At 32.8% G+C, this 115,343-nt stretch carries 79 protein-coding genes, 5 pseudogenes and 1 riboswitch (2 of these 85 only partly in view); of the genes and pseudogenes, 46 read left to right on the forward strand and 38 right to left on the reverse strand.

All coding sequences use genetic code 11. The features are described from left to right. The 7 genes from TERY_RS16850 to TERY_RS16875 all read left to right on the forward strand — a co-directional run. Window positions 1-978, forward strand: the 3' portion of a protein-coding gene (locus TERY_RS16850; protein ID WP_011612941.1) for a hypothetical protein. Its footprint begins 879 nt before the window's first position; 978 of the gene's 1,857 nt are visible here — the last part of the coding sequence; its start codon lies off the left edge, out of view; it ends in the stop codon at window positions 976-978. 317 nt (window positions 979-1,295) lie between these two features. After that, a complete protein-coding gene (locus TERY_RS16855) occupies window positions 1,296-2,387 on the forward strand; it encodes a protein kinase domain-containing protein (protein WP_011612942.1) in 1,092 nt (363 codons plus the stop codon). A 72-nt stretch (window positions 2,388-2,459) separates the two neighbouring features. Further along, the gene (locus tag TERY_RS16860; RefSeq protein ID WP_011612943.1) at window positions 2,460-3,185 is read left to right on the forward strand and encodes a zinc ribbon domain-containing protein; all 726 of its coding nucleotides are present in this window, start codon (window positions 2,460-2,462) and stop codon (window positions 3,183-3,185) included. A gap of 765 nt (window positions 3,186-3,950) precedes the next feature. Then, entirely contained in the window at window positions 3,951-4,088 is a 138-nt protein-coding gene (locus TERY_RS35255; protein WP_196797094.1) for a hypothetical protein, read from the forward strand. A gap of 1,717 nt (window positions 4,089-5,805) precedes the next feature. After that, complete coding sequence (locus tag TERY_RS16865) at window positions 5,806-7,428, forward strand: radical SAM protein (protein ID WP_011612944.1); 1,623 nt, start codon at window positions 5,806-5,808, stop codon at window positions 7,426-7,428. A gap of 645 nt (window positions 7,429-8,073) precedes the next feature. Beyond that, window positions 8,074-8,523, forward strand: coding sequence for an SRPBCC family protein (locus tag TERY_RS16870; protein WP_011612945.1), 450 nt, complete (start codon window positions 8,074-8,076; stop codon window positions 8,521-8,523). Window positions 8,524-10,719: 2,196 nt separating this feature from the next. Further along, complete coding sequence (locus TERY_RS16875; protein ID WP_011612946.1) at window positions 10,720-11,637, forward strand: DUF5655 domain-containing protein; 918 nt, start codon at window positions 10,720-10,722, stop codon at window positions 11,635-11,637. A gap of 185 nt (window positions 11,638-11,822) precedes the next feature. On the opposite strand, the gene TERY_RS35260 is transcribed toward TERY_RS16875, so the two are convergent. Together TERY_RS35260 and TERY_RS16885 are read right to left on the reverse strand one after the other, a co-directional pair. Then, window positions 11,823-12,239 carry a hypothetical protein gene (locus TERY_RS35260; RefSeq protein ID WP_011612947.1) on the reverse strand — a complete coding sequence of 139 codons (417 nt, stop codon included), beginning with the start codon at window positions 12,237-12,239 and terminating at the stop codon, window positions 11,823-11,825. Between the two features lie 227 nt (window positions 12,240-12,466). Next, the gene (locus TERY_RS16885) at window positions 12,467-12,835 is read right to left on the reverse strand and encodes a metal-sensing transcriptional repressor (RefSeq protein ID WP_011612948.1); all 369 of its coding nucleotides are present in this window, start codon (window positions 12,833-12,835) and stop codon (window positions 12,467-12,469) included. 76 nt (window positions 12,836-12,911) lie between these two features. On the opposite strand from TERY_RS16885, the gene TERY_RS16890 reads away from it, so the two are divergent. Together TERY_RS16890 and TERY_RS35265 are read left to right on the forward strand one after the other, a co-directional pair. Then, window positions 12,912-14,126, forward strand: coding sequence for an HhoA/HhoB/HtrA family serine endopeptidase (locus TERY_RS16890; protein WP_011612949.1), 1,215 nt, complete (start codon window positions 12,912-12,914; stop codon window positions 14,124-14,126). Between the two features lie 246 nt (window positions 14,127-14,372). Next, entirely contained in the window at window positions 14,373-14,624 is a 252-nt protein-coding gene (locus tag TERY_RS35265) for a hypothetical protein (RefSeq protein WP_011612950.1), read from the forward strand. Window positions 14,625-14,931: 307 nt separating this feature from the next. Here the strand turns inward: TERY_RS35265 and TERY_RS16900 are convergent, their stop codons facing one another. Then, window positions 14,932-15,789 carry a DUF6816 family protein gene (locus TERY_RS16900; protein WP_011612951.1) on the reverse strand — a complete coding sequence of 286 codons (858 nt, stop codon included), beginning with the start codon at window positions 15,787-15,789 and terminating at the stop codon, window positions 14,932-14,934. Window positions 15,790-16,442: 653 nt separating this feature from the next. Further along, window positions 16,443-16,628: a hypothetical protein gene (locus TERY_RS33365; protein ID WP_155994466.1), complete on the reverse strand. Its 186-nt coding sequence runs from the start codon at window positions 16,626-16,628 to the stop codon at window positions 16,443-16,445. A 154-nt stretch (window positions 16,629-16,782) separates the two neighbouring features. Here TERY_RS33365 and TERY_RS33370 point away from each other — a divergent pair, with 154 nt between their 5' ends. Then, complete coding sequence (locus TERY_RS33370; RefSeq protein ID WP_155994467.1) at window positions 16,783-16,935, forward strand: hypothetical protein; 153 nt, start codon at window positions 16,783-16,785, stop codon at window positions 16,933-16,935. Between the two features lie 189 nt (window positions 16,936-17,124). Here the strand turns inward: TERY_RS33370 and TERY_RS33375 are convergent, their stop codons facing one another. Continuing rightward, entirely contained in the window at window positions 17,125-17,475 is a 351-nt protein-coding gene (locus tag TERY_RS33375) for a hypothetical protein (protein WP_155994468.1), read from the reverse strand. 106 nt (window positions 17,476-17,581) lie between these two features. Next, window positions 17,582-17,769: riboswitch (cyclic di-AMP (ydaO/yuaA leader) on the reverse strand. A 1,318-nt stretch (window positions 17,770-19,087) separates the two neighbouring features. Here TERY_RS33375 and TERY_RS16910 point away from each other — a divergent pair. Next, window positions 19,088-19,321, forward strand: coding sequence for a hypothetical protein (locus tag TERY_RS16910; protein ID WP_011612952.1), 234 nt, complete (start codon window positions 19,088-19,090; stop codon window positions 19,319-19,321). Between the two features lie 172 nt (window positions 19,322-19,493). Here TERY_RS16910 and TERY_RS16915 read toward each other — a convergent pair whose 3' ends face one another. After that, on the reverse strand, window positions 19,494-20,000 hold the full coding sequence (locus tag TERY_RS16915; protein WP_011612953.1) for a pentapeptide repeat-containing protein: 507 nt from the start codon (window positions 19,998-20,000) through the stop codon (window positions 19,494-19,496). A gap of 216 nt (window positions 20,001-20,216) precedes the next feature. Between TERY_RS16915 and serS the strand changes: the two genes are divergently transcribed. After that, entirely contained in the window at window positions 20,217-21,494 is a 1,278-nt protein-coding gene (serS, locus tag TERY_RS16920; protein WP_011612954.1) for a serine--tRNA ligase, read from the forward strand. An 831-nt stretch (window positions 21,495-22,325) separates the two neighbouring features. Next, window positions 22,326-24,734 carry an SUMF1/EgtB/PvdO family nonheme iron enzyme gene (locus TERY_RS25620; RefSeq protein WP_011612955.1) on the forward strand — a complete coding sequence of 803 codons (2,409 nt, stop codon included), beginning with the start codon at window positions 22,326-22,328 and terminating at the stop codon, window positions 24,732-24,734. Between the two features lie 650 nt (window positions 24,735-25,384). Here the strand turns inward: TERY_RS25620 and TERY_RS16930 are convergent. The 4 genes from TERY_RS16930 to TERY_RS16950 all read right to left on the reverse strand — a co-directional run bounded on the left by TERY_RS16930 (window position 25,385) and on the right by TERY_RS16950 (window position 30,175). After that, window positions 25,385-26,596, reverse strand: coding sequence for an aminotransferase class I/II-fold pyridoxal phosphate-dependent enzyme (locus tag TERY_RS16930; RefSeq protein WP_011612956.1), 1,212 nt, complete (start codon window positions 26,594-26,596; stop codon window positions 25,385-25,387). 325 nt (window positions 26,597-26,921) lie between these two features. After that, window positions 26,922-27,773 carry an alpha/beta fold hydrolase gene (locus TERY_RS16935; protein ID WP_011612957.1) on the reverse strand — a complete coding sequence of 284 codons (852 nt, stop codon included), beginning with the start codon at window positions 27,771-27,773 and terminating at the stop codon, window positions 26,922-26,924. A 1,389-nt stretch (window positions 27,774-29,162) separates the two neighbouring features. Beyond that, the gene (locus TERY_RS16945; RefSeq protein WP_196797099.1) at window positions 29,163-29,531 is read right to left on the reverse strand and encodes a hypothetical protein; all 369 of its coding nucleotides are present in this window, start codon (window positions 29,529-29,531) and stop codon (window positions 29,163-29,165) included. Then, window positions 29,528-30,175, reverse strand: coding sequence for a hypothetical protein (locus TERY_RS16950; protein ID WP_044136887.1), 648 nt, complete (start codon window positions 30,173-30,175; stop codon window positions 29,528-29,530). The genes TERY_RS16945 and TERY_RS16950 overlap by 4 nt, the downstream gene beginning before the upstream one ends. Before the next feature lie 358 nt (window positions 30,176-30,533). On the opposite strand from TERY_RS16950, the gene TERY_RS37265 reads away from it, so the two are divergent. The 3 genes from TERY_RS37265 to TERY_RS16960 all read left to right on the forward strand — a co-directional run bounded on the left by TERY_RS37265 (window position 30,534) and on the right by TERY_RS16960 (window position 36,264). Then, window positions 30,534-33,323 (forward strand): SUMF1/EgtB/PvdO family nonheme iron enzyme, encoded by a 2,790-nt coding sequence (locus TERY_RS37265; RefSeq protein WP_011612959.1) that lies wholly within the window; start codon window positions 30,534-30,536, stop codon window positions 33,321-33,323. A 1,082-nt stretch (window positions 33,324-34,405) separates the two neighbouring features. Next, the gene (locus TERY_RS33390) at window positions 34,406-34,555 is read left to right on the forward strand and encodes a hypothetical protein (protein ID WP_196797101.1); all 150 of its coding nucleotides are present in this window, start codon (window positions 34,406-34,408) and stop codon (window positions 34,553-34,555) included. Window positions 34,556-34,797: 242 nt separating this feature from the next. After that, on the forward strand, window positions 34,798-36,264 hold the full coding sequence (locus TERY_RS16960) for a RecQ family ATP-dependent DNA helicase (protein ID WP_011612960.1): 1,467 nt from the start codon (window positions 34,798-34,800) through the stop codon (window positions 36,262-36,264). Window positions 36,265-36,349: 85 nt separating this feature from the next. On the opposite strand, the gene lspA is transcribed toward TERY_RS16960, so the two are convergent. From lspA to bioB, 3 genes are all read right to left on the reverse strand, one after another. Then, on the reverse strand, window positions 36,350-36,847 hold the full coding sequence (lspA, locus tag TERY_RS16965; protein WP_011612961.1) for a signal peptidase II: 498 nt from the start codon (window positions 36,845-36,847) through the stop codon (window positions 36,350-36,352). 452 nt (window positions 36,848-37,299) lie between these two features. After that, entirely contained in the window at window positions 37,300-37,884 is a 585-nt protein-coding gene (locus tag TERY_RS16970) for a biotin transporter BioY (protein ID WP_011612962.1), read from the reverse strand. 567 nt (window positions 37,885-38,451) lie between these two features. Continuing rightward, window positions 38,452-39,564 carry a biotin synthase BioB gene (gene bioB, locus TERY_RS16975; protein WP_011612963.1) on the reverse strand — a complete coding sequence of 371 codons (1,113 nt, stop codon included), beginning with the start codon at window positions 39,562-39,564 and terminating at the stop codon, window positions 38,452-38,454. Between the two features lie 922 nt (window positions 39,565-40,486). On the opposite strand from bioB, the gene pstS (TERY_RS16980) reads away from it, so the two are divergent. After that, window positions 40,487-41,572 carry a phosphate ABC transporter substrate-binding protein PstS gene (gene pstS / locus TERY_RS16980; protein WP_011612964.1) on the forward strand — a complete coding sequence of 362 codons (1,086 nt, stop codon included), beginning with the start codon at window positions 40,487-40,489 and terminating at the stop codon, window positions 41,570-41,572. 116 nt (window positions 41,573-41,688) lie between these two features. On the opposite strand, the pseudogene TERY_RS16985 reads toward pstS (TERY_RS16980), so the two are convergent. Beyond that, a pseudogene (locus TERY_RS16985) lies at window positions 41,689-42,958 on the reverse strand (IS701 family transposase). A gap of 558 nt (window positions 42,959-43,516) precedes the next feature. On the opposite strand from TERY_RS16985, the gene pstS (TERY_RS16990) reads away from it, so the two are divergent. From pstS (TERY_RS16990) to pstB, 4 genes are all read left to right on the forward strand, one after another. Further along, window positions 43,517-44,593, forward strand: a complete 1,077-nt coding sequence (gene pstS, locus TERY_RS16990; protein WP_011612965.1) for a phosphate ABC transporter substrate-binding protein PstS — start codon at window positions 43,517-43,519, stop codon at window positions 44,591-44,593. Between the two features lie 210 nt (window positions 44,594-44,803). Beyond that, on the forward strand, window positions 44,804-45,790 hold the full coding sequence (gene pstC, locus TERY_RS16995; protein WP_011612966.1) for a phosphate ABC transporter permease subunit PstC: 987 nt from the start codon (window positions 44,804-44,806) through the stop codon (window positions 45,788-45,790). A 70-nt stretch (window positions 45,791-45,860) separates the two neighbouring features. Beyond that, window positions 45,861-46,748, forward strand: coding sequence for a phosphate ABC transporter permease PstA (gene pstA / locus TERY_RS17000; protein ID WP_011612967.1), 888 nt, complete (start codon window positions 45,861-45,863; stop codon window positions 46,746-46,748). A 367-nt stretch (window positions 46,749-47,115) separates the two neighbouring features. Then, window positions 47,116-47,937 carry a phosphate ABC transporter ATP-binding protein PstB gene (gene pstB / locus TERY_RS17005; protein ID WP_011612968.1) on the forward strand — a complete coding sequence of 274 codons (822 nt, stop codon included), beginning with the start codon at window positions 47,116-47,118 and terminating at the stop codon, window positions 47,935-47,937. A gap of 1,227 nt (window positions 47,938-49,164) precedes the next feature. On the opposite strand, the gene TERY_RS35275 is transcribed toward pstB, so the two are convergent. Beyond that, window positions 49,165-49,335, reverse strand: coding sequence for a hypothetical protein (locus tag TERY_RS35275; RefSeq protein ID WP_011612969.1), 171 nt, complete (start codon window positions 49,333-49,335; stop codon window positions 49,165-49,167). A 1,385-nt stretch (window positions 49,336-50,720) separates the two neighbouring features. On the opposite strand from TERY_RS35275, the gene TERY_RS17010 reads away from it, so the two are divergent. Beyond that, window positions 50,721-51,281, forward strand: coding sequence for a DUF2854 domain-containing protein (locus TERY_RS17010; RefSeq protein WP_011612970.1), 561 nt, complete (start codon window positions 50,721-50,723; stop codon window positions 51,279-51,281). Window positions 51,282-51,496: 215 nt separating this feature from the next. On the opposite strand, the gene TERY_RS17015 is transcribed toward TERY_RS17010, so the two are convergent. Continuing rightward, complete coding sequence (locus TERY_RS17015; RefSeq protein WP_011612971.1) at window positions 51,497-51,754, reverse strand: chlororespiratory reduction protein 7; 258 nt, start codon at window positions 51,752-51,754, stop codon at window positions 51,497-51,499. 678 nt (window positions 51,755-52,432) lie between these two features. On the opposite strand from TERY_RS17015, the pseudogene sir reads away from it, so the two are divergent. From sir to TERY_RS33395, 5 genes and pseudogenes are all read left to right on the forward strand, one after another. After that, window positions 52,433-54,307: pseudogene (gene sir, locus TERY_RS17020) on the forward strand (sulfite reductase, ferredoxin dependent); the annotation flags it as partial. Between the two features lie 1,421 nt (window positions 54,308-55,728). Beyond that, window positions 55,729-56,505: a 16S rRNA (uracil(1498)-N(3))-methyltransferase gene (locus tag TERY_RS17025; RefSeq protein WP_011612973.1), complete on the forward strand. Its 777-nt coding sequence runs from the start codon at window positions 55,729-55,731 to the stop codon at window positions 56,503-56,505. 798 nt (window positions 56,506-57,303) lie between these two features. Further along, window positions 57,304-57,525: a hypothetical protein gene (locus tag TERY_RS35280; RefSeq protein WP_044136888.1), complete on the forward strand. Its 222-nt coding sequence runs from the start codon at window positions 57,304-57,306 to the stop codon at window positions 57,523-57,525. Window positions 57,526-57,661: 136 nt separating this feature from the next. Then, complete coding sequence (locus tag TERY_RS17035; RefSeq protein ID WP_044136889.1) at window positions 57,662-58,768, forward strand: tetratricopeptide repeat protein; 1,107 nt, start codon at window positions 57,662-57,664, stop codon at window positions 58,766-58,768. A 907-nt stretch (window positions 58,769-59,675) separates the two neighbouring features. Further along, window positions 59,676-60,718: pseudogene (locus TERY_RS33395) on the forward strand (IS630 family transposase). A gap of 236 nt (window positions 60,719-60,954) precedes the next feature. Here the strand turns inward: TERY_RS33395 and TERY_RS17045 are convergent. Further along, window positions 60,955-61,449 (reverse strand): hypothetical protein, encoded by a 495-nt coding sequence (locus tag TERY_RS17045; RefSeq protein ID WP_011612975.1) that lies wholly within the window; start codon window positions 61,447-61,449, stop codon window positions 60,955-60,957. Window positions 61,450-61,709: 260 nt separating this feature from the next. Here TERY_RS17045 and TERY_RS17050 point away from each other — a divergent pair, with 260 nt between their 5' ends. Continuing rightward, the gene (locus TERY_RS17050) at window positions 61,710-62,345 is read left to right on the forward strand and encodes an alpha/beta fold hydrolase (RefSeq protein WP_011612976.1); all 636 of its coding nucleotides are present in this window, start codon (window positions 61,710-61,712) and stop codon (window positions 62,343-62,345) included. A gap of 2,093 nt (window positions 62,346-64,438) precedes the next feature. On the opposite strand, the gene TERY_RS17055 is transcribed toward TERY_RS17050, so the two are convergent. From TERY_RS17055 to TERY_RS17085, 7 genes are all read right to left on the reverse strand, one after another. After that, complete coding sequence (locus tag TERY_RS17055) at window positions 64,439-64,876, reverse strand: VOC family protein (protein ID WP_011612977.1); 438 nt, start codon at window positions 64,874-64,876, stop codon at window positions 64,439-64,441. A gap of 100 nt (window positions 64,877-64,976) precedes the next feature. Further along, complete coding sequence (locus TERY_RS17060) at window positions 64,977-65,309, reverse strand: VOC family protein (protein WP_011612978.1); 333 nt, start codon at window positions 65,307-65,309, stop codon at window positions 64,977-64,979. Between the two features lie 100 nt (window positions 65,310-65,409). Further along, the gene (locus TERY_RS17065; protein WP_011612979.1) at window positions 65,410-65,742 is read right to left on the reverse strand and encodes a VOC family protein; all 333 of its coding nucleotides are present in this window, start codon (window positions 65,740-65,742) and stop codon (window positions 65,410-65,412) included. 100 nt (window positions 65,743-65,842) lie between these two features. Beyond that, window positions 65,843-66,175, reverse strand: a complete 333-nt coding sequence (locus TERY_RS17070) for a VOC family protein (RefSeq protein ID WP_011612979.1) — start codon at window positions 66,173-66,175, stop codon at window positions 65,843-65,845. Between the two features lie 100 nt (window positions 66,176-66,275). Then, window positions 66,276-66,608: a VOC family protein gene (locus TERY_RS17075; RefSeq protein WP_011612979.1), complete on the reverse strand. Its 333-nt coding sequence runs from the start codon at window positions 66,606-66,608 to the stop codon at window positions 66,276-66,278. Window positions 66,609-66,708: 100 nt separating this feature from the next. Beyond that, window positions 66,709-67,041: a VOC family protein gene (locus tag TERY_RS17080; RefSeq protein WP_011612979.1), complete on the reverse strand. Its 333-nt coding sequence runs from the start codon at window positions 67,039-67,041 to the stop codon at window positions 66,709-66,711. A gap of 100 nt (window positions 67,042-67,141) precedes the next feature. Beyond that, window positions 67,142-67,474, reverse strand: coding sequence for a VOC family protein (locus TERY_RS17085; protein ID WP_011612979.1), 333 nt, complete (start codon window positions 67,472-67,474; stop codon window positions 67,142-67,144). An 87-nt stretch (window positions 67,475-67,561) separates the two neighbouring features. Here TERY_RS17085 and TERY_RS17090 point away from each other — a divergent pair, with 87 nt between their 5' ends. From TERY_RS17090 to TERY_RS37275, 4 genes are all read left to right on the forward strand, one after another. Further along, complete coding sequence (locus tag TERY_RS17090; RefSeq protein WP_011612980.1) at window positions 67,562-68,347, forward strand: TIGR00297 family protein; 786 nt, start codon at window positions 67,562-67,564, stop codon at window positions 68,345-68,347. Window positions 68,348-69,032: 685 nt separating this feature from the next. Then, window positions 69,033-69,797 carry a peptidylprolyl isomerase gene (locus TERY_RS17095; RefSeq protein ID WP_011612981.1) on the forward strand — a complete coding sequence of 255 codons (765 nt, stop codon included), beginning with the start codon at window positions 69,033-69,035 and terminating at the stop codon, window positions 69,795-69,797. Window positions 69,798-70,150: 353 nt separating this feature from the next. Continuing rightward, window positions 70,151-70,390 (forward strand): class I SAM-dependent methyltransferase, encoded by a 240-nt coding sequence (locus TERY_RS37270; protein WP_370497255.1) that lies wholly within the window; start codon window positions 70,151-70,153, stop codon window positions 70,388-70,390. A gap of 208 nt (window positions 70,391-70,598) precedes the next feature. Then, window positions 70,599-70,742 carry a hypothetical protein gene (locus TERY_RS37275; RefSeq protein WP_011612982.1) on the forward strand — a complete coding sequence of 48 codons (144 nt, stop codon included), beginning with the start codon at window positions 70,599-70,601 and terminating at the stop codon, window positions 70,740-70,742. Window positions 70,743-71,314: 572 nt separating this feature from the next. Here the strand turns inward: TERY_RS37275 and TERY_RS17105 are convergent. From TERY_RS17105 to TERY_RS17120, 4 genes are all read right to left on the reverse strand, one after another. After that, window positions 71,315-71,917, reverse strand: coding sequence for a nitroreductase family protein (locus TERY_RS17105; protein WP_011612983.1), 603 nt, complete (start codon window positions 71,915-71,917; stop codon window positions 71,315-71,317). A gap of 94 nt (window positions 71,918-72,011) precedes the next feature. After that, window positions 72,012-72,887, reverse strand: a complete 876-nt coding sequence (locus TERY_RS17110; RefSeq protein ID WP_011612984.1) for an NAD(P)H-binding protein — start codon at window positions 72,885-72,887, stop codon at window positions 72,012-72,014. Window positions 72,888-73,344: 457 nt separating this feature from the next. Continuing rightward, window positions 73,345-74,130 carry an exodeoxyribonuclease III gene (gene xth, locus TERY_RS17115; protein ID WP_011612985.1) on the reverse strand — a complete coding sequence of 262 codons (786 nt, stop codon included), beginning with the start codon at window positions 74,128-74,130 and terminating at the stop codon, window positions 73,345-73,347. A 524-nt stretch (window positions 74,131-74,654) separates the two neighbouring features. Then, window positions 74,655-75,203, reverse strand: a complete 549-nt coding sequence (locus TERY_RS17120; RefSeq protein ID WP_011612986.1) for a GIY-YIG nuclease family protein — start codon at window positions 75,201-75,203, stop codon at window positions 74,655-74,657. A gap of 434 nt (window positions 75,204-75,637) precedes the next feature. Between TERY_RS17120 and TERY_RS17125 the strand changes: the two genes are divergently transcribed. From TERY_RS17125 to TERY_RS37280, 6 genes are all read left to right on the forward strand, one after another. Next, window positions 75,638-76,255 (forward strand): hypothetical protein, encoded by a 618-nt coding sequence (locus TERY_RS17125; RefSeq protein WP_011612987.1) that lies wholly within the window; start codon window positions 75,638-75,640, stop codon window positions 76,253-76,255. A 67-nt stretch (window positions 76,256-76,322) separates the two neighbouring features. Further along, complete coding sequence (locus TERY_RS17130) at window positions 76,323-77,195, forward strand: alpha/beta fold hydrolase (RefSeq protein ID WP_011612988.1); 873 nt, start codon at window positions 76,323-76,325, stop codon at window positions 77,193-77,195. Continuing rightward, window positions 77,192-79,642: a GH116 family glycosyl hydrolase gene (locus TERY_RS17135; protein WP_011612989.1), complete on the forward strand. Its 2,451-nt coding sequence runs from the start codon at window positions 77,192-77,194 to the stop codon at window positions 79,640-79,642. Before TERY_RS17130 ends, TERY_RS17135 begins: the two co-directional genes overlap by 4 nt. 589 nt (window positions 79,643-80,231) lie before the next feature. Further along, a complete protein-coding gene (locus TERY_RS17140) occupies window positions 80,232-81,176 on the forward strand; it encodes a tetratricopeptide repeat protein (protein WP_011612990.1) in 945 nt (314 codons plus the stop codon). A gap of 399 nt (window positions 81,177-81,575) precedes the next feature. Next, window positions 81,576-83,927, forward strand: a complete 2,352-nt coding sequence (locus TERY_RS17145; RefSeq protein WP_011612991.1) for an NACHT domain-containing protein — start codon at window positions 81,576-81,578, stop codon at window positions 83,925-83,927. 69 nt (window positions 83,928-83,996) lie between these two features. Continuing rightward, the gene (locus TERY_RS37280; RefSeq protein ID WP_011612992.1) at window positions 83,997-90,581 is read left to right on the forward strand and encodes a HEAT repeat domain-containing protein; all 6,585 of its coding nucleotides are present in this window, start codon (window positions 83,997-83,999) and stop codon (window positions 90,579-90,581) included. Window positions 90,582-91,168: 587 nt separating this feature from the next. On the opposite strand, the gene TERY_RS17160 is transcribed toward TERY_RS37280, so the two are convergent. From TERY_RS17160 to TERY_RS17170, 3 genes are all read right to left on the reverse strand, one after another. Beyond that, window positions 91,169-91,411, reverse strand: coding sequence for a hypothetical protein (locus TERY_RS17160; protein WP_011612993.1), 243 nt, complete (start codon window positions 91,409-91,411; stop codon window positions 91,169-91,171). Window positions 91,412-91,582: 171 nt separating this feature from the next. Next, window positions 91,583-92,140: a pentapeptide repeat-containing protein gene (locus tag TERY_RS17165; protein ID WP_011612994.1), complete on the reverse strand. Its 558-nt coding sequence runs from the start codon at window positions 92,138-92,140 to the stop codon at window positions 91,583-91,585. Between the two features lie 633 nt (window positions 92,141-92,773). Next, window positions 92,774-93,823 (reverse strand): Rieske 2Fe-2S domain-containing protein, encoded by a 1,050-nt coding sequence (locus TERY_RS17170; protein WP_011612995.1) that lies wholly within the window; start codon window positions 93,821-93,823, stop codon window positions 92,774-92,776. A 766-nt stretch (window positions 93,824-94,589) separates the two neighbouring features. Between TERY_RS17170 and TERY_RS25630 the strand changes: the two genes are divergently transcribed. Together TERY_RS25630 and TERY_RS17180 are read left to right on the forward strand one after the other, a co-directional pair. Further along, the gene (locus TERY_RS25630; RefSeq protein WP_011612996.1) at window positions 94,590-96,074 is read left to right on the forward strand and encodes an ATP-binding protein; all 1,485 of its coding nucleotides are present in this window, start codon (window positions 94,590-94,592) and stop codon (window positions 96,072-96,074) included. Between the two features lie 78 nt (window positions 96,075-96,152). After that, window positions 96,153-96,515: a sensor histidine kinase gene (locus tag TERY_RS17180; RefSeq protein WP_370497257.1), complete on the forward strand. Its 363-nt coding sequence runs from the start codon at window positions 96,153-96,155 to the stop codon at window positions 96,513-96,515. A 350-nt stretch (window positions 96,516-96,865) separates the two neighbouring features. On the opposite strand, the gene TERY_RS17185 is transcribed toward TERY_RS17180, so the two are convergent. Further along, a complete protein-coding gene (locus tag TERY_RS17185; RefSeq protein ID WP_011612998.1) occupies window positions 96,866-98,812 on the reverse strand; it encodes an FAD-dependent oxidoreductase in 1,947 nt (648 codons plus the stop codon). A 1,534-nt stretch (window positions 98,813-100,346) separates the two neighbouring features. Here TERY_RS17185 and TERY_RS25640 point away from each other — a divergent pair. Continuing rightward, a complete protein-coding gene (locus tag TERY_RS25640; protein ID WP_052845830.1) occupies window positions 100,347-100,595 on the forward strand; it encodes a hypothetical protein in 249 nt (82 codons plus the stop codon). A gap of 141 nt (window positions 100,596-100,736) precedes the next feature. Here TERY_RS25640 and TERY_RS28465 read toward each other — a convergent pair. The 5 genes and pseudogenes from TERY_RS28465 to TERY_RS17225 all read right to left on the reverse strand — a co-directional run bounded on the left by TERY_RS28465 (window position 100,737) and on the right by TERY_RS17225 (window position 107,856). Then, window positions 100,737-102,006: pseudogene (locus tag TERY_RS28465) on the reverse strand (IS701 family transposase). Between the two features lie 242 nt (window positions 102,007-102,248). Continuing rightward, window positions 102,249-103,466, reverse strand: a complete 1,218-nt coding sequence (locus TERY_RS17210; RefSeq protein ID WP_011613000.1) for a 5-methylcytosine restriction system specificity protein McrC — start codon at window positions 103,464-103,466, stop codon at window positions 102,249-102,251. A 63-nt stretch (window positions 103,467-103,529) separates the two neighbouring features. After that, complete coding sequence (locus TERY_RS17215) at window positions 103,530-105,149, reverse strand: McrB family protein (protein ID WP_011613001.1); 1,620 nt, start codon at window positions 105,147-105,149, stop codon at window positions 103,530-103,532. Between the two features lie 144 nt (window positions 105,150-105,293). Beyond that, entirely contained in the window at window positions 105,294-105,734 is a 441-nt protein-coding gene (locus TERY_RS17220) for an ASCH domain-containing protein (protein WP_011613002.1), read from the reverse strand. Between the two features lie 16 nt (window positions 105,735-105,750). Beyond that, entirely contained in the window at window positions 105,751-107,856 is a 2,106-nt protein-coding gene (locus tag TERY_RS17225; protein ID WP_011613003.1) for a GNAT family N-acetyltransferase, read from the reverse strand. A 530-nt stretch (window positions 107,857-108,386) separates the two neighbouring features. Here TERY_RS17225 and ileS point away from each other — a divergent pair. From ileS to TERY_RS17245, 5 genes are all read left to right on the forward strand, one after another. Continuing rightward, entirely contained in the window at window positions 108,387-111,845 is a 3,459-nt protein-coding gene (ileS, locus tag TERY_RS17230) for an isoleucine--tRNA ligase (RefSeq protein ID WP_011613004.1), read from the forward strand. 122 nt (window positions 111,846-111,967) lie between these two features. Next, window positions 111,968-112,168: a hypothetical protein gene (locus TERY_RS37285; protein ID WP_370495728.1), complete on the forward strand. Its 201-nt coding sequence runs from the start codon at window positions 111,968-111,970 to the stop codon at window positions 112,166-112,168. Window positions 112,169-112,222: 54 nt separating this feature from the next. After that, entirely contained in the window at window positions 112,223-112,351 is a 129-nt protein-coding gene (locus TERY_RS37290) for a transposase family protein (protein ID WP_370497259.1), read from the forward strand. Between the two features lie 11 nt (window positions 112,352-112,362). Continuing rightward, window positions 112,363-112,863 carry a transposase family protein gene (locus TERY_RS30960; RefSeq protein ID WP_011613005.1) on the forward strand — a complete coding sequence of 167 codons (501 nt, stop codon included), beginning with the start codon at window positions 112,363-112,365 and terminating at the stop codon, window positions 112,861-112,863. A gap of 460 nt (window positions 112,864-113,323) precedes the next feature. Then, a complete protein-coding gene (locus TERY_RS17245) occupies window positions 113,324-113,659 on the forward strand; it encodes a transposase family protein (RefSeq protein WP_011613006.1) in 336 nt (111 codons plus the stop codon). Between the two features lie 506 nt (window positions 113,660-114,165). Here TERY_RS17245 and TERY_RS17250 read toward each other — a convergent pair. Next, window positions 114,166-115,343 (reverse strand): annotated as a pseudogene (locus TERY_RS17250) (IS701 family transposase); it runs 92 nt beyond the window's last position.

Here is a 115,343-nt window from a genome sequence, read left to right on the forward strand (position 1 = left end):
GATGAGTTAAAAAAAATGTGGGAGCAATATCAAAATGATTATGAAAATAGGTTAGAAAAAGTAAAGGTTAAAGACTCTTTAGATGCTGAAAAGGTAAAAACTAATGATTTATATTTATCTAATCTAGATAAAGAAACTGAGGCTGATGAAACTACGGAGGAAATATCTGCTGGTGCTTTAACAGAGGAAAAAACTGAGGCTGATGAAACTACGGAGGAAATATCTGCTGGTGCTTTAACAGAGGAAAAAACTGAGGCTGATGAAACTACGGAGGAAATATCTGCTGGTGCTTTAACAGAGGAAAACACTGAGGCTGATGAAACTACGGAGGAAATATCTGCTGGTGCTTTAACAGAGGAAAACACTGAGGCTGATGAAACTACGGAGGAAATATCTGCTGGTGCTTTAACAGAGGAAAACACTGAGGCTGATGAAACTACGGAGGAAATATCTGCCGGTGCTTTAACAGAGGAAAACACTGAGGCTGATGAAACTACGGAGGAAATATCTGCCGGTGCTTTAACAGAGGAAAAAACTGAGGCTGATGAAACTACGGAGGAAATATCTGCCGGTGCTTTAACAGAGGAAAAAACTGAGGCTGATGAAACTACGGAGGAAATATCTGCCGGTGCTTTAACAGAGGAAAAAACTGAGGCTGATGAAACTACGGAGGAAATATCTGCCGGTGCTTTAACAGAGGAAAAAACTGAGGCTGATGAAACTACGGAGGAAATATCTGCCGGTGCTTTAACAGAGGAAAAAACTGAGGCTGATGAAACTACGGAGGAAATATCTGCCGGTGCTTTAACAGAGGAAAAAACTGAGGCTGATGAAACTACGGAGGAAATATCTGCCGGTGCTTTAACAGAGGAAAAAACTGAGGCTGATGAAACTACGGAGGAAATATCTGCCGGTGCTTTAACAGAGGAAAAAACTGAGGCTGATGAAACTACGGAGGAAATATCTGCTGTTTTTTGAACAGATGAAGACAATAAACATGAGCAAATTTTTCAGTAAGTATCTAGTAGTTTGGAATAAAAAATACTTTCAAACAACAGAAGGTTGGAAATAAATTTTTAGTCAAAATGAAATCAAAAAATATGATATTCAATTAGGTTTATTAGAGTATATTTTTGTCGAGATGAGGAGATGAGATATAGGGAAGATTGAGAAAGGCTTAAACTCAGATCAGCAATAGGTTTAATCTGACTAGTTTTAATTGTGGGAAAAATGCATACAATTCACTTATCAGAATCCAATAATAGTTAAAAAAATTCATTACTAGGGGGCAAAAAATGGCTTATAAGAAAGGTGAAAAAATTGGTAAATATATTATTACTCGTGATTTTGATAGCACTAATGGTGGTCAAGGTCAATGGGGTTTTGCTGAATACAATGGAGAAGAATATTTTATCAAAAAATTTCTCAATCCTGTATATCCCGAAGTAAAAGCACCAGGAAGTGAGAAAGGAAAACAAAAGAAGAAAGACAGATGTAAAGAATTTGAAAGAAAACATTTAGGGATGATGAAAGCCCTAAATTCTTGTGGTGATGGTGGTTTAGTTGTAAAAACTACGGATTTTTTTAAGCATGGTAATGAATTTGGCAGTCATTATTTTAAGGTATCCCAAAAAGTTGATACTAGCAATTTGTCTAATGAAGTTTATAATCTTGATTGGAAAAATAGATTATTTATAATGCTAACCTCAGCTGGTGCCTTAAAAATGTTACATAGAAATGGCATTATTCATTTAGATTTAAAACCGGATAATATTTTAATTCAAGAGTGGCAAGGAAAATTAATTGCCAAGATAATTGACTTCGATAGTAGTCTTATTGAAGGTGATGTAACACCTTCTGAAGAATTAGTAGGAGATCCACTTTATTTATCTCCAGAGTTTGCGAAACATATTGGCACATATGGTGAAGAATTACCACCTACTAATCAATCTGATGTGTTTTCTTTAGGATTAGTATTTTGTCATTATTGTACGGGAAAATTACCTACTTTTTCTCGTAAGTACAATTATCCCTATGAGGCCTTAATTAATGAGGGAAAACTGGAACTACCAATCAGTTCTTTGATGAAAACAAAAGAGGAAAAACTAGTAGGAAAGGCTGTTTTTGAGTTAATAAAAAAAATGCTAATTCTAGATCAAAATAAGCGAATATCAATAGATGAAGTTCATGAGGCTTTAAAAGCTATTTGTAAAGAAAAATTACCTAAAAATTCTCCAAGAACTTCTCCATTAGAAAAGAAAAAAAAATTATCTGAAGGTAGTGGAATCAAAATAGGTTCAGATACAACAAACTCAAAAAAATCAAAAGAAAAAGAAGATTACCCAAAATCTGGTAGGATTAAATTTAATTTTCCCAAAAAGAGTTAAGGATGTGTAATTAAATCTAGTTACTTAATAGAAATACCTAATATAAAATTCAAGCTAGTCATATTGTACTAAATGCCTATTTACAAGTGTAACGAATGTAGTCACGAATACAGTCAATTATCAAAACCTAGTGATTGCGAGGTTTGTGGTGCAAATAATTTTAAAATTGTAGAAGAAAAGAAGGACTTAGAATCTGAAAAAGTTAAAATATTAATTCCTTCCTTTATTGAGAAAACTATACTTAATGAAAATATAGTTAAGCAATCAGTATATTGGTCTCCAATTAGTAGATTTGCCAGGTTTAAAGATGGCTGTTTATTTCAGGAGGTTTCAAAACCTAACTGGGGTGAATGGAGTGTTTTGAATGCCAATTATTTACCTGATAATATTCAAAAAACTGATTACTCTATAGATGTAAAAAAGGTAGATGGCCCTAAGGATTGTCTTTACGGAATACTTACTACAATTAAAGAAAGTAAATTCTATTATTTATTGATTACAAGTAATGGCTATTTTTCTATGGGAAAACACTCAAAATCAAAGTGGAATCATTACATAGACAGAGAGAAGCATAGTTCTATCAATCAAGGTAATAGTATTAATAAATTAAGGGTAGTTACTGAAGGAAATTTAATTACAGGATTTATTAATGGTAAGAAGGTGGAGAGTTTTAGAGATGATTTATCACCCTACAAATCTACCAATATAGGGGTATACTCAGCAAGCAGTATACAAGGAAATGGAGTGGCTGTGTACTTTAATAAAGTTAAAGTTACAACTACTGTTTTGAAATACTAAAAACAGTTCTGATAAAACAGAAAATATATATTAGAATTTACCATTAACTTAGTAACAATTCTAGGATTACTAGCAGCCACTCTCATAACTATTTCATTTTTACCTGAAGTTATTAATACTTCGTATACTTAGTTCTATAAAAGATATCTCCTTATAAACTTTTGGTCTTTTTTACTCAAGTTTATTGCTTTGGATAATTTACCCTATCCTTATTCAATATTTACCAGTAATGTTTTGATTTTGATTTCATTCTTACTAATTTGGTTGTTTAAGTTTAAGTGCAAATAGCTAATATTGTTAACTAATGAACTAGAAAAAAATTAATCATTAAAATATAGTTTTGTTCCTTCAGAAATAGGTTAAAAAGAAGCTAAAGGAATGATGATATACGCTGATCTATTCTTAGCAATATCAACTGCTCACTGCCGTTATTGAGATTATTTTACTACACTCCCTTGTAGCGAAAAAATGAACTGGAATGTAATGTTTTATCCAACTTAAGTTTCAGAATAACAAGTAAACTAATTTATGGAAATTTATCAATTTAATGCCCGTTCAGTACAACTAATTAATAATAAGAAGATTGAAGTTCATTAATAGGTATTTCGGGGTTCTCAAAAAATTGGGTTTAAAGCCTTGAGTACCGATATTGTGACTTATTTTATTGATTAATATATAACTGGGTAGTTTCAGACAGAAACAAGGGCGCACTAGGCAAGCTTAACTTACTCTTCTTGCTCCTTTTCCGGGAGGGAATGGGTCACTATGTCAAAAAATTTAGATTATCTGGAGGGAAATTATCCTGTTCTTGGCCCAATACTTATACTGGGCTTGCATGGAGATACAGGTACTTTGGTGAGTTTGGCTTCTCAAAAAAACAAATTATTAACAATGGCCATGTGAAAAATCTCAAAACCTCACAGGTTAGTAGAGGACATCATTAGTAAAAACTAAACCCATCATGAGGAGAGAACTAACGGAGTTTTTAGGCAGCTTCTAGGTAGGTGGCATTGCTGACATGGGAAAAGTTGGTAAGGCCTGGCCACGGAGATAGATAAAGGTGAGGTTGGCTCACCCTTGCTTAAGTTGAATTTTGATTCATACTCGTAAAGATAATACAGGAGCAGGAGCACAAAGGGTAGAATAAGCGATCGCACCCTGGAGTTCGAAGGACTTACTAACTCATCCCAAACTTTGCCCTCTGCATTAAACATAAATATATAAGTTCTCTCTTTGGCGCAGAGTGTTTTCATTATTCACAATTAAAAAAAATCAAAAAAAATAAAAGTGCTCTTTTTATTGGTTCAGATCAAAAAGAAAACTTGATTTTTATTATAAAGGTATTATAATTAATAGTTTTATTCATAACCTGAAAATAATCAAAGATTTTAGCAAAAATAGGAGTAAAAAAAATTAAATTTGGGTAGTATTAAGTATAATATTATTAAGTGTTTTAAGATAAAATAGTAGTTATTAATCAATCATTTATTTAGTTAAATTAATTAACTATAAACTGATAAATATGTTAAATATACTCTTAAAAAAGTTGCCTTGATACAGCAAAATTAGGAGAGTAATAATAATACTATAATAGCAATATATACAATTAATTTATTTCAAGAACTAGATTGGCACTTACTCCTAATACTATCTTTTTAGGAGGGGATAGAGGTAAGTTGAAGATGGGATAGGAATTAATGGTAAAAGTTTCAAAACACTTGAAAAAATTTATGAATAAAATAGACAAAATATATTAATAAATAGTGTGCGGGTTGAGTCAGCAAAAAAAGCTAATTATTAAATCGAAAGTATCTAAGAATAAAAAAAATCAGAAATAAAGCAAGTGCAAGAGCTGATAAGAGATTGGGTTTAACAGATAAATGCACTGTATGGTAGTAAAAGCCAATCGAAATATATATACCTTTAAATACTTAGCATTAGCAAAAGTACAAAAACTAATTAACAGATATAAGGAAATAGATTAAAGTTATAGATGCCAAATTAGGAGAATAATTACTGTTCTGTATGAGATAAGTAATGTCACTTAAGTTGATGAAATTGGTATACTGATCATATCAGTGATTAATAAAGAGTAGAAGCAAAAATAGATAGTGAGTTAAGAAAAATAAATTTAATTTTTACTTTGATAAAATTTATATTATTATTGAAAGTAATTTTTTAGAAATAGTCAGGTAAGCATTCAGCATTCAGCTAGACTCTTAGAAAGAAACTGCGTTTTAAATTATCAGCTATTACTTTTAGTTTAGATAAAAAATAAAAGCTGTATTAATTGAGCCATAACTAAATATTATTCAACGGCATTATATCTCTAGCTAATTGAGAAAATTGGTATTACTATAAAACCAGAGTCTTATTGATGAGAGATGAATGCTTACACAGCCATAATTAATTAGTTAAGGTTTTAAATACCCTAACTATACCTCTGATAAATTATACCAAAGTTGAAAATATTTTATATTACAGGGTAGGTTATAGGGAATATTCCAGCTCTTTATTTGATTTTTATGCCTGGCAAAATTTAGGTATGATATAACTATAAAAAAGGTTGGTTTAGTATGTTTTAAATTTGTATAAACTCATAAATAATAACTATTTAAATATGTCTAATAATCTATTTAATACTGAAAGTTTACTCTTTACTCCGGCTATCCCTGAATATAATGCTATACCAATTATTTTTGCTTTTCCAAATGAATATAGTGTAGGAATAACTAGCCTTGGTTATCAGGTTGTTTGGGCAACTTTAGCTATGCGTTCCGATATACAAGTTAGTCGTTTATTTACTGATATTAATGAACCTCTCCCAAAACAAGCAGAATTATTCGGTTTTTCTCTTTCCTGGGAACTTGATTATGTTAATATTTTCAATATTCTGGAGTATTTTGAAATTCCTATTAGAGCTAAAAATCGTTGGGCAAGAAATTATCCAATAATATTTGGTGGGGGACCAGTTTTAACAGCTAATCCTGAACCTTTTGCTGATTTTTTTGATGTAATTTTACTGGGGGATGGGGAAAATTTATTGGGATATTTTATTGAAGCTTATAAGGAAGTTAGAGGTGCTGAAAAACAAGTACAATTAAAACATTTATCTCAAGTACCTGGGGTTTATATTCCTAGTCTTTATGAAGTAACTTATCAAAGTATGGATGGTAGTATTAAATCTATTGAACCTATAGATAAAGATATTCCTACTGTGGTACAAAAACAAACTTACAGAGGTAATACTTTATCTGCTTCTACTGTTGTTACTGAAAAGGCAGCTTGGGAAAATATTTTTATGGTAGAAGTGGTAAGAAGTTGCCCCGAAATGTGCCGTTTTTGTTTGGCAAGTTATCTGACTTTGCCATTTAGAAGTGCTAGTTTAGAGGAGTCTTTAATCCCGGCGATCGCTAGGGGATTAAATGTGACAAAACGTTTAGGTTTATTGGGTGCTTCAGTAACTCAACATCCTGAATTTGAAAGTTTATTAGATTATTTATCCCAATCAAAATATGATGATATTCGGTTGAGTATTGCATCGGTAAGAACAAATACAGTGACAGAAAAGTTGGCAAAAATTTTAGCTAATAGAGATACAAAGTCGATTACAATTGCTATAGAAAGTGGTAGCGATCGCCTCCGAAAAATTATCAATAAAAAGTTAGAAAATGAAGAAATTATTCAAGCTGCTATTAATGCTAAGGCTGGTGGTCTAAAAGGTATTAAGTTTTATGGAATGGTGGGTTTACCGGGAGAAGAAGAAGAAGATTTAGATGCTACTGTGGAGATGATATTAACTTTGAAAAAAGCTGTTCCTGGGTTAAGGTTAAGTTTAGGTTGTAGCACTTTTGTGCCGAAATCTCATACTCCTTTTCAATGGTTTGGGGTAAATTATCAGTCAGAAAAACGGTTAAGATTTCTGGAGAAAAAATTACGCTCAAAGGGAATAGATTTTCGACCAGAAAGTTATAAATGGTCGGTGATTCAAGGGTTGATTTCTAGAGGGGATAGAAGGTTATCTTTTTTGTTAGAATTGGTGAGAAATTATGGAGATTCTTTGGGTAGTTATAAGAGAGCTTTTAAGGAGTTGCGTGGTAAGTTACCAGATTTAGATTTTTATGTTTTTAATGATTGGGAATTAGAAGAAATTTTGCCTTGGAATCATATTCAAGGTCCTTTATCTGAGTCAACTTTGAAAAAGCATTTGGCTGAGGCGACTGTTTTGACAAGGAATAAGTAAGAAGCTAGAAGGTAGAAGGTAGAAAACTTTATTATTATAATTGCTCAATTTTTATCTGCTTAGGTTATATCAAGAAAACTTCTATGACCAAGATGGTTGATATTCATCGCCAATAAATCACTTTGGGTAACTGATATTCTTTGTGATCTTGAAGCACCCAATACTAGTATAAATATCATCAAAAGTAATTTTAGTGAGCTTAGTTGTGCTACTCTAAAAATTAGCTTCATTGAAAAACTCAAGTGTTGCAGAATATGTTGCCTTTGCAAATTGACAATTACTTAATAACACAGTTAAAACTATTGCAACTAATTGTAATTTATTGTTAATATGTTTTTTTTATGGCTATAATTAAGTTGGTTTCTACAAGATAGGATAAGCAAAAAATATTTTTATTTTAAATATATAATAAAGTATAATAATCCTATTTTAATAAAATGAAGATAATTACTTACAGTATTGCTTATCAGTCAATATTTAGAGTTAAGGAAAGATTTGAATAACATGAACTTTTAAGTTAGTTTTCATAAAAAAATATTTGTTAAGAGGAAGTAATTTTATGATTACTGTACAACCAAATTTTATATTAATGGGCAAATAAAAATACAGCCTAAAAAAAAGATGAATTGAGTCAGAGGTTTAAAAATGTTACACTTTCGCTATTCAACTTTAATTAATGCTCCAGTTGAGGTGGTTTGGAAATTCCACGAACGTTCCGATATTCTGCAAAGACTTACCCCACCTTGGCAACCAGTCCAAATTATTCGTCATCAAGGTGGACTGGAAATAGGGGCTATATCAGAGTTTATTATTTGGCTTGGTCCAATTCCTGTTAAGTGGGTGGCCACACATACAGAATATGAAGAATATCGTCTATTTACTGATGAGCAAAAAGAAGGTCCAATGGCAAGTTGGACTCATCGTCACCAGTTTAGTGAGGAAAATGGGCAGACTAAGTTAACTGATGCGATCGCATTTTCTTTACCTGGAGAATGGTTGGCAGAGTCTTTTTTGGGTTGGTGGGTAAACTCTCGACTAGAGAATATGTTTCAGTACAGACATGATGTCACAAAACGGGAATGTGAAGCAAATTAAATACCACTAAGTAGTCGAACACAAATAAACAGCTTTATTTGAAAATGGAATAATTTTTATATCAAAAATCACTCAAAAACTTTGACGATCAAAGGTACCTCAATAATCAATATTTTTCTAACATTTATTGAAATTAAGATTCACTTTATTGAGGATATCAATTTTTTCTTGGAGCATTTATATTTTTAAATTATTATCTTTTTGCTTTGACAATCAAATATTTAAAGCTTCAATATAAACTTTCTCACTTGTTTATCTATTCTATAAATTCAAAAAATATGTACTCTACTCTTTTCTACCTATAAATTAACTTGATTAAGTCATTACTTTTTTTAGATAAAGACATATACTTATGACTATTATTTTGAATATCTACTATTATTTTAAATAATAAATACTGTCTTTTCTCAAGAGTTTGATGCATATTATGGAAGTCAAAAAATATGCTTGATAATAGCTTTTTTTACTTTCATATATTGATGCAATAAATATACTACTTTTAAAAATTTATCTTCAATACTTTTGCATATAATTTGTTCGGGTTATTAAGTTCTAAATGATTATTATTTTATACTTTAGATGATATTAGTAATCTTTCACTATGCTTATACTTTTGTTCTTATAAATATTATGAATTTGTCTAAATTATCGAATATGAAAAACTAACTATTTTTGCTATAAAGTATTGACTATTGTAAATTAACTCCCAAGAATATTAAATATCCCTATACCTTTAAATTATATCATAATCATACTGAATTAGGATATATCAATCTTTCAATAAACCAACTTTTTTAAATTTTTTATCTGACGCGCCTTTAATTTTCCCTGGAAACAAAACTAGATAAAGTTAGATCCAATATTTTCTCCTATCTTTAGATGAAAATAGAGCTAATATTTATGAAAAATATTCTGTGCTACTATCTAATTCAAATTATCTTTATCACTACGCTTATACTTAGAATTAAAAGTATTGAGAAAATTAAATACAGTAAATAAATTAGTACCCTCATTACCGTCTTAAAAGGGTAATATAGATTCTTAACACTTATATTTATCAGCACAAATTAAAAACTTTATCCAATCAATTCCAGATAATGTTAACTTAAATTTTTCCATAATTAAACCATTTATATACTGTCATCATTACCTTAAAAAACTATTTTAGGAGTTGTTATTTAGATTTTTTTCTGTACATATAGTTCTAAAAACTCCCACACTTCTTGCCTCAAACCAATAAATGTTAATTTTAATTTTTCCATAATTAAATCATTTAGATACTGTCATCATTACCTTAAAAAACTATTTTAGGAGTTGTTATTTAGATTTTTTTCTGTACATATAGTTCTAAAAACTCCCACACTTCTTGCCTCAAACCAATAGCTGAAGTCAGAGTTAATTTTCTTTTATGTACTTCTTCACGGTGTCACTTTCCTATAAATTTTTCACCATTTTTAGCTCTCCCAACTTAAGAGCAGCGATATTCAAAACCTCCACTTTAAGTTCAGTTTGACCTTGGCTTTTAAATTCACCGATTTTTTTCTTTATAAAAAGTAACTTAGCGCTCTAATTCTGTCATTTTCACTAAAAAAGTTGATTAGTTTTTATTCGTACTTTCTAACTATTTTTTAATTTTGCTAATAAGCTAACTTAAATCAGTTTTTTCTTATAAATTAGACAAAATAAATATCCTTAATAAAATCAATTTTTTGTTTCTTATTACTTAAAAATTGTTAATTTATGACTCAATTCATATCTTAATATATAAAAGCTATCATTTTAATAAATTGAAAGGCAAACAACAGCCAATTATAGGTTTATAAAGTTGTTGAAAAACGAGAAGGTGAATAAAATAAATACCGATAGGAACTAAAATAAATTCGTAAGGATTTATTCTAGTTTCTTCTCCATTCGTAATTTCTGACTCTTTTATTAATTTGCAGTAGCTTTCTGTTAATCTGATACTGTAGAGATATCTGTTAATAATAAAGGTGAACGAAAAGACAAATAAATTAACTGGCCTAAAAGAGGAACTAATGCTACCCAATACCAAAGATTTTTTTTAATTCCTCTTTTCTTTCTACCACTTTTATCGCTCCGGCAAATTCGCTAACTTCATCGGAATTTACAAAGGCTAGAGGCTCGTGCTATATCTAGTCATTAGCCAACATTAGAAAAACGATACGAAAGATATAAATGGCACTATTTAAAATAGAAAATAACGAGCGACTTGCAAACATAAAGGAACAACCTTTTAAACTTGAAAAAGATATTCAATCCCTTACAGAAAAAAACCTGAAATCAATTTTCGGACTTGACTTTGTGAAGTCTGAATTCAGCTTGAATAATTTTCGGATCGACACTTTAGCATTCGACAAAGACGCAGGAACTTTTGTGATTATCGAATATAAACGAGACAAGAACTTTAGCCTAATTGACCAAGGATACGCCTATTTGTCTTTAATGCTGAACAACAAAGCGGACTTCATTCTTGAATACAATGAAAATTCAAAAGAGACTTTAAAACGAAATGACGTTGATTGGTCGCAGTCGAGAGTGATTTTTATTTCTCCTTCATTTACGACTTATCAAAAAGAAGCAATCAATTTTAAAGACTTGCCGATTGAACTTTGGGAAATAAAGCGTTACGAAAATCAAACGGTTAACTACAAACAAATAAAAACTTCAGGTGCTCAGGAAAGTGTAAAGACAATTAGCCGACAAGATGAAACGATTGAAAAAGTAGCCAAGGAAATCAAAGTTTACACAGAAGACGAGCATTTAGATAAAGGAACAGAAGAGACAAAGGAACTTTATGAGAAATTTAAAAGTGCCATTTTAAACCTTGACGAATTAGAAGTAAAACCAAAGAAAAAATACATTGCTTTTGTATCAGGTTATAATGTAGTGGACATTCACATTCAAAAGAACGCTTTGAAAATGTGGTTGAATTTACAACAAGGCGACCTTAACGACCCAAAAGAAATTGCAAGAGACGTTTCTTCGGTCGGACATTGGGGAAATGGCGACTATGAAATTGTAATGCGGACAGACGAAGAAATGGAATACATTTTAAGCCTGATAAACCAATCGTTGAAAAAGAATAAAAAATAACGTGGGCTAACAATAGTAGCTGTGGTACAACTCAATCAGAAAAATAGTTCAGATGAGGTTTTATGCTTTCGTTGTCTACTCATATCATCCTCTAAAATAGTTAGAAATAATAAGCACAACATACAAAAATCTAAACTCATTACATGAATAAATCTACTACTTTGCCACTGTCGAATAAAATCTGCTCATAAAATAGTTAGAAATAATAAGCACAACATACAAAAATCTAAACTCATTACATGAATAAATCTACTACTTTGCCACTGTCGAATAAAATCTGCCCATTCACCACTTTTAAAACTGTATATTAGTAAAAAAATCGTACCTAACCCTAAAGCAATTCCTAAAATTAGAGAGTCTAAGATATTCAAAAATAAATTCTTTTTACCAGAAAAAATTGAATTAGGTTGACGCAATCCTAAATAGGGTAAAATAGCAAATTCTCCGACTCCAAATGATAATGTAGAAAATAACCATGCTGGTACTTTTTGTCCTCTACCATCAGATAATAACAAACAACTATAAATTAGAGACCATATTCCTATAATATTGAATAGAGATACAATCAAAGGATTAATATTTTCCCATTCACCTGTTGCCAATTTTTAGATTAATTCTAAAGTATCCGGTTGAATAGGGAGTGCAAGAAGAAAAGCATAAAGACTAAAACCTATCCAAAGTAACCAAAATGCTATTTTATTTAAGGTGATAATGCTTTTAATAAATTGTATTTTTTTATATATTTATCTAACTATAATTATTGATAAATTTAGTGATTAGTATTTATAAGTTATTCTAGAACTATGGATAGAATTTAAGTGAAAATAATTTAGGGTAAAAATCTATCTAAAGCCGACTTTAAAGCAGCAATTTCAACATCAATATCTCCATCTTGATTTGCCCGAACAATACAATCAGATAAATGATTATCTAAAACTATACGAGCTACTCGGTCTAAAGCACCACGAACTGCAGCTATTTGTATTAAAACATCAGGACAAGCCCGATGATCTTTGATCATAGTTTTAATCCCTCTAACGTGCCCTTCAATTCTCGATAATCTATTTATCAGACGTTTCAGAGATTCTTCACTGTGAACATGAGGATGAGCAGAAGAATGATGGTGATCTTCAGAAATTATATCTTTCTCAAGTGTATGACTACCAATCTGTTTTTTTTGTTTGTTAGATATCACCATAAACTTATTTATATTATAATAATATATTGTTAACTATATTATAACACCAAACTTAACACATTCAAATGTGAATACTATGAAATTGTTAAATTTTTGTCGAATAAGTACCAAAATTAAGGCTCAAATATTGTCCATTTTTATAGCTTTGAGTTTTATATTTGCTTGTTTCTCAGCAGTACCAGCAATGGCAGATTCTAAAGTATTTAACGGGTTATCAAATACTCAATTAGTAGCATTACAAACTATACCAGAAAATATCAAGACTAGAAATAGTAATAGCTTTGTCACAGAAGCAGTAAATAAAGTTGATTTAGCTGTAGTTAGAATTGACACAGAAAGACTAGTTACCCGTCCCAATAATAATTTTTTTGAAGACCCATTTTTTGATCGTTTCTTTGATGAAAACTTAAGGATTCAACCACCTTCAAAAGAATTGTTAAGAGGTCAAGGTTCCGGTTTTATTGTTGACTCGAAAGGCATAATTTTAACCAATGCTCATGTAGTCAATAAAGCTGACAAAGTTACTGTAACTTTAAATGATGGTAGACAATTTATTGGGGAAGTAAAAGGAACAGATGAAATTACAGATTTAGCAGTAGTTAAAGTTGATACAAAAGATGAGATTTTACCAGTAGCAATTTTAGGTGATTCTAATTTAATACAAGTAGGAGATTGGGCAATAGCAGTAGGAAATCCTCTAGGATTTAATAACACTGTTACTTTAGGAATTATTAGTACTTTAAAACGTCCTAGTTCAGCAATAGGAATTCCTGATAAGAGACTAGATTTTATTCAAACTGACGCAGCAATTAACCCAGGAAATTCCGGGGGTCCGTTGTTGAATGATAGGGGTGAAGTAATTGGAATTAATACTGCAATTAGAGCTGATGCTATGGGTATTGGTTTTGCTATTCCTATAAATAAAGCTAAAGAAATTAAAGATATATTAGTTCGTGGAGAACAAGTACCTCATCCTTTTATTGGCATTCAGATGATTACTCTAAATCCAGAAATTGCTAAAGAAAATAATAGTGACCCCAATTCTGTTTTAATTTTGCCAGAAGTAAAAGGAGTTTTAGTAACGAGAATATTGCCTGGTACTCCAGCGGAAAAATCAGGGATGCGCATAGGAGATGTAATTATAGAAATTGACAATCAATCAGTATTTAGTGCTGAACAGTTACAGAGAAAAGTTGAAAATAGTGGTGTAGGTGAAAAATTGCTATTCAAAGTTATGCGAAATAACAGAGAAAAAGAACTATTTGTTGTTAGCGGACAAATGAATTATTAGACATTTTTAGAAAAGAGGGTGTAGGAACTGTAGGGATAAAATATGACCATATAGGTAGAATTCACTGTTTATACTCCCTCACCGAACCACACCTCCCAAACTAACTCCCACGATAGGTTTTACTAGAATAAAATAGTATTTATTAGTAGTGGAAAATAATTGATTATTTCTGTACGATAATTAATTTTATTTTTTATTCTTGGAGATATTTATTAACAGAATAAATGCTAATAAATAATTTAATCAATGGTAAGCATAGGGCATTTAGCTATTGCTTTTGGTTCGCCATCAATGCTTGATTATAAAGCTTTTCAGAATGACCTCATATATTATCAACAAAACATTGTAGAAACACTCCATCAAACTTACCTACTTCAGAAAGAAATAGGGATAAAAACTATGAATAAAAATCCCACTATTGAAACCATCTACAAAGTCTGCTTATGTATTACTGAACCCTTCCTTGTCAACAATTCAATATTGGCAACAATTTGGTGATTGTATTGGACAAATAGGTGAATTAACTTCTCCTATGGCTAACAATTTATATAGAGTAAATTCTAACTTAAGCTCTATTCGACTCTATCACCAATATGTCGAGAGCGCGGATCTTTTACCAATATTTAGATAAAATATTATTTGAACATAGTTAATAATTCAGCAGCAACAAAAATTACAGACATTGTTGATAGTGAAAACTCATAAAGTCTGGAACCATTAGATGAACTTTTCAGATTAGAGAATGGCAAAAAAATCCTTAACTGAACTGAACTGTATTACCCTAAATTAGGAATTTTTATAAGTTTTATTGAACAGCAGATAATCTTAATTGATAACGATACAATGCTACAGGGTGATTTGCTACTAAAAAATAATTAGGATCTTGAGGAGATAAATAAATTGCTGTTATCTGATTTGCCTCAATTATTTCTCCTTGATATTCATCAATAATATGATGATAATCTGTAGTTGTTTCTACCTCATTTAAATAAATCATTTTCTCCCCCTGAAATAACTGTTGAGTTATTTCACAGGTAATAAAATTATCTGGGTTTAATTGTTCGCTAGCGCGACTAGTAATAATTGAAACTAACTCTAAATTATCTGCTAAAATAGTTGTCTGACGATTAGGATTATATTGGTTGATTTTAACAGATAAAATGGCATCATCACCTAAAAATGCTTTGCCAATATTCAACCCATTAAATTCTCGGTCAGCGATAACTGCTTCTGGAGGTAAATCTAATTTTTCAATTTTGTTATTATTAATCACAGAAGACCAAGATGTAGGAAAATTTATTAATTTTTGTTCCGATATTTCTTTGGTATTTAAGCTTGATTTAAGCTTAATAAATTTAACTTGAAAATTTACTGGTTGATACAAATATTGACGATTTTTTTCAAAACCTGGTGTAATAATTTTTGGAGCTAATGGAGCGACCATATCTATTAAAGTACTTTCTACATTCCAATTTCCTGCCATCCAGTCTGGATAAATTAAATCTGTTTTAGGAGCACTAATTAATGGTTTATTTTCCCAGTTAGGAAAATTACCGATTCTCTCAGCAAGGTTTTCTGCTGCTGCATCATTAATCCAAAGTAAAACAATTGTAATTAAGCTCAAATTCAAGATTACTTGCCAAAAATTTTGGTTATTTTTCATAATAGGGATTAGGGAGTAGGTAGTAGAGAGTAGTTAGGGAAGTTACATACAACGTCCCGATTAGTAATTATGTTCAAGTTTTAGGTTTTAGGTTTTAGGTTTTAGGTTGAAAAATTAATTGATAAAATTTTACTGTAAAATTAATTTATTTTGCTCACACTTTTGAATCTCAATAACTTTTGAGTTCAATCATTTTTTTTTATCTTATAATTTCTGCTGTTAACCTGAAAGCTTAAAGCACCAAACCTACTAAAATTTAATATATAAATGAGTGCTAATAGTCAGTTAATAACTCATAGCTGATAGCTAAATTTTTACTCAAAATTAATTTTACTTATACTCCGGTACTTAATGGTTGCCAATTAATCTTTAAACATTTACTTTTCATAAAATATTTATTTTAACTATTAGTCAAGGAACTACTGCTGAGAGTAACAATGTTTTGGTAAAAATACAACAAAAAAATATCGAAGGTTGGAGAGAAGCTTCACCATTTTCAGTAGGAGAAAAACTATCACCTACTACAACTATATAGCAAGCTATACAATAAGTTATCTATGCTCTAGAAAAGTTTAATTCTCTTGAGCAGAAACAAATTGAGCAAGTCTTAACAGAATTACAAATACTATCAGCATCCTTAGCAGTTATTGATATTACCTTGCATGACTGGGTAGGAAAAAAATAGGGTGGCCTTTATGGCGACTTTGGAGATTAGAAAGCGATCGCATTGTTCCCAGCCCAGTTACTATTGGTATCAGTATCCCCGAAATTGCTAAATAGGGAGTGCGAAACTGACTAAAATTTATTGATGTGCGGATGTTAAAAGTTAAATTAGGCACTCCTGAAAGTATTGAAGCATATCAAGCAATGTTAATAGCACTTCAAGAGAAAGCAACCCTCATATACAGTATTATACGTAGATGTAAATGGAGGCTGGAGTTTGGAAGATGCTGTAAAAATTTGTGACTGGTTGGCGACAGTTGAGGTTGTTTTGTGGAACAACCATTACCTGCTGTCTGCGCAATGAAAGATTTACTTTATCTGTCTCAGCGATCGCTATTAGCCATTTTTCTCAATGAAAGTTGTTTGACTACCAGAGATATTCGTCATTTTGGAAAAAAATATTACGTGACAAGGTTTTTTTAATTATAAAGCTACAATTCTATTTGATACTTAATTTAAGATTTAACCCTATCCCTATCTTCCCTGCACCTCCTGCACCTTATCTCCCGAAAATGATATTTATTTCAAACAAATGCAGTAAAATAAACAGTCTAAGCACTGATGATATCACTTCTTACTTGAGAGCACCTATTACAATTTAGATAGTCAATACTAAACAGATACATAGGTTTTCTCAAATTTCGGAACAACTTCAGGAACAGACAAGTTACTTATACAGTGATTTATTGTGCAGCAATTCCAGAAAGCTTGCGCCACTTCTAAGTATTCTCTTAAAACCTTAGAAACACTTATAACTGTGTTGATAACTGTTGGTAAACAAGGACTAGGTATAGATGTTGTGAAAAAGGTATTAACGATAGACCACAATATGATTGTCCAAAGAAATCCTAATACCGACAATAAAATTAAGTCCAGCGCAGCAAAGCAACATACAACTTCTTTAGGTATTGAAATAACTATAGCAAGCCTTGCAAAAAGGGAATTATTCAGTTTTTCTGCCATTTTTCTATATCGTCAGAGTCAATTTATTAAACGCAACCAATCAGACCTATACAAACTAAGGATTTTGAATCGACAATCTGTCTAATTGTTATAGAAAGTTGACTCTTCATTCTCCTCTCAATGCCTACGAAGTTAGCTGACGGGCTAGGGCTGAGAGATGCCCTTCTCTACATCTTTAAATTTATTAATCTTAGATAAAGACTTTTATTCAGAGATAAGCCCCTAATTTTTGGTTCCTCCGCTCTAGCAGCACCTTTGCTGTGCTTTTATGGCCAGATTAGGCTGACTGTTTTTATCTTAATATTATTTTAACTTCTTGAGCACAACTTTGTCAACTTTTAACTTCCGAGAAAGGGTATAATAGATATTTTAAGTTGACTTCCATTACTAATTAAATTAGAATTATATACTAAGTCAAAAGTTAAATTATTGTCCTGACTAAGGAATAAGAATTTCAGAATCTCCTGAGAATTATGTATACTAGTAGTAGGACACAGCTTAATTTTGAGGGTTAGATTTTAGGGCTGGTTTATTTCCAGTAAGTAGACTTCTCCAAAAATGCAGATTTGGAGACGGCGAGGTAAGGGCTTAAAAACCTTTCGGAGGAGATATCTAATAGAGTCATTGAGTGTGGGAAATTTTCAAATCCTCAAAAGCTTACTATATAAGAATTTCAGGATTTTATGATTTTAAATGTCGGTAAATCTTAATTGATAAGGTTTTTAGTCATTTTCTTCCTTAATTCCCAACAACAATTTAAACTAGAATTTGCTTCTGGTAAAAATGGTAAAACCTTGACATAAGTAATAATTATAGATATAAAAGAATTGCTCTGCATAGTTTGAGCTTTGTTAGTCAACTACTAAACCTGACAACCCTAAAAATGTAGGCTTTTATAGAAGGAAGTGAAGCCTAACACACCTCTCCCCCTAACTTGATTGTGCTGGGGTTACTCTAAGGGTATTTTGCTACATTTTAAGGCATATTATATATTAATCACACAATCTTATATGTTTCAGTCTACTACTATACTATTTCCAAATAATATGCCACATCTATTTATGTAATATTTAGTCTATTAATTTATCTATTAATTTTAAGTTACAAGTTTGGGCGACCTGGTTATTTTATGCTTTTGAGTGTAAATTGAGGTAATGCCGTAACCGATGAATTTTCTATAGCCTTGGATAAAATCTCATGATTATATGATTTATCGTGGTCTTTATTTTTTGACTAGGGCTTACCAAAAAAGCAAGACCAAAGACCTTATTAAATATTTTGCTGACCCTCAAAATCAATAGTTAGGAATTATTAAATAGCAGAGCAGCGAAAACAAAATGTTAAATTAATTAACGCACCTTTTCTTGAGCTTCAACTAGGAGCTGACCAATTTTTTTTCAAGAATGTTCTCCAGCCCTATTTACAAAAGACTTACAAGCTTAACTTGTCACTAATACTATCTAAGTCACTCTTTCTATTTAAAATCAAACAGTCATTGTGATTATGATCATTAAATATTGTAATTATGATCCCTTATTGTTTTAAGTTTATATCACCATGTAATAATAAATTATCAATGATAATATAAATGTAGAATATAAAGATAATTGTTATGTATATAGAACCTCCTATTCATCTATTACCATTTGCATTAGGAGACCTTTTTGCTAATGCTAATTCCACAGGATATATTACTTTGGCTGACCGTTATGGATTAATGGCAGCTATATTTGATGATTCTTTGGCAGAAGACGAAAAGCTTTCAGTTAACCGGCTACTTCGATCTATTTGTAAAGGACGTATTAAAGTAATTGATGAAATTTCTGTGATTTCTTCTTTTACTTAGAATTAAGCTGTTGAGTATTTCAATTATATATATTCAATTTTTGTCAAAGGGAATAAGCAATAGCCAAAAAACAACAGAAAATATAAAATAAACATGACTTTTAGCTTATACCTAAAAAATTAGTAAATTTTTACACTTTTACACTAATTAAGTTATTGAACATTGATTTTGATTAACAATTTTTGATTTTACCATTAGGTAAAGTAGCGTCACAAAAATCAGTCTGGTCTAATTTAGCTTCATTAAGATTTGCATTATATAAATTAGCTCCATTTAACTTGGCCTGCTTAAGATATGCTTGGTATAAGTCAGCCCAAGATAAGTCAGCATCTCTGAGATTAGCCAGTCGCATAGTTGTACTGTGCATAATTGCACCTGATAAATTAGCTCCTGCTAAATTTGCCTCAATTAAATTTGCACTGCTTAAAATTGCTCCTCGCAAGTTAGTATTTTTTAAGTTAGCTTTTTGTAAATTAGCTCCTAGTAAGTTTGCTTCACTTAAATCAGCTTCGCTTAAGTCAGCTTCCCTCAAATCACAACTAGGACATTCATAAGTAGATAATAAACGCTGAATAGTTTTGATCCGTTCCATAGAATTAGACTTAGACTGAGCAAATACTGGAATTGTTAACCAAAATACTGTTAATAATGTAGTTGTCAATGGATATACAAATCTCATATTTTACTGTTGGGAAAATTAATAAAATTATAATTAGACCTTAAGATTCATTATCATATCATAAAATTTAGATCGAAAAAAAAATTTTTGGTGAAGAAAAATAATTTGATTCAATTTTTGGAAATTTACAACGGCAGAATATCACTTATACTTTAAAATCGTATTTCTCAGAGTCATTCTGTTAAATGGGACAAGTTAAGGGTATAGGGAAAAACGATGTTAGACATTAGACAAATTAGAGAAAATCCACAAATAGTACAAGAATTACTCAAGCGTCGTGGAGAGTATGACTTACAGCCAATTATAGAGTTGGATGAAAAACAGCGACAACTAGAAACAGAGCGATCGCAACTCCAAGCTCGTAGTAACCAAGTCGGCAAACAAGTAGGGGAAAAAATTAAATCAGGTAGTGACCCTAAAGGTACAGAAATTAAAGCCTTAAAAGAAGAGGGGAACAAAGTCAAAGCTAAACTCAGTGAACTAGAACCTGAAGAAAAAGAACTAAAGGCTAAAATAGAAGCTTTACTCTTACCTCTCCCTAATTTACCTAGTGAGTCTACACCTATAGGAAAAAGTGAAGCAGAAAATATAGAAGTTAAACGGTGGGGTGATGAATACATTCCTCAAAATCCTAAAATTATACCTCATTATGAAATAGGAGAAAAACTAGGCATTATGGACTTTGAGCGAGGAGTAAAAATTGCTCAAAGTCGTTTTGTTGCTTTGATGGGAGCAGGTGCAGCATTAGAACGAGCCATTATTCAATTTATGCTTAAGCGTCATATTCAAGTTGGTTATGTTGAGGTTATGGCGCCACTATTAGTCAATAGTCAGTCTTTGACTGCTACAGGTCAACTACCAAAATTTGCGGAGGAAAGTTTTAAGTGTGCTGCAGATGACCTTTGGTTAATACCTACCTCGGAAGTTTCAACTATGAATCTTTATCGGGATGAAATTCTGAGTGCCGAACAACTACCTATTTATCATTGTGCTTTTACTCCCTGTTTTCGCCGAGAAGCTGGGGCTTATGGCAAAGATACTAGAGGACTCATCCGACTACATCAATTTAATAAGGTGGAGATGGTAAAAATTGTACATCCTGAGACCTCTGAAGAGGAACATCAAAAATTGGTGGCAGATGCAGAAGCTATTTTGCAAGCACTGAAGTTACCTTATAGAATTTTAGAGTTGTGTAGTGGAGATTTAGGTTTTTCTGCAGCTAAGTGTTATGATTTAGAAGTTTGGTTACCATCATCAGGAACTTATCGGGAAATTTCTAGTTGTTCTAATGTGAAAGATTTTCAGGCACGTCGGGCGAATATTAGATTTAAGGAAAGAAATAAAAAGGGTACTCAATATGTTCACGCTCTGAATGGTTCGGGTTTAGCGGTCGGGAGAACTATGGCAGCTATTTTGGAAAATTATCAGCAGGTTGATGGTAGTGTGAAAGTTCCGGAGGTTTTGCAACCTTATATGGGGCGTGAGTTTTTGTAGTTGTGGTTGAGTAGGGTGCGCTGCTGAAGTTAAAAGTTATAGCGAACTTCATCTCACTCAAGTACATTGTTAGGTATCTTCAGAAAAGGTTTTCTTGCCTCTTGCCTGGCTATTCTAAAATCGGTATTTTTGTAAAGGTCTCTTTGTGGGTAAGATACCTATACTGTAGATATGTTGATAGCAGGCAAGATGCCCGCAAAGAACGAGGTTTAAACTTTAACAGCTAATTAAAGCTGATTAAAAATATAGTACTATGTATTTAGAGGACGGGCATTGGTAAATCCTGTTGGCGGAGTATTTCCGTAGTCAAAATTCAGTTAGAGAAATACTTTTGACTTTTCTCCTTGGGGGTTAGTGGGGGTCTGGGGTAGTTGACTTTTCACTTTTGATTTGCATTTAGTGCTATACTAAGTTAAATATTGAGATGCTAGCAACTATTTACCTCCTATCCTATCTACCACTTTTACAAAGTTTTGGTTAAGCTAGCTGACTACAACAAAAGATTAAGTATCAACCAAAAAAAAGTAATGGTTGTGCTGCTTACAGGAATTGATAAATCCCAATAATTATTGTTCATATTGTTGATATAGAAAGCAAAGAAAGAAGAAATCATAGCACTGATTATTCCTATTTTTATACTTTTTTTTCTAAACATATATTCCAAGTAAAAGCGACAAGAAAAAGCTCGTAAAAGTTACATTTAAAGTTACTTTACTTCATATTCTGGTTGGGTTAAGGATTATTAGCGGAGCTTATCTGTAGGAGCAACCCAATATTTCTTAAACTGTTTGAGCTTCAAAAAAATTCATAATTATCAGAAGGAAAAAAATTATGGCTGTACCTTTACTTCCATTTGTTACTACTACCGGAGCTGCCGTATGGAATAGCTGTGTTAATGCCTTTAATTTGGCATTCGGTAGAACTATGCCAAAAAATTTAGAAGGACAACAACTAGCTCATCAAAAAGAATTACAAGAAAAACAAATAGTTGCTCAATTTGAGATTAAATATATGCGTACTATATCTCAGATTAAGTTACAACACAATCATCCAGAATTTCAACAAAGACTCGAAGTTGCTCGTAAAGAATTTCAAGCTAAAATTGCTGAGTACCAATACCAAAAAAATCGGCAACTTCAAGATTTTATTAAAATAGTAAATATGCAAATAGCTAATAGTAACAAAGAATTTAAAACCTGGCTATTTAAACAACAAAAAAAAGTCCAAATTGAACTATCTCAATATAATCGAGAAACCCAATATTTGAACGCAGCATATCAACGGGAAATTGCCCTAGAAATCAAAGAATTAGAAAACTGGCCGCTCAAAAATTATCCCTGGCAAATACTCCAATATCATCAAGACAGAAATCCTATTCCTATACAAATAATACTTGCACCTCCAGAGGTAAATTATGATCGTTTTCAGAGTATCAATTCAACTTCTAAACCAGAATTTCCTCAAGTAGAAAAACGTCTTTCTCAATACTTAAAAAACTTCCTACAAAAATATTATCCTGTAGAAAACCAACAAAGACCAACGGAGCTAATAGACCATGCTTGGGAGAGTAATCGTTTTGCTGGAGGTAGCGCGGTAAAAACTATATTTAGTCGGTTAAAGTCGGAACCAATAGTATTAATAGAATCAGAAGTAGATGGAGGATTTATTAATATTCAACTTGCCTATTGGAGTGGTGGGCAAGAAGTTTCTCCTTTCTACAAAACTATAATTTCTCATTTGCATTATCCGAAAATTATCTATGCATTTGCTATTCAACGTGCCTTACATTGGGAAGCAAATGTTAAACAGAAACTCCTGGCACAAGGGGTAAATGAACAAGAAATAGATCAAGAATATGGAGGAGATAATCTGTTAAATTTGCAGATTTACAGAAAATATGAACAAGACAAACTAGCTGGAATAGAGTTTGAACGTCAATACAAAACTAATCAGGAGGATTTTGACAAGTTATCAGCTTTGTTGGGAGCATATCATAATATTATTGTTGCTCTATTTACTGATATCCATTACTTAATTCATACTAATTTATCACCTAAATTGCCAGAGTTATTGGCAGAGCTAGAAACAGAGTTTTCGGTGGATAAACGTCTGGGAGAAGACTTATTTAAAATGGTGGTTGAAAGTTATATTGGCAGTCTCAGAGCGATGGAACAAGACCGCTCTGAGTTAGTACCAGAATTTGCTGTTGATATTGCTCTTGGTTTGGCTCGTTTATCTAATCCTATTTGGGCAGAACAAATGTTAGATTTTGCTTTAGAGTCTTGGCTAAATTCCCGCTATCTTTTCCCTAAGAACGGCAAAGAAAAATTTGATCTAGTTACTGAAAATTTACTACCTCTGGATCAGGAATTTATGACTAAAGTTAATCGCTGCATGGTTGATTTGGCTGAAGATAAAAAGGAGAGCCTATCTGATAATGTTACTAACAGCATTACTGAAGTTCCTATTCTGGAAATTCCCCCGAAAGCCCTGGAACTTCCTAGCCAAAAAATTGAAGACTTGGGCAATGGTATTGAGTTGGAAATGATTTATGTTCCTGGGGGAAGTTTTCTAATGGGATCGCCGAAAGATGAAGAGGCAAGAAATTCTAATGAAAGTCCACAACATGAAGTAATTCTTCAAGCCTTTTATATGAGTAAATATCCTATTACTCAAAATCAGTATCAAGCTATTATGGGAAATAATCCTTCTAGTTTTGAAGGAGAAAGTCGTCCAGTAGAATATGTGAACTGGTATGATGCTACGGAGTTTTGTCAAAAACTATCATCAAAAACTGGGGACGTTTATGTGCTGCCGAGTGAGAGTCAGTGGGAATATGCCTGTCGTGCTGGTACAGTTACTCCTTTCTATTTTCAAGATACTATAACGTCTGAGTTAGTTAACTATAATGCTAACCATCCTTATGGCGATGCTCCTAAAGGAGAATATCGGCAAGAAACAACTGATGTAGGAATTTTTCCACCTAATGCATTTGGTTTATACGATATGCACGGCAATATCTCGGAATGGTGTCAGGATGTTTGGCATAATAGTTACAAGGGAGCGCCTATCGACGGAAGTGCTTGGGAAAGTGGGCGAAGCAATAGTTATCGACTGCTCCGTGGTGGTAACTGGTCTGACGGTTCTAGGTATTGCCGGAGTGCTGGGCGTGTTTATGCCCATGCCGATATCCGTAGTAATGGTAAGGGTTTTCGAATTATCTTGTCGCTCAAAAGTTAAAAGTTAAGTAGGTTTAACTTTTCAGGGGTGTAAAGTTTCTGTTAAGAGATGATGTGGGCATTGGAGCTAACTCATGAGAAAGAGATAGTAAGGCTATTTAATTCTAAAGTTTTGCGATCGCTATTACTACGGAAGTTGAAGGCAGTTTGCTGTCTTTTTTTTCTGAGTTTGAGTGTCTCATCTTAAATAAAAATTGAGCTATGGCTTATTATGAAAAGCTTTTAGATATTTAACCAGATTAGGGATGGGGTTAAGTGCCCTAGTTAAGGGAATGAAAGAAGTAGATTTCAGTTATAGGTTTTAGGCAAGTATATTATGTATAGTACTAAGTAATATAGGTGATCGCATATCTAAGAGTGGGCGATCGCTTCAAATTTATAGCATAATTAAATTTGCCTAAAAACAGTTGATTTATTAGCACAAATTACTTTTAAGATTCAGGGTAATTTTAATTTTTTGTGTTTTTTTTCACTCCTGCAATTTCTTGATTCACAAGTTGATTAATAGTTTTTTCAAGATATTTTTTTATTTATATTATAGCACTTTTCATAAGTATAAACCACATAGTAATATTATTTATCAATTTTTTTTTACATTTTCTTTAGCTAGGAACTATGATTCTTTAAAATAATGTAATTTTAATTGTTAATTTAGGTCATAATTGCTTGTTCTCTAGCTAATTTAAATTTTGGCAATGCTTGAGTAAGCATATCTTTATTTGCTGTCAAAGATATCCGAAAATAACCAGGAATTTCTTGGGGAGTTCCTGGCAAAACAAATACTCCATAGTTAGTTAATAATTCGGCAAAAGCACAGTCATCTTTATAAGGAGATTTTACTAATAAGAAGAAGGTTCCCTGTGGTACGTTTACTTCATATCCAATTTTCTGTAATTCTTGAATTATCCAATCCCTTTTATCTTGTAAATGTTTAATATTTAGTTTTAAATTTTCCAAATCTTCTAAGGCATATTGCATTAGGGCACTAGGAAAACACCAACCAAAATATAAGGTTTGTAATCGACCAATTAAATTTCTGATCTGTTCACGTTCTGGCATAGTTTCAGGAAGAGCAATATAACCTATTCTTTGACCAGGAGCTATCCAAGTCTTGCTATAACTATATACTAAAAAAGAAAGGGGATAAAATTGTGTCGGACTCGGGCAATTTTGATGATTAAAAACAACACGACTAAATGTTTCATCAGAAATTAAATAAATTGGTTTGCCATAATTTTTAGAAGCTTCAGTTAATAAATTACCTAAATTCTCTAATGTTTTTTCAGATAATATTTTACCTGTTGGATTATGAGGGGAATTAATTAGAATAGCGCGAGTTCTTTCTGTAATAGAATTTGCGATTTTTTCTAGGTCTAAATCAAAGGTTTTAGCCATGACTGGAATGCCCACAGATTTAGCACCTACTGCATTAATCATTCCGCGATAGCCTAACCAGGGAGGAAGATTAATAATCACTTCATCCCCTTCTTGAACTAATAGTTTTAAACATATTGCTAAACCGATAACTGTACCATTTGTCATAAAAATATCATCAGGTAAAATAGATATTCCTCTATGTTTTTTTAGTGCCTGAGAGACAATTTTTCTAGTTTCAGGTAAATTCATTTTATAGCCATAATACCCTATTTTACTCGCTATTGCATTCTTTTGTAAAGCTTCAACAAATCCAGGTAAAGGCATTTCATGAGAATCTCCCAAAATTAAATTAATATTACCTGCTTCGTTTATTCGACTCATATAAGTTGCTGTTCTATAGAATTTGCTCATTGGTGTTTCATGTTCTATTGTTTTGAGTAATTTAGGTGCAATAAAATGGGATTTTGATTGTTTTTGTTTGTTCATTTTGAAGTAGATAAAAATTAATTACAATAGAATTAAATGGTTGAAAGTAGATATGATTACTATACCTATTTATTCCTAGATCTTGATGATTTAAATATTAAAGCGTTTACAGATAAAGTTAAATGCATTGTTGGAGTGAAAAAAAGTACAATCCTTTGAATGATAATGACTAAAAAATCAGGATTTTTTGCAGAATAATTGTTAAAAAGTTAAGGGCAAATATATCTGAATATTTCTTTTATAATTCCCTGTTCCTTTTAACTTCTAATTTTTTTTTAATCTCTACCTCCTAAAAATATTTTTTTAGTTATCCCTAAATATTATATCAAATGCTTTCTAAAAATTCTGCTACTTTCTGATTAAATTTTTCTGGTTCTACCAAAAATACCCAATGATTTCCAGGAATTTTTTCTATTTTTAATTTCCTTAAATATTTAGCATAAGGTTTCATTTGTCGATTGTTTTTATTGACGCCTTTTTCTGGTTGAATAAATAAGGTTGGTACATCAATATATTCTGTTAAACCAGGAACTTTCATCACTTCCTCAAAAATTTCATTCCTAGCAGAAATAACAAATTTACTTCCCCACTTTCCATTAGTTTTTTTCTCAAGACTTTCCCGAAAAACTATCTGTTGAATTTTACTCCAACCCCTATACTTTCCTAACTCTTTTGCCTGAGTTTCTGCCTCAGTAAAACTATTAAATGGACCCATGCCTTTAAGAGTTTCTAAGGTTCTATAAAGAATAGGAAAAGTAACTTTAAGTAATCCAGGCATTTTCCCAATAAAAACTGGGTCTACTAAAATCATACTTTTAAATATTTCTGGATTTTTTTTTGCCCAAATACAAGCTAATTTTCCTGTCCAAGAATGACCTAAAATATTAGCTGAGGACCAGTTTAAATTCTCCATTAATGCTTCTAAATCGGTAATTGTTTTCTCAAAACTATAACCACTTTCTGGTTTTCCACTTTCTCCATGACCGCGCATATCTGGGGCAACAATATGATATTTATCTGCTAAATATTCTCCTAAGTTTAGCCAGACTAAAGCTGAATCTGCTAAACCATGTAATAATAAAAGTGGTTGTTTTTTATCCTGATTTTCTTTTGGCTGCCATTCTAGATAAGAGAGTTGAATCTCGGATAAATTTAATTTTTTACGAGTATAAACCATAATCAAATATGAGGATTAAATATTTAGCAAGATAATATTATAGCAAATTTATTACTTCTTTAGCTCTGGTATTTGGCTTGCTTTTATCTGATTGAGATTAAATTTGCTATATAATATAAATATTATTTTAGGGTTTAATTAAAAAAACAGTTGATTCGATTATTTGTTTTGTTTTATGGTGGTATTAGTAACAATTATAGTCTCTTTTATGAGGATTTTTTTCTCTACTTCGGATGGTTAAATAAATATTTAAACCATGATTTTAGTGATAGTTTATATCGGCAATAGCAATTCTCATATCAAAATTTAAGTATTGTTTTAAGGGAAGGTTTAAACTTTTATAAAATCATTTTTTATTGCATATTTTTGCAAATTAATATGGCAGTTTTAGTAAAAATTATGGATTCTAAAAAATAGTAGTTTTTGCTCATAAAAAATGAGATAATCAATACTTTATTACAGGTTTTTATAAAGTAAATTCTGATTTTTTCTTACCATAAATTTATAATTTTTAGCATATATAAAATAATTTTTTCTTAAGTTATTATACTTTTGAGAGTTAAAATATAGGTCTATTTAGTCATTTTTAGCCTAGCTTACTTTCTCAAGCTGTCAAATTTTTTGAGGCTTTTTTTTTACCGATAAAAAATTTCTCATCAGCTCTGAAATTATTAGAAAAATAGAGGTTGAGTCTGACAGCTTTAGCCAAGCTCACTTTCTGAAGCACTCTAAATTTATGAGACTTTTTTGAACCGACAAAAAATTGCTCATCAGTCAAATTTGGAAACTCCAATAATTTCTCAAATTATTAGAAAAATAGAGGTTGAGTCTGACAGCTTTAGCCAAGCTCACTTTCTGAAGCACTCTAAATTTATGAGACTTTTCTGAACCGACAAAAAATTTCTCGTCAGCTCTGAAATTATTAGAAAAATATAGGTTGAGTCTGACAACTGGAGCCGAGCTCACTTTCTGAAGCACTCTAAATTTCTAAGACTTTTTTGAAGCGACAAAAAATTTCCATCAGCTATGAAATTATTAGAAAAATAGAGGTTGAGTCTGACAGCTTTAGCCAAGCTCACTTTCTGAAGCACTCTAAATTTATGAGACTTTCTTGAACTGACAAAAAATTGCTCATCAGTCAAATTTGGAAACTCCAATAATTTCTCAAATTATTAGAAAAATATAGGTTGAGTCTGACAACTGGAGCCGAGCTCACTTTCTGAAGCACTCTAAATTTCTAAGACTTTTTTGAAGCGACAAAAAATTTTCCATCAGCTATGAAATTATTAGAAAAATAGAGGTTGAGTCTGACAACTTTAGCCAAGCTCACTTTCTGAAGCACTCTAAATTTATGAGACTTTTTTTAACCGACAAAAAATTGCTCATCAGTCAAATTTGGAAACTCCAATAATTTCTCAAATTATTAGAAAAATATAGGTTGAGTCTGACAACTTTAGCCAAGCTCACTTTCTGAAGCACTCTAAATTTATGAGACTTTTCTAAACCGACAAAAAATTTCTCGTCAGCTCTGAAATTATTAGAAAAATAGAGGTTGAGTCTGACAGCTTTAGCCAAGCTCACTTTCTGAAGCACTCTAAATTTATGAGACTTTTCTAAACCGACAAAAAATTTCTCGTCAGCTCTGAAATTATTAGAAAAATAGAGGTTGAGTATGACAGCTTTAGCCAAGCTCACTTTCTGAAGCACTCTAAATTTATGAGACTTTTTTGAACCGACAAAAAATTGCTCATCAGTCAAATTTGGAAACTCCAATAATTTCTCAAATTATTAGAAAAATAGAGGTTGAGTCTGACAGCTTTAGCCAAGCTCACTTTCTGAAGCACTCTAAATTTATGAGACTTTTCTAAACCGACAAAAAATTTCTCGTCAGCTCTGAAATTATTAGAAAAATAGAGGTTGAGTCTGACAACTTTAGCCAAGCTCACTTTCTGAAGCACTCTAAATTTATAAGACTTTCTTGAACCGACAAAAAATTTCTCGTCAGCTCTGAAATTATTAGAAAAATAGAGGTTGAGTCTGACAGCTTTAGCCAAGCTCACTTTCTGAAGCACTCCAAATTTATGAGACTTTTCTGAACCGACAAAAAATTTCTCGTCAGCTCTGAAATTATTAGAAAAATAGAGGTTGAGTCTGACAGCTTTAGCCAAGCTCACTTTCTGAAGCACTCCAAATTTATGAGACTTTTCTAAACCGACAAAAAATTTCTCGTCAGCTCTGAAATTATTAGAAAAATAGAGGTTGAGTCTGACAGCTTTAGCCAAGCTCACTTTCTGAAGCACTCCAAATTTATGAGACTTTTCTGAACCGACAAAAAATTTCTCGTCAGCTCTGAAATTATTAGAAAAATAGAGGTTGAGTCTGACAACTTTAGCCGAGCTCACTTTCTGAAGCACTCTAAATTTCTAAGACTTTTTTTAACTGACAAAAAATTTCTCGTCAGCTCTGAAATTATTAGATAATTTAGGTTGAGTCTCATAACTTAAGTAGAGCTTATCCCCCATAGAAAAATACAATTCCTTGAAGAAAAATATCAATAATAATCAAACTCATAATAAAATATAACTTAGGTTTAGTTTCAGAACCTTAGAGAAGCTTATCCCCTAGGTCAACTTAACATTTAGATCAGATTTACATCTAATCTAATCATAGATAATTTAAGTTAGGTTTATAAAGGAAAACCCTGGCTTATTAAACTTTTTGAGCATACAAAAAATTTATAATTATCACAAGGAAAAAATTATGCCTATACCTTTACTTCCATTGCTTGCTCCCGCCGCAGCTTCAGCATGGAATGGAGTAGTTAATGCCTTTAATGGTGCCTCCGGTAGAACAATGCAACAAAATTTAGAAGGGCAACGACTAGCTCATCAAAAAGAATTACAAGAAAAACAAATAGTCGCTCAATTTGAGATTGAATATATGCGTACAATGTCTCAGATAAAGTTGCAGCAGAATAATCAACAATTTCAACAAAAACTAGAAATTGCCCGTCAAGAATTTCAAGGAAAAATAGTTGAATACCAATGCCAAGAAAATCGGAAACTTCAAGAATTTATTAAAGCCGTAGATATGCAAATAGCTAAAAGTAACCAAGAATTTCAAACCTGGTTATTTCAACAACAAAAACAACTTCAAATTGAATCAGCTCAATATAACCGAGAAACCCAATATCTCAACGCGGTATATCAACGAGAAACTACCCTAGAAATTAAAGAATTAGATAACTGGCCTCTGAAAAATTATTCTTGGCAAATACTCCAATATCATCAAGGTCGCGACCCCATTCCTGTACAAATAATACTAGCACCTCCAGAAATAGACTTTGACCGTTTTGAACATCTAAATAAAACTTCAACTTCCACATTTCCTAAAGTGGAAAAACGCCTTTCTCAACACTTACGAAACTTCTTAGAAAAACACTATCCCCTAGAAAACCAACAACGACCCACAGAACTAATAGACCATACTTGGGATAGTAACCGTTTTGCCGGAGGTAGCGCAGTTAAAACTATATTTAGTCGCTTAAAATCTGAACCAATACTATTAATAGAATCAGAAGTAGATGGAGATTTAATTAATATCAAAGTTGCCTATTGGAGTGGGGGACAAGAAATATCTCCCTTCTACAAAACCATAATTTCTCAGCTACATTATCCGAAAGTTCTCTATGAATTTGCTATTCAACGTGCCTTACATTGGGAAACTAATGTTAAACAAAAACTCTTAGCAAGAGGTAAAACTGAACAAGAGATAAATCAAAAATTTGCTGGAGATAATGCTTTAAATTTAAGTATTTATAGAGAAGATAAAGAGCTACAAGCGGAAGGAATAGAATTTGAAATAGCCTACAAAACCAATAGCAAAGACTTTGGTAAATTATCAGCTTTGTTAGGAGCATATCATAATGTTATTGCTGCCCTATTTACTGATATTCATTATTTAATTAATACTAATTTATCGCCGAAGTTGCCAGAATTATTGGCAGAGTTGGAAACAGAATTTTCTATAGAAAAATGTCTGGCAGATGACCTATTTCAAATGGTAGTTGAAAGTTATATTGGTAGTCTCAAAGCAATGGAACAAGACCGCTCCGAATTAGTACCAGGATTTGCTGCGGATATTGCTTTTGGTTTGACTGGTTTATCTAATTCTAATTTGGCAGAAAAAATGTTAGATTTTTGCTTCGAGTCTTGGCTAAGTTCTCGTTATCTTTCTGTGGAGAATGGTAAGGAAAAATTTGATATGGTGGCTAAAAATTTACTGCCTCTGGATCAGGAATTTATAGGTAAAGTTAATCGCTGTTTGGTTGGTCTGGGTCAGCAGAAAAAATTGAGTTTGATAAATTCTTGTTACCTCCGGGGAATTGATAAATTTAATCTCGAAAAATATGAGGAAGCAATTATTGATTTTGGCTATGTTATAAGTTTAAATCCTAAATTTGCTGATGGTTATTATCGGCGAGGTTTGGCTTATATTCAGTTGGAAAATTATGGAGATGCGGTTGATGATTTGACTCAGGTTATTAGGTTAGATCCTAGTCACGCTGTGGCATTTAATTATCGGGGTTATGCTTACTATAAATTAGGTGAATATCAATGGGCAGTTGATGATTATAACCGGGCGATAAATTTGGGTTTGACTGAGGCGGTGAAAAATCGAGATATTGTTCTGGGTGTTTGGGAAGAAATTAAAAGGCAGCAGGAGTCGAAAGGGGATCTCTTTACTTTCGAGGTAATTACTGTTAACAATACTGGCAAAGTTATTAGTTCTAACCAGGGAAGTGCTAGGCAAAAATTTGAAGACTTGGGTAGTGGAATTAAATTAGAAATGGTTTATATTCCTGGGGGAAGTTTTCTCATGGGGTCGGCGGGAAATGAGGGGAGCAGAAGATCTAATGAAGGTCCCCAACATGAAGTAACTCTCCAACCTTTTTATATGAGCAAATATCCTATTACTCAAGACCAGTACCAAGCCATTATGGGAAATAACCCTTCGTATTTTAAGGGAGGAAGCCGTCCAGTAGAACAAGTAAACTGGCACAATGCTACAGAGTTTTGCCAAAAGCTATCATCAAAAATTGGGAAAATTTACAGGCTACCCAGCGAGAGTCAGTGGGAATACGCCTGCCGTGCCGGGACTACTACTCCTTTTTATTTTGGAGAAACTATAACCTCTGAGTTAGTTAACTACCGTGGTGACCATTCTTATGGCAATGCTCCTAAAGGAATATATCGGGGAGAAACAACAGATGTGGGAAGTTTTCCTCCTAATGCCTTTGGTATATATGATATGCACGGGAATGTTTGGGAATGGTGTGCTGATGATGGGCATGAAAACTATAATGGTGCGCCTACAGACGGCAGTGTTTGGCTAGATGGAGAAAAAAATGGATCACCGCTGCGGGGCGGTTCTTGGTACTTCATTCCTAATTATTGCCGTTCTGCGGTTCGCGACTACTATTTTAGGCGCGACGACCCCTACTACTTTATTGGTTTTCGTCTTGTCTGCGATGGCGGGAGAACTCTTTAACCCTCTTATCTTTTACCCTTTTGCCCTTTGCCCTGTTTTTCTTTTCCCTTGAGGTTCCCGCTTTAGCGGGTCGAAATTTTTTTGAGATTTAGGGTTTTTATGGTTTTGGCCATAGGTGAGTTGAAGAATGAAAACCCACATTAGCTATCTATATATATAGATATAAACTTCTGACTTCCTCGCACTAAGTCAAAAAAAATCAAGCGATCGCCTAAACAGATAACCATCAAAAAATAACATTCTCTGAAGACCAAAAAAAAGAGAAATGTGGTTAGTATTGCATTGATAAATTAACTATGGTAGAGTTATGTCATAAGGGTAAGCTCGCCCTTATACTAGACTTTTTATTCAACATAGAAAAGATGCAGAAAATAATTCAAGAAAATGTTGGCGATCGCTTCAATTTCAGGAAAGTATCAAATAACATTTTCTAAAGCTCTAAAAAAAAGAGAAGCCGTAGATTAAGTCGAAAAATCAAACCTAAAATTAGCCGTTCATATAAAAGAAGCAAAATTCATCGTTAATGTCTAGAAAAAAGTTGGAGCGATCGCCCCTCAACATTTTCTGAAGCACCAAAAAAAAGAGGTGTGGTTAGTATTGCATTGATAAATCAACTATGGTAGAATTATGTCATAAGGGTAAGCTCGCCCTTACACTAGACTTTTTATTCAACATAGAAAAGATGTAGAAAATAATTCAAGAAAACGTTGGCGATCGCTTGAACAGACAAGCATCAAATAACATTTTCTGAAGCTCTAAAAAAAAGAGAAGCCGCAGATTAAGTGGAAAAATAAAACCTAAAATTAGCCGTTCATATAAAAGAAGCAAAACTCATCGTTAATGTCTAGAAAAAAATTTGGAGCGATCGCCCCTCAACATTTTCTGAAGCTCTTGAAAAAAGAGAAGTAGTAAATGAAGTTGGAAGATAAAACCTAACACTAGCCGTTGATATAAAGAGGGAAAATTTAATTCTTCATGGCTGCAAAAAAAAATTGAAGCGATCGCCCCTCAACATTTTCTGAAGCTCTTAAAAAAAAACAGTCAGATTAGTGTTGCATTGATAAATTAACTATGGTAGAGTTATGTTATTGATGCTAACTCGCCCTCATACTAGACTTTTTATTCAACACAAAACAGGCCAAAAAGTAGAAAATAATTCAAGAAAATGTTGGCGATCGCTTCAATTTCAGGAAAGTATCAAACAACATTTTCTGAAGCTCTTGAGAGACTGAAGTTGAAAAATCAAACCTAATATTAGCCGTTGAGATAAAGGGGGAGAATTTAATTCTTCATAACTACAAAAAAGCGATCGCCTCTCAACATTTTCTGGAGCTCTTGAAAAAGAAAGCAGTAGGATTAGTGTTGAATTGATAAATAAACTATGATATAGTTATGTTATAAGGATTAGCTCGCCCTTAGACTAGATTTTTTATTCAACACAGAAAAGTAAAAAGTCAAACGATACGAAAACAGAATGAAAAACTCAGAAGAAACATCGTGGAATAAAATCAAAGAAACATTTAAAAAAATCTGGGGATACGATAACTTCCGACCTCCACAAGAAGAAATAATAAACTGCTTATTAACAGGAAAAGACGCCCTAATAATAATGCCCACAGGAGGAGGAAAATCAATATGCTTTCAACTTCCAGCGCTCCTAAAAAAAGGATTAACATTAGTTATTTCTCCCCTAGTTGCCCTAATGGAAAACCAAGTAGAAGAACTAAGCGATCGCTCCCTACCCGCCAGCCTACTCCACAGCCAACTTACCCGAGAAAAAAAACGACAAACCCTCGAAAAAATAGAACAAAATCAACTTAGGCTACTCTACCTTTCCCCAGAAACATTATTCAACCAAAAAATATGGAACCTACTATCGAAAAGCCAAACAAAAATCAACGGTTTAATATTAGATGAAGCCCACTGCTTAGTAGAATGGGGAGAAACATTTCGTCCCTCCTATAGACGTCTAGGAGCAGTCAGACAAACACTAATAAAATCAAAACCACCAGGAACAAAAATTAGCGTTGCAGCCTTCACAGCCACAGCCGATCCTCAAGCACAAAAAATCATCAAAACCGCCCTACAACTAAGAAACCCAAAAACATATTTAATCAGCCCCTATCGAAATAATTTACAACTAAAAATTCAACATATTTGTACTTCCAGAAGTCGCTATCAACAACTACTTAAATTTATCAAAACCAGAGAAAAACAATCAGGCATAGTTTATGTAAGAACAAGAAAAGACAGTGAAAAACTAGCAGAAACATTACGAGAAAAAAATTATCAAACCACAAGTTATCATGCAGGTTTAAGAGCAGAAGAAAGACGACATATTGAAAAAGCTTGGATCAAAGGAGAAATCAACTTTGTAGTGTGTACTTCCGCCTTTGGAATGGGAATAAATAAACCAGATGTGAGATGGGTAATACACTTTCAAGCGCCATCATTATTATCAGAATATATTCAAGAAATTGGAAGAGGAGGTAGAGACGGAAAACCAGCAGAAGCCTTAACCCTAATTAGCGAACCAACTGGTTGGTTAGACCCAGAAGATAAACAAAGACAAAAGTTTTTAGCAGATAAATTAAAACTAGAATATCAAAGAGCAGAAAAATTAATTAAGCAACTACCAACCAGAGGAAATATTAATCTTTTAAAAGATGAATATCCCCATGCAGCAAACGCCCTATCTATTCTACATTCTTCCGGCAAATTAAGATGGTACGACCCATTTAACTATGTTATGATTAATAATAGTAAAAAAGTATCTCTAAACTACAACTCAAAAGTTAAAGATCTAAATAAATATTTTGCCACCAGGAAATGTCGATGGCAATTTTTACTAGAAGTATTTGGTTTTTCTCAAGAAGCTCAGAATATAGGTTATATGGGTTGTGGTCATTGTGATAATTGTCTTAAAAAAAGAAAAAAGTGAGAAATAAAAACTTCAGCTTCAATTCATAGCATATTTGATATTAATCTCGTAAAATTAATTGAATCAATATTTTTTTCCATACTTCTTATTTTTTATTACCTAACTTAGGTATTTCAGCAAAAAATGTAGCAACTAGTAAGCAAATAATACCAATATTAATAGAAACATCTGCCACATTAAAAATAGGAAAATTTATAAGGCTAAAATGCAAAAAGTCAACGACATAACCAGAAACAAACCTATCAATACCATTACCCAATGCTCCTCCTAAAATTAAACCATAACCTAGTTGTTCCCATCTATCAAACTTCGGTCCAAACCAAGCAAAACCCATGAGACCTAGACTAACTATTAAAGATAACCAGCGCAACCAAGAAACTCCACCATTACTAAACAGACTAAAAGCTGCTCCAGTATTAGTTACATAAGTAAAGTTAAATACACCAGGCCATAAAACCATACTTTCTTCTAATTGAAAATTTTGTACCACCCAAAATTTAGTCAAATGGTCTAAAATAATGCTGATAATAGCAACTATCCAGAATAAGGAATTTTTTTTAAAACGTAATTTCAACTTTAACAATTAAGCAACTACACAAAATTATTTGCAAAGCGCGATATTTAGACAAAGATTAAATTTTAGTTTTTCAAGTGTGTAATTTATTTTATATACCCACTTACTATACTAATTATATTTACCGAAAAATTAGATTTCAAGCCTCCGACCTAAGCAGATAACTTTTTAATACTTTTTCGTTATGTTTTTGAATAAATATATTATTACTTTATTAAGTATTAATTAATTAGTAAGGAGTAAGTAATTCGAGACAAAAAAATCACTCACTAGACAAAAGGTTTAACTTATATTTAAATTTTAACCTTCGCGACATGAAAAACAGTAACCATTAAGACTTCAGCTCGCCCTCAAAGAACCAGACAGTAGTTATACCGTCGCAGGTAACAGCGAGGAATAATCTAAAAGTAAGTTATAGCAAATACCAAATCCAAATCTGTTATATAAAAGCAAATAGCTAGTTAATAAAATAGTAAACGTCTGAGGAAATAAGCAATAACAGCAACAGCACATATAATTCCTAGATGTCCTGGTAAAGAAACAATAGAATATCTAAAAATAGCATCAAATAAAGACAATGATTCTATACTTTTCCACCCTAAAATATAAATAATAATCAGATAAGCCAACCCAGTTAAATGAACAGTGAACAAACCACATAAACAGTTAAAAGCCAATAACTCTAGTTTAGGATCTGTTTGAAAAGCTAAATTTCCACATATCCAAGCTCCAGGGATAAAACCTAATAAATAACCAAAACTAGGTTCTCTGAAATAATCAATACCACCACCGTGAGTAAACACAGGTAATAAAGTGAGACCTAAAAATATATAGGCTATTTGAGAAATAACAGCAGCATTTTTTCCTCCCAAACAACCAACAAAAAAAACCGCTCCAACTTGGTAAGTTACCTCCAAAGAAAAAGTCTTAACTTCTTGCTGTTCCCAAATCCAAACAGGACTTGCAAAAGATGCTGGTAAAAATGTAGCTGCAATTGTCAAGAGTAAACCAGCAATTGCCCAAAGAAGTTCTATCGTAATTGTCACGACAATTAACAATTATTTTTGAGAATAAGTACATATAATAACATCCCATAGCATTCGGTTAAGACAAATAATGTACAAAATGTGAACAGTCAAACTCTTGTAGTGGTAAAATTTTGAGAGCTAAATAATTAATGTCTACTTCACACATCAGCCCTATAGCACCAAGTGCTGTCAAATATGATCAGTATTCAGCAATAAACTGTCAGGTCTCAGCAATATAACCACCTTCAAAAGTGATACTCAATCAACATCTTGCTTAATATAAAACTTAAAACCTTATTGACTCATAATGTATTTGCCATGGAATAGATATTTCAGAACAGTAAATATATTGAAAAATATATTTTTTCGGTCTTTGGTAATTTTGGAATTCTTCTCCCACCTAACCCCACTTCAGAAAAGGATTTTAGGAGTTCCTTGCCAAGATAGCTCAAGCAGAGGTTTGAAATGAATATAAGCTAGGAAATCAAAAGAGATTACCCTCAAACTCAGATTTTGGATCAATTAATAAAGTTTTGAGTAATTATCAAAAGCAATAACTGATAGCTAAAACTGATCTCTGAATCTTTACAAGCCATTAGTTGCAATAGGAGTTTCACCACCTTGAAGTCCAAGAGATTTTAGCATTGCTTGATCTTTTTCTGGAGGTTGACCAAGAGTTGTCAGATAATGGCCAATTAACATAGCATTAATACCAGCCTTCAAACCCAAAGCTTGCAAATCTCCCATTACAGCTTCTCGCCCTCCAGCATAGCGAATAATTTGCTTTGGTAAAATTAGACGAAAAATAGCGATCGCTTTCAAAGCATCATAAGGATCTAACTTAAGCAAACCACCTAGTGGAGTACCTTCGCGAGAATTTAACAAATTCAAAGGTACAGACTCAACCTCTAACTCTCGCAAGGCCAAGGCCAAATCTATCCTATCTGCCCAAGTTTCACCCATACCAATAATACCTCCTGTGCAAGCTTGAATACCTGCTGCCTTTAGGTTTTTCACAGTTTCAACTCGGTCATTCCAGCTATGAGTACTTACAATTTCCGGGTAAAAATGCTCAGAAGCTTCCAAATTATGATTGTAGCGAGTCACTCCTGCTTCGGCCAATGCTTGAGCTTGTTCTGGGGTCAGCTCTCCCAAAGCACAACAAGGCTTAATATTAGTTTCAGCCAGAATTTGTCTTACTGTCCCCAGAATTTGTTCAAATTCTGTAGACTTAGGACTATTATACTTAACACCCCGACCCTGAGACACCAAGCAAAATCTTTTAGCTCCAGCAGCTTCTGCTGCCTTAGCTTGATCTAAGATTTCTTCAGTAGACTTAAGGCCATAAATAGGAGAATCTTCTCCAGGATGATGAACTGACTGGGAACAGAAACTACAATTTTCTGAACAGCCTCCAGACTTAACATTAATAATGCTACACAGGTCTACAACATTTCCACAGCAAGCTTGACGAACCCGATCAGCAGCTTCACACAGAAGAAGAATATCCTCTTCTCCTGCTATTTGAGTCAGTATAATTGCCTCTTCTCGACTGAGGCGATACCCAGAAATAATTTGTTTAGCCAAATCATCAAGGGATATCTCCAACTCATTTTTTGTCTTTGGCAAAGATGAGAATAAAGCTTTAGTATTTGCTTTTATATGATTTGATAAAGGTGTTTTGAGCACGGCAATCATTTATTGTTGAAGTTATTTTTAATATCGTCCAAATTCTACCATTTTTATCTGTTTTACTAAACTTACTCAAAACATGATTTTGAGCTTTGGCTGCTCAGTTTCTGTTCTGCAATAAGACCACTTATATATATGTCTGCAAATTATCTTCAAGAGCGGACTCAAAAATTTATGAACACTCTACTAACCCAGGTTTATCAACTTCATACTCGATGACTCAAACTCAGTGATAGCCATTCTTTTTTTTGTTTCAGTTGAAAAATATGGCCTGAAGTGAGTCCGAGTTTTTCGACTAGGACAAACTCAGTCTTGATACGAATTTGCCGTCCACCTATTTCTCTGTCAATAGTTTTTCCTGTACTTGTTTGACATTAGCACTCAAATTTTTGTCAGCCGTCCAATCAGATACAACACAGGTAGTAAATTCTTTTAGTAACACAGTCAAATTAGCTGTTTTTACTTATGTAAAAAATAATAATAGCAGATAATAAGTTCACTTTCAATACTTTTTAATATGTATTCAATATTGTCCAATTATTTAAATCCTATAATTATCTATTCATTTCCATAGCATTAACTTCAAAGTAGTTTTGAATCAAAATATCTAAGAAATTCATAGGGAAGTTAAAAATTCAAGTAAATCATAGATTAGAATTGTCAAAATCAAAATATGATCCAAATTCTTGGATTGACTTTTCAAGTGATCTAAAATTTATGAACTTTTAACTTTATATTTGATATTTTTTTAACCTGTTCTTAATCTCAATATGTTTAGATATTACCTGTATCTCTAGCAGGAATTACGCAGTACCCATAGATCATAGATATGGTAGATAATTTAGCATTTTTCATAAGGCTAAAATTAGTATCGTTGCCTAAATCCTGTTTCGTATAAAATCAGTGTCAAACTTTAACACTTAAACTTATGGTATTTAGTCTTAATTTTCGTCAGATAATTTGTAATACTTCTAAATTCTCTGCAGTAGCCTTAACCATTGGTCTAGTTACTACAATTGCTGGAGTTAAGTACAGTCTCGCTAAACAAAGAGTCAACCTTATAGGTGCAGGTGCATCTTTTCCAGCTCCACTATACCAACGTTGGTTTAGTGATATGAGAAATAATAATTTTGAGGTTCAAGTAGATTATCAATCAGTTGGTAGTGGTGCTGGTGTTGAAAGATTTACTCAAGGACTAGTAGATTTCGGTGCTTCTGATGTGGCAATGAAAGATAGTGAAATAGCCAAGGTCTCTCGAGGAGTTATGATGCTGCCCATGACTGCAGGTAGTGTTGTATTGGCTTACAATTTACCAGGTATATCCGACCTGAAGTTATCCAGGAAAGTTTATGTAGATATCCTTTTGGGTAGGATTAAGAATTGGAATGACTCAGAAATTGCTACTATTAATTCCGGTGTAAATTTGCCAGATCTACCAATTACCGTAGTTTATCGTTCCGATGGTAGTGGAACTACAGGAGTGTTTACAAAGCATCTAAATTCTATTAGTCAGGAGTGGAAAAAGAAAGTAGGAGAAGGTAAAACTGTTCAGTGGCCTGTAGGCATAGGTGGCCAAAAAAATGATGGCGTAAGTGCTTTAATTCGTCAAACAAAAGGTGCTATAGGTTACGTAGAGTTTGGTTTTGCTAAAAATGCTAAACTTAATACTGCAGCTTTAGAGAATAAATCTGGTAATTATATTAAGGCTTCTTTAGAGTCTGCTAAGTCTACTCTAGCAGCAGTAAAATTACCTAAAAATCTCCGTGCTTTTATTAGTGACCCAGAAGGTAGTAATTCTTATCCTATTGTTACTTATACTTGGATGCTAATTTATAATCAATATAATGATGCAGCTAAAGCTCAGGGTATAGAAAAAATGATTGAATATGGATTAAATGAAGGGCAAAAGGTAAGTGCTGATTTAGGTTATATTCCACTACCTAACAATGTTCGTCAAACAGTTGCGGCAGCTGCAGATAAAATCAGCTCTAGCCATCAAATTAGCCTTAAGTAATTCCTAGTAAAAAAACCTGATTCAACCCTTCTTTTATATAAGATATTAAGAAGGGTTTATTTCTTGATTTATTTAAAAAAAAACTTGTAAATTTTTTATCGGGACTTTAGCAAATTTCAAGCCCAAACAAACCCTAAACTCTCTTTATGAGCGGTAAATACGTCGATGTTTTCATCTAACCACTCAACAAAACGATAAGATATTGCGGTACGAAATGCTTCTAAAGTATCAGTAAACGTATTTAATGGTTTGTTAGCCCAACGCCTTCTTATACCTCCTGTTAACTGATGCCAGATAATAAATGTATAAGCACAAAATACTAAAATAAAATGCCTTTTAAGGCTGATTTTATCTCTGACTTGATATTCTCTTAATCCTAACCATCCTTTGGCTTCCCTGTAGAAAACTTCCACCCAATTTCTTTGAGAATAAGTAGAATATATCCACTCAGGAGTTACATATTTGTCTTCTCTATTAGTGATATAATAGTTAATATCAGTGGCCTCAGAAAAACTTTTAGCATTCATAACGATAGCTATAGTTTTTTGACCTGACATCCTAGATATTTCTACTTCTAATGTAGCTACCCAAACTTCTCTAGCATTTTTTGTACTTAGTTGAACTAAGTTGAAAGCTTTCTGAGGTATACTTTCTGCCAGCTTGTCTAATCTAATTTCCTCTTTAATGTCATCTTGTTTTTTAATGATGACTTTTCGATTTTTAGCTAATCCTCCTATATAAGTTAAACTTCTTTTCTCTAGTTGATTTAAGAATGATGTATTGTTACCATAGCCAAATTTCAATTAACACAATTTCTGGTTGGTGTCCTCTGGACAAACATTGATCTACTAGAGACATTGCACTCGTCTGGTTTCTTGACAAATTCTGGGTCTTTTTTTCCTTTTGGAAAAGAATCAGCTTTCTGATACAAAGCTATGTCTAAAGGTAGACTTTTAACTCCATCATAAAGATGAGTTGTCACCACGACTACACCATTATCTGTTTTTCCTATTTCTCCTATATATTGCCGCCCTACTCCTGCAGTAAAATTACCACTTTTTCTGTGGCCTGAATCGTCTATAATTAAAGCAATAGGATCGAGAAGGTTTTGTTTGGCGACGTTCCCACATTACTTGAAGACGACGCTCATTCACAGCATCTACAGACCAATTTGCTCGAACTAGAAAATGCCGTAATTTGTGGTACGTGTGACCTACAGTGTTGTTGGCAATTTGAGACAAGTTTTTTCGATCGCTTTCTCAAGAGTAATCCTCCTATATATTCCCTAAACCCTGTTTTTTGGGCTTTTGTTTTAAAGACATTGTTAAAGCGATCGCACCATCGATGGAAACAAGAGGGCATGGCCACTGAAGTTGTTTCTTTCATCAAACTTTTCCCAGGCCAGTAATTAACGTAAAATACATATCAGGTATACATTATACCCTTTTTTTTACTATTTTTTCACTAAAGTCCCGTTATAAATTATGGCAATAAATTATGACAATAAATAAACTTTAGGTATTAGATAATTATACTATTTAAAATCACAACCGTCAATTATTTTAACTTAATTTTAACTTACAAGCACAAACTAAAACCAAGTAAATAACCTAAAAAAAGTGAAAATTAATCAAGGTAAAAGTGTTTATAATTATCCTTTTATAGAAGGTAAATACTAGCTAATTTTCGGGTGTAACCAAAATAAAAAAAGAAATCAACCCACTATTAATTAATATGTCAATAAAAAAATATAGAGTTGATAAAATTTTAAAAACCTAGTAAATCAATCTTGAGAATTTATTGATCCTTTAATTGACAGATTTACAGACTAATATATATATAATTTCCAATCATCAACAAGAATTTACCTTTATTAAAACTCAATATGTGACTCTTTCGTTTATTCTTTTTAGTATCTAGAAAAATATAGAAATTCAAATAATTATGAAATTTTGTATAAATCTTTCTAGGATAACTCATCTTACTGCAAAAGTATCTGCCGTTGTCCTAACAATTGGTTTAACAGCTTGTAGTAGTAGTGATCTTGGAAGTTCTCAAGTAAGCCTTTTAGGTGCGGGAGCTTCTTTTCCATCACCTATATATCAACGTTGGTTTCAAGACTTGGGGAACAGTGGCCTAAACCTACAAGTAGATTATCAGTCAGTAGGTAGCGGCGCTGGTGTTGAGAGATTTACTCAAGAACTAGTAGATTTTGGTGCTTCTGACGTCGCAATGAAAGATGAGGAAATTTCCAAAGTAAACCGAGGAGTTATCCTGCTACCAATGACTGCAGGTAGTATTGTTTTAGCTTACAACTTGCCGAATGTTTCTAATCTCAAACTTTCCAGGGAAGCTTATGTAGATATCCTTTTGGGTAAAATTAAAAAATGGAATGACCCGAAGATCAAAGCAATTAACCCTGGCGTAACTCTCAGAGATCAAAAAATTACAGTTATATATCGCTCTGATGGTAGTGGTACAACTGGAGTTTTCACAAAGCATTTGAGTGCTATTAGTCCAGAATGGAAACAGACAGTAGGGGAAGGTAAAACCGTTCAATGGCCTGTAGGTATTGGTGGTGCCAAGAACGATGGTGTAACTGCTCAAATTACTCAAACTGAAGGAGCAATAGGATATGTTGAGTATGGTTATGCTAAGAATGCTGGTTTGAATATGGCTTCCCTACAAAACAAATCTGGTAAATATATAAATCCTACTTTTGAATCAGCAGAAGCAACTTTAGGAGCAGTTGCACTACCTGAAAATTTACGAGCTTTTATTAGTGACCCAGAAGGGGATAATTCTTATCCAATTGTAACTTACACTTGGATTCTTGCCTATAGTAAATATGATGACGCAGCCAAAGCTCAAGGTGTGGAAAAAATGATTGAATATGGTTTAAATGAAGGTCAAAAAGTTAGTTCTGAGTTAGGTTATATTCCTTTACCTAAGAATGTACGTCAAAAAGTTCTAGAAACTGCGGATAAAATTAGTCAAGATTACAACATGACCCTCAAATAGTATAAAATAAATTTAATTTATCATCAGAAAGTGGTACTATTATATAGTACCACTTTTGTATTTTTTGACTTTTAAGCGAAGCTTGTCACTGCTGATTCGTCAGATATAAATATTCTAGAGATAAGCACCAGAAATCATTTTTCCTCTTCTTTTTGAGAGGCAAATCTCGCCCTTTTCCAGCACTGTTTCAAGAGATGTAAAAGTTATCATATGCTTCCCAAAGACATAAACAATCTCAAATTAAACAAAGATATTCGCTCTCGGAGTAATATAGAAAAAAGACTTGATTATGGTTTTATTAATCTAACTAAAGTTTTTGCTTGGAGCATAGCAGTTCTTCTCATATTAATGGCTCTAACAGTAGTTTGGCAAGCAATACCATCTTTGAATGAATTCGGTTTTAGCTTTCTATTTAAAAGTGTTTGGAATCCTGTTGCTAATGATGGTAAAGGTGATTATGGCGCATTGCCAATGATTGTTGGAACTATATTTAGTTCATTATTAGCTCTGCTTATTGCAGTTCCTCTTGGTCTGGGTACAGCAATATTTTTAAGTGAGAATTTTATCCCCAAAAAAATTATTACCCCATTAACTTTTATGGTGGAATTATTAGCAGCTATTCCGAGTGTAGTTTATGGTTTATGGGGTATTTATATTTTAATCCCTTTTATGAAGCCAATAGAAATTTTTCTGGGTAAATATCTGGGGTGGATTCCAATTTTTTCTATTCCTGACAATATTAGTGCAGGAGGTCCGGGAATGTTTCCCGCAGCAATTATTTTATCAATAATGATTTTACCAATTATTACTGCAATTTCTCGCGATTCTCTTGCTAGTCTACCACCTAATTTGCGACAAGCTTCTTTAGGTTTAGGAGCTAGCCGTTGGTTTACTATTATTAGAGTATTAATTCCAGCAGCTTTTTCAGGAATTGTTGGTGGTGTAATGTTAGCTTTGGGTAGAGCAATGGGAGAAACTATGGCTGTCACAATGTTAATTGGTAATTCTAACTCAATTAACATTAGCCTTTTTGCTCCAGCTAATACTATTGCCTCTTTAATGGCAAATCAATTTGGTGAAGCTTCCGGCTTACAACGTTCTGCTTTGATGTATACAGGGGTTATTCTGTTTGCTTTGACCCTAATTGTTAATGTATTAGCTAATTGGATTGTAAATCAAATTAAGGTTAAGTATTAATGGGAATTAATTATCCTATTTGATTTATATATAACCAACAATTTTTATGCTAATATTATCTTAATTCATTATGGCAGATATTACCCCAAAACATTCTGAATCTATCGTTAACCTGAAAAGAAATCCTACAAGGCCAAGGGAAATATTTAATAAAGTGATGACAGGATTATCAGGTGCTTGCATAGTTATCACTCTTATCCCTCTATTTGCAGTATTAACCTATGTTTTTATCAAAGGATTAGCTCGTTTAAACTTAGATTTATTTACTAAGTTACCTCCAACAGCAGGTCAAGAAACAGGGGGTATTGCTAATGCAATACTCGGCACAATTATGGTAGTAGCAATTGCTAGTTTAATTGCTGTACCTTTTGGTATCTTAACAGCAGTTTATTTATCAGAATTTAGTAACGAAAGAAATGCTCGTCCAATTCGATTTGCTACTAATATTTTGAGCGGTGTCCCATCAATTATTGCTGGGGTATTTGCCTATAGTTTACTAGTTTTATCTATGGGTAAGTTTTCAGCCTTTGCCGGGGGATTTGCTTTATCTGTTTTGATGTTACCTACTATTATTAAAGCTACTGATGAAGCTTTGCAAATAGTTCCTAGAGATATTAGAGCAGCATCCCTAGGAGTTGGTGCTTCTAATTATCAGACTGTTCTACAGATAGTTTTACCCACTGCTTTTCCCAGTATTATCACAGGTATAACTCTTTCTATTGCTCGTGCTGCTGGAGAAACAGCTCCACTACTTTTTACTGTGATTTATTCTAATAATTGGCCTCGTAGTCCCTTTGCTCCCACGTTACCATCTTTGTCATATCTAGTATATGACTTTGCCCGCAGTTTTGATGTGGTTTTACAAGAATTTGCTTGGGCAGGTTCCTTGGTTTTAGTTTTATTAGTTTTAATTACCAGTATTCTTTCTCGTTGGGTAACGAGTAAAAAGCAATTTTGATGATTAACTTATAGTTATGTGTTTAGGAAAAATTCAATTATACCTCTTGCTTCTATCGAAAACATAGATAAAGATAAGTAATTGTAAACTTGACTAAATAGGGCTTTAATCAAACCCCTTACTGAAGAGTAAATTCTAGACAAAGTTTTCAAAATAATTATTGATTTACTTATTTGTAAATAAAACTAACTAAAGTATTCAAAACTAATATATTTTTTTGAAATCTGACTAGAAAAAGTTTCATTCATGAAAGATCAAAGTAGATTTACCTGCTAGTTCTTACCTTTTTGGGTAAAAGACTTATTCAATATAATCTAAATAGTAAACACAAAAATCATTTTTACACTAAATTAGCAAGTTATATTTTATGCTAGAGCATCAAACAAATACTTATCAACAGAATTCTACTCCTGCTCTTTCAGCAGAAAACCTTAGCATTTTTTATGGTGATTTTAAAGCCCTAAAAGATATTTCAATGAGAATTCCTAAGAATAAAGTAACTGCTTTTATCGGACCTTCAGGTTGTGGTAAAAGTACATTATTACGATGCTTTAATCGTCTCAATGATTTGATTGATATTTTCCGCTTAGAAGGTCGTATTCTTTATCATAATCAAAATATTTACGACCCAGATATTGACCCTGTAGAAATTCGCCGTCACATCGGTATGGTTTTTCAAAAACCCAATCCTTTTCCTAAGTCAATTTACGATAACATTGCTTATGGAGTAAGAGTGAATGGTTTGGCTAAATCTAAAGAAGAAATGGATGAGATAGTCGAGCGATCGCTAAGGCAAGCAGTTTTATGGGATGAGGTCAAGGATAAATTAGGACAAAGTGGTTTTGCTCTATCTGGAGGTCAACAACAACGTTTGTGTATTGCTCGTGCAGTTGCTATTAGTCCAGATGTAGTTTTAATGGATGAACCTTGTGCTTCCCTGGATCCTATTTCAACTGTGAAAGTAGAAGAGTTAATTAACGAACTCAGGCAAAAATATACTATTATTATAGTGACTCATAATATGCAGCAAGCTACTCGGATAGCTGACTTAACTGCTTTTTTTAATGCCAAAGCTGTAGAAAGTGGCCAACGTTTTGGTTATTTGGTTGAATTTGATAAAACTAACAATATTTTTCAAAACCCAAGGGAAAAAGCCACTCAAGATTATGTAAGTGGTCGTTTTGGCTAAAATTTAGTTTTTGATCATTGTTTTTTATTGACTTGTATAGGATGTTCTTACAAACTAGTAATTTTGGTTCCTTGGCAATAGAAAAGAAGAAAAACAACTATACTTCACTAACCTGAGAAACTCTATACATAGCACCCCTCAGGGTAAACGCATCTTATTAATAAAACATGGGGCAATTCTTAATAAGCTCTAGCTCATAGCGCTTGTTAACAATATATTTTTCACTTATGGTGTTTATTGAACTTTAAAAAAACTATATATAGGAGGAATTAGGCAATTAGATGGCTTTGCCCTGTAGTGATCCTAAATTATTTATCAAAAATTTCACAACAGATAAATAATCTGAAACTCTTGGTCCTGTTCCCTTTTTCCCAAAGAACTAACAGGACTAACAAATATGGGTAGGCACAACTATGTCAAGAACTCCTATATAAGTTTTAACTATAAAACCAGGTTTTAAACTTCGTATTTTTCTGAACAGCTTACTTTATGTAGTATAAAAGCCTAGCCTATAAGTCAATCTTTTTATCAAAACTAGACTATTACCCACATTTTTCCTGCTCAAGTCAGGGAAAATTCCAAGTGAGCAAATATTAATTTCGCAATTTTTTGACACTTTTCTCAGGTAAGGAAGCACTAAATATACTGATAGCTACATTTTTGTTATAGTCCTGTTGATAACTAAAGTTAAAACAAAACTATTCTCAAGGCTTAGTAAATATCTAAAATTTACTAAATAATTTTTCTAAAAGCTTCCCCCAGTCATCGGGAAAATTTTTGGTTGTTTTTTTTGATTGCAAGTGTTGCCTCTACTCGAACTAATTTTGCACACTGCTAGTCCGATAAAAAAACGACATATAAAACTTGTGGTTTAACTGCCATCAAGTTTTGCGTTCATGACTTTATTGTAGCAACCTGTAAAACATTAACCCCCCTTCTCATGGGCTATGCTAGGAATAAATTTTCTCCTTGAGACTAGCGAATAATTCAATACCTTTAAATCTCCAACAAGAGCTAGTTTTAGATGTTGGTCTCCAGATATTAATTACTGTAAAATTAGGACCATATTTTTCAATTTTTCTGATTTAGAAATGTTTCTATGGGTCACCAACTAAATCTCTAACCCGCATAATTAGGCTCCTCTTCCAGTAAGAGTTGGAGGGGGTTAAATTTTTTAACTCTTCCAGAAGCATTCAACCCAATTACCCAGTCAATCTATATTCTAGATTAATCAGGAAAAGTACGCTTTAATTCATCAATCAAGTCATCAATTTCCTCTATTGCTTGATTCACATCAATTCTGAGAGTCCCTAAATCAGGATTTTCTAGTAGTTTGACTAGAGATTCCCGTTTACTTTCAATATTAGCCAGTCTGACTTTAACGATTTGTGAGTCCATAAGAAAATGCGTAATATAATATAAAGTATTTGTTAGTCCTCAATAAAGGTTTCAGGACATAATATCAGTTACTATAATTTTTTAAATTTTCATACGTTGATACATAAGGTAATTATTAAAAATCATTACTTGTTTAATACTAACTATTATTTTAGTCTAACTTATCAACATATTCAATTTCAATCGACCAATAAATCAGGTCTCAAGTATCCTAACTCTTTCAAGGAGATAAAAAAGGGAATTAATTTGAGTTTTTTCCCTCGTCTTTCAGCCAGAGGTGTTGATAAGTGATAACTAAAATATAAAGCAAGTAGTATCAGGATAGATGCCAAAAAATAAAATCTCACGCCTGGGCAATAATTTAATATCACTTTTCTCTTCTATTCTTGGAGAATATAGCTTCTGGTTGTAAGAGCTTTTCAGGTTGCCGCTAACTAAGCAAACCTAGATGACAGTTTTTTTTCGATCATACAACCGACTTTTTGTTTTCGTCACGAACAAATATTAAGGGGAGTCCTCAACTGGAAAACTCAAAGATAAGATGGTTAAATCTATAATTGTCAAAAGTCTCGTGATTATTGAAAAAATTACTCCGCCACGACTTTTAGGTGCGGGGAAAGTTCAACCGTTGGGTTGATAAAGGGCAGGTTGAGGTTTTTTTACTTAGCAGGCCTTTCGTAATACAAAGAATGTTGCAATTCAAGTAATGAGTGGGATAATTAACCTTAGTTATAAAGTCCTGTTGGTATGCATCAATTTTTTTTGCACTACCCTTCACAATTAATTAAAATTAATATTATAACATATGTATTGAAAAAAAACTAAAAGTATCCTCAATGGGTGGGGGAGATTTTAAACCGAATTTTTCGTATTTGTTGCTCTCTTTTTTTTCTTACCTCTTCCCTAACGTCAAAAATTTATGTGGCTAATACCATTAATTAATGTTTGATTTGATAATTACTTGATATTTAGCTGATTGAGTGTAAGACGCCTAATACCTAGGATTTTTTTTGATAATACATAGTATGCTTTTAAGATTTGGTATTATTCAGAATGATAGTTGCTATAGAGTGAATAACTATTAAAATTAGTGAGAGTTTTTTTATTATAATCCTCGTATTTCTAAAATTACTGAAAAAAAATTATGTATCTTAGGGTGCTATAACTATAATAAATATTTTCTATGTTTGTTTAAGATTAATCATTAAGTTTAGGTGAAAAATAATATAAATAAATAATATAAATATAATTTTAAAAAAAATAGTTGACCATTATTCATTGGTTATGTAAGATATCTATTGAAACTACTAATTTGTAGTTTGCTTAATAGTTCAAACAAAAAATTTAGTATTTATTAATATTCTAACTTTACATAATTCAGTTATATGCTACGTCAAATTTCATTAGCGACAGTAGGATTGGTTTTAGGTGGAATTATTTCTGTGATTGGAACAGTAGCTTACTTTACGAATAATCCCACACTTAACCTAGCAGGATTCTTTTATGGAATTCCCCTACTTCTAGGAGGGCTTGCTCTGAAAGCTGCTGAACTTAAGCCAGTACCTTTTACTCAACTAACTACGGAAGAAATCTTAACTCTTAGGGAAAAACAGGCTACTCCCACTCAAAATCAATTACGTCAAGATGTAACTCGCTATAGGTATGGCCAAAAAGTGCATTTAGAAGAATCTCTGACTCGCTTAGGTTTAGGTCCGACAAATGAGGAAAGACCTATACTCCAAGGATTAAAGGAAATAGCAATTAATGGTGCTTATGGTTTAGTGTTAGAATTTGATTCTTCATTAATTGCTTTAGATACTTGGCGAGAAAAAGAAGATAAATTATCAACTTTTTTTGGACCAAATTTACAAGCAGAAGTGAGTCAACCTAGGGAGGGAAAGATTGATTTAACTTTGATGACTATTCCAGAAGTAGAAAAAACATAATTTATTCTTAAAAAGAAAAATCATATTTTTTAGGTTTAACATAAATATCTAGCAAAGTTGTTTTTTTGTAGGCTCTAAAATAATCTGCTTCAGATAAGATTATAATTCTTATATTATGTCATGGAAGCAGAATTAGAGCTTTTCATAATTAGATGCAAAAAAAATATTTCACTGAAGCCTATTGTGGTTTTACATAAGAACTAGGATGGTGAAACCTACTTTTCCAGACGCACCACGTACCATTGTATGAATTTGCCAGGGGTAAATTCATATTCACAATAGGTATCTCTTAATTTTTCAGCTTGATCATCTAAGGAAGATAATTTTTGTAAATCTCTAGGTAAATTATCTTGTTGTGTAGCTATAATACCACGCAATTTTTCTAGTAGTTCTACTGCAGTCATAAATTGCTCAGGTTTATTTGCCTCTAAGACTACATAGTTTTCTTCTTCGTACATTAGTGAAATAGGCATTTTTATTGAAAAATTTATTAGCTACTAAGCAACCCTATTTAGGCAGTAATATTTTGGTGCTAGTCAGGAGTCAGGACTCAATATTCAGGATTTATAATTTCAAAGGTTTTCAGTAAAAATTAAAGATTATAGAAATTATTACTACTAGTCTAGGATTGCTATATGATAAATTATACAAATTCTAGATGATAATTCACCTAAAACATATAGTTTTTATAGTAAAAAGAAACAGTCAATCTTGTGGATTTAGTATAGGTTGACAAAATATGGGTGTATGAAATTATAATGAAAAACTAATTATTAATAAAAAACTAATTAATTATTGACATAGTGATACTAAATTATTATCAATGCTAAAGTCAAGAGATTAGTAAAAATGAATTAGGGTAAATTATTGATATATGGTTTTTATAGTGAAAAAAAAGTAAACCTACAAAATTATTAGAGGTTGACAAAATACGGATGTATGAGAGTATAATATAGTATTAATGAATTATTGGTATAGTAATGCTAAATTATTGTCAATGCTAAATTCAAGAGATTAGTCAAAACAAAGTAGAGCAAATTATCAATAAAACTAAGCAAAATTAAGTTCCTAATTGTGACTCGAAAGCAATGCTAAAAGAGTAACTATACTGACTGATAAAATAGTAGCAATTTGCACTTTCACCTATGATAATTCCATCTCAAATTTCAACACCTAAAGAGGCAAAACCTTCCAAGTTAGAAGGAATAAAAGAAAATAGTAATTTATTGCGGGAACCTCTGGCAAGTCAACTACTGGAAGATACAAATCACTTCACTGAAGAAGCTGTTCAGATACTAAAATTTCATGGTTCTTATCAACAACATAATAGAGATAATAGAATCAAGGGGCAAGAGAAAGATTATCAAATGATGCTTCGCACGCGAAACCCCGGAGGTTTTATTCCGCCACAACTTTTTCTTACTCTAAATAAGTTGTCTAACGAGTATGGTAATGGAACACTTCGTGTGACAACTAGACAAGGTTTTCAGTTGCACGGAGTATTAAAGAAAAATTTAAAAAAAGTTATATCATCGATCATAAAAAGTATGGGTTCGACTCTAGGGGCTTGTGGAGATATAAACAGAAATGTCATGTCTCCACCAGCTCCCTATAAAAATCGTCCTGAGTACGAATATGCTAAAGATTATGCTAATAAAATAGCAGATTTATTAACACCACAAACAGGAGCATATTACGAAATTTGGTTGGATGGAGAAAAAGTAATTAGTGCACAAGAAGCTTCTGAAGTAAAAGTGGCAAGACTTCGTAATGGTAATGGTACGATATTCCCTAATAGTGAAGAACCTATCTATGGTACTCACTATATGCCAAGAAAATTTAAGTGTGCTGTAACGGTTCCAGGAGATAACTCTATAGATCTGTATACTCAGGATGTTAGTTTGGTTGTAATTACCAATGAAGTAGGTGAATTAGAAGGATTTAATGTTCTAGCAGGTGGTGGTCTAGGTCGTACTCATAGAAAGGAAGAAACTTTTCCTTGTTTAGCCCAAGAAATTGGATATGTTACTAAAGAAGATATATTTGATTTTATGAAGGCTATAGTGGCTACTCAAAGAGATTATGGTGATCGCAGTAACCGTCGGCATGCTAGAATGAAATATTTACTACATGATTGGGGAGTCGAAAAATTTAAGGCGAAGTTGATAGAATATTTTGGTAAATCCATTGCTCCCTTCAAACCTCTACCAGAATGGAAGTATTTGGACTTTTTGGGATGGCATGAACAAGGGGATGGAAGGCTATTTTTAGGAATTTCTGTCGAAAATGGACGTGTTAAAGATGAAGATTCATTTCAACTAAAAACAGCTCTGCGAAAAATAGTTGACTTGTTTAAGCTACCTATGCTTTTAACTGCTAATCACAACATTATTCTCTACGAAATTAAACCACAGCAACAACAAGCAGTAGAACAAATTCTGAATAAACACGGTATTAGCACAGAAAAAAATATTGATCCCTTAGTACGTTATAGTATGGCCTGTCCTGCTTTACCTACTTGTGGACTAGCAATTACAGAATCAGAAAGGACCTTACCTGGCATACTGGGACAAATTAGGTTATTGTTGGACAAGGTGGGACTAGGACAAGAGCATTTTGTAGTTAGAATGACAGGATGTCCCAATGGCTGTGCTAGACCCTATATGGCGGAATTAGGATTTGTCGGTAGTGCTGCTGATTCTTATCAGATTTGGTTAGGGGGCTCACCAAACCAAACACGACTGGCAAAACCTTATATCGATAAACTGCATATCAATAATCTGGAAGCTGAGTTGGAAAGAATTTTTATTTATTTCAAGCAACAACGGCAACCAGATGAGAGTTTCGGTGATTTTTGTAATCGTGTCGGTATTGAAGCCATCCGTAAGTTTGTAACCAACTATCAATCTAGTTTCTCGATGAATACAGATATTAACAATTCAAGTTTGACCTCAATTAATTCTGAAAAGAATATTCCAATCGTTACAGATGTTACTGAGACAACTCCAGACACTAAATCTCAAGAAGAATCGACAAGTAAAAATCTGGAAAATAATCAGGAAGTGATTCCAATGAATTCTCCAGTAACTCAATCAACTAATATGACTCAAACGACAACGACTTCAACAACAATTAGTGAAGCTCAACCTCTAAGTACTCATCAAACTCCAAAAACTCCTACTTTTAGTAGTGATACTAATACAACAATATCCACACCTTCTACTTTAGGTAAACAGGAAGGTCAGCCTACTGTGGAAACTACACCTTCTACTTCAGTTCAACAGGAAGATAAGCTTACTGTGGAAACTACTTCAGGTCAACAGGAAGGTCAGACTACTGTGGAACCTACAATACCTTCTACTTCAGGTCAACAGGAAGGTCAGACTACTGTGGAACCTACAATACCTTCTACTTCAGGTCAACAGGAAGGTCAGCCTACTGGGGAGCCTACAATACCTTCTACTTTAGGTAAACAGGAAGGTCAGCCTACTGTGGAAACTACAATTCCTAATTTAGATAAACAGGAAGCTCAGCCTAATAGGGAGTCTACAATATCTGATAATTTAGATAAACAGGAAGCTCAGCCTACTAGTGAGTCTACAATATCTGCTAATTTAGATCAACAGGAAGCTCAGCCTATAGGTCAACTAGAATCCTCTCCAGATAAGCCTAAAGATACTAGCAAAATGCGACATCGGGTTAGTGTGAGGGATGAAATCTATACCAAGTTAAAAGAGGAGTCTAAGCGCCAGGGTAAACCAGTAGTTCAATTAGCAACTGAAGCTATTGCAGAATATCTGGAAAAAATTAGGAAAAATGAAAGCTTAACTACTACTAATGAAACTAATTTTTAGGAAAATATTTAGCTATCAGCTCTTGGCCATTAGCTTTGGATAAAATGAGGTTTTGGTTTTATGGCAATTTTGAAAAACCATTAGCTAAAATGCTCAGGTATGGATGGAATTACATCCGAATACTTCTCCTATCTATAGCCAATGTGTTTTTGTAATTCACAGATCAAGGTTGAATGCTGAGATTTTTAGCTTTCTCTGGGATAAATTCTACGTTTGAAAATAAGTCTGTGGGATAAATCCATACAAAAATTTTTAGGCATTTAAGGAGCTAATAACTAAAACTGAGTAATTGAAAAAATAGATACCTTTAAGTTAAGACAAGTTAGCTGTATTAACAATCATAAAAACTAACTTCAGGACTACTGAAGAGTATTATCAAATTAGATATTACCGGTAAAATACTTTAAGGAAAAATAAATAAATGGAAATAGCTTTGTTACTATTTCCATTTATTGAAAAAATTATGGGTTTTCTTTTGATTTGATGTTAAAAATGTCAATAAAACTCTTCCACGCTTCAGCCGTTTTTTACTGTTTCTGTTTCAGATTAAGGTTCTCAAGTAGCCAAATTGTAATTATTAAATTTTTTAAAGAATGGCTGATTTGCAAAGATTAGCGATCGCTCCCCAGCAAATTGATCAACAACAGGTTTTTTTAACTGTTGAACAACAGCATTATTTACGACGAGTGTTACGACTAGGGGTGGGAGATAAATTTATTGTAATGGATGGCGAGGGTAAATGGTGGTTAGCTAAACTTACACCAGATATTTCTATAAAGACTGAGTTAATCGCTATTTTAGAACAAGAAATTGCAATTCAAAATGAATTACCAATAGAAATAACTCTAATCTCTGCTTTACCTAAAGGAAATAGTTTTGATGAGGTTGTTCGACAAAGTACGGAATTAGGGATAACTCATATTTTCCCAGTTATTAGTTCTAGAACTGTGCTGAAACCTAGTCCTCAAAAATTAAAAAGGTGGCAAAAAATTGCTACTGAAGCTGCAGAACAATCAGAGCGTCAAGTAGTTCCAAAAATTAGAGAAACTGTAGAATATTCTGTGGCTTTATCATTATTTGAGAAGCAAAATTTATTTACTAATTATCATAAATATATATGTGTTGCTCGTAATAATTATCCTCTTTTACTTGAGAGTTTATTGGATAATCAAAAACTGGAATCAATAGTGATTGCTATAGGTCCAGAAGGGGGTTGGACTAAGGGCGAAATAGAAGCAGCGATCGCTATAGGTTTTCAAGCAGTTTCTCTTGGTAAGCGTATTTTAAGGGGGGTTACAGCTCCTTTAGTTGCATTATCTCTAGTGGCTGCTGTATTGGAAAGAAAAAGGTATAGCACTAATTGCAGTTAAAAACTAAAGGTAATTTCTGAGAAAAAAATTAGGTTTTTGCCTTTTTTAAAATGATAAAAAAACTACTTTATTATTGAAAGCCTGTGATATAAAATACGGCTATATAGCAAGTAAAATTATATAATTATTTACCTGTTTTAATTATCTATGCTGTTGATTAATAAAAATAATTTAGCTTGTATAAATGTGTAATTAATTTTGCAGGAGTACTTATATAATTTGAGAGGATAAAGTTCTTCAAAAAAATGATTGGCTTGTCTGAGATGAAAGTATTATAGTAATTTGCTTACAGCATCTATAGTTCTTTGGAAAGAGTTTCTGATCTTGAGGTTCCTGAAAGCTAAAGTTTGCAATAGTTATTCCCATAAATTCCTACTGTATAATTATATTATATATATATAATATATGTTTATAATTCTATACTATGTTGGAATTTTCCCATCTCTTTATTGCCTCCAATTATAATAATTAAGTATTCAACCAGATTTGATCTGACTTAAAAGGAGGTCTTGATAATTAATAACTAAAATTACTGAGCTTTTGATGACCAAATACTAAGGGAGTTTACTAATGTTTAGGAGTCTAATGGGACTCGTTGGTTACTAAACTAGGAAACTAGATATTAATGACCATCTGAAGTCAATACATGCAGATAATTTTGACTTGCGGATAACTGTTATGTCCTTGTAGATGAAATTCCTGCTGCTTTGTTGTTAGGTTGACAGTATAGGCTATAGGGTAGAGGCTGAAAATCAATTTCTAAAGCTGGTATAAATGGGGTAAAAGCTACTAACTATAGTGAGGATTAAAATTTCAAGCACTGACTTACAGGTGGAGAAACAGGAAGGTAATAAAACTTTCGTTATGATAAGCTATTCTAAAGGTGGGTCTGGAGTGTGGGATGAATTTCAGGGAGTTTATGGACAACTTTATTGGATTCGAGTTGTCAGCAACTATATGGAACTTTCTGGGATATTTTACCTGATGCTCATCAGCTATAATAAAAACATAAGGGAATGAGGCAACTCTTCTAAGATGCCTAAATTTAAATATATAGGTCAAGAAGTTTAGGAAGCCTTCAAGGTTAGTCTGGGCATTTGGACTCGGGTATCAGGGAGGGTTCTTTTGGAAGAAGCTTTTAAGCAGAATGCAGAATATGGAAGAAATTAAAGAAGTTGCTACTCTGCTAAGACAAAAAAATTATCTACAGGCAGCTAAAATACTAACAAAATTAAAGAAAGAACATCCTCAAAATTTGTGGGTGCAACTATATATTGGGCAGTGGTATGAACAGACAGATAAATTAGAACTAGCAGAAAAGTTTTACAGAAAATTGCTCAAAGATGCAACAAACCCACAAGTAATTAGACAAGCACGTCAAGGTTTACAAAGAATAGAAAATATAGAAAAAAATCGTCAACAGCGAGCGATCGCTTTTGCTAAATCTAATCCTGAAAATATAGAACCAGGATTACTTATTATTGAACCAGTTAGCCAAGAAAATAAAGAGGAAGCGGTTAAAAATCTGGCTAGAATTATGAAGATTGACCCCTACTCTGCCAGAATGCAATTACAGAATAGAGGTTGGCGAATTTATCGACTGGGAGCGATTGGAGAATTAAGGGTTTATGGTGAGGAAATGTTCAAAGCAGGTATTCCTGTATTTTGGGCAAAAATATCAGATATTGAAAAGATACATATTTTTAGAGTGCAATATTTTCAATCTATCTCTCCCCAAGCAAATATTGTTTGTTTAAATGAGCAAGATCAAATGGGGAGTTTGAATTTTAATTGGTCAGAAGTAGTAACAAAAGTTGAAGGGTTATTACCTATTTTTATGAATGTAATGGATTACGATCCTCGGCGACGTTCTCAAAAAATTCGTCACAAGAAAATGACTCAAGATTATGCAAATATATTAGATTTACATCTACCTTATCGTCGTAGTGTGATTAGATTTTGCGACCAAAATTATCAATATCAAAAAGGAATTACTCCTAAGATTTCTACTCAAGATAAGTCTCTATTAAAACCACAGACTACCAATAGAGGTAAATGGAATGAGTTAGTGAATATGGTTGACGAAAAATTAGGTAAAGTGCAAACTTGGTCTAATTTTACTCCTTTTGGAGAAGTGACTTGTCGAGATTATACCCAACTATTAAGTCGTATCAAGTCTCACATTGATATACCTCGTAAAATAGAAACAATGTGGGATCCAGCTTTTCAGTTATACAGTAGTTTAGTTTTCTTAAAAACTTAATGTACTGCTTCAAAAAATTTATATTAAATGTTACTGGTTATGAAATTTTAATAGGGTGTATTTAAAGCTTATTAGAGTTATTTTTTTATTAAGTCAATACTCTTGTTTCTGAGTATTTTTGTTATAGAATTTTTGTATTTAGGGATATCCTGTTGTAAATTTAGCTGAATGCTTACCTTAAACTTACCTTTTTAAAGTTCGGGGTAAAAAATCAACTTCAGCATTTCATAACGGATACTGAGGGATGCTAGGTGCTGATAACTAATAGCTAAATATTTAGTTTTAATTATCGGTTAAATAGTAATAAAGATTCGCTTACCCATAGCTGAGTTCTACTTGAGAAGTTGCTTGTGAGTTATTATTAATATTTTTTATTTTAATGTTTATTTTTGTCTACCTACTTAATAAGTAATAACTCATAATTTACAACTGAAATAAAAAGTTTTACCACTTTATGGCTGGGAAACACTAGTCCGTTTGGGTCTCTTTATCCAGAATAATTTGTAAATTGTCAACTAATTTATTCATCTCCAGGTTTTGCTGAGACAAAAACACAGCACAGTATTCTTGAGTCAGGGAAAAAACTGACCGAAGTTTTTGCGGAAGTTATATTTTCGGTTTAACTAAAATTATCCAAACTTAGATAAGCATAATACCATAAGCTTTGGAGCTAACTTCGGTGTTTCACCCTGATGCCACTGACTATAGTCTATATCTTATCTTCAAGACCAGGCAACCAAATTATAAGGTAAGGAAGCTCAAGCTATTTATTAATATAGTTTTCGCTCGTTACTTATACTACTACAATATTGCTATGTATATATAAGTTTAAATAACTATAGCAATCCTAAATAGGTCGCAACAGATATAATAGTAAGAATAACATCTCCAGTCAAAATACAAAGTAATGAATATTATAGATGAACTAGACGATTTTATCAATCACACATGCATAGTCAAAAGAAATAAAAAGAGCCTTAGCTGTAAAAATGATTTTGTCGGGAAAATCCTATCATGAAGTCAAAGAATTATTAAATGTAACTCAGCAGTTTAGAAAGCGAATGGAAAAACCAAGCACTGTTTCATGGCAAGTGAAAGTTTAAAGCTTCAATTATATTGGAACACAAGGTTACTTAAAGGCCGAAGAAAAAGAGCAAATAATTGAGTGGTTGAGGGCACAAAATTACCTAAGATTGTCAGATTTACAAAAATATTTAAAGAAGCAATATGATGTGGTTTTTGAGTCTAATCAAAGTTATTATAACTTACTCAAAGAAGCAGGAATAACTTGGAAAAAAACTCAAAAAAAAATCCCGCTAAAAATGATGAATTAGTGAAAGCAAAAAAAAAAGAAATAGAGGAATTATTGACTAAATGGCAACCAGAAATAGAATCTGAAAATCTTACAGTGTTTATGATTGATGAATGTCATCTATTATGGGGTGATCTATATAGCTATACTTGGGGAAGAACAGATAAAAGAATAGAAATTCCGATAAAAAAATGAAAAAGAAAGACAAACTTATTATGGAGCCAATTATTATCAAACTAAGGAATTTATTGTGCAAGAATATAAGAATGGAAATACTGAAAAAAAGAATGAATTTGTTAAATATTTACAAGAGCAAAGACCAGGAAAAAGATTGGCAATATTTGGGGACGGTGCAACTTATCATAACTCTCAAGAATTTCGAGAATATCTGATGTTAATTAATCAAGATTTACCTGAAGAAGAATGGTTGATAAATTGTACGCTCATTTGCCCCAAATGCTCCTGAACAAAACCCTGTTGAAGATATTTGGTTGCAAACTAAAAGTTTCATCAGACAATTTTATCATCTTTGCAGTTCTTTTAAAGTAGTTAAGTGGCTATTTAAGTTTTTTGCAGATGGTCAAATATTTGATTTCTCAAAGCTTTTTCAGTATGGAATTTTGCCACAATCTATTTAGGATTGCTATATCGTAGTTAATTTTTATTTAACTTTCAAGTACCTCATCTGTTAGTCCTAAATATAATAAAATATTCTCTACTTGTTCACGGGAGCAGAAGGTTTTATTTGTCAAAGTATCCGACTGTTTACCCCGGGTTTCTCCATTAGATGCTCCTTTTCAGGGGAGCACAGGACTTCGTGCAAGGGTGATTAAAAGATAATTGATTAACTGCTTGATTAATTTTATTACTAATACTATCTTGATAAATTCATACCCTTAGCTATATTAAGAAACATACTCATACTAGGACCAGGACGACGACGTTTGGTTGGAAGTTGCAACATTAAAAGGTTAGGAGAAAATAATACTACCTCTTCTTGTTTCTGGGAAGTTGTACCATTTGTGATCGGAGTTTCTGGTGTTACTACTTGAGGAGTAGTAGATTTTTGTAATTCAACTTTTTCGGCTTCTTTAGCAGCTTGAGTTTCTTTTGTTACTGCTTTTGCTGCTGGGTTTTTTTCCTCTTTTGTAGCAGCAGCAATTTCAGGTTTTGCTTCTTTTGGAGTTTCGGAACTATCAGATGGGGTTTCTGTCTCTGTAGGTGCTGCTGCTACAGTAGTTTGAGTTGATTCTTCTTTGGGGGTATTGGTTTCCTTTGTTTCCTGAAATTCTAATAGATATTCTGACTTTTTTGAAAAAGGAAAAATACCGAAAATTCCGGCAAATAACCCTCCTGTAAAAGCTAACATGATTGTGTTCTCCTAAAATAATTGTTTTTGTAGTATTGCTTACAATCTAATACTTTAGGATTAAGTGATGACTTGGCACAACCTATCTTCATATTTCTTAATAAAACTTTACATTAACCAGAATGGATATAGGCTCAGGACTGACCAACCCAAATAAGAAGCCTGGTTTATTACCCTAATTATTTGCTGTTCACTCTCACGATTTTTTTTTCGATAAAGTCGATTTTCCTATAGATAGATAAATATAGAATTAGAAATATATGGAAAGTTTAAACAAACCTAATCCAGTATTGTTAATCCATGGAATTTTTGACACTATAAAAATATTTGATAAAATGTCTCGATACCTAAAAAAATTAGGATGGGAAGTATACTCTGTGAACTTAATTCCTAATTACGGTATTTTAGGTTTAGATAAATTAGCCGAACAAGTAGCGAATTATGTAGATAAAACATTTCCACCTAATCAACCTTTTGATTTAATAGGTTTTAGTATGGGAGGAATAGTAAGTCGTTATTATGTTCAAAGATTAGGAGGTATTGATAAAATAGAACGTTTTATCACTATTTCTTCTCCTCACAATGGCACATTAACAGGTTACGTTTTAGGTTTACCAGCACCAATTCAAATGCGTCCTAAAAGTTATTTTTTGCAAGATATAAACCAGGATATTGCTTTGTTAGATCGGATAAATTTTACCTCAATTTGGACTCCTTATGATGCGATGATTTTACCGGCTAGAAGTTCTCAATTACCAGTAGGTCGAGATATCAAAATAGATGTTTTATTTCATGCTTGGATGGTATCATCTGGAAAGGTTTTAAAAGTAATTTCTGAGGAACTGAAAGCAGAGCCTAAGTCAAAACTAACTATGAGTTTTTACGATAGAAGTTAAAAAAATTACGTTCCAAATACAATTTGTTCAAGTAATAATTTAAAATGCAATAACTCTTGTTCTTAATTTTGGCTATTTTGGCAAATTGCCTAAAGTGATCTTAATGTTGATAAATTTATCATAAACTGCAAAAACCTAACCCAGTTATTTAATAAGGGAGTAGGGTATAAAAAATTATATTCCCTACTAATAACTATTACAATTGATTGAAAATATTTCCTCAGATCAAAAGTAGTGCTAGAAACAAATTATTAGTCATTGAGCCTATTTTTCCCATTCATTCATCACTTTTTCCATATCTATTTGATATCCAAATTTATAGCAGAATTCCTCCATCATCTTGTTTTTATCTTCTCACCAAATATCTTTATTATAATTAGCTTTCATAAAGTCTTACCAAGTATTAGTTTCTGCCAAAGATTAAACTATCTTGCACAAATTTCCTCATTGAGGTATTGCAGCCAAAATACTAATTAGTAAAAAGACAAGTTCTTCAGTTTTAATTGTTATGCTCATTAATCATCTTTGTTAAACATATTACGAAGTAAAGGCTACCCTACTTGATTTTACTTTTTAGCTTTTGTCAATAAATTAACCAAATTTTCAGCACGTCGATATTCTTGTTCAACAAGTTCTTCACCAGTTAATAATAAATTGCCGTGATTATCCCACCAACATAATCAAAGTAGCTCTATATTATTAGAACCTGCCAAATACCTAACTCAATACCTAACTGCTGAATGGGAAAATAATTTCGTTCATTATCCTTTACCAATTCATAATTATTAGAAATTAAGCTATATAATTCTATAGGAATTTTTTTGACTTCATAAATGCAGTAAAATGGAATTATAATCCCTTTTTCATAAACCCAAAACTTACAAGATTTTCTATCATCTTGAAAATCCGATATTATTGGCGAATTTTTGTCTCTTTTTTCTCCACTATTTCCATAAACAAATTTTAAAACAATGAGAAGAGCAATATATTTTTGCTAAAGCAAATAGTATCTTAGTACTTCTCTATTTAAAAGAGGAGAAACATGAGAAATATAGAACTAATATAGTATTTCTGCTCTTATGATAATAGGATTAATTAATTGCTAATAAATTTTATGATTTTGACCTATAGTATATTGTCTTTTAGGATAAATTTTATCTAGGGTATATTTGATAGAATTAGTTAATAAGATACTTTAATGATGTCCCTAATTTTTTTTTCATAAATGTATCATATATTTATAGTATTTTAATATGATTGGTAACAGAATTAATATCTAGTTTTTTTATTTAGTAATTACTATTTTTGTACTCATTTAACTTTATTAATAATTAAAAAGCTTCTAGGGAGGTGGAGGAAAAAACCTAAAGTAAAATACCGACTCCTAAGCCTGACCTTGAAGGGGGAAAAGGGAGAAAAAATAAATAGTTAAACAAAACTACTTAAATCCTCAAAAAAAATATCTTTTTCAATACAATAGTTTTTATAAAAAAGCTTATAAAATACTTTTAATGATAATAGGATTAATTAATTGCCAATAAATTTTACGGTCTTGACCTATAGTTTATTGTCTTTATAGGATCAACTTTATCTAGAGTATATTTGATAGAATCAGTTAATAGAATACTTTCATAATTTTCCTAAATTTTTTTTATCAATGTACCGTCTAGTTCCTGTAGTTTAATATGATTGGGAACAGAATCAATATCTGGTTTTTTTGATTGAGTAATTACGATTTTTGTACTCATTTTAAATCCTCAAAAAAATATATTTTTCAATACAATATTTTTTATAAAACAGCCTATCAAATACTTCTAAATAACTATATATTTTGTCAAATTTATTTTTAAAAATAGACTGATAAAACATAAATTAAACATGTTTTTTTTATGGTTGATAGCTGACATCTATAACAATCCTAAATCATTTATAAAAAATTACTATTATTTAAAAAAATAGTTCCAACAACTTTTACTTTTGGGTTCTATTTCACCATAAGTACTTTACCTTCTAGTCGGTCATCTATTTCACAAATTAAGATAGGATTGCTATAATACCTCAATGTTTAATTAATTATTGAATATAAAAATAATTTAAACTGCTATAATATCGCCAACTTCTTTATGGTCATTACAGCCAAAAATAGCTTCTTGATGACAATAATATTTGAATTCTAGCAAGTTATAAAATGGATCTTCAAGGAAAAAAGTACGATGTTCCAAAGGAGAATTTGTAAACCTCCGCTTAGGTTGCTGATAGAATTTTAATTTATTTTTTTGAGCACGTTCTAATAAAGCTTCCCAGTCACTTTCTAGGCTAAAAACTAAACCAAAATGTCTGGGGTAAATTCCTTTTTGTGGTTCTAAAGTTTCTTTAGCAATATGAGCAACAATTTGATTACCATAAAGATTTAAAATCACTGAATTTCGAGATTCTCGCCCAACTTTACAACCTAAACCATTGCTATAGAATTCTTTCGTTTTGGTAATATTATTCACCGGAAAGGCTAAATGAAAAAGAACTTGATTCATAGTTATTTCCTTGTAATGTGTAAGTATTATTTTCTCTGGTAAATATTAAGTTAAAATGACAATAGATGTTTTTAGCGAGTAGATATAATGTTATCTAATATTAATTCTGTAAATCCCTGGTTAAAGGAGAATTTGTAAACCTCCGCTTAGGTTGCTGATAGAATTTTAATTTATTTTTTTGAGCACGTTCTAATAAAGCTTCCCAGTCACTTTCTAGGCTAAAAACTAAACCAAAATGTCTGGGGTAAATTCCTTTTTGTGGTTCTAAAGTTTCTTTAGCAATATGAGCAACAATTTGATTACCATAAAGATTTAAAATCACTGAATTTCGAGATTCTCGCCCAACTTTACAACCTAAACCATTGCTATAGAATTCTTTCGTTTTGGTAATATTATTCGCCGGAAAGGCTAAATGAAAAAGAACTTGATTCATAGTTATTTCCTTGTAATGTGTAAGTATTATTTTCTCTGGTAAATATTAAGTTAAAATGACAATAGATGTTTTTAGCGAGTAGATATAATGTTATCTAATATTAATTCTGTAAATCCCTGGTTAAAGGAGAATTTGTAAACCTCCGCTTAGGTTGCTGATAGAATTTTAATTTATTTTTTTGAGCACGTTCTAATAAAGCTTCCCAGTCACTTTCTAGGCTAAAAACTAAACCAAAATGTCTGGGGTAAATTCCTTTTTGTGGTTCTAAAGTTTCTTTAGCAATATGAGCAACAATTTGATTACCATAAAGATTTAAAATCACTGAATTTCGAGATTCTCGCCCAACTTTACAACCTAAACCATTGCTATAGAATTCTTTCGTTTTGGTAATATTATTCACCGGAAAGGCTAAATGAAAAAGAACTTGATTCATAGTTATTTCCTTGTAATGTGTAAGTATTATTTTCTCTGGTAAATATTAAGTTAAAATGACAATAGATGTTTTTAGCGAGTAGATATAATGTTATCTAATATTAATTCTGTAAATCCCTGGTTAAAGGAGAATTTGTAAACCTCCGCTTAGGTTGCTGATAGAATTTTAATTTATTTTTTTGAGCACGTTCTAATAAAGCTTCCCAGTCACTTTCTAGGCTAAAAACTAAACCAAAATGTCTGGGGTAAATTCCTTTTTGTGGTTCTAAAGTTTCTTTAGCAATATGAGCAACAATTTGATTACCATAAAGATTTAAAATCACTGAATTTCGAGATTCTCGCCCAACTTTACAACCTAAACCATTGCTATAGAATTCTTTCGTTTTGGTAATATTATTCACCGGAAAGGCTAAATGAAAAAGAACTTGATTCATAGTTATTTCCTTGTAATGTGTAAGTATTATTTTCTCTGGTAAATATTAAGTTAAAATGACAATAGATGTTTTCAGCGAGTAGATATAATGTTATCTAATATTAATTCTGTAAATCCCTGGTTAAAGGAGAATTTGTAAACCTCCGCTTAGGTTGTTGATAGAATTTTAATTTATTTTTTTGAGCACGTTCTAATAAAGCTTCCCAGTCACTTTCTAGGCTAAAAACTAAACCAAAATGTCTGGGGTAAATTCCTTTTTGTGGTTCTAAAGTTTCTTTAGCAATATGAGCAACAATTTGATTACCATAAAGATTTAAAATCACTGAATTTCGAGATTCTCGCCCAACTTTACAACCTAAACCATTGCTATAGAATTCTTTCGTTTTGGTAATATTATTCACCGGAAAGGCTAAATGAAAAAGAACTTGATTCATAGTTATTTCCTTGTAATGTGTAAGTATTATTTTCTCTGGTAAATATTAAGTTAAAATGACAATAGATGTTTTTAGCGAGTAGATATAATGTTATCTAATATTAATTCTGTAAATCCCTGGTTAAAGGAGAATTTGTAAACCTCCGCTTAGGTTGTTGATAGAATTTTAATTTATTTTTTTGAGCACGTTCTAATAAAGCTTCCCAGTCACTTTCTAGGCTAAAAACTAAACCAAAATGTCTGGGGTAAATTCCTTTTTGTGGTTCTAAAGTTTCTTTAGCAATATGAGCAACAATTTGATTACCATAAAGATTTAAAATCACTGAATTTCGAGATTCTCGCCCAACTTTACAACCTAAACCATTGCTATAGAATTCTTTCGTTTTGGTAATATTATTCACCGGAAAGGCTAAATGAAAAAGAACTTGATTCATAGTTATTTCCTTGTAATGTGTAAGTATTATTTTCTCTGGTAAATATTAAGTTAAAATGACAATAGATGTTTTTAGCGAGTAGATATAATGTTATCTAATATTAATTCTGTAAATCCCTGGTTAAAGGAGAATTTGTAAACCTCCGCTTAGGTTGTTGATAGAATTTTAATTTATTTTTTTGAGCACGTTCTAATAAAGCTTCCCAGTCACTTTCTAGGCTAAAAACTAAACCAAAATGTCTGGGGTAAATTCCTTTTTGTGGTTCTAAAGTTTCTTTAGCAATATGAGCAACAATTTGATTACCATAAAGATTTAAAATCACTGAATTTCGAGATTCTCGCCCAACTTTACAACCTAAACCATTGCTATAGAATTCTTTCGTTTTGGTAATATTATTCACCGGAAAGGCTAAATGAAAAAGAACTTGATTCATAGTTATTTCCTTGTAATGTGTAAGTATTATTTTCTCTGGTAAATATTAAGTTAAAATGACAATAGATGTTTTTAGCGAGTAGATATAATGTTATCTAATATTAATTCTGTAAATCCCTGGTTAGTAGCTATACTTTTAAATATTATTTTACTTAGTCTAGTTTATTTCGCTCCCAAAAAATTATTGACTCCCTGGGGAATAGTTCATGCTTGGATATTGGGAGTTTTAATTTGGGGTAGTTTGGGTTGGCCTGGATATGCGGTAGTGGTGTTTTATTTTTTGGTTGGTTCTGGGGTGACTCGCATTGGAATGGCCGAAAAGCAAGCCGCTGGAATTGCAGAAAAGCGGGAAGGTGCTAGAGGACCAGAAAATGTTTGGGGTTCGGCTTTGACTGCTGCTATCTGTGCTATGGGAGTTTGGGTCATTGGTCTGTTATACCCGAATAATTTTCCTATAGAAAATTTACCATTGTTACTAATGTTAGGTTATGTAGCTAGTTTTAGTACTAAGCTTTCTGATACTTGTGCTAGTGAGGTAGGGAAAGCTTACGGTCAGCGGACTTTTTTAATTACAACTCTACAACCAGTGCCACGGGGAACTGAGGGTGCTGTAAGTTTAGAGGGGACTTTAGCAGGTGTTGTGGCTTCTTTTGCGATCGCTGTAGTTGGTTGGACTGTAGGTTTAATTGATTTGACAGGAATAGTCTTTTGTGTTATTTCAGCTTTTATTGCTACTAATTTGGAGAGTTTAATTGGAGCAACAATGCAGTCTCAGTTTGAATGGTTAACAAATGAAGTTGTAAATATTATCAATACTTCAATTGGAGCGATCGCTGCAATTGTATTAGCTATAGTTTGGTTTAATAAATATTAAATGAAAAGATAGTTAAATATCTAGTTTAATATTTAGTTATTAAGTTATTAGACCATGCTAAAAAAAGTAGGTATAGGCATTATTTATTAAAGGGCATGAGGAAAAAAAATGTGCAGCTAAATGCTTACTAACTACCCCCAGTTACTATTGTTATATTTATTAAAGATATTGTGAGCTAGTATGGGAATAATTACATGATTTGGTTACCGACTTTATGGATCATGAAGTTGTAAAAGAAAAACGGAAAAAATCATTGAAGATTTAACCAATAAGATTAATTGAGAGATATATAACTTCAAGAAGGTAATCAAGATGGGAAGGATATAAATAAGTAGTGCATTCTTCTGAGGAACTTAGGGTTCTATCTAGTTAGAATAGCTAAATTAGCTAAATAATTGAGCTAAAAATTTGTTGATATTAAATATTTGATTATATTTTTAGATAAGCATTAATTATATAGCAATTAGTAATAACTCATCAGCATACTTGCTTTCTTGTTTCCCCAGTCTTAAGTTTGTCTTTATGGCTAGTCACTTGACCTCAAGGTTTCTAAATTTAGTTGAAATTACTTGACCTAGAATCTATAATTAAAGTTGTCTGGCTCAAGTTTTGGATTTAATCAATGAAAATCAAAAATCAATTTATTTTATTTGTAAATAAATTAAGAAAGGGAGTAATTTGACAAATGGAATCTCAAGCATTATTAACAGTAGGTGAAGAAGAAGTATCATGGGGGCAAAGTTTAAAATATTTGCAAGCTTCTGGAAAATTGCAATCTTTTGTCACAGAAATTGTAGCTCAATATGTGATTGAAAAAGAATTGCAATCTCGAAAAGATATAGATGTAGATCAAGCAATTATTCAACAGGCAATTATTGATTTTCGATTGCAAAGGAAGCTGGAAGACCAAGAAAAATTTCAAGAATGGTTAAAACAAAATGGAATTAACTATAATGCTTTAGAATCACAAATAGTAAATTCTTTTAGACTAAAGCAATTAAAAGATTCTATTACTTCCGAAAGAATTGAAGAATATTTTAATCAGCGTAAAGCAGGTTTGGATTCTGTAATTTTATCTAGAATTGTGGTTCAAGATAAAGAATTAGTAGATGCTTTGTATCGAAAAATTGTAGAAGATGGGGCAAAATTTGAAGATTTAGCTAAAGAATATTCAGTTACAAATGATAAAAACTTTAATGGTATTATGGGTGTAGTTAGTTTAGCTAGTTTACCTGAAGATTTAAGAGATACAATTAATTCTGCTAATTCTGGAGATATTTTAGGACCATTTAAAACAAATCAATTTTGGAGTATCTTTCGACTAGAGCAGTTGCAAGGAGCTTCTTTAGATAATCCTGAAATCAAGAAAAAATTAAACAGTGAATTATTTGAGCGTTGGATAACAGAGCAGCTACAAAATAAAAAAATTACTCTCCATGTAAATGAGTAAATGTTAATGGATAATTGATAATTGATAATTAATCCCTAGAGGTTTAAAGTCTCTCCAATACCACTGGATAATTGATAATTAGAGATAGTTTTCATTATCCAGTGTCTAGTTATTAACTATTAGTTCATTATCTATTGATAGTTCAAAGCTAATAGGTAAATATTTACAAAAATTTTTAGAGAAAGTAATGAAAAAACATGAGTGATGAAAATAAATCTATTCATGAGTTTGATTTGAGATTAATCTATGAATATTATTCGACTATAGAAAGATAAGAACCTGGGAGTCCTGAAGTAACTATTAAAGCTTGAAGCTTTATTAATAATCTGAAAGATAAATCAAAAATTGCTGATATAGGTTGTGGAACTGGTGGTCAGATGATGGTAATAGCTAATCATAAGTCAGGGAATATTACAGCTATCGATCTGTCTCCCATCTTTATAGATATATTCAATATTAATAGTCAGAAATTGAGTCTCCAAAATAGAGTGAATGGTATTGTCGCTTTAATGAATAACTTTCTTTTTCAAAATGAAGAATTAAATTTAATATGGTCAGAAATAGCAATATATAATATTGGATTTGAACAATGAAGAATTAAATTTAATATGGTCAGAAATAGCAATATATAATATTGGATTTGAACGAGGTATAAATGAATGATATAAGTTTTTTAAGAAAGGAGCTTTACTTGCAGTTTCAGAAGCATCATGGTTTACTCAAGAAAGACCTGTAGAAATTAATGAGTTTTGGAATAATGAATACTCAGAAATATATACTATTTCAAATAAAGTGACACAAATGCAAAAAGCAGGATATATTCCAATTGCTAATTTTGTACTGCCTAAAAATTGTTGGACTGAACATTTTTATGCTCCGCAAGTTTCTGCGCAGAAAAAATTTTTGCAAAAATATTTAGGCAATAAAAATGCCGAAAAACTCTGAGAAAATCAACGGCATGAAGCCAAATTTTACGATAAAGATAAAGAGTTTCATGGCTATGTTTTCTATATAGGAAAAAAGATTTCAAACTAAGTGATTAAATAATGAATACTTTTTTCAGAAAACTCTAATTCTATGGGGAGAAAGTCTATCTAAATTTGAAACCCTACACAGCCAAAGTTAAGCTCTATTTTCCTGTTCCCCAAATATACTTTAAGAAGAATACTTTAAGAGAAACAGAGAAAATAATTGAGCCAGCTTTATGAATAAATAAATAATTATTATCTGCAAGCTTGAAGAATGAAAATTTTTAGTATTTCATATAATATCCAATCTCGTTTTCAAAACTACAAATAAGTGTCACTAAAATCTATAATACTAATTAAAATTGTGGTCTAAAGACTGCGCTATCATGTCAGTTTTTTTGAAGTTAGAAGCATCTATTTTTTCAGAGCAGTCTATTGAATAAATCAAGCATTACAATAAGCTTAGTTGATGAAGGAAACCCAATACTGATAGACGTATTATTATTGTTGGGTTTCCTATATCAACCCAAACTACTGAACTGGAGGTATCTATTGAATAAATGAAGCAGTCTGACCAAACTCTCCGGTAAATACAAAAGAACTGATTTGTTTACGACTGCGGGGAGAAAGTTCTCTCTCCCGTAAAGACTCAGGCAAAATTTCAGGTTCTCCTGGATAGCCAATAGCTATAGCTGCTACTGGTTCATATTGTTCTGATATTTTATATAATTCACGTGCTTTATCAATATCAAAACCTCCCATTTGATGAACTCTTAAACCCATTTCTGTTGCTTGAAAAGTTAAGCATGCTACTGCTAAACCCACATCGTGAAAAGCGTGTCTATTAGGTTTATTATTGCTCTCAAAAAAAAGTCTAGCAACAGATATCATTAACACAGGAGCAAGAGTTGCCCAAGGTTGATTTCCGTCTACTAAACAATTAAAAAGACGCTCATATTCAACAGGATTTTCTTTGGTCGCAACTATGAAATTCCAAGGTTGTTCATTGAAACAAGAAGGAGACCATCTGGCTGCTTCTAGAAGTGAAAGTAATACTTCTGATGAAACCATTTTATCAGCAAAAGCTAAAGAACTCCAACGTTTTTTTAGTAACTCGTTAATTGGATATTGATTATCTGTAGGTTTTTCCATTTCTTGAATTTTTGAGTAATTTTTTAAAGTCTATATAAATCTTATTTTAATTGTGAGATATTATAGATATTTAATTTTTCCAAAAAATATAATATTATATCCCCATTTGCCGACAAATATAACTTTCAACAGATTCCATTTTCATCTCAAATATTCTCTCTAAATTATCAATTTCTTCTGAAGTACAGAAAAATTCATTTGCCAATAATACTCTTAAAGTACCCAAAGTTTTTTGCAGTTCAGGATTAAATAATCCCAGAGTATTTCGTAATCCATCGAATATAAATAATGGCGGATTAATAAGTATAGGTTCCCGATTAAAAACACTACTAAATATCTGAGCAATTTCTCCTCTAGAAATAATTGCTGGTCCACCTACAGGGAAAGTTTGATTACAAGCAGCTTGTACAGAAACAGAATCCACTGCAATTTTTGCCAAGTCATCTGTACTAACTATTGAAGTACGATTTTTAGAGTCTCCAATAAGTAGATAAACTCCTGTATCTCGAAATCTTTCTGCCAATGGTAATAGATTAGAAGCAAAACCAGAAGGTTGCAAAATAGTATAGTTCAATCCACTAGCTTTGAGATATTTTTCTACTTCTTTTTTAGCTTTAAAAGTTGGTGAATCTTCATATCCACGATTTGCTCCTAATACAGAAATAAAGACAAAGTGTTTAACGCCAAATTTCACCGCACAATCTATTAGTTCAATATTAGCTCGATAGTCAACTGCTTGAACGTCACTTGCACCACCATGGGCACTAATAATATATTCAACTCCTTGACAGGCTTTGTAAATATCTTTGTCTATTTTTAAGTCGCCTATAAAGATTTCAGATCCACAATTTTCTAATTCAGAATAGGTAGAATTTAGTCTCACAAAGCCGCGGACTGACATTTCCTTTTGTGTCAATATACTAATAATTCTGCGACCTAATCCTCCGGTTGCTCCTGTTACTAAAAACATAATTAATTTTGGTTAGCTATTAAATAGAATAGTTCAATCGAAAAGTTTACTGAAAAATTGGGTTTAAAGCCTCACTTTTCTAGAGGGACTTTTTAGTTAATTTTTCCCATAAATGATAGCATTATTTAATGTAGTAATAATATATTAGTTACTCCTTGGGAGAAGCTTTGCTTTTCATCTAGGGAAGCTAAACTGAGACAACAAAGGGAGATGGAGGTAAGCTTAACCCACCCCCAGCAGGGATGGGCGCAGCAACTTTTGAAATGCTTACATCGGAGCTAGGGCTCAGTTGTTTCTCTGAGCTTAACAGCTGGGGAGGATGTCAACAAATTAAAAACTTACCATAACAGGAATGCTATCTAAATAGTGAGATATTGAGGCTGCTTTTTCCTATAGTTACTATAACTACTAGATTATTGCTTCCTTCTTCCTTCTTCCTTCTTCCTTCTTCATTTTTTCAAAATTCTACAATAACTGGTGCATGGTCACTAGGTTTTAGTAACTCTCTTGGATTCTTATCTATTACACACATTGTTGCTTTTTGAGAAAGGGGTAAACTAAGATAATGATGGTCAATACGCCAACCACGATTACGGCGAAAACCTGCTGCTCTATAATCCCACCAACTGTAATGACCTCCTTCGGTGGTAAATTGGCGAAAGGCATCGACTAATCCTAATTTGAGAATTTCTTGTAAAGCTTGGCGTTCGAGATCAGATAATCCTACAGAATTTTTACAACCTTCTGGGTCGTAAATATCCCGGTCTTCTGGGACAATATTAAAATCTCCACAAATACATAAATTAGGCGATTTGTCAAGAATTATTTTTACATATTCTTGCAACAATTTTAACCAATCAAGTTTGTAATCATATTTTTCACTACCGACACTAGAACCATTGGGAACATAAAGATTAAGAATACGAACATCATTTATTACCCCAGTAATTAACCGTTTCTGTATGTCAAAATCTCCTACTTTATGATCACCTAAAATAGGTGCAAAACCACTACTAATATCTTCCATTGGGGAACGACTAAAAATTGCCACGCCATTGTAAGATTTCTGACCAGAAACATAAATATGGTAGCCTAATTCTGCAAAAGGCGATCGCGGAAAATCTTGGTCAATAACCTTAGTTTCTTGCAAACAGAGAATGTCAACAGAGTTTGCTTTTAGCCATTCTATCACTTGTTGTTTACGAGTGCGAATTGAATTTACATTCCAAGTAGCTATTTTCATTATGGTTTGTATTAGAAGTCACAAGAGTAATAGTAGTGATAATTTTCTGTGATTACAAGTGATTAACTGTTGGTGAGTTTCTTGAGAAAGTTGTCTAAGTTATTTATCCCTGCTGAAGTTTTTTTGTAGCCAACAATATAAGTGGTAGACTGACATATAGTAATTTTTGTTCAATAAGTTGTAAAGTTTTATTATCAGTATATCTAAAATATTACAATAGTAGGGAATTTAGCAGTCGTATATAAGTAGTGATTTTTGGAATTAGGCTCCTGAGAGTGAAAAGGTATATATTGTAAATATCACTACATCTACAGGACTACCGGGAATTTAAGAAACCGGGTTTGTATTAGATGATTTATGATGCTTATGTATCTCTCACAAACCAGGTTTCTAACAATATTCGGAAACAAGTGGGCTTGATATGACTATTGATCTTTCAAGTTTTAATTCCCTCTCAATTTCTCAACAACTTTTCCCTTTTCTATTTCTCCATAGCTGATGGCTAATAGCTGATAGCTGAGTGCTTACTTCAAGTCTAACAAACCAGTTGCTTTCAGTTTAGGATTAAAACGAATATTTTCTTGTAAACCTCTAGTTTTTAATACCTCTAAAATATTAGTTTCTACTCGCCTAGCTATGTTTTTTAGCAGTTTTTCTTTAGCTACTTCATCAATTAATGGATCTTGATATTGTACTCTTTCTGCTTCAGTCATTTCTTGTTTAGTATCTATGGGTTGATTCCATTTTGCTTCTGCTGTACCATTGCCTATAGGTAGGGAGCCATTTTCATTAATCCAAGCTGCTTTTATACCTTCTAATATAGTACGATTTGGGCGTTCAATAGTTTGTACTTTTAGCCAATAGCAACTATTAGGTTGACGGACTAAATGTAGTTTAAGACTCTGATATACATCACGAGAATAGCCTACAAATAGTAGCTTTTTTTCCTGGTCAAAAATTCCATAAACACCTATTTTTCCTTGTAAAGAAAATGGTAATTTTCCGGCGGAATCAACATAAGGTAAATATTCTAATTTGGATAATTCTGGTATTTGTATTTCGGTGTTAGTCATTTCAGTTATGAGTTATAAATTATGAGTCATAAATTATGATTTATCAGTTATCAATACCTCCCACTAAAGTTAATTTTTATTTTCTATATTTATGTAATACCGTATTCTTTGTTGAGATAGTCTTGTTGGTTCCTATCACATTAAAAATATCTTTAGCTTATATTACTATAAGACTACAAAAAGCGTGAGAAAATTAATATAATTGAAATCTTTTGTAGCCAATAGTTTTGAGTTGGGCTGATAGCTGTTGGTGGAGTATTTTGGCATAGAAATGTTTAAATGTATATTTGTTTGATTTAGCTTAAATACTTTGAGTAAATATGAATAATTGTTAAGGCATGATTTTATTGGACAAATTATGATATTATCTTGAGATAAAAAATGTAGTATCTATTATTAAACTAAATATATATCATGGGTATTTAGCTATATTTATGGAAAATAAGGAAACATTATCAAGAACGTTAAATAATTCTAAAAGTCAACTTAAGTGGCTAGAAATAGCAGAATATAGTGCTTTAGGCACTTCAATTTTGACGTTATTTTTTGAACAAATTTTGTTTGCTGCAACTTCAATAATATTAGCATTATTTTTAAATAGAATTAATCGAAAAATATTTGAAGAAAAAATCCAAAAACAGATTGATAATGAAATAGAAGAATTAACAATAGATATAAGCTCAGTTTTTCAGAATTTAGACTCACGACCAAACAAAAATACTGAACAAACACCAGAAGTATCTATCAATTCATATCAAAATCAATCAAACTTTGAATACAGTACAATTACAAAAGAAGATTGGGAAGGAATAAATATTAAATTTTCAGAGATTGAAGAAGAACTACAATCATTAAAAGATTTAGCTACAGACTTACAGCAAAATTTAGGATATAACTTAGAATTAACAAAAAATACATCAATGGCAAATGAAATAGAGGAATTAAAAGCACAAATCACCAAGTTACAAGAACTAAATAGGGATATTGTTAGACCATATTTTATTCGTCTAATTCGTGCTGTTAAGCAATTACAGAATACCGGAAAATATTAAAGTAGAATTACTTTTAACAAAGTAATGACTCAAGAGGCTAACATACAACATATAACATATAACAAAAATGACTATTCTTCAAGTTTCTTTAATAGGATTAGCAGCTATTTATATATCTGGTTTTATGTTGCTAAGATTACTACAAAACCGATTGATATTTGAACCTAAATCATTGTTGTTAGGGACTCCTGCTACTTTTAATCTTCCTTATGAGGAAGTTTTGCTATCAGTTGCAACTTCTAAAAATCAGACAGAAAAAATATTTGGTTGGTGGATTCCCAAAACAGAACCCACTGCTAAAGTTATTCTATTCTTACATGGGGCTAGTGGTAACATGGCAGCTCAAGAAAAAAGTTGCAATCTTGAGCGTGTAGTAAAACTATATCAGTTAGGATTTTCGGTATTTATGATTGATTACCGGGGATACGGTAATAGTACAGGCAGATTTCCAACCGAAGCGACAGTTTATGAAGATGCTTCAATAGCTTGGAATTATTTAACTCAAGAAAAAGGGTTTTCACCAAAAGAAATTTTTATTTATGGATATTCTCTTGGAGGAGCGATCGCTGTTAATCTCTGCCTACAACAACCAAAAGCAGCAGGACTAATAGCTGAAAGTTGTTTCACTTGTATCAAAGACATGGCTAAACACAGATATAAAATCCAGATATTTCCCCTGAAATTACTGATCACTCAAAAATTTGACTTCATTAACAAAGTAAAATCAATAAAAGTACCAGTCTTATTTATTCATGGTATGAAAGATCAAGTTATACCTATAACGATGAGTGAAAGATTATTTGCTGCTGCACCGGAGCCGAAAAAACTGCTGTTAATGCCAAATGCAGGACATAATAATTTGGCTCAGGTAGATAGCGATCGCTATCTAAAAGCATTGCAGGAATTCTTTACTAATCACTTAATAAAATATAGAGTATGAATCAACAAAATCCTATCCCTAACATTCCAGCCATATCCTGGAATCGCCCCATTGGTCTTGATTGGGACAAACCTTACACAGTCCGTTATAGTAGTAATATTGATGATGGCCCATGGCACGGAATGCCTCTGGGAGGTTTCGGTGCAGGTGCCACTGGTCGTTCCCCCCGGGGGGATTTTAATCTTTGGCATCTTGACGGTGGGGAGCACATTTATCAAAATCTGCCCGCCTGTCAATTTAGCGTTTTTGAAGAAACAAAAGGACAGAAACAAGCTTATGCTTTATCTACCGAATTACCCACTGATGGTAGTCTATCTGCTTGGCAGTGGTATCCTCGGGAAAAAGCCGGGCTCAAGACTGGCACTTATCACGCTCTTTACCCCCGCAGCTGGTTTGTTTATGAGAATGTATTTACTGCACAATTAAGTTGTGAACAATTTTCCCCAATTTTGGCAGGTAACTATCAAGAAACCAGTTATCCGATCGCTATATTTGAATGGACTGCCCATAATCCCACAGATGAAGCAATTACACTTAGCATAATGCTAAGTTGGCAAAATACTGTTGGTTGGTTTACCAATTCTGTGAAAACACCAGAAGTGAGAGTGCGAGATGATGGTAGCCCAGTTTATGAATACAAACCTCGGTGGGGAGAGAGTACAGACAACTTTAACTTATTAGTAGAAGATTTTCACCGTATTGGTTGCACTATGACCAAATTAAGTATTGCCGACGAACCTGCAGAAGGAGAGGGGCAAATGGCGATCGCGACTTTTATCAATGCCGGCATGGAAGTTTTCTATCATACAAGGTGGAACCCTACTGGTACTGGGGAGGATATCTGGCATTACTTTGCTCTAGATGGCTCTCTCATAGATGAAGAAAACGAACTACCAGCAACTGAGGGAGAACAAATTGGTGTGGCTATATCAGTTCGTTTTACTATCAGACCAGGGAAAAACAGGAAAATTCCTTTTTTTTTAGTTTGGGATTTACCTGTGACTGACTTTGGTAATGGGGTTTCATATTACCGCCGTTATACAGATTTTTATGGTCGCAATGGCAAAAATGCCTGGTCGATGATTCGTACTGCCATGAAGCATTATCAAACTTGGCGGGAAAATATTGAAGCTTGGCAAAATCCGATTTTGCAACGGGAAGATTTGCCTAATTGGTTGAAAATGGCTTTGTTGAATGAACTTTATGACCTCACCAGTGGTGGAACTATTTGGGCGGCTGCTAGCGATAGCGCTCCTTACGGTCAGTTTGCTGTTCTGGAATGTCTTGATTATCGTTGGTATGAGAGTTTGGATGTTAGGTTGTATGGTTCTTTTGGGTTGTTAATATTGTGGCCAGAGTTGGAAAAGTCTGTTTTAGTTGCGTTTGCGCGAGCAGTTTCGACAGCGGATGATACACTGAGAATTATTGGTTACAATCAAGTGTCGGCAGTGAGAAAGGTTGCTGGAGCTACTCCCCATGACTTGGGTGCACCGAATGAGCATCCCTGGGAAATGACAAATTATACCAGTTATCAGGATTGTAATCAATGGAAGGATTTATCTAGTGATTTTGTATTGCAGGTATATCGAGATTTTTTGTTGACTGGTGCAGATGATTATGAGTTTCTCTGGCAGTCTTGGTCTGCTATTACGGAAACTCTAGCATATCTTAAGGGTTTTGACAAAGATAATGATGGCATTCCTGAAAATGAGGGAGCGCCTGACCAAACTTTTGATGATTGGCAGTTGCGGGGTGTGAGTGCATATTGTGGTGGACTATGGCTGGCTGCACTTGAGGCAGCGATCGCTATTGGGAAAGTTTTAATTGAGCATCCTAGGGAAATTCCTTATTACCCGCCTAAGGGTTTCTATTCTGAGGTTGATAAAAATTCTGTAGATGCAATTAATAATCAGGTTTATTTGTATCAAGGTTGGTTAAAAAAAGGATTGCCTATTTATCAAGAAAAGTTATGGAATGGGGAATATTATCGTTTGGATAGTGAGAGTAATTCGGAAGTAGTAATGGCTGATCAATTATCGGGTCAATTTTATGCCAAGCTGTTAAATTTGGAGGATATTGTCCCTGCTGAATGTGCTTTGTCTGCTTTAAAAACTGTCTATAATTCTTGTTTTAAAAACTTTCATAATGGCAAGTTTGGTGCGGCAAATGGGGTGTTACCTGATGGTTCTCCAGAGAATCCTAATGCTACTCATCCTTTAGAGGTTTGGACAGGAATTAATTTTGGTTTAGCGGCTTTTATGGTGCAAATTGGTATGAAAAAAGAAGCTCTGGAAATAACTGAGGTAGTTGTGGGACAAATTTATGAAAATGGTTTACAATTCCGCACTCCAGAAGCTATTACAGTAATGGGTACTTTTAGAGCTAGTCATTATTTAAGGGCAATGGCAATTTGGGCAATTTATTTAGTCATAGAAGCAAAAAGGTGAATTTAAAGTCAAAAGTCAAATTTTTCCCTTACCTAGTTATCTCTGATTAGGAGATTCTAAAACCATTTTCTGATAGGGAGATGGGGGGGTGGGGGAAGAGCGATCGCTCTTTTGATATCTGGTATAAAAAAAACGGATAAGGTTAAGTAAATATGTCTAAGTATCTATAACCTCAATAAGTACTAATTATCCCATTATGACCATCAATAAAATCTTTTAGAACGCAAAAACGTGGCATTTCTGTGGGGGTAATTAATCAAGGTTTTTACTTATGTTTCGGAATCTTTCTATAATATTGCCTAATTTTACCAACTAAATTTGCTCGCTACTTTATAATTAGATAGCTAGAATAAGAATGAAAAAGCTCTATATATATAGGGGGGTTAGGGGAGGGTTTAAGTTCCTCTAAAAAGTGGGGTAATTGGCGGAGGCTGAGGGGGATGAATTTCTGTGAAACGTACAATAAATTATAGATTATGACTGATAGCTGAACACTAAATGCTTACTATCTAACTACTAAATATATATGGCAAAAATACTTGATATTTAGTATTAATTTTTCATTCTTACTTATTCCTTTAAAAATGAAATGGATAGACAAATACTAATTTCTTCAGATGACTATCAGGGCTGGTATAATGCGGGAGTAAATCTTAGTACACTGGGAAAATATCAGCACGCTATTATTGCTTTTGATAAGGCAATAAAAATTAAACCTGACTACTATGCTGCCTGGAATAATAGAGGCAATGCATTAAAAATATTAGGTAGATTACACTTAGCTTTAAATAATTTTAATCTAGCTATAAATATGGAACCAAATTATTATTTAGCGTGGTATAATAGAGGGAATTTACTAAATGATTTAGGGCGATATCAGGAAGCAATAAGTTCTTTTGAGAAAGCGATACAAATTCAACCTAGTTTCTATCAAGCTTGGTACAATTTAGGAATTTCTTGGAATCGTTTAGGACATTACCAAGAAGCTTTTGAAAATTATCAGCAAGCAACAAAAATTAAACCTAATTTATATCAAGGGTGGTATAATGAAGGTAGAGTATTGTTTGACCTCGGAAGGTATCAGAGATCTTTGAAAAGTTTTGAGCAGGTAATAAAACTTAAACCTAATCATTATCGAGCTTGGAATTTTAAGGGAAAAACCTTATTTTATTTAGGGGATGCGGAAGGAGAAATTATGAGTTATGAGAAAGCAATAGAGGTGAAAATAGACTATCAGGAAGCTTGGAATAATTTAGGTCAAGCTTTGTCGAATTCAGGAAATTGGTATAAGGCGATTATTTGTTTTGATAAAGCTATAGAAATTAAGCCAGGTTATTCTTTGGCTTACTATAATAAAGCTCGTTGTTACGCTTTGCAGGAAAAGGTATATTTAGCAATTGAAAGTTTAGAAGAAGCTATTAATTTAGGGACTGATAAATACTACCGAGAAATGGCACAAACTGATACTGATTTTAATAATATTCATTTGAATCCTAAGTTTCAGGATTTAATTAAGAGTGATTTGATGTCTTAGAAGGAAGACTTTTGAGTAGGAGACCTATTCATAAGCCCTTTTAGTACGAGGAGTAGTAGAAAGGATATTGATTGTATAAAGGTCTCCGTACAACATTTAAAAATTAATACAATTCGAGAGGGTTTATTGACGGATAAACTTACTTCTTATTTATTTTGGGCGGGCAATTATTTGTTTAATTTACTTGATGCAAATAACTAATATAATTTACGGAATTTAAAAGTAAAAATTTATACATTAATATTTTAAAAGTTTAATTTTTTTATGCAACAGTAATTTCAGTATTTCATATTTCAATATCAAGTTTTAATATCAATATAAGTAGTGTAGCCTAAGTTAATGAAATTAGTTTAATATATAAAAAGTTAAATAATTAAATAATCAAATAATCAAATAATTATGATGGAATGGTTAATTACTTGGGGAGCTGGTAAAGCAGTTGAGTTTCTTGCTGAGAAAGTTATCGGAGAGTTAGTTAAGGGTGCTGCTGAAGACTACGTTAAAGATTTTTTTAAGCAATGTTTTTCTAATGCTATTAGCAACATAACAGAGAAAGAACCTTTGCAAAAAGCTATGGCAGAAGCAACTAAAGAATTTTTAGAATTAGTACAAAAAGAATTAAAAGAAGTTGGCGTGGATGAAAGTCAATTAGAGCAGTATATTAAACCCTTAGAAAAGTTTATTAAAAATAAATCAGTTTTGGCAATTTTGGGTAGTGCTTTTGAGGAAAATATAACTCTAGATATTAAGCAATTAGCTACTATTGGGAATCAAATAAACCCATCTTTTTTACCAGATGAATTTGACTGGGACTTAGTTATCAGGCAATACCAGAGAAAAGTCAAAAAGATTATTCAAAAATCAGATGAATTACGGCAAATATTAGATTCCAAATCTCTGGAAGAACTGGCAAGTCAAACTTCAGTCAAACCCGAATTTAACTTAATAAAACATCAAGAGGGAATTCGAGAAAGATATGGCAACCTCAGATTAGACAGTTTAGATACTAAAGGTCTCGCTTATAACATCGAATTATTGAAAATTTTTATTCCTCAAAAAGTACGGAAAATTCAAGAATTTATACCTCAAATTCATCTTATGCCCAAACAATATCAACAGCAATTAAAAGAGACTGGGCAGTTAGAAACAGCACTTTCTCAAGAACAATTAGAAAGTTTGGAGCGCCAATATTTTGAACAGCAGACTCGTTCAGTTTTAGAATTACAAAAAAACAAAGAATATCAATATTTAGTAATCTTAGGTGACCCTGGTTCTGGTAAGTCTACTTTATTAAGATATATAGCTCTTGAGTGGACAAAAATATTACCCAAAGATTTACCTTTTCATCCAATTCCTATACTAATTGAACTGCAAACTTATATGGGTAATTATAATGAAAAAAAGTGTGAAAATTTTCTAGATTTCCTAGAAAAAGGTAGTGGAGTTATTTGTCATATCTCTCAAAAGGAACTTCATAACAAATTAAAAAAGGGTGAAGCTATTGTCATGTTTGATGGGTTAGATGAAGTTTTCGACCCTGAAAAACGAGAAAGGGTAATAACTGATATTCATCGGTTTACTAATGACTATAAAAAGGTGCGAGTTATTGTTACTTCGCGGGTAATAGGTTATAAATTACAAAGACTCCGAGATGCTGAATTTTGTCATTTTATGTTGCAAGATTTAGATGAGGAACAAATTAATTATTTTATTAAAAATTGGCATGAGCTTACTTACAAAAGTGAAGAAGAAGAGACAAAAAAGTGGAGAATGGGACGGTTAAAACAAGCAATTAAGGATTTTTCAGCTATTAAAGAAATCGCTAGAAATCCTCTATTATTAACTATGATGGCTATTATGAATCGTAATCAAGAACTTCCAAAATATAAAGCTGACCTCTATAATAATTCTTCAGAACTTTTGTTAAAGTGGGATGTAGAAAGGGCGCTTCGTAGAGAAGGGATGGAACAAATTAATCTTGACTCTATAACAATTAAAGACAAGCAGGAAATATTGCGCCGGATGGCTAAGTTTATGCAGGAAAATAAAAAAGGTTTTGCTGGCAATTTAATCTCTGAGAATAATGTAGAAATAATTATCAAAGAATATCTAGATTTTCTAGGTTTTAAGGATGCAATAATTATAGCTAGAGCCCTGCTTAAAGAGTTACGCAATCGGAATTTTATTTTATGTTTTGTTGGGGGTGGATATTATGCTTTTGTACATCGAACTTTTTTAGAATATTTCTGTGCCTGGAGTTTTGTTTGGGAGTTTAAGGAGACACAAACTATAAACATAAATCAGTTGATAAATGATGTTTTTGAGAACCATTGGCGGGATGAAAATTGGCATGAAATTTTGCGATTAATTGCAGGAAAGATTAATGCTAATTTTGTGGGAAAAATTATTGGTTATTTGATGGAAAAAGATGGGGAAGAAGAAAAATTTATGAATTTATTTTTGGCGGGGAAATGTTTATTTGAAGTTGAACACCCTCAGCATATTGATGAGATAGCTTCTGAGTTATTGAATAGGTTAAAAGCTTTGACAAATTATAATCTTGATCATATTGACTATGATAGTAAAATTCGTACTCAAGCTGTAAAACTTGTGGCAGAAACTTGGAGGGATAATCGTTTAAATGAGGCTAATATTAAGACTTGGCTCGATAATATTGCAGAATCTCATAGTGATTTGAATGTACGGGAGAGAGCAAAAGAAGAGTTAGCTACTAGATGGAAAAATGACTGATAAATTTGAAAAAAATAAGCCACGAATTCTCTTATTTTTTTCTATGGAATGTCAAAAGGTTAAATAACTATGATTGAACATTTAATTACTTGGATTTCTACTCAAGAGGTTGATTTTTTTACAAAGGAAGTTATTAGAGAATTAGCTAAACGTACACCTAAAGACTACGTTAAAGATTTTTTTAATTGGCTTATTTTTTACCTAAATGGTAGCAATATAAATACAAAGACTTTAGAAAAAGCAAATGTAGAAGCAATTAAAGAATTTTTGCAATTGGTAAAGCAAGAATTAGAAGAAGTTGAGTTAGATGAAAGTCGATTAGAGCGATATATTGAACCCTTAGAACAATTTCTTAAAAATAAGTATGTTTTAAGAACTTTAGGTAGTGCATTTAATCATAATGTCAAAATTTTAGATACTAAGAAACTAGCTACTATCTGGAATAAAATTAATCCGCCCCTACCCGATGATTTTGACTGGGTCTTAGTTGTTAAGCAATATCAGAGAAGGGTGAAAAAAATTATTCGAGATTCTGATGAATTACGGAAAATATTAGACTCAGAAACCCTCGCTCAAATAGCAAATCAAAATTATAAAATTACACCAGAATTTGACCTCAGAAAATATCAAGAAGGAATCCAAGAACAATATGGAAAACTCAAATTAGAAAGTTTAGATACTAGTGGTTATGGTTATAATGAACTGAAATTATGGCGAATGTTTATTTCTCAAAATGTTCGGGAATCTCAAGAATTTAGGCCTCAATTATATGAAATTCCTAAAGAATATCTCCAACAATTAAAAGAGACTGGGCAGTTAGAAATAGAATTTTCTCCAGAACAATTGGAAACTGTCCGACGCAGATATTTAGAACAGCCGGTTCGCTCAGTTTTAGAACTAATAGAAAATACTAACTATAAATATTTAGTTATTCTGGGAGACCCTGGTTCTGGCAAGTCTACTTTATTACAATATATCGCTTTGAAATGGGCAGAATTACCTCTGAGAGATTTGCCTTTAAAACCAATTCCTCTATTAATTGAACTACGGAATTATGTGAGAAACCATGATTATAATAAATGCCAAAATTTTCTAGATTTTCTCGAAAAAGGTAGCGGTGTAACTTGCCATTTACCTCAACAAGAACTTCATGCAAAACTACAAAATGGTGATGCTATTGTGATGTTTGATGGATTAGATGAAGTTTTTGAACCTGCTAAAAGAAAGGAAATAATTACTGATATTCATGGATTTACAAATGATTATAAAAATGTCCGGGTTATTGTTACTTCTAGAGTGATTGGTTATCAGCCACAACAACTCCGGGATGCTGAATTTTATCATTTTATGTTGCAAGATTTGGGGTCCGAACAAGTTGATAATTTTATTCAAAGTTGGCATGATTTAACTTATCAAGATGAGCGGGAAAAAGAGCGGAAAAGAGAACGGTTGAAACGGGCAATTAATGATTTTTCAGCTATTAAGCAGTTGTCGGGAAATCCTTTGTTATTAACTATGATGGCTATTTTAAATCGTCATCAAGAATTACCGAGAGATAGGGCGGAACTTTATAATCAAGCTTCTCGGGTTTTATTACAGCAATGGGATATGGAAAGGGCATTAGTTGATGCTAAGATTGACCCGATAACTATTGACTATAAAGATAAGCAAGAAATTTTGCGCCGAGTTGCTGATTTTATGCAGCAGAATAAAGAGGGTTTGGCTGGTAATTTGATTGATGAAAATAGCTTAGAAAATATTGTTAAAGAGTATCTAAAAAGTGTAGATATTAATGATGTGAGAGTTGTGGCTAGGGCGTTGATGGAACAGTTGCGGGTTAGGAATTTTATTTTGTGTTTTGTTGGGGGTGGATATTATGCTTTTGTACATCGAACTTTTTTAGAATATTTCTGTGCTTGGAGTTTTGTTTGGCAGTTTACGGTAACACAAACTCTGGGAAAAGATGGGTTGATAAATGATGTTTTTGGTAGTCATTGGCGGGATGAAAAATGGCATGAAGTATTACGGTTAATTGCTGGGATGATAGATGCTAAGTTTGTGGGAGATATTATTAGTTATTTGATGGAACAAGATGGGGAAGAGGAAAAGTTTCAGAATTTATTTTTGGCGGGCAAGTGTTTGTTTGAAGTTAGGAGTCGCCAGGGTATTGATGATGTGGGTTATCGGTTATTAAATAGGTTAAAAAATTTGACTGGGTATGACCTTGGTTATTTTTATGAATCTTATGATGAAGATGATGAAGATGCAGAGTTAGTTCGTGAAATTCGTACTCAAGCTGTGGAAATAATGGCTACAACCTGGAGGGATGATCCTTCAACTTATACTTGGCTCAAACAAAGGGTTGTGTCTGATGAAAGTTCGGATGTGCGAACTGAAGCCGTCCGACAAATAGCTACTGTTTGGAAACACGAGCCGGGAATTTTAGAATTACTCAAACAAAGGGTTGTGTCTGATGAAAGTTGGCAGGTGCGAACTGAAGCCGTCCGACAAATAGCTACTGTTTGGAAACACGAGCCGGGAATTTTAGATTTACTCAAACAATGGGTTGTGTCTGATGAAAGTGAGGATGTGCGAACTGAAGCCGTCCGACAAACAGCAACTGGTTGGAAACACGAGCCGGGAATTTTAGATTTACTCAAACAATGGGTTGTGTCTGATGAAAGTTGGCAGGTGCGAACTGAAGCCGTCCGACAAATAGCTACTGTTTGGAAACACGAGCCGGGAATTTTAGAATTACTCAAACAAAGGGTTGTGTCTGATGAAAGTTGGCAGGTGCGAACTGAAGCCGTCCGACAAATAGCTACTGTTTGGAAACACGAGCCGGGAATTTTAGAATTACTCAAACAAAGGGTTGTGTCTGATGAAAGTTGGCAGGTGCGAACTGAAGCCGTCCGACAAATAGCTACTGGTTGGAAACACGAGCCGGGAATTTTAGAATTACTCAAACAAAGGCTAGTATTTGATGAAAGTTCGGATGTGCGAACTGAAGCCCTCCGACAAATAGCAACTGGTTGGAAACACGAGCCGGGAATTTTAGAATTACTCAAACAAAGGCTAGTATTTGATGAAAACTGGCAGGTGCGAACTGAAGCCCTCCGACAAATAGCTAGTGGTTGGAAACACGAGCCGGGAATTTTAGAATTACTCAAACAAAGGGTAAATTCTGATGATGACTCCGATGTGCGACTTGAAGCCATCCGACAAATAGCTCGTGGTTGGAAAAACGAGCCCCGAATTTTAGAATTACTCAAACAAAGGCTAGTATTTGATCAAAGTTTGCAGGTGCGAACTGAAGCCGTCCGACAAATAGCTCGTGGTTGGAAAAACGAGCCCGGAATTTTAGAATTACTCAAACAATGGGTAAATTCTGATGATGACTCCGATGTGCGGCTTGAAGTACTCCGAGAAATAGCTAGAGCTTGGAAAAACGAGCCCGGAATTTTAGAATTACTCAAACAATGGGTTGTGTCTCATGAAAGCTGGGATGTGCGAACTGAAGCCCTCCGACAAATAGCTAGTGGTTGGAAACACGAGCCCGGAATTTTAGAATTACTCAAACAAAGGGTAAATTCTGATGATGACTCCGATGTGCGACTTGAAGCCATCCGACAAATAGCTCGTGGTTGGAAAAACGAGCCCCGAATTTTAGAATTACTCAAACAAAGGCTAGTATTTGATCAAAGTTTGCAGGTGCGAACTGAAGCCGTCCGACAAATAGCTCGTGGTTGGAAAAACGAGCCCGGAATTTTAGAATTACTCAAACAATGGGTAAATTCTGATGATGACTCCGATGTGCGGCTTGAAGTACTCCGAGAAATAGCTAGAGCTTGGAAAAACGAGCCCGGAATTTTAGAATTACTCAAACAAAGGCTAGTATTTGATGAAAGTTCGGATGTGCGAACTGAAGCCGTCCGACAAATAGCTAGTGGCTGGAAAAACGAGCCCGGAATTTTAGAATTACTCAAACAAAGGCTAGTATTTGATGAAAGTTGGCAGGTGCGAACTGAAGCCCTCCGACAAATAGTTAGTGGTTGGAAAAACGAGCCCGGAATTTTAGAATTACTCAAACAAAGGGTAAATTCTGATGATGACTCCGATGTGCGGCTTGAAGTACTCCGAGAAATAGCTAGAGCTTGGAAAAACGAGCCCGGAATTTTAGAATTACTCAAACAAAGGCTAGTATTTGATGAAAGTTCGGATATGCGAACTGAAGCCGTCCGACAAATAGCTAGTGGCTGGAAAAACGAGCCCCGAATTTTAGAATTACTCAAACAAAGGCTAGTATTTGATGAAAGTTGGCAGGTGCGAACTGAAGCCCTCCGACAAATAGTTAGTGGTTGGAAACAAGAGCCGGGAATTTTAGAATTACTCAAACAAAGGGTAAATTCTGATGATGACTCCGATGTGCGACTTGAAGCCCTTCGAGAAATAGCTAGTGGTTGGAAAAACGAGCCCCGAATTTTAGAATTACTCAAACAATGGGTTGTGTATGGTGATGATATGTTTGTGCGACTTGAAGCCCTCCGAGAAATAGCTAGTGGTTGGAAACACGATCCCCGAATTTTAGAATTACTCAAACAAAGGCTAGTATTTGATGAAAGTTGGCAGGTGCGACTTGAAGCACTCGAACAAATAGTTAGTGGTTGGAAACAAGAGCCGAGAATTTTAGAATTACTCAAACAAAGACTAGTGTCTGATGAAAATTCGGATGTGCGTCTTGAAGCCGTCCGACAAATAGTTAGTGGTTGGAAACACGAGCCCGGAATTTTAGAATTACTCAAACAAAGGGTAAATTCTGATGATGACTCGGATGTGCGGCTTGAAGCACTCCGACAAATAGCCAGTAGTTGGAAAAACGAGCCCGGAATTTTAGAATTACTCAAACAAAAGCTAATATCTGATGAAAGTTGGCAGGTGCGACTTGAAGCACTCGAACAAATAGTTAGTGGTTGGAAACAAGAGCCGGGAATTTTAGAATTACTCAAACAAAGGCTAGTATTTGATGAAAACTGGCAGGTGCGACTTGAAACACTCGAACAAATAGTCAGTAACTGGAAACAGGAGTCGGGAATTTTAGAATTACTCAAACAAAGACTAGTGTCTGATGAAAATTCGGATGTGCGGCTTGAAGTACTCCGGCAAATAGCTAGTGGTTGGAAAAACGAGCCCGGAATTTTAGAATTACTCAAACAAAGACTAGTGTCTGATGAAAATTCGGATGTGCGGCTTGAAGCGCTCCGACAAATAGTTAGTAGCTGGAAACATCAGCCAGAAATTTTAGAATTACTCAAGCAAAGGCTAGTTTCTGATAATGACTCGGATGTGCGAACTGAAGCCGTCCGACAAATAAATAGTGGTTGGAAAAACCAGCCAGAAATTTTAGAATTACTGAAACAAAAGCTAGTGTCTGATGAAAATTCAGATGTGCGACTTGAAGCACTCCGACAAATAGTTAGTAGCTGGAAACACGAGCCCGGAATTTTAGAATTACTCAAGCAAAGGCTAGTTTCTGATAATGACTCCGATGTGCGGCTTGAAGCACTCCGACAAATAGCTAGTACTTGGAAACATCAGCCAGAAATTTTAGAATTACTCAAGCAAAGGCTAGTTTCTGATAATGACTCGGATGTGCGAACTGAAGCCGTCCGACAAATAAATAGTGGTTGGAAAAACCAGCCAGAAATTTTAGAATTACTGAAACAAAAGCTAGTGTCTGATGAAAATTCGGATGTGCGACTTGAAGCACTCCGACAAATAGTTAGTAGCTGGAAACACGAGCCCGGAATTTTAGAATTACTCAAGCAAAGGCTAGTTTCTGATAATGACTCGGATGTGCGAACTGAAGCCGTCCGACAAATAAATAGTGGTTGGAAAAACCAGCCAGAAATTTTGGAATTACTGAAACAAAAGCTAGTGTCTGATGAAAATTCGGATGTGCGAACTGAAGCGCTCCGACAAATAGCTAGTACTTGGAAACATCAGCCAGAAATTTTAGAATTACTCAAGCAAAGGCTAGTTTCTGATAATGACTCGGATGTGCGAACTGAAGCCGTCCGACAAATAAATAGTGGTTGGAAAAACCAGCCCGGAATTTTAGAATTACTGAAACAAAAGCTAGTGTCTGATGAAAATTCGGATGTGCGGCTTGAAGCACTCCGACAAATAGCTAGTACTTGGAAACATCAGCCAGAAATTTTAGAATTACTCAAGCAAAGGCTAGTTTCTGATAATGACTCCGATGTGCGAACTGAAGCCGTCCGACAAATAAATAGTGGTTGGAAAAACCAGCCAGAAATTTTAGAATTACTGAAACAAAAGCTAGTGTCTGATGAAAATTCGGATGTGCGAACTGAAGCACTTCGACAAATAGCTAGTAGTTGGAAATATCAGCCAGGAATTTTTGAATTGTTTTATCACGCCGCCCTCAATGACCCCTTTCAAAATGAAGATGAGTTTTCAGACAACCCTCGACAAACAGCACTAGAAGTAATAGTCGAACAATACCCAGAGCATCCACAAACCCTCCCATTATTAAAAGACAGAGCAGAAAACGACCCAGACACACAACTACAGGAGTGGGCAAAAGAGACATTGCAGCAATTAGAAAATAGCTACTACAAGTATCTTTCATAAACTCAGAAGTTAGAAGTTATTTTTGTATATCCCACGTTAGCTAACACTCAGGAGTCAGAAAGTAGTCAAAATTACACAATTTTCCAGCCCAAATATAGCCTCAACTCTTTCCGTCATCAGCAAATGCGCCCATTTTATGGCTTTAAAAAATCAATAAAACCCCTGTACGCAACCCCTCTCAAACTACTATTCAAGAAGTCACTAGACCTTCTACAGTCAATGTTTTCAAATTTATTCAAATGTATTCATGGGTGGAGATAGGCAAATCAAAAAGACAGGAAAAATTGGAAACAATATAGCTGGGAAAATTGAAAAACTCAGTGAATAAATTTAGGAGTTGACAATTTGTATACTTCCAGTTATCTTTAAACCATCAACATAAATATCAAAACGTCGCTACAAGGCAATTTCTCCCGGGTCTACTTTGACTTCCAATATGAGGGCAAAAAAAATTATCGTATTCTAACTCCTTCTTTAATAATTAACCAGACCAAAAAATGATCATGTCTACCACCACAATAGTATCCTATTAACAATCAGATTTTTTTGATTTGTACTATCCAAATATTTGCCACTAATAAACATATCTATTGATCTAATTTTTTTTCTGGGATTTTATAAGTAGTAACAAAAGCAGTTAACCAAGTTCCAGGAGCAAAAGCCATAGTAACTTTTGCCCCTTCATTTGTGTACTTAAGGAATAATAAAATACCATCTTTTATCTGTGCTTCATCTGCCTGAACATATTGTTCCTGATTTTCGACTATATCTTTAGTTACCCGAACATACCAATAGTAATTACCATAACTAACCTGTTCAGCATTAACCACTTAATTTTACTCCTACTTAACTACACTAACTAGGCAAATTGTAATTATCTATAGTGATTTTGTCAAGCTAAATTTACCAAATAATAATTAAATAATTATGATCAAAAATTAAGAAAAAATCACCGATTTTTTAGTAGAATAAAAAAATTAAAAATCAAGAACTTCAATAATTTATTCATCAAAAATAGCATTAGTTAAATCTGCATTCTCAAAAGATGTTTTTGATAACTTTTCTAAATCAAAAACAACTTGAAAAAACAAAATAAGACCCAATCCTAAAATAACTCCTGAACCCAAAAATAAAAACAATCCTTTGACTTTACTTCCTGACAAAAAATAGACAATACCACTAGAACCAATAGTAGCAACAACCCCAGCCAAAATAGCAGCAATAATCTCATTTTTAGTATTAGTAATAGCAATAGCCACAGCCCCAGTCCCTATCAAAGCAGTAACCCCAGGCATTTCACCAGCAATAAAACTAGCAAAAGCACTAGTAAGAGTAACAGCGATCGCCGCTCCAGCACAACAGAAAATCAAAGTCCAAACTTTGCTCCTACTTTGCCCAATTCTGGCACCTCGAAAATTAGTCCCATAGAGGATAGCATCCTGAAAATTGCAACCTCTCAAGTCAGAACCGCTAAAATTAGCCCCTGTCAGGTCTTGGCCTTGAAAATCACGATGTCGTAGGTCTTGGCCAGAAAAATTTAAAGGAAATAGTTGATTCATGGTATTTGATCAGTAAGAAACAATTAAATATTGGAGTAGGTCAAGATTGAGTTATTAATAATTAATAGTAAACTCAAGTTGTATTTTCCCAGCTTAAAAGGAAAAAAATCACGAATAAACAAAAGATAAAATAATTATTTTTAAGAATACAAATTCACAAAAAAAATCAGTTTATAAATTCGCTTCCTTTCAGTTTTTCAAAGACCATACAAATATTAAATAGGCTGTTAAATTTTAAGTTCCTATGCAAAATTAATTTTACATTTTTTAGAGAGTAGGGAGTAGGGAAAATATGATTTATTGTATATCAAAAATAATTTAGTCTATCTATCAATAAAAGGAGCTAATTTTTGACTCATATTTACCACTATTATTCACTTTATAAAAATATACTGATCGATCAATATATTTGCCAATAATTTGCACTTCAACAGGAGCTAATTTATGAATTTTTTGATAAATTATACTCCCTAAATATCCATAAATCCTCTAAAATTTTAGTGTATTTTGCTAGATAGCATTGAGATTAGTCGATTAAGATATATTCTCAAAATTCAGGATAAGTTTTATACTCTATAAGTATTTTATTAGCTATTAAACAGATACCCCATTATTTTCAGCATATATTATGATTCATTTGATGGCTTGTTTTCTAATTAACCTTTGTGTACTAACTAGAGCCCTATTTAACTCATAATTACGTTGCTGAGGATTTTTTAGATAAGCTTGCTGTTCTTCTTCTATCATCTCTACATCTTGCTGTACTAAACCATCGAGTAGTTTTTGAGCTGAACCAAACAAAATTCTTTTTACAAATCGTCTAAACCATTCTGGGAGTTTATGTAAACGCCAAAAGGCTTGAAGGGATGTAAAGTGAATTAAATAAGCTTGAGTTTCTCTTTCATTAATTGGTAATAAAAGACAGTAAATTTTAAAATCTTTTCCGAGGTTAGAAACCCAATTTGGATATATATAACTAACATTTAATGGCTCAGGATGGAGTTGTCGTAAACTGGGAAATATTAATTGAGATATTGACCAAATTTTATCTATTTTATAATAGCTTTGAGCTTCATAATAAGCATCTACTCGATGGTCATTTTCAGATAAGTCTATTAATTTTGCTGCTGCCCACGCTTGCCAATTTTGATGTAAATGTCCGTGGTACATGTCCATTAAATTTTCTACTAAATAGGAATAATGGGCGCGACATTTGATGACTGATATTGTGGCAATATAATTGAGATGGTCCCACTCAGGAATTTCTAAAGGAGAAATTAAATTTGCCAATGATTTATCTCCAGGGAATAGCCAGATGAAACCATGTAGCTCTTGAACCGGAAAAGTCCGAATTTGACAACTAGGTAATTTTTGATTACTTGCTAAATAGGGTATATGAGAACATTTACCATTTGACTCAAAACGCCATCCATGATATGTGCATTCTAATTCATCCGCGATCACACGACCAGAACTAAGTTTAACAAAACGATGAGGGCAAATATCTTCTAGACCATAGACTTTACCACTACAGCCCCGGTAAAGGACTATTGTTTGATGCCAAAGGGTAATACTTAAAGGTTGAGATTGAAGCTCTATACTACGAGCAACAGCATACCAATGATTTTGGTTAATTCCCAAGTTACGGATACTATGGTAGAAAGTAATTTTAGAAGAAGACATAAGACTTGCGCATACACATTAAAAAAATTAATAACTGATGAGTATAATTTTGCTAGAAAATTTAACAATGATTAGGAACTCAAACTTTACAGCTTTATTGTCATAAATTATATCTTCTCTATTCCTGTAAAAATTTAGATGTAGCAGTGCGTAGTTTTTATAAACTCGAAAATATTGAGAGTTTATTATAGGTATTTTATCTGTTACAGAATTTAATTTTTACTATATAGCTGCCTTTTATCCCAGTGTTTCTGAAGTGAAGCCAAGAGAATACTGGCAAGAACTAGAAAAAAAATCAACAGGATATCAATATTTGGGAAGATAACTGTCAAGAAAACTTTCAACATAAGTATTTATTAGTAGTAGCAGAAATTACAAGTTTTTCTGGAACAAATACAGCAGCAATATGTCTATAGCAATCAAAAATGAGATGTGAGAAAAAAAACTTTAGGAGTTGAGTCAGCTCAATCCCATTTTTGCCCTCGGTTTGGAGACTAAACCCCATAATTATAAAATATTAATATAAGCCCATATTGGTATATATAATTAAGCTGTGGAATCTAGCAGCAAAATTAATTTATTTAAGATAAAGCAGTAAGCAACAAATTAGTAGTAAAATGTTAGTTAAATCAAGATTAACGTAAATATGCAAAAATTTGTTTACATAAAGCTCACTATGATTATCAAGATTGGGAGGTAAATAGAAAGGTAAAAAAATAGAAAGTTAATATCAAAAATTATAAAATTTATTAAAATTCAAAAACATATGATTCAACCTGAAAATATAGAAAATTCTAGTGACAAAGATATGAGTAATCACTCCTTAAATATAGCCACAGTTATTAAAGTATTTCAAGCAATTTATAGTGAGATTGTCTTAGATAAGTTACTATCTAAATTGATGAAAATTATCATGGAAAATACTGGTGCAGAAAAAGGTGTACTTTTTCTACTAACAAAAGGTGAACTAATCAATAGAGCTGAAGCTAACTTAGATTCGGAAGCAGTAGTAGTTCAAGAGACTCAAATTCATGAATGTGAAGACTTACCACTAACAGTAATTAACTATGTGGAGCGATCGCGCCAAGATGTTGTATTAAGCAATGCTTTTGCTGAAGATAGCTTCACAACTGACCCCTATGTTGTCAAAGTTAAACTGAAATCTGTTTTATGTACTCCTATTGTTAATAGAGGCCAACTTATAGGAGTTTTGTATTTGGAAAATAACCAAACTACAGGTGCATTTACTCCAGAATGTTGGGAAATATTAAGATTTTTATTATCTCAAGCAGCAGTTTCCTTAGAAAATGCAATGTTGCACAGTTCAGCAGAAGAAAAAATACAAGAAACAACCGAAGAATTAAACGAAAAAAATTTACAACTAGAGCAAACATTACAGGAGCTACAACGCACTAAATCTCAACTAATTAAAGGTGAAAAAATGTCAAGTTTAGGGCAGTTAGTTGCTGGAATAGCTCACGAAATTAATAACCCTGTCGGCTTTATTTATGGTAATATGTCCCCTGCCAATGAATATATTTCTGACTTACTAAATTTGATTAATTTATATCAAGAACACTATCCTGAACCTGTAGACGAGATTCAAGATGAAATTGAAGATATGGACTTAGAATTTCTTATAGAAGACTTACAAAAACTTTTGAATTCTATTAAATTTGGAGCCGAACGTATTCGAGATATTGTAATTTCCATCCGCAACTTCTCGCGCTTGGATGAAGCCAATATGAATCCTATAAATATCCATGAAAATATTGACAGTACCATACTAATTTTAAATACTCGTATTAAAGAAAAATCAGATAAAAGTGAAATTAAAATAGTCAAAAATTATGGTAGCTTACCAGAAGTTATCTGTTACGTTTCGCAAATTAATCAAGTATTTATGAATTTACTAGCTAATGGAATTGATGCTTTAGAAACTATGCGAGAAAAAAAACAACAATTTGACCGTCAACCCACTATTACAATTTCTACTGAAGTAACAGATTTAGAAACAGTAAAAATCAAAATTTATGACAATGGTAGTGGTATTAATTCTGAAGCATTATCTCAAATATTTGACCCATTTTTTACTACTAAACCAGTGGGAGTAGGTACAGGTTTAGGATTATCAATTAGCCATTCAATTGTAGTAGAAAAACATGGGGGTAATTTGAGTTGTGTTTCTGAAGTTGGAAAAGGTACAGAGTTCATAATTGAAATTCCTATTAAACCAGCATCTAGTAATTAGAGTTAATATCATCTGAGTGAAATTAAAATAGTCAAAAATTATGGTAGCTTACCAGAAGTTATCTGTTACGTTTCGCAAATTAATCAAGTATTTATGAATTTACTAGCTAATGGAATTGATGCTTTAGAAACTATGGGAGAAAAAAAACAACAATTTGACCGTCAACCCACTATTACAATTTCTACTGAAGTAACAGATTTAGAAACAGTAAAAATCAAAATTTATGACAATGGTAGTGGTATTAATTCTGAAGCATTATCTCAAATATTTGACCCATTTTTTACTACTAAACCAGTGGGAGTAGGTACAGGTTTAGGATTATCAATTAGCCATTCAATTGTAGTAGAAAAACATGGGGGTAATTTGAGTTGTGTTTCTGAAGTTGGAAAAGGTACAGAGTTCATAATTGAAATTCCTATTAAACCAGCATCTAGTAATTAGAGTTAATATCATCTGGTGGTAAGATCATTTGTGTATAAAGTTAAGTCACAATTTGAACAAAACCCTTCTGCCTCTCCCAAAATTCACCAAAATATAATTACACCAATTCTGATGTATTAATACTATAATAATATACTTAGATAAGACTTCATAAATTTCAGTAATCAACAAACTCTTATAATAACTTCTTTGAGTGCTTTGATCAAATGTTAAGTTAATTTTTCTTATGTTTACTTCTCCACCATTCCCTTGCTATTGGGTAATGGAGAAAAGTTTTTGAGAATATAGAATTATCCAGGCCTACATGATCTGATTTTGTTTGAGGGAATAGAGATCCCTACTCCCTAGAATCAAACTTTGAGAATACCTTCAGGGTTGACTGAGAATAATTTTCGTCTTTGTAAACCTTCTCTAGAAAGAATTTCATTTGCTGCTAATAACCCACTACTAGTAGCTCTTTCCATTAAACCACAAGGAAATGGCATTTTTACCCAATCTCCAGCAAACATTAAATTAGAAATACCACTGTTAATTTCTGGACGTTGTTGATAACTACCTGGAGGATAACCGGAAAAATTTTTCTGGTTTACTAACTCTTGATGCAGCAAATTAGCTTCCTTTAATTCTGGTACAATTTCATATAATTCTTGTGCAAAAGTTGTGAGTAAAATTTCTTGAGTAGGAAACTGTTTTTCTTTGTAACAATAGGCGTGTAACTCCACAACACTACCACCTGTTTTTTTATGCCATTGAATGAACTGTTTTTGAATGCGATGATAGAGAGTAATACTATCAATTAATTGATAACCGGATAGAGAAGTAAAATTGCTATGTTTCCAGTCAAAGTCTCGGTCAAACCAAAAACGACAAACTGCAAAGGGGTCAGCTATATTTAATTTTTGTACCTGAGATTTTACATTTTGATTTACTTCTCCTTCCATCAAATTAAATAAGTGTTGAACTCCCGGAACATCTGTAGCAAATACATAATAATCAGCTTTAATTTCTGTGGATATAATTTCTGATTTATTTTCCTTTATGCTAACTAACTGAACTTGATTTTCTTGGCGTTGAGTAATTTTATAGCGCGATAAATTTTGTTTTGCCGGACCTGTCAATACTTTTCCTTTTCTATCATAAACTGCTCCGTGACAAGGGCAGTAAAAATTTCCATCTTCTGCTAAGATAACAGTACAACCTTGATGAGTACAAGTCAAAGAAATAGCCTCATTTGAATTATATTTAACCGCAAAGAGGCGATCACTTGAACCAAAATAATTAACTTTTTCTTGATTGATTTCTAAATTACGTTCTACCCAAAAAGGAATCAAACTTTTCACCTCTCCTAACTGATAACTAATTGAACTAATCTTATTGTTTTGCAAATTAATTCCACTAACACCAACATCAGTAAAAATTTTACCTCCCTTATTCTCAATTTCTTTAGCAACTGGTTGTACTAAACTTGTACCCATATCTTGTCTAGTACCATTAAAAGCTAAACCTTCTGGATTACCAAAAAAATAGAAGTGAAAAAATTGCATTAATTCGGCAACGCTCAACTTGTTTGGAGCATTAAGACTTGATTTAGCAAAAGGCAAAAAATACAAATCATATAATCCTTGAGGAAAATCTTTTTCGACCCATTCAGCAACAGATAAATTGTCAAATTTATGATAAGTTTTCTCTAAATTAAAGCCACCTATAGCACGAAATACTTCCCAATGTTTAGGCTTGGCTAAATTAATTCCCCAGCTAAATCTATTAGAAGAAGAAATTGCTAAATCTACTATATTCCAAGGAAACACAGAACTATTAGGATGAAATACTTCTGGGTTATATTTCCCTTTTCTAAACACCACAGAATAGAACTCTAAAGATTGAAAATTATCTGTAATATTCAATTCTTCTACCAAACTATTCAGATTGTAATATTGAGGAAAAAAACCATGAAAACCATGTTCCATTATAAACTTTTCTCCTCCTACATCAACAGACCAACTAGCAATTTTTCCTCCTAGTTGTGGGGATCTTTCTAATAAAGTAACTGTAAAACCTCGCTGAGTAAGTTCATAAGCACAAGCTAATCCTGCTAATCCACCCCCAACTACTACTACACTTTTATCATTGTTTAAATATTGTGGTAAATCTAGATTATCTTGGGTAAAAACCCTTGGTTGAGGTTTAGAGAATCGAGTATAACCTAGTAAACCAGTAGTAGCTCCAATAGTTAATAATTTGAGTATTGTTCGTCGCGAAACTGATGTAAATGATTTCAGATTAGTTAATTGATTCATCAGCAATAATTTGATGACTGTTAGAAATTTTTATTTGGCCGATTAGCGTCCTGATATATTGTAATTTAGTGCATAATTTTTGCCTATAAAAATCTATAATGCTTAAGCTTTTCTCAAGTTTTGGGATAACAAGAAGCATGAATAGTGGAAGAGTTTAATCTCCTTAAACTGCCTATGGTATAATACGATATTGCTTTGAATAGTAATCATCAAAAAGGAAATTGCGTAGGTTGGGTTTAAGAGTGAAACCTAACACTAATCTCTAACATACTGCTAGTCAAGTTGCTCTATTGTTTTAAATTAAAAATATTGATTAGTAAATTGATTTTAGTAATCAGGAAGTAGGTTGTAAACATCATTGTTGTTTACTACTATCAATGTCTAGAAATATAGCTGCAAGTTTATTTGAGGTGGAGAGTAAAGTTCAGTGACAAATTTTATTCTATTTGGTCTAGTAAAGACAAAAGTTTCTATACTATAACTGCCAATAATAAAGTGATAAAATAAGCAGTAGATGTAACTATAAACTAGTTCTACTGAAACCTACTAAAAAAAAGCTGCAACTCTCAAAAAAAAAATGTTACTACCCATCTTATTAAAGCAAATATTGTAAATATAACAGAATCTGTTGCTATCCAGATTATTATTATAGGGATAGCTAAGAACCCTAAAGTCAATGCTGCCAAATAAATCACATATAAAAATAAGTATAGTTCGAGAAGGAGGCTTGATTTGCACCAATTGTAACTGGATAAAGTCTACATTTATTCAACCATTCTCATCCACAATAAAATTTAATTGGAATTGTTTTTTACAAGAAGTAGATGATGCTTCTAGTAATAAATTTTCAGCTAATATTTTATTAATTAAATCCTCCAATACAGTTTATTCTTGTTTTGTCAATCCTTCAATTTTTGAATTTCTCATTTAATTTCATTAATGATGAGTAGGCAAATATTTTGACAGAGTGCTGGTTTTTCACAAAATTGTAGGAAGCGACTGGGAACTACAGAGTAGGTGAGTTTACCATCTTCCCTTTGCGGTCGAATACCTTGAATAAAGTCTTCGTAGCTATCAGCAGAATGAAATTGGATGAGTTCCCAGAAACCATCACCTAGACTGATTAAATGTTGGGCGCTAAAAGTTTCAATATAACCGACTCAGTTTTGGAAAAACATCAGTCAAAAATAGCATCAAACCCTTATATAGTAATTTTTTTTTACTTTTTATTAACTATGTTGGTTATCTATCTTTTGTTTGATCTATTTTTAGTAATAGCTGCTAAAAATTAATAAAAGTGAATATATTAGGTTTTTATCAAGACCATATTAAGAAAAAAATGAGTCCATCTCAAGTAGCAACATTACAAATATTATTATGCTTAATATCAGTACATAAAACTGTACACATATCGAAATTAACCAATTATTTTCAGCTACCAATAAAATCTGAAAGTCAGGAAAAACATATACAAATATTTTTAGCTATGGACAAATTAAGTTGACCTATATTTTGGTTTACTTTAGTGAAAATAATGGTCGAAAAATTATTCAGTTTCAGCTCGGAATTAGTATTAAGTTTAGATAGGACTCAGTGGCAAAATATCAATATATTAATGATTAGTGTGGCCTGGAAAAAAAAGGCTTTACCCCAGGACGGTAAAATTTTCATTCATAAAGGTGCCAGTAATTTAACAGAACAACGAGCAGTAATTCGGACTGTATTAAAACTATTGAAACAACATAAAATCATGCTCACAGGAGACCGAGAGTTCCACTACTAAATCTACCATTAAGCTTGCTTGTCACCTCGTGAGGGTAAAAGTACAGCTAAAAATGATGGAAGTTAGAAGAAGCGAAAAAAGGTGGCAGATATTTGACTTAGACTCAAGTAGTTACTTTCCATAGCGGGACTTTAGCAAATTTCAAGCCCAAACAAACCCTAAACTCTCTTTATGAGCGGTAAATACCTCGATGTTTTCATCTAACCACTCAACAAAACGATAAGATATTGCGGTACAAAATGCTTCTAAAGTATCAGTAAACGTATTTAATGGTTTGTTAGCCCAACGCCTTCTTATACCTCCTGTTAACTGATGCCAGATAATAAATGTATAAGCACAAAATACTAAAATAAAATGCCTTTTAAGGCTGATTTTATCTCTGACTTGATATTCTCTTAATCCTAACCATCCTTTGGCTTCCCTGTAGAAAACTTCCACCCAATTTCTTTGAGAATAAGTAGAATATATCCACTCAGGAGTTACATATTTGTCTTCTCTATTAGTGATATAATAGTTAATATCAGTGGCCTCAGAAAAACTTTTAGCATTCATAACGATAGCTATAGTTTTTTGACCTGACATCCTAGATATTTCTACTTCTAATGTAGCTACCCAAACTTCTCTAGCATTTTTTGTACTTAGTTGAACTAAGTTGAAAGCTTTCTGAGGTATACTTTCTGCCAGCTTGTCTAATCTAATTTCCTCTTTAATGTCATCTTGTTTTTTAATGATGACTTTTCGATTTTTAGCTAATCCTCCTATATAAGTTAAACTTCTTTTCTCTAGTTGATTTAAGAATGATGTATTGTTACCATAGCCAAATTTCAATTAACACAATTTCTGGTTGGTGTCCTCTGGACAAACATTGATCTACTAGAGACATTGCACTCGTCTGGTTTCTTGACAAATTCTGGGTCTTTTTTTCCTTTTGGAAAAGAATCAGCTTTCTGATACAAAGCTATGTCTAAAGGTAGACTTTTAACTCCATCATAAAGATGAGTTGTCACCACGACTACACCATTATCTGTTTTTCCTATTTCTCCTATATATTGCCGCCCTACTCCTGCAGTAAAATTACCACTTTTTCTGTGGCCTGAATCGTCTATAATTAAAGCAATAGGATCGAGAAGGTTTTGTTTGGCGACGTTCCCACATTACTTGAAGACGACGCTCATTCACAGCATCTACAGACCAATTTGCTCGAACTAGAAAATGCCGTAATTTGTGGTACGTGTGACCTACAGTGTTGTTGGCAATTTGAGACAAGTTTTTTCGATCGCTTTCTCAAGAGTAATCCTCCTATATATTCCCTAAACCCTGTTTTTTGGGCTTTTGTTTTAAAGACATTGTTAAAGCGATCGCACCATCGATGGAAACAAGAGGGCATGGCCACTGAAGTTGTTTCTTTCATCAAACTTTTCCCAGGCCAGTAATTAACGTAAAATACATATCAGGTATACATTATACCCTTTTTTTTACTATTTTTTCACTAAAGTCCCGATAGTTTTTTATATCAGGATGAAAATTACTTTCTAAACTGTTTCATCTGTGCTTGCCCATGGAGTCTTATAAGTCTTATAAGAAAATGGGTTTATGGGAGGTAGATATTAGTATGGTGCAACATTTAATATCAACCTGGTTTCTATGCTTTTTTTACAACGATACTACCGGATTTGATATTAATTCTTCTAAAAAAGATTGACCAGCTTTTTCCAAATCAGAGTCAATAGCAAATGTCAAAGTACGCAATCTTACTTGACTTTCACCAACTAATTGATTAATATAATTAGTTAGTCTTTGAGGATAAATCAAAATAGCTTCGTGACATTTTTTATAAGTTGCATAAGCTACCACTTGGTTAATATCATCTGTCGATGGTCTGCAATCCAACTTATATTTAGTATCAAGAATATAAACAACCTTGCAAGTTTTTATTTCATAAATAACTAAATCAATTTTACAATAAATTTTATCATCAACAATTTCTACTTTTTCTTGTTCTTTAACTCTTAAATTTGAGGATAGATGCAATTTTAACCATTTAGCTACAAATTTTTCATAGAGTTTAGCCATATCTATTAAAAAAGGTAACATTGAGTAATTACCCTGTTGATGACTAGCTCCAATATTATCCAAAAAAAATCGACATAAACCGTGTAAAACCTGATAATCTTCATTCAAACGATGATATTTTATATTCAGACAATCACTAGATTTAAAAGGTTGTAAAGTTACCAAACCTTGCAAAATATGAAAAGCTCTTGTTACAGTTACAGCGACTTTTTCAGAACAAAAACTACTACGGCTAATGATAAACAAAGTCCAAGCCAAAATTTGATTATCAGGAATATTAGCAGTATGTTCTTGATAATCACATTTTAAACTAACACCCCAGGGTTTGTGCATAACTTGCCGCATATTTAATCGTCCCCGAATATAAGTTAAATTTTCTGTTTTTGGCAGATAAGCACGATGAAAACCTTTTCGACCTCGCTCTAATATTTTTTGAGCCAGAATATTAACTAAACAGTTGTAAAATTCCTGTAGAGAATTACAGTTAACTAAACCATCTAAAAAACAAAAACTTCTGAGGTTGTAGGCATATTCCAACATTCCAAATAGGTTATGAAGTGGTACCTTAGGTTTAAGAATGATGTGAAAATCCAGAGTTATGGGAATATAACCCACCCACCCTTGAGAAGTAAATTGCCATTTGTTGTTGGTTTTGGGAGTAGGAAATTCAACTTTAATTTTTTGACCTTTTTGATCGTATTCTTGCCATAATTTAGTAGGAATACTATAATCAATTTTATCTGGTGAAAACTGGTAAGGTTGATATTCAGTGAGTTCGATGATTTGGGAAGATTTCATATTGTTTTTGAAGCAGACATAATAGATACTTTTTGCATCTGAGATGTGGGGAAAAGTCTATATCTAACAAATTGTCTTTGACATCCGATGTTGAATTTTTTCCCACCGAAAATCATTGACTTTTTCTGGTTGAGCAAAGAAATATTCCTCTAAATATGGTTCAATTTCCATTTGCCAAATATCTGGAATTTCCTCTGCAATATTTTTTCGGAGAAAGAAGGAAACACCGACTTGATAGTTGGGGTCGTTTATTTCTTGGTTGACTGCTTCTAAAAGTTGAGTTAACCCCTCCACTGAAAAATTTGTTTCTATTTCCTTGTAGTATTGAAGCAATATTTCATACTTAGGGGAGAGAGTGATGAAAGCAAAGCGACGACGAAGTGCATGGTCTACTAAAGCAATGGAGCGATCGGCAGTATTCATAGTGCCAATGATGCGAACATTTTTAGGAATGCTGAATAATTCTGCACTACCAGCAAGGGGAATTTTGGCGTCGCGGTATTCCAGGAGGTACATAAGTTCGCCGAAAACTTGGGAGAGGTTAGCCCGGTTAATTTCATCAATGATGAGTACGCAAATATCTTGATTAAGTGCTGCTTTTTGACAAAATTGTAGGAAGCGACCGGGAACAACAGGGTAGGTGAGTTTACCATCTTGGCTTTGGGGTCGAATACCTTGAATAAAGTCTTCGTAGGTATAAGCAGAATGAAATTGGATCAGTTCCCAGAAGCCGTCACCTCGACTGATTAAGTGTTGGGCGAGTTTTTGAGAGAGGAAAGTTTTGCCTGTACCAGGTGGACCTTGGAAAATAGCCTGTTTTTTACGGTTGATAGCGCGTATCCATTGGGTGAGTTCTGTTTCTGTGAAGTTTGTTTCTTGGGAGCATTGAGTTAGAGTGTATTCTGGTTGTAAATTAATCACATTTATTTTTTGATCTTGATCTTGATTAGTTTTATAGATATTGTCTGTACTCTTTATATTTTCACTAATAAAATTGTATTTTTTTACATCTACCAACCAATAACAAAACATATCAAACAAATCATCATCTCGCATTGCAGGTATATTTTGCTTCTGCATTTCTTCAGCTAATTCTAAAATTAGATTATGGCCAGTGAGATTAATATATGGGTATTCAGTTAGCTTTTGAGTATGTTTTGTGTTACTTAAATAATTAATTACTTTTCTGGATTTATTATTAATTAAAAGAAAATCATCTGGTTTGACTGCATTCAGAATAGGTGTTATTATTCCTATTTTAAATTCTCTAGAATATGGTAATTTAGAAAAATTTTTACAAGCTACTAAAAATTTATGATAATCTGTAATACAGGAAGTTACAAAATTATAAATTGCTCTAGTAATAACAGACCAATCTTCTTGCTTTTCCAACCATTGAAACCATTCACTTAAATCAGTATTGCTAGATTCACTCAAGTAAATCCATACACCCTTTTGTCGATTACTGGGAGTATTAGTATGAGGTAAAAGTTTCCATATAATCAACTCTGTTATGTCTTCCCCTGCCTTAGCAGCAGTAGTTATTTCTTCAAAATTCCGGCGACCTTGTTGACGTTGTTTTTCATAAGATGCTCTATGATTTAATCCTTCTAAGCTATAGGGATATGAGTCAGAAAATTCTTGAAAAAGTTGAACAAATAAAGTTAGTTGTTGAATTGCCATACACAGTTATTTTAATTTTTGGTGTTGGTTATTTTGACTATGATTGTGCAAGAATTGCGATGGCCTAACTCTTAACTGAAAATAATTTTTAATTGGGCTAAATAATGGTTTCATAGCTTGATTCACAAACGCCTTATTTTTGAACTATTCAAAATCATAGTCTACTAATTTCTTAATAATTTCAAATTCATTAGGTTTCAAGTAACGATAGCTTTGAGGTGGCCTAAAAGTATTCAATTCTTGTCTTAATTGTTCTAATTCTACTGGATTACTAAAAGTTTTAATTTTTTGGAAAAATATTCCAATCCCCAAATCTAATCCTGAATAATAATCGTAAAATTCTTCCTGGGTAATTCCTGCTTTTTCTTCGACTTCATCCCAAAGGTAAGAGATATTTTTTTTGATAATTTTTTTGACTTTAAAGTAACCAACTACAGCTTTTTTAGGAGATGAAACATAAACTATAACTAAATCATCTTTATCTAAAGAAGGAAAAACACGACGTAATTCAACTTTTTTTGTTTTCTGGTAGAAAATTTTATCAGCATATTCTGGCTTTATAGATAAAAGAACTGTATTTGGCATATTTGAATAATCCTAATTAATTTTTGTTGATTTGATCATATATTTTAGCAAATTGATCTGGTGTTATTTTAAAAGGTCCTTGAACAGTTATCTGTTTTTTTAGTATATCTTGAAGTTCTTTTAAAGTTATAGTATTAGTGAACACTTGAGTATCACTAAATCGAACAGCCATTATATCTTCATTAGGATCATTGTTGGTGATTTTTATTAAATCTTCTAATTTATATATACCTAGATTACGAAATTGTCTATATAATTTTTCTGGTTTGTCTACTATGACTTCATCTAATCGAGAACAAGCTTTAATTACTTTTGTTGTCCCGTATGGAAAAGATTTATCATTGCTGACATACCATATAATCCTACCAATTACACCAGGTTTTAAACCGCCCTTAGAACGATAAAATACAAGTTCACGTTTAAGTGCTAATTCAGTTTTAGAGCCAAATAACCAATAATTAGCTAACTCTTCATCAAATAAATCTTTTGCCCAAAATGGTTTAATAGGAATAATCCATGTAGGCACATTAGCATCAATTATTTTTGCAGGCCACAGAAAACGTTCTATTTCTATTGTAGTTTGTGAATTTTTCGTTGATTCAGATTGACTAATAGTTTTTGCAAATTTTATACAAAAATTTGATTGATATTCTAATTCAAATTTAGCTAAATCATTGAGACGCTTAGATAGATTAGATGCTGTTTCTGCTACGGGAATATTTACCTTTATATATTCTCCCTTATTCTTAATAAAAGCATCTTCTTGAATAGCTTTAACAACTATTTCTTCTAAATAGGGGTCAGTGATTCTTGTAAAATATCTGTTCTCCTGAGCTGAAATTATTATGGCATGAAAAATTAAATAACGTGCAAGTGTTCCACCTAAAGAATTATCTTTAACTCTTAGTAATGGAATTTCTAATTCAGAAGATTTTGATTTATTATAAACAATTAAACCGACTGGTTGATTTTCTTCCATTACAAGCTGATGACATATAAACTTAGAACAATTACTAATAAAACTGCGAATTTTTTGCTGAAAATATTCTTTTTTCTCACCATTTTTTTGACTCCAAAAATAATCAGTCAGCCCCTTGATTTGATTGATCGGTACAGATTGAAGATTGATTTGATTTGAACCCGCTAATCGTACAGGTTGATATGTAGTGCTTCTACGAATTTCATCTAGGTTAATAATGAGGTTACTAGGATTAGTTATTTCTAGCTTAAAAATTTTATAGATTTCATCGGTTAAATTTAAAATATGTGAATCACGAGTTACAAAAATTAGGCATTCAGAAGCAAGTGTCATAGCTAGCTGACGTATTTGTGATTGATCAAGTTTGAGATTACTTCCTTCCATAAACTCTATAAAAGAGTTTAAAAAAACCTCAAAATTTTGCTGATTATATGGTAATTTTGTAAACTTTTCTGCATTGAGACGTTGATATTTTCTATCTTGGGAATCAGTAATATTATTAATAGCATTAAAAATTTCATCAGTGACACATAACTCTAAGTCATCTTGTAGCCAATCAGCAAGTAAAGACTCTGATTCTTCACTTTTAAAACTATCATTTTCAGACAAATCAAAGAAAACATTTATATCAATAATTGCACATAGTTTAGAATTGAGCTTTTCGGTAGCATTAACAGAAAATAAATTGGGATGACCATGATCTAGCCACCAAACTGTTAAGGGTTTTCCTTCCTTACTTTTTCCAGGCTTTTCATTTAAGGGAACAAAGCCTAACTTAGACCACATTTCGTCTAATCCATAATCGCGACGGCATTTTAACTTAATACCATAAAAATCTTGATGCCTTTGACTTAAATAATTTACTAGTGTCCTAGTCAAACCCCTACCGCGGGATGATTCAGCAACACATAAATGAACTATTACAAGATGATTACTTCGACGAACCTTTCGGTACATCAGATAACCAATAAAATTTTCTTTTGGATCTAAAGCTATAATAATTTGGCCACGTTTTGCATAATCAAAAAAAGTATCGTAGGATAAATGACCTAGGGTTTTTGTATTAGCATCGCCCAATTTAATAACAGCTTGTAAATGGGGAGATTTTTCGTCAATTTCTATAGTTTTTATTTTTTCTGTCATTTTTGATGCTTTTTGAAATCACTTAAGGAGACTTAGGTGTTTAATCTTAAAAATTCATGGTTCGATTGTCATTTATGACTTCATTTATCAACAACCATTTAGAGGTGGTGTATATATGACTTTCTCTTAGGTAACTTCCATCAAATAAGTTACTTTTAAATGTTTTATAACGGTAGGATTATAAGTATTTAATATTTTTGACAAAAATCTATATTTCAACTTTTTTATTGCTATAAATAGCTTGATATTATTTCAGATCTTAAAACATAATTTTCCCTAAGTGGGCAAATTTCGTGCAATATGGAATCAATATGACTAACTCCATATCTGTCTACCAGGAAAGTTTATTTTATCTCTTAAAACCGAATTTTGTAGTAGGTTAAAGATTTTACTATTCATATGACGAAAAGAAAATATAGGCAAATTAAAATTTTTTGTATATAAAACACAAGCAAAACCCAAGACAATGTGATGATACAAAGAAATAAGTTTAAAATTCTGAATATACTAACAGAAAAATCTAAAATCTAATGGTTGAAGCAAAATCCTATAAAGAGACCGTAAACCTGCCCCAGACTAACTTTAATATGAGGGCTAACTCAGTCACCAGGGAACCAGAACTACAAAAGTTTTGGGCACAAGAACAAATCTATGAACGTCTTTCTCAGACCAACCCAGGGGAAATCTTCACCCTACATGATGGCCCACCTTATGCTAATGGCAACCTACACATTGGCCATGCCTTGAATAAAATCCTTAAAGACATTATCAACCGCTACCAAATCCTCCAAGGGCGAAAAGTTCGTTATGTTCCTGGTTGGGACTGCCACGGTTTACCCATAGAATTGAAAGTTATTCAAAATATTAAATCAGCAGAAAGGGCAAAACTCACACCCATAGAATTACGTCGCAAAGCTAGAGACTTTGCTCTCGAAACTATAGACAAACAGCGTGAATCATTCAAACGTTATGGAGTTTGGGGAGACTGGGAACATCCCTACATGACTCTCTCTCCAGAATATGAAGCTGCTCAAATTGGGGTATTTGGTAAAATGGTTTTGAAAGGCTACATTTATCGTGGTCTCAAACCTGTACATTGGAGTCCGAGTTCTAAAACTGCTCTTGCAGAAGCAGAACTGGAATATCCCGAAGGTCACAAGTCTCGGAGTATCTATGCTGCTTTTAAAATCACTAACTTGGCAAAAGCAGTTGAAAAGTCTCTCGAATCTTATCTAGAAAAACTCTGGGTGGCCATCTGGACTACAACACCTTGGACTATTCCTGGGAATTTGGCAGTTAGCGTTAACCCAGACCTTAATTATGCTGTTGTCAAACCTGATGCTGACTATGCAATGGGAAAAGACAAATTATTTATAGTTGCAGCAGAAGCAGTTGAACGTTTATCAGCAACTCTGGGCACAACTTTAACACCTGTAGCGACGGTTAAAGGTGAAGACTTAGAAAACTGCACTTACCAACACCCACTGTTTGACCGGGAAAGTAAAATTGTTATTGGTGGGGACTATGTTACTACTGAGTCAGGTACGGGTTTAGTTCATACTGCTCCCGGTCACGGTCAGGAAGACTATATCGTAGGGCAACGTTATAGTTTATCAATTTTGTCCCCTGTGGATGGCAATGGGAAATTTACTGCTGAAGCCGGAGAGTTTACGGGGTTAAGTGTTTTGGCAGAAGGGAATATTGCTGTTATTGAAGCACTGCAAAATGTTAATTCTCTATTGAAAGAGGAACCCTACGAACATAAATATCCCTATGATTGGCGCACTAAAAAACCTACTATTTTCCGAGCAACTGAACAATGGTTTGCTTCTGTTGAAGGTTTCCGCAGTGAAGCACTTAAGGCGATCGCTGAAGTTAACTGGATACCTGCTCAAGGAGAAAACCGCATTACTCCAATGGTGAACGATCGCTCTGACTGGTGTATTTCTCGACAAAGAAGTTGGGGTGTACCTATTCCTGTATTTTATGACGAAAAGACTGGGGAACCTTTGCTAACTGAGGAAACTGTTGCTCATGTGCAAAAAATTATTGCTGAAAAAGGTTCTGATGCTTGGTGGGAAATGTCGGTGGAGGAACTTTTACCAGAAACCTATCGCCAAGATGCTGAGAAGTACCGCAAAGGAACGGATACCATGGATGTCTGGTTTGACTCTGGTTCATCTTGGGCGGCAGTTGCTCAACAAAGGGAAGGGTTAAGATATCCAGTTGATATATATTTGGAAGGTTCTGACCAACATCGCGGTTGGTTTCAGTCAAGTTTGCTGACTAGTATTGCTACTAATGGTGTGGCACCATATCAAACTGTTTTGACTCACGGTTTTGTACTTGACGAGAATGGTCGGAAGATGAGTAAGTCTCTGGGAAATGTGGTAGACCCGGTAATAGTTATTGAAGGTGGCAAAAATCAAAAACAAGAACCTGCTTATGGTGCAGATATTTTGCGTTTGTGGGTTTCTTCTGTAGATTATTCTTCTGATGTACCCCTGGGTAAGAATATTCTCAAGCAAATAGCAGATATTTATCGCAAAATTAGAAATACGGCGCGGTTTTTGTTGGGAAATATCCATGATTTTGATCCGGCAAAAGATGCTGTTGCTTATGAGGAAATGCCAGAACTAGATCGTTATATGTTGCACCGGATTACAGAGGTGTTTGCTGAAGTCAAAGATGGTTTTGATAAATTTCAGTATTTCCGCTTTTTCCAAACAATTCAAAATTTCTGTGTGGTTGACTTATCTAACTTTTATTTGGATATTGCTAAAGATCGACTTTATATTAGTGCGACTGATGCTTTCAGACGTCGCAGTTGTCAGACAGTCTTAGTTGTCGCTGTAGAAAATTTGGCAAAAGCGATCGCTCCAGTTTTACCCCATATGGCAGAAGATATTTGGCAAAATCTTCCTTATCCGACTCCCTGCAAATCTGTATTTGAGTCTGGATGGGTGAAATTAGAGGAAAAATGGCATAACCCAGAGTTAGTTAAGTTATGGGAAGAGTTACGAAAAACTCGCACTGAAGTTAACAAAGTGTTGGAAAAAGCGCGGGCAGAAAAAGCAATTGGTTCGCCTTTAGAAGCTAAGGTATTGTTGTATGTAAAAGATACTAAATTCCGGGAGCAAATACAAGATTTTAATCCCATTGCTCAAGGAGAAAAAAGTAAGTCTGAATTCTGGGAAGCTAAAATCGAAATTGAACCAGAAAAAACAGAAGATAAAACTACTAATAACCAACAAAAGTTTCCTGATATTTTTTATACTTATAAAAATTTTTTATCAGATTTTTCTAATACTGTGAGTAAATTACTTAGTGGGTATAAAAAAGCTTTAGGAGGGGTGTTTTTGATGATTATATTACTGTTATCAATACAACTAACAGTAACGGTAGTAAAAACAATTGAAAAACTGCCTCTAGTAAATTACATCATGATATTAGTGGGAATTATCTACACAATTCGCTTTGTTACTCATAATTTGTTATTTGCTAAAAGTCGCCAAAGTTGGTTAGATAAAATAAAATTGACTGCTGAAGATATATTAGGTAAAGAGGCTTTATCTACTCAAAAGAAAAATTTGGCAGACAATACAGTTAAACAGTCAGCAACTTTAGTATATCCAGAAGGAGTTTTTGTGCCCCCCCAAAAAGTCGAATTTACCCCAGAACCACAAGTAGTAGAAACAGAAACTTTACCTCAACAACCTAATAATGTTAAAGCCATAATTCCTTCTGGTAATGGGGTTGATGAATTACGTTATCTATTTATTACTTCTCAAGTAGAATTATTAGAATCTCCAGAATGTTTAAGTAATCTCGAATATAAGTCTATATTAGATTCTTTAGGTATAGGAGTAGTCAAAGCAGATGGTGAGAAATGCGAACGCTGTTGGAATTATTCTACTCATGTTGGTGACTTCTCAGAAGATCCCACAATTTGTGAACGTTGTGTTGTTGCTTTAGCAGGAGAATTTTAACTGTCTTGCAAAATTTTGTAGGGGCAAATGGCTATTAGCCTCTACCTATTAGACATCTCCAAAATAGAAAATAAGATAAGATTGTCATGTTCATTTATAATTTTATTTAGGTAGCTATACCAATGAATAAAACTTTAGAGTACATTCATAATTATCCGAAAGAAACAAAAAGAATTATAGGGATTACTTATGAACAGCTAACACAATTAATAGAAAATGCAATTATCAAAGAATCAGAAAATTTCCAGGTAATTGCCGAGAAAGAAATAAGTTTAATTAAACCAGGTGGAGGCAGAAAAAAGACTTTAACTAAAACAGAATAAATATTTTTAACGCTATATTATTTACATCATATACCAACTTTTCAATTATTAGGAATAAATTTTGGAGTTAGTGAATCAACAGCCAATAATATATTCCATTACTGGATAAATATTTTACAAGATTTATTACCAGCTAGTTTATTAGAACAAGTAAAAAAAAAGAAGATGAATGAGAAGGGGTAAAAGAAGCGTTAATGGAATTAGAATTAATAGTAGATAGCTCAGAACAAAGTAGAGAAAGACCAAAAGAATCTGAAAAACCAGAAAAATATTATTCAGGAAAAAAGAAAAATAATACCTTTAAAAATCAAATAATAACGACACCAAAAGGAACAGAAATAGTGGATGTAATTATCGGAGAAAGGGGACCATTAAGTGATATAAATTTATTAAACAAACAACGGGAAAATTTTAAGGATAATCAATATTTTCAAGGGGATAAGGCAGATCAAGGAGCAGAAAGAACAAGTACACCAAAAAAGAAACCAAGAAAAAAAGAAATGCCAGAAGAAATAAAAGAAAAAAATCAACAAAAAGCCCAAAAAAGAATATTCGTAGAACATGTAATTAGATTACTAAAAATATTTGGAATTGCGAGAGAAAGATTTAGATTAAAAGAGAAAAGTTATGAGAAAGTAATAATGGTAGTATGTGGATTAGTGAAATTAAGAATAGGAGCATTAATATTAGTATAAAAAGAAGATAATCAATTAAGAGAATAAAGTGAAAATGGGGGGAAATAAATGTTGAATTAGTAAGAGAAAATATCTCAAAGATTTATGATTGCGTATTTTAGGACCAAAGATGCTTGATATGGCAACTAGGCTAAGATCAAGTCAAGGAAAGGCTTTGTTAATTTTTGGAGATGTCTATTTTATAACGCTCAAAAAAATATCATGGTTTTTTTGTTGGAGGGAGAGCGATGGCCTATTTCATATTTCTGTGGTATAATTGTTATATGTAGGGGGTTTATGGCATTCGCCCGGAGAATGTATTGAGTCAGCAATGGTTGTTGTGTTGGTCCTAGTTTTTGACTATTTTTTTTTCATCTCAGAAGCGATGGCCTATTCCATATTTCTGTGGCATAATTAGACCTCTCCAAAATAAAAATTAAGGTAAAATTGTAGTAGCCAATTATATATACTCTGTTTCCAAATGAATAATGTATTAGAATATATTTATAACCATCCAAAAGAAATAAAAAGAATTATTGGTACTACATATGAACAGCTAATAAAATTAATAGAAAACCCTCAAAAAGTTGAAAAAAAAAGACTGGGGAGCGCCAGCCAAGAAAAAAGGTTAATCAAGGCAGGAGGAGGAAGAAAAAAGTCTTTAAGCAAGACAGAAGAGATAATGTTGACCTTATATTATTTGTATCATGTACCAACATTTCAGGGACTAGGAGCAATATTTGGAGTTAGCTCATCAACAGCAAATAATATTTTTCAGGCTTTGGATAGATATTTTGAGGGAATTATTACCATCTAGTTTACTAGAGGAATTCTCGGGAAAAGAAAACGAATATTTATGGATAAAAGAGGCTTTGACATAAAGAGAATTGATAGTTGATAGTACAGAGCAGGATAGGGAAAAGCAAAAAAAATGATGATAAACAGAAAAAGTATTATTCAGGAAAGCCAAAAAGTAATAAGTTTAAAAATCAGATAGTAATCACAGAAAAGGCAGAAAAAATTGTAGATATAATAGGAGGATAAAGAAGTCCAGAAAGTGATATAAAGTTATTCAAAAAAACCACAAAAAATTTGGGTAGAGAACCAAAATTTCAAAGAGATAAAGGATATCAAGATGGTCAAAAATTAACACGCTAAACAAAAAAAAGAATCCATAAAATGTCAGAAGAAGTAAAAAAATAGAATCAAAAAAAAAAGCTCAAAAAATAATATTTGTAGAACATATAATAAGACTGATAAAGATATTTAGAGTGGCACGAAAAAGATTGAGATTGAAAGAGAGTAACGGGACTTTAGCAAATTTCAAGCCCAAACAAACCCTAAACTCTCTTTATGAGCGGTAAATACGTCGATGTTTTCATCTAACCACTCAACAAAACGATAAGATATTGCGGTACGAAATGCTTCTAAAGTATCAGTAAACGTATTTAATGGTTTGTTAGCCCAACGCCTTCTTATACCTCCTGTTAACTGATGCCAGATAATAAATGTATAAGCACAAAATACTAAAATAAAATGCCTTTTAAGGCTGATTTTATCTCTGACTTGATATTCTCTTAATCCTAACCATCCTTTGGCTTCCCTGTAGAAAACTTCCACCCAATTTCTTTGAGAATAAGTAGAATATATCCACTCAGGAGTTACATATTTGTCTTCTCTATTAGTGATATAATAGTTAATATCAGTGGCCTCAGAAAAACTTTTAGCATTCATAACGATAGCTATAGTTTTTTGACCTGACATCCTAGATATTTCTACTTCTAATGTAGCTACCCAAACTTCTCTAGCATTTTTTGTACTTAGTTGAACTAAGTTGAAAGCTTTCTGAGGTATACTTTCTGCCAGCTTGTCTAATCTAATTTCCTCTTTAATGTCATCTTGTTTTTTAATGATGACTTTTCGATTTTTAGCTAATCCTCCTATATAAGTTAAACTTCTTTTCTCTAGTTGATTTAAGAATGATGTATTGTTACCATAGCCAAATTTCAATTAACACAATTTCTGGTTGGTGTCCTCTGGACAAACATTGATCTACTAGAGACATTGCACTCGTCTGGTTTCTTGACAAATTCTGGGTCTTTTTTTCCTTTTGGAAAAGAATCAGCTTTCTGATACAAAGCTATGTCTAAAGGTAGACTTTTAACTCCATCATAAAGATGAGTTGTCACCACGACTACACCATTATCTGTTTTTCCTATTTCTCCTATATATTGCCGCCCTACTCCTGCAGTAAAATTACCACTTTTTCTGTGGCCTGAATCGTCTATAATTAAAGCAATAGGATCGAGAAGGTTTTGTTTGGCGACGTTCCCACATTACTTGAAGACGACGCTCATTCACAGCATCTACAGACCAATTTGCTCGAACTAGAAAATGCCGTAATTTGTGGTACGTGTGACCTACAGTGTTGTTGGCAATTTGAGACAAGTTTTTTCGATCGCTTTCTCAAGAGTAATCCTCCTATATATTCCCTAAACCCT

The organism is Trichodesmium erythraeum IMS101 (genome assembly GCF_000014265.1).
GTDB classification, from domain to species: domain Bacteria; phylum Cyanobacteriota; class Cyanobacteriia; order Cyanobacteriales; family Microcoleaceae; genus Trichodesmium; species Trichodesmium erythraeum.

Bases quoted from the DNA above. Each gene is read 5' to 3' on its own strand.
- TERY_RS16855 (WP_011612942.1), top strand. From the start codon at position 1,296: ATGGCTTATAAGAAAGGTGAAAAAATTGGTAAATATATTATTACTCGT.
- TERY_RS16860 (WP_011612943.1), top strand. From the start codon at position 2,460: ATGCCTATTTACAAGTGTAACGAATGTAGTCACGAATACAGTCAATTA.
- TERY_RS35255 (WP_196797094.1), top strand. From the start codon at position 3,951: ATGTCAAAAAATTTAGATTATCTGGAGGGAAATTATCCTGTTCTTGGC.
- TERY_RS16865 (WP_011612944.1), top strand. From the start codon at position 5,806: ATGTCTAATAATCTATTTAATACTGAAAGTTTACTCTTTACTCCGGCT.
- TERY_RS16870 (WP_011612945.1), top strand. From the start codon at position 8,074: ATGTTACACTTTCGCTATTCAACTTTAATTAATGCTCCAGTTGAGGTG.
- TERY_RS16875 (WP_011612946.1), top strand. From the start codon at position 10,720: ATGGCACTATTTAAAATAGAAAATAACGAGCGACTTGCAAACATAAAG.
- TERY_RS16885 (WP_011612948.1), bottom strand. From the start codon at position 12,835: ATGGTGATATCTAACAAACAAAAAAAACAGATTGGTAGTCATACACTT.
- TERY_RS16890 (WP_011612949.1), top strand. From the start codon at position 12,912: ATGAAATTGTTAAATTTTTGTCGAATAAGTACCAAAATTAAGGCTCAA.
- TERY_RS35265 (WP_011612950.1), top strand. From the start codon at position 14,373: ATGGTAAGCATAGGGCATTTAGCTATTGCTTTTGGTTCGCCATCAATG.
- TERY_RS16900 (WP_011612951.1), bottom strand. From the start codon at position 15,789: ATGAAAAATAACCAAAATTTTTGGCAAGTAATCTTGAATTTGAGCTTA.
- TERY_RS33375 (WP_155994468.1), bottom strand. From the start codon at position 17,475: ATGGCAGAAAAACTGAATAATTCCCTTTTTGCAAGGCTTGCTATAGTT.
- TERY_RS16910 (WP_011612952.1), top strand. From the start codon at position 19,088: ATGTATATAGAACCTCCTATTCATCTATTACCATTTGCATTAGGAGAC.
- TERY_RS16915 (WP_011612953.1), bottom strand. From the start codon at position 20,000: ATGAGATTTGTATATCCATTGACAACTACATTATTAACAGTATTTTGG.
- serS (WP_011612954.1), top strand. From the start codon at position 20,217: ATGTTAGACATTAGACAAATTAGAGAAAATCCACAAATAGTACAAGAA.
- TERY_RS25620 (WP_011612955.1), top strand. From the start codon at position 22,326: ATGGCTGTACCTTTACTTCCATTTGTTACTACTACCGGAGCTGCCGTA.
- TERY_RS16930 (WP_011612956.1), bottom strand. From the start codon at position 26,596: ATGAACAAACAAAAACAATCAAAATCCCATTTTATTGCACCTAAATTA.
- TERY_RS16935 (WP_011612957.1), bottom strand. From the start codon at position 27,773: ATGGTTTATACTCGTAAAAAATTAAATTTATCCGAGATTCAACTCTCT.
- TERY_RS37265 (WP_011612959.1), top strand. From the start codon at position 30,534: ATGCCTATACCTTTACTTCCATTGCTTGCTCCCGCCGCAGCTTCAGCA.
- TERY_RS33390 (WP_196797101.1), top strand. From the start codon at position 34,406: ATGTTATTGATGCTAACTCGCCCTCATACTAGACTTTTTATTCAACAC.
- TERY_RS16960 (WP_011612960.1), top strand. From the start codon at position 34,798: ATGAAAAACTCAGAAGAAACATCGTGGAATAAAATCAAAGAAACATTT.
- bioB (WP_011612963.1), bottom strand. From the start codon at position 39,564: ATGATTGCCGTGCTCAAAACACCTTTATCAAATCATATAAAAGCAAAT.
- pstS (WP_011612964.1), top strand. From the start codon at position 40,487: ATGGTATTTAGTCTTAATTTTCGTCAGATAATTTGTAATACTTCTAAA.
- pstS (WP_011612965.1), top strand. From the start codon at position 43,517: ATGAAATTTTGTATAAATCTTTCTAGGATAACTCATCTTACTGCAAAA.
- pstC (WP_011612966.1), top strand. From the start codon at position 44,804: ATGCTTCCCAAAGACATAAACAATCTCAAATTAAACAAAGATATTCGC.
- pstA (WP_011612967.1), top strand. From the start codon at position 45,861: ATGGCAGATATTACCCCAAAACATTCTGAATCTATCGTTAACCTGAAA.
- pstB (WP_011612968.1), top strand. From the start codon at position 47,116: ATGCTAGAGCATCAAACAAATACTTATCAACAGAATTCTACTCCTGCT.
- TERY_RS35275 (WP_011612969.1), bottom strand. From the start codon at position 49,335: ATGGACTCACAAATCGTTAAAGTCAGACTGGCTAATATTGAAAGTAAA.
- TERY_RS17010 (WP_011612970.1), top strand. From the start codon at position 50,721: ATGCTACGTCAAATTTCATTAGCGACAGTAGGATTGGTTTTAGGTGGA.
- TERY_RS17015 (WP_011612971.1), bottom strand. From the start codon at position 51,754: ATGCCTATTTCACTAATGTACGAAGAAGAAAACTATGTAGTCTTAGAG.
- TERY_RS17025 (WP_011612973.1), top strand. From the start codon at position 55,729: ATGGCTGATTTGCAAAGATTAGCGATCGCTCCCCAGCAAATTGATCAA.
- TERY_RS17035 (WP_044136889.1), top strand. From the start codon at position 57,662: ATGGAAGAAATTAAAGAAGTTGCTACTCTGCTAAGACAAAAAAATTAT.
- TERY_RS17045 (WP_011612975.1), bottom strand. From the start codon at position 61,449: ATGTTAGCTTTTACAGGAGGGTTATTTGCCGGAATTTTCGGTATTTTT.
- TERY_RS17050 (WP_011612976.1), top strand. From the start codon at position 61,710: ATGGAAAGTTTAAACAAACCTAATCCAGTATTGTTAATCCATGGAATT.
- TERY_RS17055 (WP_011612977.1), bottom strand. From the start codon at position 64,876: ATGAATCAAGTTCTTTTTCATTTAGCCTTTCCGGTGAATAATATTACC.
- TERY_RS17060 (WP_011612978.1), bottom strand. From the start codon at position 65,309: ATGAATCAAGTTCTTTTTCATTTAGCCTTTCCGGCGAATAATATTACC.
- TERY_RS17065 (WP_011612979.1), bottom strand. From the start codon at position 65,742: ATGAATCAAGTTCTTTTTCATTTAGCCTTTCCGGTGAATAATATTACC.
- TERY_RS17070 (WP_011612979.1), bottom strand. From the start codon at position 66,175: ATGAATCAAGTTCTTTTTCATTTAGCCTTTCCGGTGAATAATATTACC.
- TERY_RS17075 (WP_011612979.1), bottom strand. From the start codon at position 66,608: ATGAATCAAGTTCTTTTTCATTTAGCCTTTCCGGTGAATAATATTACC.
- TERY_RS17080 (WP_011612979.1), bottom strand. From the start codon at position 67,041: ATGAATCAAGTTCTTTTTCATTTAGCCTTTCCGGTGAATAATATTACC.
- TERY_RS17085 (WP_011612979.1), bottom strand. From the start codon at position 67,474: ATGAATCAAGTTCTTTTTCATTTAGCCTTTCCGGTGAATAATATTACC.
- TERY_RS17090 (WP_011612980.1), top strand. From the start codon at position 67,562: ATGTTATCTAATATTAATTCTGTAAATCCCTGGTTAGTAGCTATACTT.
- TERY_RS17095 (WP_011612981.1), top strand. From the start codon at position 69,033: ATGGAATCTCAAGCATTATTAACAGTAGGTGAAGAAGAAGTATCATGG.
- TERY_RS37275 (WP_011612982.1), top strand. From the start codon at position 70,599: ATGCAAAAAGCAGGATATATTCCAATTGCTAATTTTGTACTGCCTAAA.
- TERY_RS17105 (WP_011612983.1), bottom strand. From the start codon at position 71,917: ATGGAAAAACCTACAGATAATCAATATCCAATTAACGAGTTACTAAAA.
- TERY_RS17110 (WP_011612984.1), bottom strand. From the start codon at position 72,887: ATGTTTTTAGTAACAGGAGCAACCGGAGGATTAGGTCGCAGAATTATT.
- xth (WP_011612985.1), bottom strand. From the start codon at position 74,130: ATGAAAATAGCTACTTGGAATGTAAATTCAATTCGCACTCGTAAACAA.
- TERY_RS17120 (WP_011612986.1), bottom strand. From the start codon at position 75,203: ATGACTAACACCGAAATACAAATACCAGAATTATCCAAATTAGAATAT.
- TERY_RS17125 (WP_011612987.1), top strand. From the start codon at position 75,638: ATGGAAAATAAGGAAACATTATCAAGAACGTTAAATAATTCTAAAAGT.
- TERY_RS17130 (WP_011612988.1), top strand. From the start codon at position 76,323: ATGACTATTCTTCAAGTTTCTTTAATAGGATTAGCAGCTATTTATATA.
- TERY_RS17135 (WP_011612989.1), top strand. From the start codon at position 77,192: ATGAATCAACAAAATCCTATCCCTAACATTCCAGCCATATCCTGGAAT.
- TERY_RS17140 (WP_011612990.1), top strand. From the start codon at position 80,232: ATGGATAGACAAATACTAATTTCTTCAGATGACTATCAGGGCTGGTAT.
- TERY_RS17145 (WP_011612991.1), top strand. From the start codon at position 81,576: ATGATGGAATGGTTAATTACTTGGGGAGCTGGTAAAGCAGTTGAGTTT.
- TERY_RS37280 (WP_011612992.1), top strand. From the start codon at position 83,997: ATGATTGAACATTTAATTACTTGGATTTCTACTCAAGAGGTTGATTTT.
- TERY_RS17165 (WP_011612994.1), bottom strand. From the start codon at position 92,140: ATGAATCAACTATTTCCTTTAAATTTTTCTGGCCAAGACCTACGACAT.
- TERY_RS17170 (WP_011612995.1), bottom strand. From the start codon at position 93,823: ATGTCTTCTTCTAAAATTACTTTCTACCATAGTATCCGTAACTTGGGA.
- TERY_RS25630 (WP_011612996.1), top strand. From the start codon at position 94,590: ATGATTCAACCTGAAAATATAGAAAATTCTAGTGACAAAGATATGAGT.
- TERY_RS17185 (WP_011612998.1), bottom strand. From the start codon at position 98,812: ATGAATCAATTAACTAATCTGAAATCATTTACATCAGTTTCGCGACGA.
- TERY_RS25640 (WP_052845830.1), top strand. From the start codon at position 100,347: ATGGTCGAAAAATTATTCAGTTTCAGCTCGGAATTAGTATTAAGTTTA.
- TERY_RS17210 (WP_011613000.1), bottom strand. From the start codon at position 103,466: ATGAAATCTTCCCAAATCATCGAACTCACTGAATATCAACCTTACCAG.
- TERY_RS17215 (WP_011613001.1), bottom strand. From the start codon at position 105,149: ATGGCAATTCAACAACTAACTTTATTTGTTCAACTTTTTCAAGAATTT.
- TERY_RS17220 (WP_011613002.1), bottom strand. From the start codon at position 105,734: ATGCCAAATACAGTTCTTTTATCTATAAAGCCAGAATATGCTGATAAA.
- TERY_RS17225 (WP_011613003.1), bottom strand. From the start codon at position 107,856: ATGACAGAAAAAATAAAAACTATAGAAATTGACGAAAAATCTCCCCAT.
- ileS (WP_011613004.1), top strand. From the start codon at position 108,387: ATGGTTGAAGCAAAATCCTATAAAGAGACCGTAAACCTGCCCCAGACT.
- TERY_RS37285 (WP_370495728.1), top strand. From the start codon at position 111,968: ATGAATAAAACTTTAGAGTACATTCATAATTATCCGAAAGAAACAAAA.
- TERY_RS30960 (WP_011613005.1), top strand. From the start codon at position 112,363: ATGGAATTAGAATTAATAGTAGATAGCTCAGAACAAAGTAGAGAAAGA.
- TERY_RS17245 (WP_011613006.1), top strand. From the start codon at position 113,324: ATGAATAATGTATTAGAATATATTTATAACCATCCAAAAGAAATAAAA.